This window comes from Rhizobium sp. BK176 (assembly GCF_024808055.1).
The window spans coordinates 460,525-559,076 of record NZ_JANUBV010000003.1; the positions used below are offsets into that span (position 1 = coordinate 460,525).

Below are 98,552 nucleotides of genomic sequence, written 5' to 3' on the forward strand. Positions count from 1 at the left end.
TGAACGAGCGCAGTGTAGACTTGCGGCGTCATGGTTGTGAAATGGGCTGATACAGTATGGCCGGGTGTCGGGCACCCGCCTTGGAGACATGATGAGCAAGATTGACCTTGATATTTCGGAGATTCCGGACACCACCGTTTCGGTCAGGGAGGTCTTTGGTATCGATTCCGATATTCGCGTGCCGGCTTACAGCCAGGGCAGCGCCTATGTTCCGGACCTCGACCCCGACTATCTCTTCGACCGCGAGACTACGCTCGCCATTCTTGCCGGCTTTGCCCATAACCGACGCGTGATGATCTCCGGCTATCACGGCACCGGTAAGTCCTCGCATATCGAACAGGTCGCCGCTCGCCTCAACTGGCCCTGCGTGCGTATCAACCTCGACAGCCATGTCAGCCGTATCGACCTCGTCGGCAAGGACGCGATCGTCCTCAAGGACGGTCTGCAGGTCACTGAATTCAAGGACGGCATCCTGCCCTGGGCCTACCAGCACAATGTCGCGCTCGTCTTCGACGAATACGATGCCGGCCGCCCGGACGTCATGTTCGTCATCCAGCGCGTGCTGGAGTCGTCCGGTCGCCTGACGCTGCTCGACCAGAGCCGCGTCATTCGCCCGCACCCCGCCTTCCGCCTGTTTGCAACCGCAAACACCATCGGTCTCGGCGACACGACGGGCCTCTATCACGGCACGCAGCAGATCAACCAGGCACAGATGGACCGCTGGTCGATTGTCACCACTCTGAACTATCTGCCGCACGATCACGAAGTGAATATCGTCGCTTCCAAGGTGAAGAGCTTCGGCAAGGACAAGAACGGCCGCGACATCGTCTCCAAGATGGTCCGCGTTGCCGATCTCACGCGCGCTTCGTTCATGAATGGCGACCTGTCGACCGTTATGAGCCCGCGTACCGTCATCACCTGGGCCGAGAACGCTGAGATTTTCGGTGACCTCGCCTTCGCCTTCCGCACCACCTTCCTGAACAAGTGCGACGAGCTGGAGCGCCCGCTGGTGGCCGAGCACTACCAGCGCGCTTTCGGCGTCGAGCTGAAAGAGAGTGCTGCAAACATTGTTCTGGAGGCCTAAGGCCGACCGACCATGGCTGCTCGCGGTGACAATTCGAAAGCAAAGCCCGGCTCGCCAGTCGACGTCGAACCGTTGCGTCGGGCAATATCAGGCAGTGTTCGCGCGATCGCCGGCGATGGCGACGTCGAGGTGACCTTCGCCAATGAGCGTCCCGGAATGACGGCCGAGCGTGTCCGCTTGCCCGAACTCTCCAAGCGCCCGACGAAGCATGAGCTGGCGGTGACGCGTGGACTTGGCGACTCGATGGCGCTGCGACTCGCTTGCCACGACGATAAGGTGCACGCGACGATGGCGCCGCAGGGTTCCGACGCCCGCGCAATCTTCGACGCTGTCGAGCAGGCGCGTGTGGAATCGATCGGCGCGCTGCGCATGGAAGGTGTGGCCGCCAACTTGCGTTCGATGACCGAGGAGAAATACGCCAAGGCGAATCTCTCTGGCATCGAGCGGCAAGAGGATGCGCCGATCGGCGAAGCCGTCGCCATGATGGTGCGCGAGAAGCTGACCGGCCAGCAACCGCCAGCTTCTGCCGGCAAGGTGCTCGATCTCTGGCGCTCCTTCATCGAGGAAAAGGCCGGAGCCGATCTCGACAACCTTCCCGCCGTCATCAGTGACCAGCAGGCCTTCTCGAAGGTAATACGCCACATGCTCTCCGCCATGGAAATGGCCGAGGAGTATGGCGACGACGACAGCGAGCCGGAGTCCGACGACGAGTCTGAGCAGGAAGACCAGCCGAACGGCGACGAGCAGGATCAGGACGAAGTCGACGACGACGCCGGCTCCGATGCCGCACCCGTAGAGGACAGCGAAGTCGCCGACGAGCAGATGGAGGACGGCGAGACCGAAGGCGCCGAAATCTCCGACGACGACATGCAGGATGAGGGCGAGGAAGATTCCGAGACGCCGGGCGAAACCCGCCGTCCGAACACCCCCTTCGACGACTTCAACGAGAAGGTCGACTACCACGTCTTCACCGAGGAATTCGATGAGACGATCACGGCCGAAGAGCTCTGTGACGCCGCCGAGCTGGAGCGCCTGCGCGCCTTCCTCGACAAGCAGCTGGCGCACCTGCAGGGCGCGGTCGGGCGACTGGCCAACCGCCTGCAACGCCGCTTGATGGCGCAGCAGAACCGTTCCTGGGATTTCGACCTCGAGGAAGGCTATCTCGACCCAGCACGCCTGACGCGCATGATCATCGACCCGATGCAGGCACTGTCGTTCAAAATGGAGCGAGACACGCAGTTCCGCGATACTGTCGTGACGCTTCTGATCGACAATTCGGGCTCGATGCGCGGCCGTCCGATCACGGTCGCCGCCACCTGCGCCGATATCCTGGCCCGTACGCTCGAGCGCTGCGGTGTCAAGGTGGAGATCCTCGGCTTCACGACGAAGGCCTGGAAGGGCGGACAGGCGCGCGAAAAGTGGCTCGGCAGTGGCAAGCCACAGACGCCTGGCCGTCTCAACGATCTGCGCCACATCATCTACAAGTCGGCCGACGCTCCCTGGCGCCGCGCGCGGGCCAATCTTGGGCTGATGATGCGCGAAGGCCTGCTGAAGGAAAACATCGACGGCGAGGCGCTGATGTGGGCGCATAACCGCCTGATCGCGCGGCGCGAGCAACGCAAGATCCTGATGATGATCTCCGACGGCGCGCCGGTCGACGATTCGACATTATCGGTCAATCCGGGCAACTACCTGGAACGGCACCTACGCGCCGTCATCGAGCGCATCGAGACGCGTTCTCCCGTCGAGCTTCTGGCAATTGGCATCGGCCATGACGTGACGCGCTATTACCGGCGCGCCGTAACCATCGTCGACGCGGACGAGCTGGCCGGTGCGATGACCGAGCAGCTTGCATCGCTCTTCGAAGACAAGACCGTCCAGCCGCGGGGCGGTCGCCTCCGCCGAGCCGGCTAACCGCGAAAGGACGCTTTCTGGATGCTCGGGAAGCCTTTCGCCAGCCTGATCGCGATCGCCGTTGGTCTGGCGGCATTCGTGCCGCCAGCACTTGCCGATGGCAGCGTCGAGGTTCGCAGCCGCGCCATCACTGAATTCAAGATTGGTTCCGACGATACCCGGTTCGGTCCGCTTGAATTCCTCGGCGGGCTGGAAATGGTCTCGCCGCAGCGGCTGTTTGGCTCGCTGTCGTCGATCCGGTTTCGACAGGACAAGAGGCATTTCGTCGGCGTACTCGACACCGGCCACTGGATGACCGGGCGCATCGAGCGCGATCCACAGGGGCGCCTGTCCGGTCTCGCCGACGTCGCGATCACGCCGATGAGGAATCGTGCCGGGCGGACCTTCGAAGGCAAGGGACATATGGATGCGGAGGGCTTGGCGTTGCACGGCAACGAGATCCTGGTCTCCTTCGAACAGGATCACCGCGTCGACGTCTATCCCGATCCAGGCTTTGAGGCGTCGCGTGCAATCGACATGATTCCGATCCCGTTTTCCAAGAAATCTCTGCGCGCCAATCGCGGCTTTGAAACGATCACCGTCGCGCCCGCGGACAGCGCGCTGAAGGGCGGCACACTGATTGTGGCCGAGCGCAGCTTGGACGCCGATGACAATGCCTACGCCGCGATCCTCGACGGGCCATTGAAGGGACGTCTTGCGCTCGCCCATTATGGCGACTTCGACGCGACGGACGGAGCGTTTCTGCCGAATGGTGACCTCTTGCTCCTCGAGCGGCGCTTCAATGTCGCGGAAGGCATCGGAATGCGACTCCGCCGCATCAAGGCCGCCGACATTCGTCCCGGCTCCGTGATGGACGGAGAGATCTTGCTGCAGGGCGATTTCGGCTACCAGATCGACAACATGGAAGGCTTGGATGTCTTCGCAGCCGAGGACGGGACCACGCATGTGGTGATCGTCTCCGACGACAATCACTCCATCCTGCAGCGCAACCTGATGCTGGAATTTCGACTGGTCGAGCTACCATCTGGCGACACGGCTCACCTGCAGCGGTGACCGCGGCGTATCAACCGCCGAAATCGACTTTCCGTTCAACGCCCGCAATCAGTTCCGCTCTGTTGCCCGCCGCTCTTCGTAGGCTCGTCGCCGGAGAACCTACCTTGCTTCGCTGCGTCGCTCGAATTGGGCTCGGGGCCGCACACACTTCCCGACGAGAATTCTCCCTGACTCGGTCTCAGTAACAGGAACGGCGGAGCGATAGGCTCCGCCGAACAGCTGGAACTCGAATTGGGGGAGCGCGCTCAGCGGGCGGTGGCGGCCTGCAGGGGGCGCAGCACGTTCATCAGTGCGCCGTATGGCAGCAGCATTACGAGACCGACGACTACCTTCACCGTAAAGTCGCCGATCGCCCAGGAAATCCAGCGCGGGGCTTCGGCCGTGAATGCGCCGAGGATCGGGGCGGATTCCAGCGCGAAAGGATCATTCGGGCCGAAGAAGACGAAGAAGGCAGCAAATGCGAAGGAGAAGAAGATGATCGTGTCCAGCATCGAGCCGATCAGCGAGCCGACGAGCGGCGCGCGCCACCAGGCCTGACGGCGCAGGCGATTGAAGACCGAGATATCAAGCAGCTGACCGGCCAGGTAGGCCGAGCCCGACGCAATCGCGATGCGCGGCACCGAGGTATAGAAGGACAGCGCCACACCGACGACGAAGCCGGCGAAGACGACCTTGCGGGCCGCCTGCGGTCCGAACTGGCGGTTGGTCAGATCGGTGATGAGGAAGGCGACCGGATAAGTAAAAGCACCCCAGGTCAGGATGTCGGCCAGATTGATGCCGGCGAATTCGGCATTCAGAGGGAACTGCACGAGGAAGTTCGAGGCGACGACGACCAGCGTCATGAGGGTGACATAGATAAGCGTAGAGCGTGTCGTCAGCATTTTTTTATCCTGGGGTATGCCACCAGTTGGAGGAACAGACCGGCAAAGCAAAAGGCTTGTCCGGAGTTCATCCGTGCAAGCCTTCTGAAGCCGTATGAAAAAGAAGCAGTCGAAGCTTACGCAGCAGCGGCTTCGGCAGTCTTCTTGACGATCTGGCGACGCAGCAGACGAGCGCGCATCGACAGTTCATTTTCGCTTGCCTTGATCAGGAAGGCATCGAGACCGCCACGATGCTCGACGGAACGAAGAGCAGCAGCCGAAACGCGAAGACGGTAACGCTGGCCGAGCGCGTCGGAGATCAGCGTAACCTGGCACAGGTTCGGGAGGAACCGGCGCTTGGTCTTGTTGTTGGCATGGCTGACATTGTTGCCAACGAGGACTGCCTTGCCGGTCAATTCGCACATGCGGGACATGGAACACCTATTCTTGTTTTTCTCGGCCATCGGGTGCACGCCCACGCAAAACCGGGCTAGCAATCCATCAGACCATGATTGGAAAGTTGCGGTTCTATAGTCAGACAGGCCGTGCGCGTCAAGCCAATCCTTGGCATTTCCCGCAATTCTGTCAAAAAGCTCGTGTTTGCTTCATCGAGAGACAGGCGTATAGACCGTTATCAACGGCGTTTCCAGCCGCCTGAACAAGGTTCATTTCATGGCTCATCTGGGCAAACGCATTCTTATTTCCGCAGTCGCAGCGCTGGTGGCCATTCCGGCCGGCGCAAGCGAGATCGTGCATCGCACCGAGTACAGGGTTTCGCTTGGTATCCTGACGATTGCGCGCGCCGCCTTCCTGACGAAGATCGAGGACGACAAGAGCTACAAGGTATCCGGCGACATCAGCTCGGCAGGACTTGCCGATCTCGTCACCAATATCTCTGCAAAGACCAGCGTTGACGGCGTCCTGCGCGGTGACCGGCTGCAGGCGTCCCGCTACTATCTCTATTACAAGAGCGGCAAGCGCGCCCGGACATACGAGGTGCGTTACAACAACGGCAATATCACTTCGACGACCGTCAGGCCGCCACGGACACCGCCGAAGAACTGGGTCAGCGTGCCGGCAAGCGACCTGCGTTCCGTCCTTGATCCGATCTCCGGCCTGATCTTCCCTGCCGACGCCAATGTCTGCGCGCAGAAACTGCCGATCTACGATGGCGAAATGCGCATGGATCTGGTGCTCTCGCCAAAGGGCTCTCAGGATTTCTCGACGTCGGGGTTCAGCGGCAAAGCGACCGTTTGCAGCGTGCGCTTCGTCCCGCGCTCCGGCTACAAGAAGGGCCGCAGCGATATCGACTATCTGAGCAAGAGCAGCCGGATGGAAATCTGGTTTGCCAAGTCGGATGCTGCAAATGTATATGCTCCGGTCTACGTCCGTATTCCGACGCAATACGGTCCGGTGACGATCACGGCGGTGAAATACGGCGCGAGCTGACGGAGCAAGTGTCTCCGTAAAGGGGGACAGGTGAAGCTTCGGGCAACGCTAATCGGCTTTGCGGCTATTCTCATGTGGTCGTTCCTGGCGTTATTCACGGCTGCGTCAGGTACGATGCCGCCCTTCCAGCTGTCCGCGATCTGCTTTGCCATCGGCAGCATCCCCGGCATCGTCGTGCTGATCCTCAATCCGTCGCGGCTCGCTCTGCTCAAGCAGCCGGCCAAGGTATGGATCGTTGGGATCGCCGGGCTGTTCGGATATCATTTCCTTTACTTCACGGCGCTCAGGAATGCGCCGGCGGTCGAGGCCGGGCTGATTGCCTATCTCTGGCCGCTGCTGATCGTTGTCGGGTCGGCGTTGCTACCGGGCGAACGGCTGCGCTGGTATCATGTCGCGGGAGCGCTGGCCGGTCTCTGTGGCACCTTCCTGATCGTCGGCCGCAACGGCATCAACTTCGATGGTGCCTATGCCGTCGGCTATGGCGCGGCCTTCCTCTGCGCCTTCACATGGTCGGGGTATTCACTGCTGACGCGCCGGTTCGATGCTGTCTCGACCGATGTCGTCACCGGCTTCTGCCTCGCGACCGCGATCCTGTCGTCCATCTGCCATCTCGGCCTGGAGACAACGGTCTGGCCCGTGGGGGTCTCGCAGTGGGTTGCGGTTCTCGGCCTCGGGCTCTTCCCGGTCGGTGCAGCCTTCTATGCCTGGGATTACGGCGTCAAGAATGGTGATATCCAGATCCTCGGCGCTGCGAGCTATGCCGCGCCGCTTCTTTCGACGTTGAACCTGACGCTGTTCGGCTTTGCCGAGCCGAGCTGGCGGATCGCGCTTGCGTGCGTGCTGGTTACAGGCGGCGCCGTTCTCGCCGCAAACGAGCTGTTTCGCCGGAAGGCCACGACTGCCGAACAGCCGGCGGCCGCCGAATAGCGTTCAACCGACAGGCTGCCAGTCCGGTGGTGCCATCTCGAAGGAGGCGAAGTCGAAGCCTGGCGCAACGGTGCATCCGACGAGCGTGTAATCGCCTGTCGTTTCAGCCGATTGCCACCAGTTGGCGGGAATGACCGCCTGCGGACGCTCGCCCTTGAGGATGTCAGTCCCAAGCACCACCGTCTCGCGGCCGCTGCCATCCTGCGAGCGGTGAAGAGCAAGCGGAGCCCCGGCATAATGATGCCATACCTCTACAGCATCGCGAACACGGTGCCAGTGGGATCGCTGCCCCGCCTTCAATAGATAGTAGATCGCCGTCGAATGGCCGCGTGATCCGCCGTCGGTGTCGCGAAAGGTCTGCACATACCAACCACCTTCGGGGTGCGGCTGCATTCCAAGTTCGCTAATAATATCGTCCGGCGACATTAGAAATTGTCCTTGCGCCGACGGATTTCCGCGAAGACTTCCTCGTTGGTCTTGGTTTCCATCAAGAGGTTGCGGCGGATGGCGGGATCGGCGGCGCGCAGGAAGGGGTTGGTCTCCTTCTCCAGCGCCAGCGTCGTCGGAATCGTGAACTTGTTCTCGGCCCGCAGCGCCTCGATCTCGGCTGCACGGCTGATCAGGCGCTGATTATCAGGGTCGATGGTGAGTGCGAAGCGCGCATTCGACAGGGTATATTCGTGGCCGAAATAGACGGCGGTTTCGTCGGGCAGAACGGCTAACTTCTGCAGCGAATGCCACATATCGGCGGCCGGCCGCTCGAACAGGCGGCCGCAGCCGAGGGCGAAGAGCGTATCGGCGGCAAACAGCAGCTTGTCATCGACAAAGTGGTAGCAGATGTGCCCGGCCGTATGTCCTGGTGTTTCGATGACTGCAACCGTGTGATCGCCGAAGAGGAACGTATCTCCATCGGCCATCGTCTTGTCGAGGCCAGGGATCGCCACCGCTTCGTTGACCGGACCGATGATCTCGCAGCCATACTGCTCCTTGAGCGCCAGATTGCCTTCGACGTGGTCGGTGTGATGATGGGTCGTAAAAATATGCGATATCGTCCAGCCGCGGCGGCTTGCCGCCCTTTCGACGGCAGCTGCATCGGGCGCGTCGATCGAGGCGGTCAGGCCAGTTTCCGGATCATGCACCAACACGCCGAAATTATCGGAACGGCAAAGAAAAACGTCTAAATCCAAAGGTTTCATAGTCTCAGGCAGCCTCTTTATCGCGGGTTTACCGGGAATGTAGAGGGTCGTGCCTTGAAGTCCAACCGCCCATTGATAACATTTGGCTCAATGCACGCTGATATCGTCGACCTTCGCCAGTTCTATCATTCCGACCTCGGACGTATTGCCGAGCAGTCGATCGCCATGGCGCTTTCCTCGCTTTGGGTCCGGCTGCCGCAGGAGCGCCTTGTGGGTCTGGGCTATGTCGTTCCCTTCCTCGATCGCTTCCAGCCCGACACGGAGCGAACCTTTGCCTTCATGCCGGCGGGGCAGGGGGCGGTGAACTGGCCTGTGGGTGCATTGTCGACGACGGCCCTGATCTTCGACGAGGAGCTGCCGCTGCCCGATTCATCGATCGACCGGGTGCTGATGGTCCATTCGCTCGAATTCGCCGAGAGCCCACGGGAAACCCTGAAGGAGCTGTGGCGCGTGCTGGCGCCTGGCGGTCGGCTGGTCATTGTCGTGCCGAACCGTCGCGGTGTTTGGGCGCGCATGGAACATACACCGTTTGGGTCAGGGCGCCCCTATTCGCGCGGGCAGCTGACAAGTCTGTTGCGCGAGACCAATTTCACGCCCGGCGCGACAGCGGAGGCTCTGTTCTTTCCGCCGTCGAAGCTGCGGACCATGATGCGATTGCGCAGCGTTTTCGACCGCGTGGGACGCACCTTATGGCCCGCCTTTTCCGGCGTCATCATCGTCGAGGCGCAGAAGCGACTCTATCAGGGCCTGCCCGTTGCCGCCCGCGCCTCGCGGCGCGTCTTCGTGCCGGTGCTGGCGCCGCATGGTGTTCCGACGACGCGCAGCCGCTAGCCGGTCCTGACCCAGGTCCCGCGGCACTCGACAAGATCGCCTTTCCGTTCTATTGCCTCTAGGCAATTTTCAGCCGAATTTTTCCCGGTATTTTCCCAAGGTCGATCTGATGAGCGAAGACAAGAGCAAGCCCGTTCCGCGTTCCGGTATTCTGGATATCGCAGCCTATGTGCCGGGCAAGGAACATGCGCCGGGCGTCGCCCGTGTCTACAAGCTCTCGTCCAATGAGACGCCGCTTGGCGCGAGCCCGAAGGCAATCGACGCCTTCCGCAATGCCGCCGACAGCCTCGAACGGTATCCGGACGGGCAGGCCCTCGAACTGCGCGAGGCCATCGCGGCGGTTCACGGGCTTAACCCGGCTAACATCATGTGCGGCAATGGCTCGGACGAGTTGCTCGGGCTGCTCTGCCATGTCTATCTCGGCACTGGCGACGAAGCCATCATCACCGAGCATGGCTTCCTCGTCTACAAGATCCAGATCATGGGTGCGGGTGCCACCCCCGTTACCGTCAAGGAGAAGGACGCAACGGTTGACGTCGATGCGATCCTTGCTGCGGTTACGCCGAAGACGAAGATGGTCTTTATCGCCAACCCCGGCAATCCGACGGGCACATTCGTCCCCGTCAGCGAGATTCGTCGCCTGCATGCTGCCCTACCCAAGAACGTCGTGCTCATCCTTGACGCGGCCTATGCCGAATACGTCCGCCGCAACGATTATGAGGCCGGCATCGAGATCGTGTCGTCCAACCCGAACGTCGTCATGACCCGCACCTTCTCGAAGGTCTACGGCTTGGCGGCGCTGCGTGTCGGCTGGATGTATGCGCCGGCCGATATCATCGATGCGGTCAATCGTGTCCGTGGTCCGTTTAACATGAACGCAGCGGCCATCTCTGCCGGTGCTGCTGCCATCCGCGACCAAGGGTTCATGCAGGAAGCGGTCGCCTTCAATCTGATGTGGATCGAGAAGATGACGGTCGCGCTCGAGGCTATCGGTCTCAAGGTGACGCCATCGGTCACCAATTTCGTGCTCATTCACTTCCCCGATGTCGACGGCAAGCGCGCGCCCGAGGCCGATGAGTTCCTGACAAGCCGCGGATATATCCTGAGGGCGGTGAAGGGCTACGGATTCCCCAACGCGCTGCGCATGAGCATCGGCCCGGAAGAGGCGAACCGCGGCGTCATCGAAGCGCTCGGCGAGTTTATGGGACGCAAGTCATGACGGTGCAGTTCGATCGCATTGCGCTGATCGGGATCGGCCTGATCGGCTCCTCCATCGCGCATGACATCAAGCGGCTTGGTCTGGCGAAAGAGGTTGTCATCGCCACGCGCAGTGCCGACACGCTGAAGCGGGCCGAGGAACTGCAACTCGGCGACCGCTATACGACGTCATCGGCCGAGGCGGTCAAGGATGCGGACCTCGTGATCGTCTCGGTGCCGGTAGGGGCATCAGAGAGTGTTGCCAAGGAGATCGCCGGCAGCCTGAAGCCCGGTGCGATTGTCACCGACGTCGGCTCGACCAAGGCTTCGGTCATAGCCCAGATGCAGCCGCATATGCCGCCGCATGTCCATTTCATTCCTGGCCATCCGCTGGCGGGTACCGAGAAGTCCGGTCCGGATGCCGGTTTCCCGGGGCTCTTCGAAGGGCGCTGGTGCATTTTCACGCCGATCGCGGGCACGGATGAAGCAGCACTGAAAAGGCTGCGGCAGTTCTGGGAAGCGTTGGGCTCCAAGGTCGACGAGATGGATCCGGAGCATCACGACAAGGTGCTGGCTATTGTCTCGCACCTGCCGCACATCATCGCCTACAACATCGTCGGCACTGCGGACGATCTGGAAGCGGTCACTGAGTCGGAAGTCATCAAATATTCCGCCTCCGGTTTCCGCGATTTCACGCGTCTCGCCGCCTCCGACCCGACGATGTGGCGCGATGTCTGCCTTCACAACAAGGATGCCATCCTCGAAATGCTGGCGCGCTTCTCCGAAGATCTCGCCTATCTGCAGCGGGCCATTCGCTGGGGCGAGGGCGACAAGATCTTCGATCTCTTCACGCGAACCCGCTCGATCCGCCGCTCGATCATCCAGGCGGGTCAGGATGTCGATGCCCCCGACTTCGGTCGCCCGCATCCGCTCGAGAAGAATGCTTGACCCTGAAAGGCCCTAGTTTCAGATCGGCGGGATCGATCCGAGCGGGATGAAGCCGCCGACCGTGGCATTGCCGCGTGCCACGACGAGGTCGACCGACACCTTGTCGCCGCCGCCTGCCAGCGCCTTCAAAAGCTTGGCGGCGGTATCGACGGTCTTGGCGATCTCGGGGAAGGTCTGCTTGATGCTGTCGCGCCAAGGGCCGAGCTGTTCGATCTCCAGCTTGAACTTGCCTGAGAGATAGCCCTCTTCGTCGAAGGAGAAGGGGCCGCTCAGTGTCATGACCTTGCCGTCACCAATATCGGCCACAACCTTGCGCAGTTCGCCGCTCGAGCCGTAGAGGCCTCTTTGATCGCTGCCATCGATCATGCCGGCCTTGCCGGCGAGCGTCACGTCGGCGCTCGCCGAGAGCTTGGGGAAGGCCGGCCAGTCCTTGATCACGGTATTGGCGTCCGTGACGGAGATCGCGCTGTCAAGATCGCCGCCGTTCTGACGGAGGTGAATTTCGGTATGAGCGGCGTCGAAGTTGATCGACTGGCCGGTCTGCGAGGATACTGCCGTTCCCTTCAGCCCTTCGATGACGGTGGAGGAACGGTCGATGCCCTTCAGCTTCGTTATCAGGCTGGACTGCAGGCTAGCCCATTCGGCGTTGAGGGTCAGGCCGTGGGCGCTACGGATCTCGGCAGGCGAGTCGAGTTCCCACACGATATGGCCTGGAGCGTAGACTTGGGCTGCTGAGCGCAGCTGGCCGAAACTCGCCGACACGCCGTTGACGCTGTCATCGACATCGACTTTCGAGCAGAAGAGGCCAATGCGGAACGGATAGCCGCGGAAGTCGATATCCGCGCACTCGCCGCTGACGCCGGCCGTATTGCCGGGTGCGATCGCCCTCAGTACGGTCGTCTTAAGTTGCGAGGCGGCATAGAACCAGCCGGCGGTGTAGAGCGCGATCACCAGGACGATACCGCCGCCGAGCAACCAGAATTTTCTGCCGCTACGGGATTGGCTTGACGATGCCATGATGTTCTCCAATGGTGACTCGCGAGTGGGAATGTCGGTCTGGCGTGCGATATGGACGAATTTTGGGTATTTGGCTACGGATCCCTGATGTGGAATCCGGGTTTCGAGTTTTTGGAGCGTTCTCAGGCTCTTGTCTATGGCTACAGGCGTTCGCTCTGCGTCCGTTCTTGGGTGCATCGTGGCACCGAGCAGAATCCAGGCCTCGTGCTGGGCCTCGATCGCGGCGGATCATGTCGCGGCATGGGCTTCCGGATCGCCCCGTCGCTATGGGACGAAACGATCGACTATCTCCGGGAGCGCGAGCTGGTCACCAACGTCTATCTCGAGCGCTGCCTGCCGCTCCAGCTGGCGGACGGCCGGACAAGCAAGGCGGTCGCCTATGTCGTCGATCGCAAACACACGCAATATGCCGGCAGTCTCGATGCGATTGCGGCCGCATCCGTAGTCCACCGTGCGCAAGGCAAGTCGGGGCCGAACGACGCCTATGTCTTCAATACACTGGCGCACTTGCGGCAAATGGGCATTCGCGATCACTGGCTGGAGCAGGTGGCCTGCGAAGTGGAGCGGCTGAAACAAGCCGCCTGACCTCAGGCCGTCGCTGTCTCACTCTTTTGCAATTCCGCGAGACGGTTAGCGGCGGTCGGCGGGAGCGGCAGATCCGGGTTCCGCTTGATAGTATCGATCAGCAGCTCGTCGCTCGCCCTCTCGGTCACCTCGATCAGATGGGCAAAGAAGGCATCGGGATCCATGCCAGGATGGATCGGCGGCAGGATTCTTACCTTGAAGTGGCCGGGATAGCGCATTGTGCTGCGTCGCGGCCAGAACAAGCCGGGATGCATGGCGACTGGCACGACCGGCAGCTGCAGGTCGCGGTACATGCGGGCGATGCCGTATTTGTAGAGCGGCTCTGCGCCCGGCGGGCGGCGGGTTCCCTCGGGATAGATGATCAGCTGGCGGCCGGTTGCCAGTTCTTCCTTGGTCCGCCGCAATGCCTCGACCATCACCTTGCCGCGCGCACCGCGGTTGATCGGGATCATCCGCTGCTTCTTGGCATACCAGCCGAAGAGCGGAATCCACATCAGCTCGCGTTTGAGGATGTAGACCGGATCCTTCAGCCACGGCAGCAGGGCGTAGGTGTCCCAGAACGACTGGTGCTTCGGCGCCAGGATATAGCCGCCGTCAGGTAGGTTCTCCATGCCCTCGATCTCGAAGGTCGTGCCCACGATCTTTTCCATCAGCCAGTGGCACGACAGCGCCCAGTTCTTCGGCACACTATAGGCTTCCTTGCGTGGTGCGAGGAAGTAATAGGGGCACAGTACGATCATCCGGAGGATGAGGTTGGCGTAGAAGATCGTGTTGAAGAGAACGGAACGCAGGGCGATCATAAATTTTCCCGAGGCCAATGCCCGCAAGAGGCGGTTGCGCCCTCCTACACGATATTGGCTCGCAGAAAAAGGTTTCCGTCGGTCTTAGCCGGAGACGCCGGCCGAGCGCAGCCCCGGGTGACGGCCGAGCCCGGTCAGGTTTCGCGCGCCGGCGAAGAGCACTTTCGCATACTCGGCGAGCATCACGCGGACGGCGTTGGGGTCGGTGAACCAGTCGCTCGTCTTCAGGTCGGTGTTCACGACAGGATAGGGAATGAACTGGGTTTCGGAGTCGACGTAAGCGAGTTCCGCCAGGCTGCGCGGCATATGGTAGTTATTGGTAACGACAAGGACGCTCTTGTAGCCGCGCTGGTGGATCCAGTTCGATGCTTCCTGCGCGTTGCCGATCGTATCGAGCGCATCGTAGCCGATGTCGACGCAGCAGGAGAAAAGCTCAGGCGAGGCCTGGGTCATTCTGCGGATCTGCTTTGGCGTGGTTGCCGGGTGAACCCCCGAAATCAGCAGGCGCTTGCCGGCGCCTTTCTGCAGCAATTCGACGGCCTGGTCGATACGCTGGTAGCCGCCGGTCAGAACGACGATCGCATCCGCCCGGGGATCAAGCGGCGGCTTCAGCGTCGTGACCGAATCGGCAAACCGCAGAAACCCACCAAAGACGAGGGCCATGGCCAGAACGGACGCCATGCCACCCCAGCGCAGCATGCGCCGCACAGGACCGCGCACAGGCCTCCCTTCGGAGCGAGCAAGCTCCGTTTCCGGGCGAATCGGGGTGCGCGACATGTGGCCCATGCTCATGAATCGGAAAATATATGGAGATTGCGGCGGCGAACAGACGCTTTCATGGCAAAAAAGGCATGTAAAGCTCAATTCACGAGCCCGTCCGCCCGTGTCGGATCGGAACGCAACGTGTCAATCTCGTAAATCGTTCGCATGACGGTGAGGCGAGCTGTAAAAGTCGTCAGTAGCGCGATGACGATCATGGTTGCGAAGATGCCGGCATAGCCGAGGGCGCCGACCGAAAACGTACCGAAGAGAGCGGTTGCCTGGTCGGTCTGCGGGGTCGCCAGCGTGCGGCTCTGCAGGAAGCCGGCGGTCATGAAGAAGAGCGCGGCGAGGGCACTGCCGACCGCCGATCCCTTGAGGCTGATTTTCAGAAAGTGCTTCTGGAACTCGGTGGCGACAAACGAGCTTTCCGCACCGACGAAGTGCAGAACTTCAACGATGTGACGATTGCCGGACAGGGCGCCACGGGTCGCGAAGACCACGGTCAGCACCATCGCCGAGAAAACCAGCAGCAGGATGCCGGTGCCGATCATAACGGTCGTGTGGGCCATCGAAACCAGCCGGTCTACCCAAGTGCGGTGGTCGTCGAGCGAGGCCTGAGGAATGCTCTCCTTCAGCAGCGTCCGCATCGCCTCGAAATCCGGTGGGTTGTTCTCGTCGATGGTGATGATGATAAGCCGCGGAACCGGCAGCTCCTTGATGTCGAGCCCGGTGCCGAGCCAGGGTTCGAGGAGACGAGCAGTTGCCGCTTCGTCAACGATCTGGCCGTCCTTGGTGCCGACGAAGGTGAGCGCGAGGTCGCGCGCCTGCGCCAGCGTCTTCTCCATGTCCAACCCCTCGTCGGGCTTGATCTGGATCGTGACCTCGCGGGAAATCTGGCTTTCCCAGCTCGCAGCCGTGGAGCGCACCATGCTGACGCCGCCGAGTGTCAGGCAGGCAAGGAAGGCCATGATGGCGATGACCACCATTAGCGCATTGCCCTGAATGTTGGCGGAGGGCAGGATCGGGGCCGTCGGGCGCACCTTCATCTCCGGCCGCTTCTGGCTTTTCTGGGCGGCCTCTGCGGGCGGTTTGGGCGCAGCTTTAGTCATGGATATCGAGGTGCCCTTCCGAGAGAATCATACGGCGGGCTTCCACCTGGTCCATCAGGGCCAGATCATGGGTCGCGATGACAACCGCCGTACCGAGACGGTTGAGCTCAAGGAACAGATTGAGCAGTCGGCGGGCCATCGGCGGATCGACGTTCGCGGTCGGCTCGTCGGCGAGAAGAATTTCGGGACGGTCGATCAGGGCGCGCGCGATCGCGGCGCGCTGTTTTTCGCCGCCCGACAGCACCGGTGGCAGGACATTGATGCGCTCGCCGAGGCCGACCCACTTCAAAAGCTCGAGTACGTCCGTCTTGTAGGAGCTCTCGTCCTTGCCGCGAACGCGCAGTGGCAAGGCTACGTTTTCGTAGGTGGTCAAATGATCCAGCAGACGGAATTCCTGGAAGATGATGCCGACACGGCGACGCAGCAGCGGCAGTTCGGGCCGCGGAATGTCGGAAATGTCGCGTCCGAACATGCGGATCAGCCCGCGGGTCGGCTGCAACGAAAGGAACAGCAATCTCAGCAGCGTGGTCTTGCCGGCGCCCGAAGGGCCGGTCAGGAACTGGAACGATTTCTTCGGAATGTCGAACGTCAGGTCCCGGAGAATTTCCGGGCCCATGCCATAGCGCAAACCGACATTTTCGAAGTGGATCAACGGGAGATCAGTCTTTTGTTTGTTCACCGCACGACTTGTTAACCAACACCATTAACAACCAGTAAATTTACCGGAAAGACGCCGCTTTGATGGCGATCTTTGCGAAGCATTAACCATTAAAATTTACGACTGAGCAGGATTCGTTTCAATGCCGGATTTCTGTCCGGCCCCGAAACCATGTGGACACCGGAAAGGCCGTCATCATGACTTCCTCCTCGTTCAGACGCCAGGCGCCCGGCCGTACCTATGATTTTCTGCCGCCCGAACCGATCAAGCGCGAGGCGCGCCGAGCTCGACCAACGGACGTCGCCGATGCCGAATTCGTGGTGATTTCGAACAACCGCACACAAGGCTTTGATAGACGCAGCTTCAATGACAATCGACGGCGCCCGTCACAGCCGTCGAGCATGTCGAGCGTAGAACCGCGGTCGCTTCCATCCGCGCTCGCTCGGGCAGGCGAGGCTTGGTTGCAGCAGGCATCGGTCAGAACCTTCGTCGCGCTGGTGCTCGCTCTCTCAGTGCTCGTGTTCGGCCTCGTTGGGGGATTTGCTGGCTTTTCGCAAAGCGAGGCGGCATCGACGGACTCGCCGCTGCATTTCGCGCATGTAACGATGACGCCCCGCGATGCGAACGGCATGCGGGTGTTGCTGATCAATGGCATCATCGACAATCAGAGCGGCACGACACAGGTCGTGCGCCCCATCCGCGCTGATTTTCTTGCCAATGAGCAGCTGACCGCAAGCATCGTCATCAACCCGCCTGCAGATGTCATTTATGGCGGGCAGAGCCGCGGATTTTCGACCAGAGTGCAGTACGCGGGTGGAAAAATGCCGGAAGTCCGGCTTTCCTTCATGCCCTAAGGGGTGTTTCGTCCCGCCGTTTGTGGTAACGGCTTGTGCTTCTAGTCATGGAGCAAGCCTTCTTATGCCCGTCGTGCGCGGAAAAAACATCGAACCACTCTTCACCGCCGAGCAGATCGCCGAACGCAATCATGTGATGGCGAAGCAGATTGCATCGGGACCGACGAAGGATCTGCTGGTCATCGCGGTTTTGAAGGGCTCGTTCATCTTTGCTGCCGACCTTATTCGCGCGCTGCATGACAGCGGGTTGGCGCCCGAGGTCGAGTTCATCACGCTGTCGAGCTATGGCACCGGCACGGTCTCGCAAGGGGTTCGGATCGTCAAGGACATCGACAGCGACGTGAAGGATCGCGACGTTCTTCTGATCGACGACATTCTGGAGTCTGGCCGCACGTTGCTGTTTGCCAAGGAATTGCTTTACGAGCGCGGCGCCCGCAACGTCAATATCGCCGTGCTCCTCGACAAGAGCGTCAAGCGCAAGGAAAAGCTGGAGGCCGACTATGTCGGTTTCGAATGCCCCGACTATTTCGTCGTCGGCTACGGCATGGATGTCGCTTATGCGTTCCGCGAACTTCCTTTTGTCGGCGTCGTCACCGGCGACGCCTGACTATGTCAGGATAAGACGGGTTGTTAACCATCCCGTCCATCCCTTCGTGCCGTTTACCGATCGCAAAGGAAAGTCGTGTGATTTCCGTTGCGGGGCATGAAACGGAGTGATGCACACCATGGCAAAAATTCTGATTACGGAAGACGAGGATTCCCTGCGCTCTTTCGTAGCCCGCGCTTTGCGTCTTGACGGTCATGAGACCGAGGAAGCTGCCGACGGTGCGGAAGGACTGGAAAAACTCAGAGACGGCGTCTACGACCTGCTGCTCTCGGATATCCGCATGCCCGTGATGGACGGCATCGAACTGGCGCATCAGGCGAAATCCGCTTTCCCGGCGCTGAAAATCCTGCTGATGACCGGCTATGCGGAACAGCGCGAACGCGCTGACGACCTGGCGGAAAAGATTGTCGATGTCGTCTCGAAGCCCTTTGCCTTGCCTGACATTCGCAAGGCCGTGGCGCGCGCGTTGGCCGCCTGAGGCGGCTAACGGCACTCTCTCGACAATTCAGCCCTCGTTGGGGATGAATTTGCCTTCATAGCGGACGCGAAAATTGCGTCGCTGGAAGTCCTGCTGGAAACACACAAAGATCAGTTCGATATCGGCAAGGCTGTCGCGCTTGTGAAGCAGGCTGAGCGTGACGACAATGACGCCGGCATAGCCGCGCGTCAGCCTGAACGCCGCATTGCGAATGGCGTTGGCCTCGGCATCCTGTCGATCGTCCCGGCGTTCGTAGATCACCCAGAAGCGGCAGATGTCCCAGGTCGAACGGAGAATCTCCGTGATTTCCGCCTGGAACTGCTCGGCATGCATGCCGGGTGACCAGGGGAGGGTCTTCTCGCCTTCGTCAGCCACGACGTTGAGGTAGCCATCATATTCGCCGGTTCGGGCAAGCGCATTCTCGATCAACTCAAATGCCGCGCTTTCGCTGATTACCGTCTTGAAGAGAATTGCCATCGAATCGCTATCGTTATTCACCTGCAGGGTGACATACGAAGCTTTCGGCAGGCAAGGCTAGCCTTGGCGTTCAATTTTGGAGCTTGGCGTCGACAATGGCATCGGCACAACTCTGTCATCGCTTCACTAAGACGATGGCACAACCGGTAAGAAAGCCGCAGCTTCTCAATAATCGGGGCAAGCCGAATTTATCGTCGTTCCGCTGTTCCCACCCTGCGTCTGCAGCGTACCGGGAACCGGCCGCGGCGGGCAATTCACCGGTCGCCGTACCTTCGAGCCATTGGACGAGATGCTTCCCGTCGTCTCCATGCTGTAGGGAGCCGGGCGATAGCGGTCCGATCTATCCCAGTTTGATTCGTAACCGTCTGCAGCGAGCGTCTTGCCGCCACTGTTGGTCGTTGCGAAACCACCGATATCCCATGCGCTTGCCGTGCTTGCGGCCATGCCGAATCCAAGAGCGACAGCTGCAATCAGCTTCAATTCCGTTTTCATGGAAATACCCTCAACTCGTGCCCAAACGACGCGCGATCTCGCGTCACAGTAGACATAGGTATCTCTCGCGTGGAGGCATTGAATCTCACGCTATTGTGACCCGAAATGGCACAAACGCGCTACTGGATGTCTAGCAGTCGTTCCAGATATTGCCGCTCGATCGCCTGCGTCGGGTTGTTGCCGAGCTTTTCGCGAATGGCGTCGAGGATTTCTCGGGCCCGCTGGACGTCAATCTCGTCAGGCACCTTCACCTGATCGCCGAAATCCGGTCCTTCAGCGCGGCGTGGACGGCCAAGGGGATCGCGGCCGTTCTGGTTGCCTTGTCCCACCTGCCCCTGTGGGCCCTGGCCCTGCTGACCCTGCATTGCCTGCATCATCTGGTTCATCATGTCGCGCGCGCCTTGGCGCAGCGCTTCCAATGCGCGTCCCTGGCCCTGTATGGCGGGCTCGCCATGGCCTTGGCCGAGCTCACGCCCGGCGCCTTCCATTTCGCGCTGCGCCTGGCCGAAGCCCGGGCCGGGCTTGATACCCATGTCGCCGAGCCCCTTCTGAAGCTCTCCGAGCTGCTTGCCGAGTTCGTCCTGGCGCGAACGCAGTTGCTTCAGGGCTTCGCGCAGCTGCTCCGCGGTCATCTGATCCGAAGGCTGCTGCCCCGGCTGGTTCTGACCTTGCTGGTTCTGGTTCGGATTCTGACCCTGATCTTGCTGGCCCTGCCGTTGATCCTGTTGCATGCCGTCGTTGTCCATCGGCATGTCGTCGAGGAGCGGATCGTTCATGCCCATGTTGGGGTCGCCACGCTGCATGCGGTCCTTCAGCTGCTGATCCAGCTTGAAGGTTTCCTCCATCAGCTTCTGCTGGTCACGCAGGATCTGGCCGAGTTTGTCCATCTGCTGGCGCATCTGGCTGTTGTCCTGGCCCTGCTGTCCTTGCTGCGGCCTGCCGGCCAGCAGATTATTCATCATCCGCTGCAGTTCGGAGAGCATCTGCTGGGCCGCATCGCGATTGCCCGAGCGAGCCAGATTCTCGATCTGATCCATCATCCGCTCCAGGTCCTGCTGGCGAATGATGTTCTGCGCGTTCTGGTTCGGCTGCATCGGCGCATTCTGCATGCGCTGGGCGAGCTCCTTCATGTAGTCCTGCATTGCCTTGCGCAGCTCGTCCATGAGCTTCTTGATCTCGGCATCCGGTGCATTGCGCTGCAACGCGTCGGCCAGGTTCTGCTGCGCATTGCGGAGGTTGCGCTCGGCCTGCGAAAGGTCGCCATCCTCCATGCCGATCGCAATGTCCCAAAGATAATCGGCGGTGTCCTTCATCGCCTCTTCGCCCTTGGTGAGCTTCATGCGTGTCAGCGCCGATTGCAGCAGCAGGTAGTTGGTCAGGTTCGGGATCGTCTCTTCCGGCCGCAGCGTCAGTGCTTCGTTCAGCGCAACCGCTTCCGGCATCTTCCGTGTATCTAGCGTGAACACCTGCCGTTCCTCGGCCACGGCAGCGGCAAGCGGCTCGTTGAACGGGCGGGCCGGCAGCGTCATCTCATGCGGAGGACTACGGCCGGTCTGGCCTGCAGCGTCCTTGGCAACGAGCGTAATGCGGACGCGCTTGCCGGACAGCGGGTGCTCGGTGAGGTTCTTGCTGGTTACGCCTTTCGCATCTCGCGAGTTGCGGCGAGGGATGTCCAACCGGAAATCGGGCAGTGGATACAGAGGTGTTGCGGCGGGGTCGGCATCAACGGGAACGATCTCGGCACGCGCTTCCTGCACGCCGTAGTCGTCCTTGACGGTGAAGCCGATTTCGAGCGCACCATTGACCGTCGGCTTCGGCATCCCATTGAAGGCTATTTCCGGCGCCTTGTCGGCGATGACATCGAAGCTCCACGTCCGGCCGTTGACTTCAAGCTGGCCGTTTTCCTCGAGCTTCATCTCATGCGTGGCAGCCGACGGAGGCGTATTTGCAGCGCCTTCAGGCTGCGGAATTGGCGCGGTCGGCTTGCCCGCCTCTTGAGACACGATCTCCTGCGCCTCGCCGTTCTCGTTCCTGAAGATGACTTTCTCGGCGGTCTTGCCGCCGCTGACGCGGATCGTCAGATTCGAGAGTTGAGGAACGCGGATCGCCGCCTGCTCGGTGCCATTCGCCGTCAGATAGATCGGGGCGCGGCCGGTGTACGACGGAGGCGTAACCCAGGCATCGATGCGCACGGCGGGATCGGTCGCCTGCGGTGTCGGTCGCGGCTGCAGCGCGTCCGTAATCGAGCCGCCGTTCATCGACAGCGAATAGCCGAAAGCCATCACCACAAGCAGCGCGGGAACGGCGCGCAACGCCATCCGGTCGTGCGAGGCGATGTCGGGACGCGGAAAGCCAGTATCGAGCGCCGCGATCTTCTCCGCCATACGCGTCTGGTGTTCGCGCCAGAGGGCGCGCGCGAAGGGAGTGTCGGTGGCGGGCTCGTCTTCCTGGACGGCCACCGGCTGGTGCTGCAGGCCGTTGCGCTGTTCGAGCAGCCGGTCGGCAGCGGCCGTGTCGGGCCAATGGAGCCGACGCAGCGGAAGCAGCGTTGCGACGGCGGCAATCGCGAAAACGACGAGCAGCGCCAGGCGGATCCACTCTGGTGCGTAGCGGAAGACGCCGAACCACGATGCCGCCAGATACAGCGCCACGACGGAAAGGATCGGCAGGAAGAGCGGCAAGATTTGCTCGGACAGCAGCACCAAGCGCGCCAGAAAGCGCTTTGCCGCAACCAGCCTTGCCAAGGATGGCCTCAGGGCAAATGCACCGTTTTTCTCCCTGCTGGAGCTCTTGTTCAATCCGTTCTCCGCGAGCTGGCGTTCAAGGGCAGAGGGCGCTTCGGCGATTGCTAGCGCAATTCGCTCTCAATCAAGGATAACATTCTTTGTGGCGAAGACGAGGGCAAGCGCCGATCGATCCCGATTTTTCAGGGCTCTTCGCCAAAAAGTGAAGTCATCGTCGAGCGCGTGATCAATCCAGCCAAGCCGGAACGGAATCGAGTCCGATCAGCTCTTCATAGGTGCCGCGCGGGCGAATCACGTGGAAATCGCCGCCTTTTACCAGCACTTCGGGAACCAAAAGGCGGCTGTTGTACGTGCCTGCCTGAACCGCCCCATATGCGCCCGCGGTGCTAACGGCGAAAAGGTCGCCCGGCTTCGGAATGGCCATTTCGCGGTCCAGCGCCAAGAAATCGCCGGTTTCGCAGACAGGACCGACGACATCCGCCTTGATGCGGGGCGCGTTCGCCGCCGAGATCACGACCGGGCGGATCTCGTGATAGGCCTCATAGAGCGTCGGGCGGATGAGATCGTTCATCGCGCCGTCGACGATCACGAAGGTCTTCTCGCCGCCGTCCTTCACATAAACCACCTCGGTGACCAGAATGCCGGCATTGCCGACGATCAGGCGGCCGGGCTCGGTGACGATCTTGCAGTTGAGTTCGCGCAGCGCGCTCGTGACGACTGCGGCATAGGCTTCCGGTGACGGTGGTGGGTTGTTGTCATCGCGGTAAGGAATGCCAAGGCCGCCGCCGACATCGACGTGGTGTATGGCGTGGCCGTCTGCGCGCAGCGTGCCGACCAGTTCGCGCAGCAGCTTGAAGGCGTCCTCGAACGGCTGCAGGTCGGTAATCTGGCTGCCGATATGCATGTCAATGCCGGTCACTTCGATCCCAGGCAGGGTCGCGGCGCGGGCATAGACGGCGCGGGCGCGCTCCCATGAAATGCCGAACTTGTTTTCCTTCTTGCCGGTCGAGATCTTCGCATGCGTCCGTGCGTCGACATCGGGATTAATCCGGAAGGAGACCGGTGCCTTTTTCCCGGCCTTGACGGCACGCTGGTTGAGGATCTCGAGTTCCGGCTCGGACTCGACGTTGAAGCAGTAGATACCGGCCTCGAGCGCATAATCCATTTCCCGCGGCGTCTTGCCGACGCCCGAGAACATGATGCGCGATGCCGGGATGCCGGCGGCCAGTGCGCGGCGCAGTTCGCCTTCGGAGACAACGTCGATCCCCGCGCCGAGATTGCCGAGCGTCTTCAGTACCGCCTGGTTGGAGTTCGCCTTCATGGCATAGCAGACCATCGCGTCGACACCGCTCAACGCTTCGGCGAAGACGCGGTAGTGGCGCTCGAGTGTTGCCGTGGAATAGCAGTAAAACGGCGTGCCGACGCCCTTGGCGATCTCGGGAACGGGAACGTTTTCGGCGTGGAGGACGCCGTCAATGTACTGGAAATGGTTCACGGTCTTGGCCTCTTAGAGAAGCGGATCGAGAATGAATGGCCTGTTCGCGGTGCCCGGCTGCGGCGTCGGCTTCGACGAGTCGCCGGTCTTCGTTGCATTCGCGCTCGGCGGATCGAGATCGCCTTTTCGTCCGCACCCGGCGACGGCAAGGCCGATCACGGCAAAAACAACCGTCAGGCGGACGATCTGCGGCAAGCTCTTCTGCATGGAATTCCTCTTGGGAAGCGGCACTGGTGGACATCTTCATAGCGAAGTTTATCCAGCTTGTGCACCCTGATTGTTGAGGTCAGTTGCGGGCGCGCCAATAGGCGATCTGCTTGCGCACTTCCGAAGGCGCGGTTCCGCCGAAGCTCTTGCGGCTGGCAACCGATGCCTCGACCGTCAGAACATCGTACACCCTGTCGGTGATGGCAGCGTTGATGGCCTGCAGATCGGCAAGCGGCAGCTCGGCCAAATCACAGCTTTTGCTCTCGGCCAACGCTACCGCACGGCCGGTCACATGGTGGGCGTCGCGGAACGGCAGTCCGGCTTCGCGCACGAGCCAGTCGGCAAGGTCGGTCGCCGTCGAATAGCCGGAGCCGGCCGCGGCCTTCATACGGGCGGTATTGATTGTCATGTCGCGGACCATGCCGGTCATGGCTGATATTGCCAGTTCCAGGCTTTCGGCGGCGTCGAAGACCTGTTCCTTGTCTTCCTGCATGTCCTTGGAATAGGCGAGCGGCAGACCCTTCATGATCGTCAGCAGGGCGATCAGTGAGCCGTTGATGCGGCCGGTCTTGGCGCGCACCAGCTCGGCGGCATCCGGGTTCTTCTTCTGCGGCATGATCGAGGAGCCGGTGGAGAAGGCATCCGACAAGCGGACGAAACCGAACTGAGGCGTCGACCAGATGACGATCTCCTCGGCCAGACGCGACAGGTGCATGGCACAGATGGCGGCGAGGGCCAGGAATTCGATGGCGAAATCGCGGTCCGAAACGGTGTCGATCGAATTGCGGGTCGGCTCTCGGAAGCCGAGCGCCTTGGCCGTCATATGGCGATCGATCGGATAGCCGGTGCCGGCGAGTGCCGCCGAGCCGATCGGGCTTTCGTCCAGGTGCTCGATGGCGTGACGGACGCGCGAGCGGTCGCGGCCGAACATTTCGACATAGGCCATGCAGTGATGACCGAAGGTGACGGGCTGCGCCGTCTGCAGGTGCGTGAAACCGGGCATGACGGTGTCGGCATGCTCTTCGGCGCGGTCGAGGAAGGCTGCGATCAGATTGGTGAGCAGCTGCTCGGTCTTCTGCAGCTCTTCCTTCACCCACAGGCGGAAGTCGAGCGCCACCTGGTCGTTGCGCGAGCGGGCCGTGTGGAGACGACCGGCGGCCGGGCCGATCAGCGTCGCGAGACGGGCCTCGACATTCATGTGAATGTCCTCGAGCTTGCGGGAGAATTCGAAGTTGCCGCTCTCTATTTCTGACAGGATCGTGTTTAGCCCCGCGACGATTTTGTCTTTATCGTCAGCGGAAATGATGCCCTGGTGGGCAAGCATGGTGGCATGGGCGATCGAGCCGCGGATGTCCTGGGCAAACAGCTTCTTGTCGAAACCGATCGAGGCATTTATCTCCTCCATGATCGCATCGGGACCGGAGGCGAAACGGCCGCCCCACATCTGGTTGGAGGATTTGGTGTCCGTGCTGTCGGCCATGACGATGCCTGCCTTGAAGAACGCGTGTCTCGGAGAATGAAATGACGACAAGAACGCCCCTGCGCCTGCCATCCCTGAAGCTGATCGGGATCGCGGCCGTCGCAGGCATTATTGCCGGTGCGGCAGCGGTTTACATCAGGGAAGCCGGGTCTGGCAATGGCGGGACGCAAACGGCCTCGGGCGAATGCGCGGCGACAAAGGAGATTGCCACGCGGATCGCACCGCTGCTCAAGGGCCAGGTGGCGGCGATGGTTGCCCCTGACGAGCATCGCAAGCTCACTACCGTCGCCTTCAAGGGCGCAGACGGCCAGCCGATGACGCTCGACAGTTTCGCCGGCAAGACGGTGCTCTTCAATCTGTGGGCGACGTGGTGTGTGCCCTGCCGCGAGGAAATGCCGGCTCTGAACACATTGGAGAAGGAGCTAGGCAGCGACAAGTTTCAGGTCGTGCCGGTCAACATCGACACCGGCGATGACGAGAAGCCAAAGGCCTTCCTCAGCGAAATCGGCGTCGATGCGCTGAAGCTCTATCGCGACAACACCATCGAGGTGTTCAACAGCCTGAAGAAGGAAGGCCTTGCCTTCGGTCTGCCGGTCACGCTGTTGATTGACGACAAGGGCTGCCTGATCTCCGCCATGAACGGCCCGGCCGCCTGGGACAGCGACGACGCGAAGGCGCTGATCAAGGGCGCGGTGGGCTCTTAAGGCATTCCGTCGTTTCCATCCGTCTCCAAAGCACCTTCGACCGCTTTTGGTTGTAGAAGCGTGAAACGGCTTCTCTCAACTGGAGAAAGTCGGTTTGCCCCTTATGTCAGGAGGACACGGCAACCAACAGCGAAGGAACCGCGACATGCCCAAGAATACGATCTGCGTATGGTACGACAAGGAGGCCGAGGCCGCCGCGCGCTTTTACGCCGAGACCTTTCCGGACAGTGCGGTCGGTGCCGTCATTCGCGCACCGGGAGATTATCCGGACGGCAAGCAGGGAGACGTGCTGGTGGTCGAATTCACGGTTGCCGGTATCCCCTGCATCGGCCTGAACGGCGGCCCCATTTTCAAGCACAACGAAGCCTTTTCCTTTCAGATCGCGACTAACGATCAGGAGGAAACCGATCGCTACTGGAATGCCATCGTCGGCAATGGCGGTCAGGAAAGCGAATGCGGCTGGTGCAAGGACAAGTGGGGTGTTTCCTGGCAGATCACCCCGCGCGTTCTGACTGAAGCGCTCGCGGCTGGCGGCGCGCAAGCCAAGCGTGCGTTTGACGCGATGATGACGATGCAAAAGATCGACGTTGCTAAGATCGAAGCCGCCCGGCGCGGCTGATCACCATGGCTTCGGTCACGACTTGGCTGAAATCGCGCTGAGCTCCTCGAGATCCAGGTCCCGTTCCAGCTCATGCAACGTCTCGTCGTCGATCTCGCCAGCGCGGTGGAGCCGGATCAGTTCACGGCGCCCTGTCGCTACCGCCTCGAGAACGACATCGAAATGGGCATGGAGGATCGGCGAGTAGTGGTCGGTGCGTGCGGCATAGTCGACGATCGCCACGGCCCTGCGCTGATAGCGCTCCAGCAGCTGGGGATGGATGAGGTTTCCCTCTTTGTCGTAGGCCAGGCTTTGGACTGTCGCGAATTGCGCCTGGGCCATGGCAGCTTCGGCCTGGCTCATGGAGAGGTGCGCCCTTTCCGCCTGGGGCTCGGTCAGCCGTGCCCAACTGATGACGTGTCCGAGCGTCGTTCCCTGCACAAGCACGGTTCCGACAATGACGGCGAACGACGTAACCAGGATGAGGTCCCTGCCGGGGAAGCCTTCCGGCACGCTCAGGGCAAGCGCCAGCGTCACGACGCCGCGGACGCCTGCCCAGCCTATGACAGTTACGCCGCGGCTGCCGAGCGGCGTGTATCGATCAAAACCCAGAAGGTTGCAGACCTTGATCACGAGGTCGGATCCGAAGAGCCAGGCAAAGCGTGCGAGCGTGAGTGCGACAAGGATTGCAAGGATGGGCAATCCCATCGTTGCAGCGACGACACCAAAGCCGCCGCCGCGTTCGACGACCCCGCGCAGCGATAGCCCGATCAATATGAAGACAGCGGCTTCCATCAGGAAGACGATCACGGTCCAGAACGACGTGCCGCGCATGCGCGTCGAGGCCGAAAGGACCGTGTGCTGATACCAACCCATGATCAGGCCGGCGGTCACGGTGGCAATGACGCCCGAAACATGGATCAGTTCGCCCAGCAGATATGAGGCCCAACACAACAGGGTCGTTCCGGCGATTATCAGGTACTCATCGCCGAGCCGCCGCACGAACAGAACCCAGACCGTTCCGACGATGATGCCGACGAAGGCGCCGCCTGCTGCCAGAAGCAGGAAGCTTCCTGCCGCGTCGACCACGCTGAAACCCCCGGTGACCGCGGCGGCGACCGCGAAACGGAACAGCACGAGGCCGCTCGCGTCGTTGAGCAGGCTTTCGCCCTCGAGCAGGATTTGCAGGCGCCGGGGCAACCGTACCCGCTCCAGGATAGCGCGGGCGGAAACGGCGTCAGGTGGCGAAACGATTGCGCCGAGCGCCGCGCACGCTGCCCAGGGCAGCGACGGAAACAGGAGATGGGTGACAGCGGCCACGACGGCGCAGGTGAAAAACACCGCTCCGATGGCAAGCGAGGCGATGCCGATCACATGACGGCGCAGCGGATGAAGAGCGATGGACCAAGCACCGTCCATGAGGAGTGGCGGCAGGAAGATGACGAGCACCAAACCGGGGTCGACGGTAATCGTCGGCAGGCCCGGCAGGAAAGCGAGCAGCGCGCCGCCGGCAAGCAGGGCCACGGACGGCGGCAACCCAAACCGGTCGGCGGCATAGTGCAGCGCGATGATCGCCACGAACATACCGATAACCAGTTCGAACAAGTGTGTGGGATCCATGCGCTTGTGCCCTGATACACCGTTTGCCACGACCAGCTCTACTAAAGGGCGCGTTCCCGCGAAACGCAATTGCCAAGCGATGCCCACCAAGCATAACGCAACGAAAATTCCGGACCAGCCTCTCCGGCGACGATCGCCAAAGGTTGCTCGTCGTATGAGATCCGGCGCTCGCCGCTCGTAGTACTAGGCGGTCCACTAGACTTCGGCGGTCCGCGGTCTACATTCATGTTTAGTAGGCCGACATTGCATCAGGGCTCCGCCCCTTCGCATGAATTGCGGTTCGGGCCTGCGTTACACCCCTCACAGCTCGATTGATCTCACCGCGTAAGCGGAAGGAGTTTTTATGGCCGATGCCCAATGCGCCTGTGGCGCTCTCAGACTGGCCGTTAGCGAACCACCACTATTGACGGCGCTGTGTCACTGTCTCGCGTGTCAGCGAAGAACGGGCGCACCGTTCAGCGCCAATTCGTTCTATGCAATCGATTGTGTCGAAATATGCGGGACGTCGACCGAATTCATTCGCACTGCCGATAGCGGCCGCAAGGTTCATATGTATTTTTGCCCGACCTGCGGTTCGACCGTCTATTGGAAGGCCGATGGTGCGCCGTCCTGGATCGGTGTGGGGGTCGGCGCGTTTGCCGACCCTGCCTACGCGCCGCCTGCCATGTCCGTCTTCGAGCAATCGAAACATGCGTGGGTGCAGCTCGACGACACTGTGAAGCATTTCGAAGGTCTTCCAGACCGGCGGGATTGGGGGGATGTGAAGCCTTCCTTGTCCTCATTGGCAACGGCGTCGCTCCCTCGTCTTCTCGGCCGTTGCCCTCAAGACTTCCAGAGCCATGGTCGCGGAGAGGAGCCGAGAGATGCCTTCGCCTTGTGGTTGGCGGCTCCCGTTAGTGAGAGGTCATGATAGACGACCTTCGCACCGGCCTTTTGAGCGCGTCATCGACGCTTAGCCGGTGGGCCGGGAGTCAGGGGAGCTGATTAATGACGACCTCAGGCTTCGCGGCTTCGAGCGCCTGACGCACTTCCGCACCGAAGATGACCGGGCGCCGGAGCCCCGACATGGCATCGCTCTCAGCCTTTGGTGTCTCTTTCATTGCCGTACCTTTCAGGTTCCGTTTTGGGTTTAGCCTTGCGCCTCAGGCAAAGCCTCGATCAGTTCCGCTGTTGTCAGGATTGAGTGCGCGAACGTCGGACCGTTCAACTCATGCGCCGCATGCATCATCGCGTGCGAGAAGGCGGCCGTTGCGTCGGTCACAAGGGTCACGTGATAACCGAGTTCCATCGCGAAACGGGCAGTGGACTCGATGCAGGTGTTGGCGAGCAATCCGACCACGATCACATGGGTGATACCCTTCTGCTTCAGCCGCATGTCGAGATCGGTGTTGGCAAACCCGCTTTGACCCCAGTGTTCCTTGGCGACGATGTCGCCGGGCTTCGGCGCAAAATCGGGGTGCCATTCGCCGCCCCACTCACCGCGCGCGAAGCTGTGGCGGTGCATGATCAATTGCTGCGTCGGATTTGGGTGATCCCATTCCTCATAGTCGCCGGGCTCCCACCGACGGTGGGGAACGATGGCCACCTGGATGCCCACCGATCGCACGGCACCATCCAAACGGCGGAGGTTATCAAGAAGCCCCACCTCATCGGCGATTGGCTTGATATGTGGATGAACCTTTCCGCCTTCGGACAGGAAATCGTTGTACGGATCGACAAGAAGGAATGCGGTTTGCTCTCGAGGGTAGGTGGCGTCAACCATTGGTCATCTCCTTGGCTTGCAACGCGGTCGTTGAACTGGCTTCAACAAGACCCTAATTGACTATGAAAATCATAGTTACAAGACCCTGTGAAAAAGAAAGTTACAACGACTGTGCTGCGCGCAGTGCGCGGGAACCGGTTGTCGGTGGTTGCCGGACGACTGATCCGCTGGGAGCTGAGTTTTCGCCGGCCGATGCAATTTTCGCACCGGGCGCCTGGGTTTCCGCGGCGCAAAGATCTGGCGACTTGGCTCCAGTCCAGGTAGTAATCCGCAGCGCATACGCCGGAGTGCTAGGGGGCAGTGTCAGGTGTCAAGATTTCTATCAGGGCGTTCCCGTGTTATGATTTCTGCTCCTGCGCCGTCCGTCGTGGGACCAGGCGCAGAGAGGCTTGTCTGATGAGTGAAGTGGACGCGCTTTTTGCCGCCCTGCGACAGGCGGCCGACCGGCAGACGGTCGAGTGCATCGAGAACGCAGTCATGCGCGGCTCGGATCGGGATCTCAATCGCATCAATGCGCTGGCCTTCGCAAAGGCACATCATCTCGATGAAGAGAAAACGATCGCGGCGCTGCTGCATGCGGCCCGTCTGGGCGTGTTCGAGATGACCTGGAATGTCCTTTGTCCAGGTTGTGGTGGAGTCCTTGACACCGGCGCGACCCTCAAGACCGTCGACCAGGAGAGCTACCATTGCGCGCTCTGTGCAGCTGGCTACGAGCCAACGCTCGACGAGATGGTCGAGGTGACATTCACGGTCAGTCCGCGCGTGCGCCGGATCGCTGCCCATGATCCCGATCGGCTACCTCCGCTGGAGTACTACCGTCAAATCTTCTTCAGCTCCGGCGTCGATTTGCCAGAGGACTTCGAAGCGATCTTCGGACGAATCCTCTTGGAGATCATCGAGCTGGATCCGGGCGAGAAGGCTTTCGTCTCCGTACGACTGCCGGCACAATTCGTCATCATTTTCGATGCGGTAACACATTCGGCGCAGTTCATCGACGTGCAGGGCGAGCCGACCGGCGAACGGCAGAACCTCTCGATGGTCATCAGTCGCGGGCATGCGTTGAGCGATACGCTAACGCTCCGTCCAGGCCCTCTGCGGATCGCCCTCGAGAACCACACCGATCGCAGAGTTGTACCGAACATCTGCGTCGCTGGAGACGACCTGCATAACCTATTGGGCAGCAGGCGACCATTCCTGACGGCCAAGCGTCTGCTGACGAACCAGAGCTTCCGCGACATCTACCGGACCGACACGCTTGACGTCGACCAGCGGCTGAAGATCACAAGCCTGACGTTCCTTTTCACGGACCTCAGAGGCTCGACCGCCCTCTACGAGCGTGTGGGGGATCTCGCCGCTTTCGACCTGGTGCGGGCCCATTTCAGGGTTCTTCACGAGATCGTCGCCACGGAGGCCGGAGCGGTCGTCAAGACGATTGGCGATGCTGTGATGGCGACTTTCCCGAGCCCCGACCGCGCGGTTGCGGCCGCCCTGCGGATGCGGGAGGCGATGCTTCAATTGAATGCCGAACATGGCAGCGACGATCTCCTCCTGAAGATCGGCATCCATGAGGGACCATGCCTTGCCGTCAACCTGAACGACCGGCAGGACTACTTCGGCCAGACGGTCAATATCGCGTCGCGCGTGCAGGGCCTTGCCGATCCAAACGTGATCCTGACGACGGAAGCGATTGTCGGGGACGCCCACGTTTCGGAGATCCTGCGAGATAGCGGCATCAGCTCGGTCTCCCGGATGGAGGAGCTTCACGGCATCGGGAGAGAGGTAAGGATCTTCGCCCTGTCGTGAGCTGAACGCGAAGGCACGCTGCTCGGCGCTCGTCATCTCAGCAAGAGCGATTTCTTCCGGACCGCGGGCTTCCGCGGCGTCAATGGCAAGCCGGCATCGCAATTGCGCTGGATCATGGTCTCCGTGATCGACGTGTCCGCATAGGTTTCCTGCATCCTGATGTAGACTGCCGAGAGACCGGGATCGAGCGAAAGCGCCTGCCGAACCAGAAGCTCAGCCCGTGCCGTGTTGCCGCAGGCCATGCAGGCAGCGATCTGGTAGAGCGACGTCCTCCTCGTCTGGAAGGGCAGTGTGAGCGCGACGCGCAGCATGTCGTCGAAACGACCCAGCGCGTAGAGGGCCGCCACTCGCTCCTCGGTGATCCAGACTGGCAGGAAGGGATCGAGCGTCTCGGCGCGATCAAGCATTTCGAGGGCGCGCTCAGGCTCTCCGGCATAAACATAGAACGCCGCGCTGCGGCCGAGAATATAGGCGTCGTTCGGGGCGAGTTCATGCGCACGGATATGATGGTAACGCGCCGAAACGAAATCGCCTGACTTCATCTTGATCGCGCCCATGATGCGATGGGCTTCAGGGTCCGTGGGATCGAGGGCGAGCGCGTGTGCGACCTGCTGTTCCGCCTTCTGGAGGTCAAAACTTGGCAGGTTGCTCCATGAGCAGACGTGCATGCCGAAAGGCCGGCCGAACCCGGGGTCCGTGGTCATGGAGCGCTCGAACCAGGCCATGGCTTCGTGGATGTGACTATCCGAGACGCCAATCAGGCGGTGATGGTCAAGTCCGCGCAGATAATACTCGTAGGCGGTCATGTTTTCCGGACGCTTCAACCGAGCCGCAGCAAGTTCCGACTGCTCGACCCGTCCAGAGACGGTGGCTGCAACGCGCGCGATGATCTCGTCCATGACATCGAGCAATTCGCGAAACGGACGCGTGATGCGATCGGACCAGATGACCAGACCCTCACCAGTTTCCGTCAACTGGATGTTGATCCGCATCTCGTCACCCGCTTGCCGGATGGAACCGCTGATGACATAGCCAACGCCGAGTAGGCGGCCGATCTCGACCGGGTCTTTGGTCGTCAGGGCGGTTGCCGCGGAGCGGGAACTGACAAACAATCCCTTCAGGCGGCTAAGCTCCAGTGTGAGGTCGTCGGTAATGCCTTCCGCCAGGAAAGATTGATCCACGACAGCGCCGGGTGCAATGTCGAAGCGCGCCACTGCGATCGAGTTCGTACGAGGAGATTGGGCCGCATTCGGCGTGGAACGCGTTGGAGCGAACTGAAACACGTGGCGGTCCACCAGTTCGGTGACCCGGTAGACCCGGATCGGCTCGATAATGCCCTTCAGCTGCCGTTCGCCGGTATCTTCGAACCCGCATGGCGACACCCGCCGGACCTGGTCGTATAGCAGCCCTGAAACCTCGATTGCGCCAGGTTGAGCCGACGTCTCGATGCGGGCGGCGATGTTCACCCCGTCGCCGCGCAGGTCCGTGCCGACCACGACGACATCTGCAACGTGGAGGCCGAAACGCATCTCGCCACCGCTCGATCCAGGCATGGCGGCGATCTCGGCACGCGCCGCGATCGCGCACCTCAGCGCGTTGACAGGGCTGCTGAACTCGGCGAGCAGGGCGTCGCCTGCGGTGCCGAAGACACGGCCGTCATGACGCCGGACGACCGAACGAACCGTGTCGAGGACGGCATCGATTCGGACAATTGCCCCTTCCTCGTCCGTTTCCATAGCAGGGGTGGAGCCGACGAAATCCCCGACCATGATCGTGGCCAGCTTGCGCTGCATTCTCGATCCCTCCGCAACGGAAGCACGTGATGACGCAATCTAGCACAATAGCCGGGCTGGGTGTTTTGCGTTTGGCAAGGATAGCGACGGAGCGACAAGCCGGTCCGCTTGTGACGATGGCATCGCCCCGCACGCCGGTTGACTCAATTTATGCGTCGTCATTGGGTTTCCAAAATCGCTGCGCGCTCTACCTCAAGAATTCTTCTCGAAGGGGTACAGGGAGACCTCGGTGGTTGTCGCGGAACCCCCGCCGAGGTCTCTCCTCTCAAAAAAGAGCGGCAACGCCGTATCTTGCCCGCTCGCGTCGGCTCACGACACGCCTCAATCGGCATTTGCACCACGACCGAGGAGATGGACGGCCGCGCGCCAGGCGTGATGAGCGATCCGGTCCAGCCGTCGGGCAGCATCGATCCGCGCAAATGCGTCCGCCGCCGTCAGCTCGCCTGGGGCAACGGATGCGAGGATGGCGGCGCGATGGTTGCGCTGCAGGACTTCTAGCGCGCTTGCAGCAGCCTCGGCGTCAGCGAGCGCCACGGCGACCTCGGCCGAGACGTTCCAGCCGATGGGGGTGGCTTTTATGGTCAGAGCACATTCCGAGGTGATGGAACCGGCGATTGCCTCCACCGCACGCATGGTGCGTGTGCAAAGATCGGTGGTGCGGAGGCCATCTGTTGCCTCGGCCGGATGTCTTAGCGGACCGCCGTCGGCCAAGCTTTCGAGGAGGCGGGAGGCGTGGTCGAGTGCGTGGAGCGTGCTCGTCATACGCTGGCGCTCAGCGTCCGTCTCTGGACCGGCACTCAGTTCGGAGAGGAACGCCCGCACTTCCAGAAGCGCGGCCGCGTCGTTGGCCTCGGTTGACTGCGTGCCGCCGCCGGAAAGGGTCGCGGAAACGGCGGCCGCGATCCTTCCGAGAACGCCGGCTATGACACGGCGTGCGGTTTCGACGGCGATCACCGGACTGGCGAGCGCGCTTGGATCGAGCGCTTGCTGAAGTGCCGTCTGCTTGGAGGGCAAGAGCCGCTCGACCGTGCGGGTGAACCACTCCGTCGCAGGAAGGAGCACTGCGACGCCGACCACATTATAGGCCGTATGGTAGGCAGCCAGCAGCGTCATCCCATCGATCGATGCGGTAAAGGCCCGCATCAGCGGCGCCGTGAAAGGAAAGGCGACGATTGCGATGAGTGCTGCGATGAGCTTGAACAGGACATAGGCAAGAGCCAGGCGCTTGGCCGTTGCGCTGGCGCCAATGGCCGCCAAGGCGGAGCTGGTCGCCGTCCCGATGTTTTGACCGATGATCAGGGCCGCGCCCTGCTCGAGGCCGACCGCACCGGCGTAGAAAGCCGAGATGGTCACGGCGATCGACGCTGTCGAGGACTGCATGACTGCCGTCATCGCCAAGCCGACGACGATAAGGCTTAAGAGGCCGACCGAGCCCTCCATCCAGCCGACACCCGGCGTGCCGAGGACAGCGGGCAGGTCGGACGGATGCAGGGTCTCGGCCAAGCCGCCCATGCCCTGCTGCAACGTTGTCAAACCATAGAGAACCAGCGCAAATCCCGCGAGGGCGCCGCCGATGGCCGCGATCCGCCGACCACCAAGCAACTTCGCCAGCGCGCCAAAGAAGATGATCGGCAAGGCGTAGGTCGAAAGCGAGACGCGCACACCGATCAGCGCCACGAGCCAGGCGGTTCCCGTCGTGCCGACATTTGCTCCAAATACGAGGCCGAGTCCTTGCGGGAAGGTCAGGAGTCCGGCGCTGACAAGGCCAATCGTCGTCATCGTCACAGCGCTTGACGACTGGACGAGCAGAGTGACGATCGCGCCCCAAAAAGCGCCCGAAAGCGGTGTTGCAGCGGCCTTGCCTAGCACGGTGCGCAGCGCCGATCCCGCCAGCGCCTTTAGGCCGTCGGTCATGACGGTCATACCGAGCAAGAACAGCCCGATACCCCCCAGAATGGCAACCGCTGTCGACATGCGCGCTCCGCGCTTCGCCTCAAACCGCTTTCAAGACATAGCACCAGAAATAGAATTGTCCAAAAATCTCGCGTCGCCACTTGCGGCACAACACCGGCCAAGCCCTCTGAACCGCAGCGCCTGACCCGTCAGTTCTGTTCGTTCCAATATCGTTGCCAGAGATCAAGCCTGCGTTTCAGCGGATCGGGCGCTACAAGCGCGCCGCCATTGGTGAATCTCATGACTTTATCGACATTGGGATCGTAGATTGGCCAATTCGGCCGGGATCCGCCGTTGGGATCACCCTTCGTTGCAAAATCAACCCAATAAGCACTCGCCAGCGCGGCCATGGCCCAGTCGGCTGGCGTAACTTTGCCTTTCACCAACGCGGCAGGAATATCGAACGTATAGGGAAATTCGGAGCCGTGCGGAGTGCCTTTCCATGTCGGATCGTTGCGCAGGGCCTCGGCGACATAGGAAAAACGATACCACCACGTCGGCTGACCCGCTCGGAGCATCTCGTCAGCGAGATGGCGAGACGGTTCAATAATCGTCTTGTCGGCGAGGACCCGCTGTTTCAGCGCATCAAGCGTCTCCTGATTGTCTGGGTCATAAAGCGCACGGGCTTCCGCTGCCTGCTCTCCGAACATCTGGAAGAGGTCGTCTTTCGACGCCGCCTGACCGATGCCAAGACCAAGGCTATCCGCACCCACAATGACGGGCACTGACGCCTGCCGTCGTGCTGCGAAGGCCGCTTCGGGTGTTTCGAGCAAGAACCGCCCATCCACGATCGGACCGGAGACGCCGACAATGGGCTTACCCGTCGACATTCCTGTCAGCACCGCTTGGGCAGACGCACCCTCCGTCAGCTTTTCAGCAGGCAGCGCCCGGAGCGCCGCCAGAGCGGCTGAATCGCTGCCAGCAATTCCGAGAGACTTTGCGTAGTCCAACGCGATTTTCTCGGCTTGTTTCAATGACGGCTGCTGCAAGCTTCGCGCACGCGCGGTGGGGAGGGTCGGCGACTGCAAAATGGCTGCCTGGAAAAGTCCTCGTGATAGCGGCGATATCATGTGTGCCATCACCGAGCCGCCACCTGCTGACTCTCCGAATATGGTTACTTTTGTTGGGTCGCCACCGAAGGCTCTGATGTTTTGCTGGACCCACCTCAAGGCTGCAAGCTGGTCCATGTAACCATAATTGCCCACCGGTTCGCCGGGCAATTCCGCTATGAGCCCGGGATGGGCAAAGAAGCCCAGCCGTCCCATGCGGTAATTCATGCTGACGAACACGACTCTCTGGGCGGCAAGCTGGTTGCCGGGATATTGAGCGGTGTTTCCGTGAACAAGCGCGCCGCCGTAAATCCAAACCATCACCGGAAGCGATCTCTCGAAGTGCTTGGCGGGTCTCCAGACATTGAGGGTCAAGCAATCCTCGGACTTCGGCACGTCGTCAGTCTGCATGCATGAAGGACCGAAGTTGCGCGCGTCCCTGACGCCGGTCCATTTTTGTACTGGTGTCGGATTGCGCCATCTCAGCCTGCCGACCGGCGGTGCCGCGTAGGGGATTCCTTTGAAGCTTAGGACAGTGCCTGACCTCTCGCCTCTCAGCATTCCGCTATCAATTCGAACGGTGAGATCCGCCGCATCGCTTCCCGATGCAAAAATCGTCGGAAGCGTTGCGACCGCCAACACGAAGGGAAGTTTGCTACGGCTGCCTACCGACACGAGCCCTCCAATCGCCAGGTTAGGGAGTCCGGGAGAAAGAATAGTCCCCGCGAGCGGCATCGAGAAGGGTGCGTCCGGCGGCGACTCTCGTCCGCTGTCGCCTTCGCTCCGCAGCGGTTCATCGGATTGCACGGCGTTTCGTTCGACGCCGTGCAATCCCTGTCAAACTACGATTTGCTCTTGAAGACCCCAAGATTGATGAGTTGCACGCGCCTGTTGTTCGACCCGTTCACATCGGTGCCTTCGATCGGCAAGTGTTCACCAACGCCGACGGCGTAGAGGCGTCGAGGATCGACTGCGAAGGTTGTCGAAAGAGCTTCCTTGATGGCCGCCGCACGTTGCTCACTAAGCTCGAGATTGTGCTTTTCATCGCCTGTCGCGCTTGAGTGACCGACAATGAGGAAATTGTAGGCCCATAGGTTTGGATGATGCAGGGCGTCGGCGATCATCCCGAGTGTGCGGTACGACTTCGGCTGAATGGAAACGGAGTCATTCTCGAAATTGATCTCGACAACCATCTGCGGCAGCTTCGCGATCCGTTGCCAATTTGGAAGTGCCGACATCGGCTTGCTTCCGCCACTGATCGCCTCCTCGCGCAAAATCACGAGATCGATCACAGGGGCCGCTGCCGTCAGTTTGCCCAGTCCCTTGACGATCCGCTCTTGCGACACCTCCTGTGCGGCGGCAAGTCCGGGAAGGAGAACCGCGACGGCGATGGCCAGGGACATCCTTGAAAAAATGCGCTTCATTGGTTCATCTCCATCCCGCATCGGTAATGACCTGGTTGCATTCCTTGCTGACACGCTTTTCCTTCTTGACGAGGCAGGCGAGAACAAAGCCGTCACCCTTGATGCCGGAGCAGCTCTTCGACATGTCCCTCTGACAGACTTGTTTGTACGACACCTGGGCATGTTCGCGCTGGGTGATCGACTGGAAGGCGGTGCTCAACGAGCCCTTGCAAGTTGCCGACACCTTGGCGGCGTTCTGCTGCAGGCAATCTGCAATTCGCCCATTCCCGAGATTTAGCCCCTTGCAGAGCTTCTGGATGTCCGCGCCGCAGTCATCCGCCAGCTTCGTCACCGCGTCTGCGTAGCTCAAGGTCTGGGCGCTCGCTGCTCCGGAGTGAAAGGCGGAGGCAACTAGGACGATCGCCACCGTTAAATTGCGTTTCAACATTTCGCACTCTTTCTGTCAGATCGGATTGAGATTGAACGCGGAGATCATGCATAAGATGGCATCATTGGGGACGTATATTACTGTAAAGAACGCCCCCTCAGATGGGATCGCTTTGCCGGTTTCGCTCCGCAAAGATATGGCATGCATTGCTCGGCGCTGCTGAATGGACCGAGCCAGGCTGGTGCCAAATATTCAATCCCGTTGTCGGATTGACCGTAGCAGGTTCGTCCTATGCGCGTTCTCAGAGTTCAATCCAAAGGAGGAACGTCATGCCCAATACGATACGTCTTCATCGCGTCCTGGGGGCCAGTCCCGAGAAAGTCTATCGCGCATTCGTGGAGCCGGACGCGCTGGCCAAATGGCTTCCACCCAATGGGTTTACCTGCACGGTCCACCATTTTGAGCCGACCGTCGGCGGAACACACAGGATGTCCTTCCGGAATTTCACGACCGGCGACAGCCATTCTTTCGGGGGCAGTTATCTCGAACTGGTACCGGGCGAGAAGCTTCGCTACACGGATAAATTCGATGATCCCAACTTGCCCGGCGAAATGGAAGTCACCGTGACATTTCGAAAAGTCTCGGTCGGCACAGAGCTCGATGTCGTCCAGGCGGGCGTGCCAGACGTGATCCCTCCGGAGGCATGTTATCTTGGCTGGCAGGAATCGCTTCGCAACTTGGCGAAGCTCGTCGAGCCTGACATCAAGGAGTAGCTCTCAAACCAGCGTTGAGCGGAATCAACCGCTCGGGCGGCAAGAAAAGCAAAAGGAAGGCGGAACTTAACGATTGGCGCCGCCTGCTTTGATGCACGAGCCGGTCAAAACGCGGAAATCCGAATTCGCGTCGAGCGAGCACTCACGGCGTTGGTAGTGGAGCAGGGGATTCCCGCTGCTCTGGCCGCCGCCAAACCTTAGCGCGTCGGGATCGGCGTTTCGCCGCGATAGTCGTAAAAGCCGCGGCCGGATTTACGGCCGAGCCAGCCGGCCTCGACATACTTCACCAGTAGCGGGCAGGGGCGGTATTTGGAGTCGGCGAGGCCGTCGTGCAGCACCTGCATGATCGACAGGCAGGTGTCGAGACCAATGAAATCGGCGAGCTGCAGCGGTCCCATCGGGTGGTTGGCGCCGAGCTTCATTGCGGTGTCGATCGCATCGACGGTGCCAACGCCTTCATAGAGCGTGTAGATCGCCTCGTTGATCATCGGCAGCAGGATCCGGTTGACGATGAAAGCCGGGAAATCCTCGGCGACCGTCACGGTCTTTTCCAGCGATGCGACGAATTCCTTGGCTGTCGCGAAGGTCACCTCGTCGGTCGCGATGCCGCGAACCAGCTCCACGAGTTTCATGACCGGAACCGGATTCATGAAATGGATGCCCATGAAGTGTTCGGGCCGATCGGTGGTTGAGGCAAGCCGGGTGATCGAGAGCGAGGATGTGTTGGTGGCAAGGATCGCTTCCGGCTTCAGGACCGGACAGACCTGAGCATAGATCTTGCGCTTGACGCTTTCGTCCTCGGTCGCCGCTTCGATCACCAGATCGCAGGCGGCGAGATCGTTGAGGTCGGAGGAGCCTGAAATCAGGGAAAGCGTGGCGGAGCGCTCGTCGTCCGTCATCTTGCCACTCGTTACGTGGCGGGCGAGGTTGCCATTGATGGTGGCGAGACCGTGCTGGACGCGTTCGTCGGAGAGATCGTAGATTTGGACCTTGTAGCCGGCCGTTGCCGAAACCTGTGCAATGCCGCAACCCATCTGGCCCGCGCCGATGATACCAACCGTTTTCAACACCGCATTCATCTCCAAACCCCCGCTCGGCATGCGCCGCCGCGCCGCCGCATTTTTCTAGCAAAACTGCCGGACGAATGATCGCCCGGCAGAAGTAGTAGCCCTTAAAAAGATAATTTTCCAGTCATTCGCAAGTGCGAAATGAAGGCATCTGCTCGTTTCAAAGGGCCTTCTGCAGTTCCGGCAGGGCATCGAACAGATCAGCGACGAGGCCGTAGTCGGCGACCTGGAAGATTGGCGCCTCTTCGTCCTTGTTGATGGCGACGATGACCTTCGAATCCTTCATGCCGGCGAGATGCTGGATGGCACCGGAGATGCCGCAGGCGATGTAAAGGTCAGGTGCCACGACCTTGCCGGTCTGCCCGACCTGCCAGTCGTTCGGGGCGTAGCCGGCATCGACGGCGGCGCGCGAGGCGCCGACGGCGGCCCCGAGCTTATCGGCGACCGGCAGGATGACTTCCTTGAACTTCTCGGCCGAGCCCAGCGCCCGGCCACCCGAGATGATGATCTTCGCCGAGGTCAGTTCCGGACGGTCGGAGGCCGACAGTGCGTCCTTGACGAAGGTCGACAGACCGGGATTGGCAGCAGCCGCGACGGTCTCAACCGCGGCGGAACCGCCTTCGGCAGCGGCGGCGAAGGAGGCAGTGCGCACGGTGATGACCTTCTTGGCGTCGGTCGCCTGTACCGTCTGGATGGCGTTGCCAGCATAGATCGGCCGCTTGAAGGTGTCGGCAGAGACCACTTCAATGATCTCCGAGACCTGGGCGACGTCGAGCAGGGCGGCAACGCGCGGCATGACGTTCTTGCCGGTCGAGGTGGCGGCGGCGATGAGCGTGTCATAGCTTGCCGCGAGCGAAACGATCAGGGCCGCCAGGGGTTCGGCGAGGTTGTTGGCAAGGACTGCGTCCTCCGCAACCAGCACCTTGGAAACACCCGACAGCTTGGCAGCTTGTTCGGCGGCGGCCTTGGCGCCGGCACCCGCGACGAGGATGGTGACGTCGCCGCCGATCTTCGATGCCGCCGTCAGCGTCTTGGCGGTCTGGTCGGAAAGGTGGCTGCCGTCGTGGTCAGCCAGAAGAAGAATGGCCATGGATATAATCTCCCTTTCTCGAACCCTAGAGGACGCCGGCTTCGGTCTTCAGCTTTTCGACCAGCTCGGCGACCGACTTGACCTTGACGCCCGCCTTGCGGCCGGACGGCTCTTCGGTCTTCAAGACCTTCAGGCGCGGCGCTGTGGAGACGCCGAAATCGGCGGGGCTCTTCTTGTCGAGCGGCTTCTTCTTCGCCTTCATGATGTTCGGCAGCGAGGCATAGCGCGGCTCGTTCAAGCGCAGATCTGATGTGACGACGGCCGGGAGCTTGACGTCGATGGTCTGCAGGCCGCCGTCGACTTCGCGCGTCACGGTTGCCTTGCCATCACCGATTTCGATCTTCGAGGCGAAGGTTGCCTGCGCGGTGCCGAGCAGCGCCGCCAGCATCTGGCCGGTCTGGTTGGAATCGTCATCGATCGCCTGCTTGCCAACGATGATGAGACCCGGCTCTTCAGCGTCGACGACGCCCTTGAGAATTTTGGCAACGGCGAGTGGCTCGACGGCATCGTCGGTCTCGACCAGGATCGCCCGGTCCGCGCCCATGGCGAGTGCGGTGCGCAGTGTCTCTTCAGACTTGGCAGGACCGATCGACACGACAACGACTTCCTCGGCCTTGCCGGCTTCCTTTAGCCGCAGCGCCTCCTCCACCGAGATCTCGTCGAACGGGTTCATCGACATCTTCACATTCGCGAGCTCGACGCCTGTGCCATCCGGCTTCACGCGGATCTTCACGTTGTAATCAACCACCCGCTTCACGGGGACGAGAATTTTCATGGGGTCCTTCCTTCAACTCTTTCGCCAAGAAAATGCGCGTTTCGGCGCTGCTCCGATTGTCGAATGGCGACATGGATACGCGTTTTTCCTCCAAACACAACGCTCACATGCCGCAGAATGGCAAATTGATCCCGTGAGTATATTACCTTTACGTTCACGTCAATAATGGGGTCAGGGCTTATCCCAGGGCAGCCGCGGACGTAGCGGTTGGCCAGGTACCGCGACCATTGCCGGGTTGGGCGTCGGCCGGTCCCTGACGGCCCTCGGCATGACGACTTCGCGATCGAAAAGCGGAACGCCGCGGCGGCGCATGACGAGAACCAGAACGCCACCGGCGACGATCCCGCCGACATGCGCGCCCCAGGAAATGCCGCCGTTTGGCTCCAGCACCAGCATGACGAACTGCTGGCCGATCCACAAAAGCAGCGGGACGAAGGCCGGCAACGGCAGCGGCACGCGCATCAGCACCAATACCCAGACTTTCACGCGGGGATGCAAGACGACGTAGGCGGTGACCACGCCGGAGATCGCGCCTGAGGCGCCTACAAGCGGCGCTTCCGATGTCGGGCCCACGAGCCCATGGACGAGAGCGCCGGCAGCCGCGCAAAGCAGATAAAAGATAAGAAAACGGAAATGCCCCATCGCGTCTTCGACATTATCGCCGAAGACCCAAAGGAAGAGCATGTTTGGCGCGAGGTGCCAGAAACCGGAATGCACGAAGGAGTAGGTAATGTAGGTCAGTGGTTCGGGGATGAGGGCCAGCGCCGGCGCCAGCGTTGCGTGATGAAAGGATACCGCAGGAATGTAACCCAGGCCGACAATCGTCGCCTGCGACACAGACTGGCTGGCGACAACCCCGGTGAATAGCCAAATCGCGAAGTCCACCGCGATCAGCGCCATCGTCACCCATTGGACCTTGATATGCTTCAGCGTATTGGCATCGTGCAGTGGTATGAACATGAAGCCTGCCCCCGGCGTTCGCGTCACATGGTCGGCGAGGAACCTACCTGTTTTTCCCCGGAACCCAAAGCACATCCGCGTGCCCGCGGTCATTGGCATGGCGGGCGGCGACGAACAGGAAGTCGGAAACGCGGTTGACGTATTTCAATGCCGCTTCACTGACGACTTCGCCGTCGGCGCGGGCGAGCTTGACCATCAGCCGCTCGGCCCGGCGTGCGATCGTGCGGGCGAGATGAAGGTGTGCCGCGGCCGAGTGACCACCCGGCAGCACGAAAGACTTCAGAGGCTGCAGGTCCGCGTTCAACTCATCGATGTCACTCTCGATGCGTGCGACCTGGCTATCGACGATGCGCAGCGGCTCGTGCGCCGGCGGCTTGCCATCGTCGGGCGTCGCAAGGTCCGCGCCGAGGTCGAAGAGGTCGTTCTGGATCAACATCAGCATCCGCTCCAGGACCGGCATGCCCTGCATATGCAGGCGCGCGACGCCGATCGCGGAGTTGGCTTCATCGATCGTCCCGTAGGCTTCGACACGTAGATCGTATTTCAGGCGACGCGGCCCGGAAACAAGCGCCGTCGTGCCGTCATCGCCGGTCTTGGTGTAGATCTTATTGAGCCTTACCATGCCTCTCCCCTCTCTCTTCCCCGCCTTAGCTAGGGCGGCCGCCACCGGTCAGCCAGAGCGTCAGCATGATCAGGAGCACGGCGATTGCCTGCAGCAGCACGCGCAGCTGCATCAGCTTGTTAGAAAGATTCGGATTGCCGCCCTTCATCATGTTGAAGAGCCCGCGAATCAACACGAGGGCGACGATGCCCATGACGATGATCGCGAGGATATAGGTGACCGTGGACATGCTGGCTCTGGCTTTCTTGATCAGTCCACCCAGCGCATCAGGCGGTAGAAGAGGTCAGCGGGCAGCAGCCTCTTCAGCACCATGCCCTGCTTCGCCGGCGTGGTTACGGGGTAATGTGGTTTCGGATTGCTGGAGTTCAATGCGTGCTTCAGCACGGCATAAACGGCGTCCGGACCGAGCTTATGTCGATTAGGACTACCCGAGCCGTCAAGGCGTGCAAGCTGACGGCGGTAATCTGCCGCATGCACCGAGTTCTTGACGTCGATGTGCTCGTTGATTTTTGCGAGTGCGTTTGCCGTGAAGCGGGAGGCAATCGGCCCGGGTTCGATCAGGCTCACATGAATGCCGGTGCCCTGCAGCTCCATGCGAAGGCTGATGCTGAGGCCTTCGAGCGCGAACTTGGAGGCGGTGTAGGCACCGCGGAAGCGATACGGCACGACGCCGAGGATCGATGAGCATTGCACGATCCGACCCTGGCCGCGCTTGCGCATCAGCGGCACCACCTGGCGGGTCAATTCATGCCAACCGAAGACGTTCGTTTCGAACTGAGCGCGCAGGGCGTCGGTCGGAAGGTCTTCGACGGCGCCGGGCTGACCATAGGCGCCGTTGTTGAACAGCGCGTCGATGCGTCCGCCAGTTAGCGCCACCACATCGCGCACAAGATCCGAGATCGTATCAGGGCGGGTATAGTCCATACGGAGCGCTTCGATGCCGTCGGCTTCGAGCGATGCCAAGTCATCAAACTTGCGTACGGTCGCGAAGACCCGCCAGCCATCAGCTTTCAGCGCGCGGGCGCAGTGTGCGCCGATGCCGGAAGAGCATCCTGTCACGATGATAGTGCGCTGATCCGACATGGAATGATTCCTGTACAAAATGGGAGTGGTTTCCCATATTCGAACGGGCGATACAACGACGAAAGCCGGGAGACGCAATGCCGAAGATAATGCGCATCTTCTATGATGTGGTCTACGATGCTATCTGCCACCTTATAGAGGACGACGGCTTCGCGATGGCGAGCCATGTCGCATTGTCCACGCTTCTGGCGGTATTTCCCTTCCTCATTTTTGGGACGACATTGGCGACCTTCCTGGGGGCCGACCAGTTTTCCGATAGGGCGATACATCTGATCTTCGATACCTGGCCCGAGGCGATCGCAAAACCGCTCGTCGATCAGGTGATTCAGGTTCTGACGGTACCGCGCGGCGGCCTGCTCACGGTGTCCGTGCTGGCGGCCGCCTACTTCGCCTCGAACGGCGTCGAGGCCCTGCGAATCTCGCTCAACCGCGCCTACCGCGTCCAGGAAACGCGGCCATGGTATCTCACGCGCCTTGCAAGCCTTGGCTATGTCGTTATCGCGGTCATCATCTTTGCCGCCGTCAGCATCCTGCTTGTCGCCGTGCCGCTGGCTCTCGATTATGCGCGCCAGTGGTTCCCGCTCTTTGCCGATACGCTGGAGGTTGTCTTCAGCTGGCGTGTCTACGGTACGTTGTTCATGCTGACCGTCGGCCTCTTCGTCGTGCATCTGTGGCTGCCCGCGGGGCGTCGGCGCGTGTTCGACGTCGTGCCGGGAGTCCTGGTGACGCTCCTGCTCTGGTTGGCGGGAGCGTTGATCTTCGCCTACTACCTGGCGACCTTCGCGAATTATACCGCGACCTACGCCGGCCTGGCATCGGTGATGATCGTTTTGATCTTTCTTTATATGGTCGGCGTCATCTTCATCATCGGTGCAGAGCTCAATGCCGCGCTCCTGAAGTTTCGAGTACGTGCGATCTTCAAGAGCAATTTTTTGGGCGGTGGGCAGGGCAAGACCTCAAAGCCCCACAAGGCGGCGGATATCGGCGGGTGACAGGCCGCGCTCGCGAAGCTCGGCAAGCCCCGTATCGCTTCGGCTTTTCGAAAGCTTGCGTCCGTCTTCATCGGCGATCAGCCGATGATGATGATAGATTGGCACCGGCAGGCCGAGCAGATTTTGCAGCAGCCGGTGCACCGAGGTCGAATGAAAGAGATCGAGCCCGCGGACCACGTGGGTGACCTCTTGCAGGGCGTCGTCAAGAACCACCGAGAGATGGTAGCTCGACGGCGCATCCGACCGCGATAGGACGACGTCCCCCCAGGCACCAGGATCTGCAGCGATCCGGCCACGGTCGCCGTCTCCTGTCTCCTCCCAGGAAATGGCGCTGCCCGCAGCCGTCAAGGCCTTCGCCATATCGAGACGCCAGGCGTGCTTCGTGCCAGATGCGAGCAGTTGCTGACGGTCGAGCGCGGAGCGGTCACGATCGTCGGGTGGATAGAGCGGCGAGCCGTCGGGATCACGCGGCCAGGGGTTGCCGGCGGCTTCGGTGAGAGAAACCCGCGCCTTGATTTCGCCTCGCGTCATGAACGATGGGTATGCGAGGCCGCGCCCGATCAGGTTGTCGAGTGCCGTCTGGTATTCTACAAAATGCTCCGACTGACGCCGCACCGGGCGTTCCCAGTCGATACCGAGCCATTCAAGATCGGCGTAGATGCCGGCTTCCAATTCGGGTGTACAGCGCGTCAGGTCGATGTCTTCTATGCGCAGCAGGAAACGTCCATCCGACAATGCCGCCATGTCCTGGTTGAGAAAGGCCGACAGGGCGTGGCCAAGATGTAGTGGGCCATTGGGGCTTGGCGCAAAACGAAAGACAGGCTTTTGACGGGGAATCGCGGTCATGCTTTCTTCTGCCACGGATTCGGTGGGATCGCGAGGAAGCGTGCTGATCATTCGCAGTGACGACGATGTGAGGGAAGGGCTGGAGAGCCTGCTTCGCCTCGACCCGCGGCTTTTTACCATTGCGGTCGAGGCCGGGCCGCTGCCGTTGCGGCTGCGTGAGCCCGGTTTTGAGGGGCTTGCGCACATCATCGTCTCGCAAATGGTGTCGCGCGCCAGCGCCGAAGCGATCTGGAAGCGGATGCAGCCAGCCGAAGGCTTGCTGACCGCCGACAACTATGTGCTACTTCATCCCGACGCATGGCGGGAGTTCGGCCTTTCGCGCGCCAAGGCCGAAACGCTTGCGCGCATTGCCGAGGCGGTGGCTTCCGGTCGCCTCGATCTCCTGGCGCTCTCTGCGTTGCCGCCCGAGGTGGCGCTGGCAGAGCTGACGGCTCTCAAGGGCGTCGGTCCCTGGACCGCCGAGGTTTATCTGATGTTTTGCGGCGGCCACGCGGACGTATTTCCGTCCGGTGACGTCGCTTTGCAGAACGCCGTGGCTGCGGCATTCGGTCTCGGGGTTCGCCCACCGCCCCGCGAGCTGGCCTCGCTGGCTCGTGCATGGTCGCCATGGCGTTCAGTCGCGGCAAGGCTTTTCTGGGCCTATTACGCCGTCAAGCTCGGTCGCGGCATATTGCCGATCGACTGAACTGCAGTGCTTGAACAACAGGATTGATGCCTGAATTTATTAGACTTCACAATGCCGTCACAACCGGCCTAATATAAGAGGGCAGATGCCGAATCGATCAGGAGAGTCCCTTGACGATTGCAGTCTCCCCACAGGCCCTGCCGGCGCTCGTCCTGAACGCTGACTACAGGCCCCTGAGTTATTACCCCTTGTCGCTGTGGTCCTGGCAGGACGCGATCAAGGCGGTATTTCTCGACCGTGTGAATATCATTGCAGAATACGAACATTCGGTGTCCTCGCCGAGCTTTTCGATGCGGCTCCCGAGCGTCGTCTGCCTCAAGACCTACGTCCAGCCTTCCCGCAATCCGGCGTTCACCCGCTTCAACGTGTTCCTGCGCGACAAGTTCGAATGTCAGTATTGCGGCGAACATGACGACCTGACGTTCGATCACGTCATTCCGCGCGCCCATGGCGGGGAGACGACCTGGCAGAACGTCGTTGCGGCCTGCTCTCCCTGTAACCTCAGAAAAGGCAGCAAGCTGCCGAAGCAGGCTGGCATGTTCCCGAATCAGAAGCCGTACCAGCCTACGGTGCAGGATCTGCACAACAACGGCCGGCTTTTCCCGCCGAACTACCTGCACGACAGCTGGCTCGACTATCTGTACTGGGATAGCGAACTGCAGCCCTGATCAGTCTCGAATCGGAAAGGCTCAAGCCGTCTTGCGGACGCCGATGAAGGCGAAGGCGGCCAGGACCAGGCTCGCGATCACGTTCCAACCGGCGAAGGACAGGCCGAGGACGCGCAGCGCCGCGTCGGTGCAGGACGGACCCTTGATGCTGTTCAGTTCGCCCAACAGGTCACCGGCGTTCTGCGTCATGCTGCCTGCCGTGGTCGAGCAGGTCGCCGGCCCTTGCCAGTACTGCCACTCGACACCGGCATGGTAAACGCCCATGCCGGCTCCGACGATCATAAGAATACCGGCGGCGAGCAGGAACGCACGGCCGATCCAGCTCGGAAGGCCAACCGCGGAGGCGATTGCGCCGAGGATCGCGATCGGAATGCCGTAGTAGTAGGGCTGGCGCTGCAGCAGGCAAAGGGCGCAGGGAATATAGCCGCCGATATACTGGAAGCCGAGCGCGGTGCCGACTACCACCGCCATGCCGAGCGCGAGTGCCAGCGAATAGCCGATGACTGGGCGTGCAAGGGAAAACGAGGCAGGCATGTAGGACTCCGCGGAAATGGCTCAGTGGGCAAGTAGTTTATAGGCAATCCCAAGCGCAATGGCGACGGCGGCAACAACACCCGCAACCTGCCCAAGACGCTTTTCGATGAAATGGCGGATCGGCTCGCCGTAACGGCGCAGCAACCACGCCAGGAACAGGAAGCGTGCACCGCGTGCAACGATCGCCGAGATGATGAAGAAGCCGAGATTCATGTGAATGACGCCGGCAAGAATCGTCACCACCTTGATCGGCGGCAGATGCGCCAAGCCGGAGGTTACGAGCAGGAGCAGGAGAATTTCCCACTCGTCATGAATATAGAGCCTCAGCTGCTCGAAGGCGTCGAGCTTGCCGTAGAACTCCAGAACAGGGCGAGCGATTGCATCGTAGGCATAATAGCCCAGCGCCCAGCCTGCGATGCCGCCGAGCACCGAGGCAACGGTCGCGACTAACGCATAGCGATAGGCGCGCTCGGGCTTTGCAAGCGCCATCGGCAGGAAGAGAACATCGGCGGGAACGAGAAAGACGGAACTTTCAACGAAGGCGATAACGGCAAGCCAGACTTCGGCCGATTTCCGGGCGGCGAGAGACATGGTCCAGTCGTAGAGTCTGCGGAGCATTCCAATCCTTTCGCTTCGGGCGCATGAGCTTTATGAGGCGCCGATGCGGCTGTAAATGGGCGCTGTGTCGTTCGTAGGGTGACGTGCCAAAAAATCTTCGTGATCGCACTCGGCGCCGGATGCGTCACGATGCGACGCTGGAGGGCTGACTGCGTTGTTGCCGCATCACATTCATTTCGGTGCGTTCCCGCGCCATTTCGCTGACGGCCTGACGCAGGATGGGGTGCTTTGCGGTGAACATGTTGAAGTCGCGCCGTTCGAGCACAAGGAACTGGCAGAAGTCGACGGCGACGACATCCGCCGTGCGACGTCCACCGCTGAGAAGCGCCATCTCTCCGAAAAACGCCCCTGGCTCGAGCGGGATCGGGCCGTCCGGGAGTTGCACCTCGACCGCACCTGAAGACAGGAAGTACAGGCCATCGCCACGATCGCCCTTTCGGATCACGCGTTCGCCAGGAAGCGCCGACTTCGGACGGAAAAGCAGCAGCAACTCCTCCTGCGAGTCCTCGTCCACCTTGGCGAACAACGGGAAGGTCTCGATAAGCTCCTGCATCTCGAGCTGATGCTGATGTTCGCGTGCTTCGTTGATCGCCCGGATCTTTTCAAGTTCTCGGCCGAGTGCCTCGTGCCGGCGGCGGCCAAAGTGATTGCTGAGGACCGGCCACCTTGTGTGCACCCGGGTGTGCAGCACTTCGGCGCCAGCACAGACAAGCGGATTCAGGATGATCGAGATAATCGCCGATCCGAGGATGATATCTTTGCCGTCAGTCGGTAGCAGTCCAAGCGAAACGCCGAGACTGGCGAGAATGAACGAGAATTCGCCGATTTGCGCGAGGCCGCCCGATACCGTCAGTGCCATTCCGATCGGATAGCGAAGCAGGACGACGATCAGGAAAGAGATGATAGCCTTGCCGACGATGATCAAAGCCAGTGCACTGATCACCGCCATCGGCTGGCGCACCAGGATCGACGGGTCGAACAGCATCCCCACGGAAACGAAGAACAGCACGGAAAAGGCGTTCTGAAGCGGTAGCGAATCGGCGGCGGCCCGATGGCTGAGGTTGGATTCGCTCATCACCACGCCGGCGAAAAAGGCGCCAAGCGCGAACGACACGCCGAAGATTGCCGCCGAGCCGAATGCGATACCCAGCGCTATCGCGAGTACCGTCAAGGTGAAGAGTTCTCGTGAGCCGGTTCGGGCGACCAGCGTCAGGAGCCAGGGCACGATCTTTGGTCCGAGAAAGATTGCCATGACGGCAAAGGCGCCGACTTTCAGCAGCGTCAACGCAATCGTCATGGGAAGCGGCAGTCCGGCCCCGGCGCCATCGGCGGCATGGCCCCCGAGCAATCCGGCAAGGGCAGGCAGCAGCACCAGCGCCAGAACCATGGCCAGGTCTTCGACGATCAGCCAGCCGACAGCCACCCTGCCGCTGGCCGAATTCAGCAGGTTACGCTCTTCCAGGGCCTTCAGCAGCACGACCGTACTCGCCACAGACAGGCTGAGGCCGAATACAATTCCGGCTCCAAGGCCCCAGCCCCACCAGTTGGCGAGTCCAATACCGATCAGCGTGACGATGGCGATCCTCGCGAGCGCGCCCGGGACAGCGATGCCACGCACGGCGAGCAGATCGGCGGTGGAAAAATGCAGACCAACGCCAAACATCAACAGGATGACGCCCATTTCGGCCAACTGACTTGCAAGCTCGGTATCGGCGACGAAGCCAGGCGTCATCGGCCCCATGGCAATGCCGGCGAGAAGATAGCCGACCAGTGGCGGCAGACGCAGTCGGTCGGCGATGTAACCGAGGATCGCCGCACAGACGAAACTCACGGCAATTGTGGCAATAAGCGATACTTCCTGATGCACGCGCGCGCTTTCCTTTTTGGGCGGCCGCAGTTTGGCGGAAACGCCTCAAAAGTTAAACAGTTGATTTGCAACCTCCAACCAAATGGTGGGTAGAGACAGATTGCGGCGGCAATGCTGCCACCGGGTCGGCTCGGCAAGCGTTGCGTTGGAGCAACACCCCCCGCAGGAACGGCGCTGGTAAGTCCCCGAAGTTACAGGTGAACTGTTGTGCGGTTTATCAGAGGAATTGCATGTTTCCGCCACAGAGCATTGTCCAGGCGAGCGGAGATGGGGCCGAAATTTGACGGATACTACTAGTGGTTCATATGTTTCCCCTCGCCGTTCGACGCGGCTAAGCACACTCCTTCCCGTCCTTCTGCTGGCAACGTATTTTACCGCGAGCTTCGTCCTTCGGCTGCTGCGCGGCGGCGATCTCGCCTCCGACGAGGCGGAACAAGTCGCACTCTCGCATGCGTTGCAATTCGGTTATGGCGACCAGCCGCCTCTCTACAACTGGGTGTTCTACTGTTTCGCCAAGGTCTTCGGCGTGTCAGTCGATACGCTGGCATTCATGAAGAATGCGACGTTGCTGATGAGCTGCCTGTTTCTTGGCTTGGCTGCTCGCAAAGTGGTGGGAGAGCGTGACACTGCCTGGATTTCCATTCTCGGCTTCCTGAGCCTGCCGGCGGTCTTTCTGCTGTCGCAGCGGGATTTGACCCACAGCATTGGCGCCTTCGCTGCTGTTGCGCTGTTCCTCTACGTGCTGACGTTAGTGGCCGAGCGCCCGTCGGCTGGCAACTACGCGCTTCTCGGCGCGGCGGCCGGCCTGGGATTTCTGGCAAAGTACAACTTTGCGATCATCCCCGTGGCGACCGTAGTTGCGCTCCTGCTTGAACCCAGCCTGCGCCGATTGGTTCTCAACTGGCGGCTGGCCGCGACCATTGCGGTTGGTCTCGCTGTTGTTGCCCCGCACGTTTATTGGGCGGTAACCCATCTCGATGCGGCAACCGGTGACACGGTGACAAAGATGCGGGCAGCATCGAGCCACGGGATGCCTCTGCAGCTCATCGCCGCCTTGGAGCTGGTGGAATCAATTGTCAAATGCTGTGCATTGACGATCGCTATTCTCGCCGTTGTCTATCGCGGGCATCTCCGCACCATTTTCGCTGCGAGCAGCGAATGGACGCGGGTGATCGGCCGGATGCTTGTCGTCAGCATGTTTCTGGTCTTCGTCATCATGCTGGCTGTCGATGCGACGATGATGCGCCCGAAGTGGATCTCGATCTTCTTCGTCGCATTCCCCCTCTATCTCGCATGTAAGGTCGATGCGGCAGGGGTCCACGTCCCCGGCGCAATCAGCAAGCTTGCCGTCATCGTTGGGGCAATGATCTTTATCTCACTGGGCGTCGTTTTCGCAGGAAGCTTTCACTGAAGATCCTGCTTGCGGCCGTGCTTGAGCACCGCTTAGGCGCAATCGGCGCCGAGTGGTTGCTATTGGCGCGCCGCATTGAGCGATCGTGCTGGAAACGCGTCGACCAGGCCTGACAAAAAAACACCCGAGAGAAACTGTCCGGTGGTGATGTCTGGCAGCAGCAGTGGGATTGTCGGTGGTGCCCCATGCCGGGGTCGAACCAGCACTTCTTTCGAAACTCGATTTTGAGTCGAGCGCGTCTACCAATTCCGCCAATGGGGCAACGGATACCGACGAGGCGGCTGTCTAGCATGCGTTCGCCCGCGCGCGCAAGACGGCGGGCGAAGTTCTCGGCTTGATTTATTGGAGTTTCCGGCCCGCCGTCTCAGGCCGGAAACCGTGTCAGTGTGCGCCGGCGGCAGCGGGTGCGTGAAGGCCCGACTTCTTCAGCGTGATCGCGAGGACCGAGGCGAGCAGGCAGAAGGCGCCGGCAATGAAGAAGGCGGGTAGATAGCTCTGCAGTTCTGTTCGCGACAGGCCGGCGCCATAGGCGGCGGTGGCGGCACCCAGCTGATGGCCGGTGAAGACCCAGCCGAAGACGATGCCAGCTTTTTCGCGGCCGAAGCGGTCGGCGGCGATCTTCACTGTCGGTGGAACGGTGGCGATCCAGTCGAGGCCGTAGAAGACGGCGAAGATCGACAGGCCGTAGAAGGTGAAATCGCTGAATGGCAGGAATAGCAGCGACAGTCCGCGCAGCCCGTAATACCAGAAAAGCAGCCAGCGATTGTCGAAACGGTCGGACAGCCAGCCAGAGCCGATCGTGCCAAAGAAATCGAAGATGCCCATTACGGCGAGAACGCTGGCCGCAGCCACCGGCAGGATGCCGAAATCGCCGCAGAGCGTCACGAAATGGGTCTGGATCAGGCCGTTTGTGCTCAGTCCGCAGATGAAGAAGGTGGCAAAGAGGATCCAGAAGGTCGAGGTCTTTGAGACCTCCTTGAGGACGACAACAGGTGCGGCGAGCATGGTGAGCAGTCCGCCGGTCCGCGCGGGCGGCGGCGTCACCTGTGCCTCTCCGAAGGACGGCAGGTTGAGATCGGAGGGGCGGTCGCGCATGAAGGCGAGCACGACGAGTGCCGCAAACAGGATCATGCCACAGACGAAGAAGACCGTCGCGCGCCAGCCGTAGGTTTCCGTCAGCTGCGCCATCATTGGCAGAAAGACCAGCTGGCCCGTGGCGGAACTCGCCGACAGCATGCCGACCACGAGGCCACGGTGCCTGGTGAACCAGCGGGCCGAGACGGTGGCGGCGAGCACCATGGCGGTCAGCCCGGTGCCGAGGCCGACAACCACGCCCCAGAGCAGAAGCAACTGCCAAAGCTCAGTCATGAACAGCGAGCCGACGAAGCCGCTTGAGATCAGGATCATCGCGAAGACGATCACCTTGCGGACGCCAAAATAGTTCATGAAGGCGGCCGAGAAAGGCCCCATGAGACCGAAGAGAATCAAGCGGACGGCAAGCGCCGACGATATCTGCGAGGTCTCCCAGCCGAATTCATCCTGAAGGGGCTTGATCAGGACGCCGGGGGCGCCCATCGCGCCGGCTGTCACCAGCATGGTCAGGAAAGTTGCGGCGACAACAATCCATCCATAGTGGATGTTGCGTCGCGCCAGCGATGAGGCAAGTGCAGTCGATACCATAATGACGCTTCCGTCTGGGGTTGTCGTACGATCTGGATTTTAGATGATGATCATCATAATTATTGCATATTGATGATGGACATCATATAAATTGTCAAGCTGCCAATTGCGGAGAAATGAATGCGGGTCAGCCGAGAGAAATTTGCCGAAAATCGCGAGAAGATCCTGCAGGTCGCAGGCGTGCTGTTTCGCGAAAAGGGTTTCGACGGTATCGGCGTCGCCGACATCATGAAGGCGGCCGGGATGACGCATGGCGGATTCTACGGGCATTTCGAATCGAAGGAGGACCTGGCGCTCGAAGTCAGCCGCACCTTGATCGAAAAGGTGAAGATCCGCTGGAACGAGATCATTGCCGCGGCACCGGCGCAGCCTCTGGATGCGCTGCTCAATCACTATCTGTCCCGATGCAGCGTCGATGATCCAGGCGGCAGCTGTGTCTTTGCCTCGCTTGCCCAGGAGGTCAGCCGCAGCCGCGGGCCGATGCGCGAGACCTTCAATGACGGGCTTTCGATGCTCGTCGATATTCTATCCGGTATCGTTCCCGGCGAGACGGCTGAGGAGCGGCGCGCGAAGGGCTTCACGACCCTCTCAGCGATGATGGGCGCCGTCGTCCTCGCACGCGCCGTCGAGAGCCGCGAGCTCTCCGACAGCTTTCTTTATACCACCCGCGATGCGCTTTCTCCGGTAAAGAAGCGCTGACCGCTAGCTTCGGCGTGCGATCAGGCCGCCGATCTCCACCACCTCCGCGAAGGCGCCCTCCGGCGACAGCTTGAGAAGGCTGTTGCGCAGTTCTGCCTCGAATGCGGCCGTTCTCTCGCCGAGCGCCTGTGGCGACGTCACAGAGGTGGAAAAGGCGCGGCCGACGATATCGTCAAGGCCAAGCTTGCGTTCCCTGATAACCGAGATCCGCTCCAGATCGTTGAAGGGTGAGCGAAGCAGGATGTTTTCATGCTCTATCCAGTCGGGTGCCTTGCGTCGTTCGCGATCGGCATTGCGCTCGGGTGCGAAGGCTTCGGCAAGCGGGTTCACGGCCTGTCGCCACTCCGGCGTCGAGGAGATATGACGGTCGCCAAACAACACCACGCAGCCGTCGGCAACGGTGATCTCATCGAGCGCAGTCAGCGTTGCTAGTCGGTCCATCCAATGGAAAGAACGCCCCATGACCGTCATCTTCAGGGGCGCGAAGCGTGAATCAAGATCATAGGAAGAGCCTTTGACAAAGGTGACATCAACGCCGGCAGCGGCGGCATCAGCGTGGGCCACCTCCAGCATCTCGGGCTCGGGGTCGAGGCCTGTGACGGTCGCCTTGGCCAGTCGCGCGAAGGCGATGCCGAGCTGGCCGGGACCGCAACCGAGATCGAGCAGGCGTTCGTCGGGCGCAAGACCGCCGCGCTCAGCGATCCGCTCGATCAGTTCATCCGGATAGGGGACGCGATAACGCGTGTAGTAGGCGGCGGTAGATTGAAAGCGGCGGGCCTCGAAGGGAATGGTCGTCATGGTGGATCCTTGAGAGGAATGCGCAAACCGAATTGGCCGGTTGCCGGCCGAGGCCAGCGACCGGCGCTTTGCCAACAATCGTTTTACTTGAAGCCTTCGACCCGGTGGGGAACGTAAGGATCTTCGAGGGCTACAACGTCCTCCGGCGCCAGCTTGACGGCGAGCGCCGCGACCGCATCAGTAAGGTGGTTGGCTTTCGATGCACCGATGATCGGTGCTGTCACCGCGCTCTTCTGCAGGATCCAGGCAGTGGCGATCTGGGCACGTGAAACACCATGTTTCTCGGCCAGCTTGCCGACGGCACCAATAATGGCGCGATCGGCATCTTCCGCCTGCTTGTAGAGCGTCTTGCCGAATTCGTCTGTTTCGCTGCGGGCGGTCTTCTCATCCCAGTCGCGCGTCAGCCGGCCGCGGGCGAGTGGACTCCAGGGGATCACCGCGATCTTCTGATCCTGGCAGAATGGGAGCATTTCGCGTTCTTCCTCGCGATAAAGCAAATTCAGGTGATCCTGCATGCTGACGAAGGGTGTCCAGCCATTGGCACGCGAGGTGTAGAGCATCTTGGCGAATTGCCAGGCATACATGGAGGAGGCGCCGATATAGCGCGCCTTGCCGGCCTTCACGACGTCGTGCAGGGCTTCCAGCGTTTCCTCGATCGGCGTCGTATGGTCAAAACGGTGGATCTGATAAAGGTCGACATGGTCGGTCCCGAGCCGACGCAGGCTGTTGTCGATCTCGTCGAAGATCGCTTTGCGTGAGAGGCCGGCGCCATTCGGACCGGGACGCATGCGGTTGAAAACCTTGGTCGCGAGCACGATCTCGTCGCGCTTGGCAAAGTCGCGGATCGCTCGGCCGACTATCTCTTCGGACGATCCGTCCGAGTAGACATTGGCCGTGTCGAGAAAATTGATGCCGAGATCAAGCGCCTGCCTGATCAGCGCCCGGCTTTCTTCCTCGCCGAGCGTCCAGCTATGGTTACCGCGGGCAGGCTCGCCGAAGGTCATGCAGCCCAGGCAGATTTTCGAAACTTCCAGCCCGGTGCCGCCAAAGTTGACGTAGTCCATGAAATTGCTCCAAACATTCGATCGCTACCCAGCGCGCTCCTTGATCTAGCGCGGCAAGCGCGAAAGTGTTGGTTGCTCGCATAAAAGTTTTGTGACCGACCAGAGGGGCGTCCGCTGGTCTCGCGCTTGCGTCGGCGGAGTTTCGGGTGTTAGCTGTTGCAGCATTTGACTGGATTTTCGCCGATGAGACTGCCGCAGCGCGATCGCTATGAAGACCTCTACCGCGATTTCGCGTGGGATATACCCGGGGATTTTAATATCGGCCGCGCGGTCAGCGACGAATGGGCCGAGCGCGTGCCGGATCGCGTCTGCCTTGAGCATTTCAGCCCCGACGGCAATCACCTCTCAATGACCTATCGGCAACTCGCGGATCGGTCTTCGTCGCTTGCCAATGCTCTGATGTCTTTGGGGGTAAAGAGAGGCGATCGGGTCGCTTTGCTTCTGCCGCAGTCTTTCGAGACTGTCATTGCCCATGTCGCGATCTACAAGATGGGCGCGATCGCGCTGCCGCTGGCCTTGCTCTTCGGCGTCGAGGCGTTGGAATACAGGCTGCGTACCGCCGGCGCTTCCACCGTCATCACCAACAGGTTCGGACTCGACCGCATTAGCCACATACGCGAACGACTGCCCGACCTGGCAGAAGTGATCTGCGTCGACAGCGATCGTCATGGCGTGCGATCGTTTACAGCGTTGGTCGAAAGCCATCCGCCTGTCTTCGAGGTCGCGAAGACAGCACCCCACGATCCGGCGCTGATGATCTTCACGTCGGGAACGACAGGCCCGCCAAAAGGCGCGTTGCACGGGCACCAGGTCTTGGCTGGACACATACCCGGCATGCAGTTCGCGCACGAAGGCTTTCCGCAACCGAGCGACAAGGTCTGGACGCCATCAGACTGGGCCTGGGCCGGAGGGTTACTGAACGCTCTCCTGCCAAGCCTGCTGCTCGGCGTGCCCGTCGTCTCCTCACCGGCGCAGAAATTCGATGCCGACATGGCGTATCGGATCATGGCCGAGATGAAGGTGCGCAATGGTTTCATCCCGCCGACAGCCTTGCGGCTGCTGAAATCGGTGCCTGATCCGCGTTCCAAGTACGATCTCGTGTTGCGCACGATCGGTTCGGCAGGCGAGTCGCTCGGTGCGGAAACACAGGAGTGGGTCAAGCGCACGCTGGGGATCACCGTCAACGAGTTCTACGGTCAAACGGAGTGCAATTTCGTGCTCTCGTCGAATGCCGCCATCGGGGTCAGTCGTCCCGGTGCGATCGGTCGGCCGGTGCCCGGGCATAGCGTTGCGATCGTCAGCGAAGCAGGCGAAGAGCTCGTCATCGGCGAAGCCGGGCAGATAGCCATCCGCCGGCCCGATCCCGTGATGTTCCTCGGATATTGGAACGACGCTGCTGCAACCGAGCGGAAGTTCGTTGGTGACTGGCTGCTGACCGGGGACATCGGCCGTCAGGACGCCGACGGATATGTGACGTTCTTCGGGCGGGATGACGATGTCATTACCTCCTCGGGCTACCGCATCGGACCGGCGGAAATCGAGGACTGTCTGATCGGGCATCCGGCAGTGCAACTGGCCGGGGCGGTGGGCAAGCCGGATCCCGTCCGTACCGAGATCGTCAAAGCCTATGTGGTGCTGGCGCCGGGGTTCGAGCCGAGCGATGGACTGGCGTCGGAGATCAGCGACTGGGTGAAACTACGTCTCTCGATGCACGAGTACCCGCGCGAGGTGGAATTCGTTACAGAACTGCCGCTTACGACGACGGGCAAGGTTATCCGCCGCTTGCTCAGAGAGCGGGCCAGCGCCGGCTGAGGCTCTTGGGATTTGCGCCTTATTGCGGAGACTTGCCGCGCCGTGCAAGCGACATGATCTTTTGGCGCAGCATCTTCGCAACATTTCTCGTGCTGCTATACATGTGAAGCTGGGCGGCCACCTGGCGCACGTCGCGGTCGCCATTCTGGGCAAGCCCGATCACCATCGTTCCCATGTCCTCGCGCTCCTGCCAGAAGCGGTCCATGATCGGATGGTTAGGGACAGCACAGGAGTCCGAGCGCATGATGTTGGCGTCGTCGAGGTGCCATTCCGTCAACTCGCCCATCAGCAGCTTGCCCGGCGAATAGCGCGAGTAAGCTTCGTCATAGGCCGTCTTCCACGTATAGGCCTCGCCGCCCATCATCAAAACCACCGTGGCAGCGATTGCCTTGCCGTTGAAGTCGATCGTGTGGATACGCACGGCGTCGACGGCGGCGAGATTGGAAACGGCCTCACGGGCAAAGGCGGTGTGGTAGCGGTCGGTCACGAGCGCGCTGCGCTTCTTGCCCTTCCAGCCGCCTGCCTCGAGCGCAAGGAACTCCTCGAAGCGCGTGTGGACTTCGTGCGGCTGGCGGGCGACGCTGTAGACGACCGTGCCCTGCTCCTCGAGCAGGCGCCACTGCCTGCGCATCTCGCGCATATGTGACGAGGAAATCGAACTGCGAAGGTAGGCGACGGCATCTTCGTCGCTTTGCAGCATGGCGCGCTGGTAGGGATTGGTAATGGTGATCGGCAGGTTGCGGCTGATGGCGACCGCCCTTGCCATACGGGCAAAGATGCCGTTCAGCCGGACATCCGGAAGGACCAGGATCTGCGGCAGGCGCAGGTCTTGATGGGTCAGGCCGTCATAGAGATTGTCCAGCGTCTCGCCCGCTTCCTCGGCATCGATCAGCGGCGTGCCGAGTGGCGCGAAACTGTTCGACCAGACACGGATGATCGAGGGGCCAACGGCGAAGCCTGGCTTTTCGACTGAGAACGGCATGAGGAAGCGCATTCGGCTGCGTGCGTCGTTCTGGTCCCGTAACAGGGCGAAGCTAACCTGCCTGTCGTCCAGGCGGGGCATGGCGGGCGCCAGAAAACGCCCGGTGAAGAAGACGTTCGGCTCCATCGCGCGATTGGACAGGAAGTCGAGCTCTTCCTGCAGTTCGTAGCCGAGCTTGCCTGAGTAGAGGCAGAGCTCGCGGCCCGGGCGGCCGATTTCAACACGCGCGTCCGCGTGCGGCGTATCGAAATCGAGAGCCGCAAGCTCGTGAACCATGCGGTTCGTCGTGACGTCGGTCGTTTCGGTAGCTGGAGGATTGCGGACCATTTTATCGGGCTTCCATGTCTGTTTTGGCCGGAGACGCGGCAAAGGCGAAGAGCGCGATGCCAAGCGTATGCCGGACAGCAAAGTGCAGGAGGATGGCTTCCACGCCCATGGCCGAGGCCGTGGCGATCGCAGCGCCCTCGATGCCCAGTCTGGGGATGAAGAGCAGGTTGAGGCCGATGTTCGCTGCAAGCGCTACGGCATAAAGCAGAACACACGTGTTCTGTTTGCCCGCCATCATCAGCAACGTTTCAGCCGGTCCGACCAACGCTTTGGAGAGAATGCCGGCGAGCAGGATCGCCATCAACACGTAGCCGTCCGTGAAGGCGCCGCCAAAGAGCGAGAGCAGCAAGTGACCGGCAGCCACCACGGCAAGGCCGATTGCAAGCGCGGGCCAGAAAGTCCATCTGGCCGCGTCGATCGCAGCCGCCGCTAGCTGCTGGCGTGTCCCTTCAGCGATGAGGCTTGAAAAGCGAGGGCCGGAGGCTGCCTTCACCGAAAAATTGATGAAGTGGACGAGCGCCATCGTCTTGGCGGCAGCGAAATAGATCGCGACGTCGTGTGGCTCGAGGAAGATGCCGACGACGACAACGTCGGAATTGGTCAGGAGGAAGCCGACGCCTTCGATGAGGAAGATCGGGAAAGCGACGCCGAGCCAACCGAGAAAATCGACTTGACGCGGACCTTCGTGGTAATGACGGCGCAACCGCAAGAGCGTCGCGACGTATTGCCCAACGGTGGTGACATAGGTGGCGGCGAGCGCGGCCTGCATCGCCGTCATCGCAGTGTGCGGCGCGCCGAGCCCGATCGCAGTCAACATAAAGAGAATGATGAGTACAGGCCGGACGATGTAGGCAGGGCTCAACGCCATGACAGGCCAGTGATTGGCGCGCGACGTGCCTTCCAGGATGTCGCCGAGCGCGATCATCGGCATGGCGATCAGTCCGAGGAAGATCGGCATGACGTAGTAGCTCTCGATCCTCTCGCCGAAGACGTGCAGGGCGATCATGCCGGCGGCAAGGGCGGCGGTGCCGGAAAGCAAGCCGAAGATGCGGGCGGTGCCGGTCAACCCGCGGATCTTTTCAAACGCGCCCGCTGCCTTGTATTGCGGCAGGAAGCGGACAATGGCGGTGTGGAAGCCGAGGCAGGAAAGATCGCCGAAGAGGACGATCAGAACCCAGACGAATACAAAGATTCCGTACTCGTATTCGCCCATGAGGCGCGCCAATACGATTTGCGACAGAAAGGCGAGACTGGCGCTGACAATGCGAATGGAAAAGGCGGTCAGCGCCATGCGCTGGGCGGCAGCCTTGTCTCCCCGTGCCGTCATGACGGCAGCGAGTGCGCGCAGCATACGGCTAGCCGCCGGGCGCAGACCCGCAGGCAGCATCTTTTCCGCCGTCTCAATGACCGCCATCACAAACACGCAAAACTCTTCAGGCAAATCCTAGCCGAAGTCTTGGCAGAGCAGCGTTAAGAAACGGTTGTAGCCGTGCGTCGGCGCTTAATGCGGTGCGCTGTTTCCACAAAAGAAAATGCCGCCCGAAGGCGGCATTTTCAGAACGTTTGCTGCTGGCTTAGGCCTGTGCGAAGGCGCCGTGGCAATGTTTGAACTTCTTGCCCGAGCCGCAAGGGCAGGGCTCGTTTCGGCCGACGTGACCCCAGGTCGACGGATCGGCTGGATTGCGGTTTTCCGGGGCAACAGTCACTTCAGAAGCCTGGAAGGCCGGTGCAAAATCATCTTCGCCGGTATCCGGATCCAGGTGATGAGCCTGCATGAACGGCGGTTCCGGCTCGGCTGGCGCCTGCTGTACGAGTTCGACGCGCATCAGCTGGGCAGTGACGGCTTCACGCAGGTTGTTGAGCAGCGAGGTGAAGAGCTCGAACGCTTCCGACTTGTATTCCTGCAGCGGATCGCGCTGAGCATAGCCACGGAAGCCGATGACGGAGCGTAGGTGATCGAGGTTGACGATATGCTCGCGCCAGAGGTGATCGAGCGTCTGCATGACGATCGAGCGCTCGACATAGTGCATAATGTCGTCGCCGAAACGCTCAGCTTTCTCTGTGAAGGCCGCGTTCGACGCTTCCGTCAGGCGTTCGCGGATATTGTCCTCGCCGATGCCTTCCTCCTTGACCCAGTCTTCAACCGGCAGATCGAGGTTGAGCAGGGCAGCGGTCCGTTCCTTCAGGCCAGCGGCATCCCATTGCTCGGCATAGGCGCGTTCCGGGATGTGCTTTTCGACCAGGTCTTCAATGACCTCGCGGCGCATGTCGGAGACGGTCTCGGAGATGTTCGCCGATTCCATCAGCTCGAGGCGCTGTTCGAAGATCACCTTGCGCTGATCGTTCAGAACGTCGTCGTACTTCAGAAGGTTCTTGCGGATATCGAAGTTACGAGCCTCGACCTTTTTCTGCGCACGCTCCAGCGCCTTGTTGATCCAGGGATGGACGATGGCTTCGCCTTCCTTGAGACCGAGCTTCTGCAGCATCCCGTCCATGCGGTCGGAGCCGAAGATACGCATCAGGTCGTCCTGAAGCGACAGGTAGAACTTCGAGCGGCCCGGGTCGCCCTGGCGACCGGAACGACCGCGCAGCTGGTTGTCGATGCGGCGGCTCTCGTGGCGCTCGGTAGCGATGACGTAGAGGCCACCGGCGGCGAGTGCCTTTTCCTTGAGCTGCTTGATCTCCTCGCGGATCGCTTCGATCTTGGCGTCACGCTCGGGACCGGGCTCGACCTCGCCAAGTTCGCGCTCGATACGCATTTCGAGGTTGCCGCCGAGCTGAATATCGGTGCCTCGGCCTGCCATGTTGGTGGCGATCGTCACCGCGCCAGGCACACCGGCCTGGGCGACGATGTAGGCTTCCTGCTCGTGGTAGCGGGCGTTGAGAACCTGGAAGTCCTTGAAGCCCTGCTTGCGCATCAGCTCGGCGAGAAGTTCCGACTTTTCGATCGAGGTGGTACCGACGAGAACCGGCTGGCCGCGCGTCTGCGCGTCCGCAATCTCGGCAATGATCGCCTTGTACTTCTCTTCGAAGGTCCGGTAGACCTCGTCGTCCTCGTCGATACGCTTGATCGGCAGGTTGGTCGGCACTTCGACGACCTCGAGACCATAGATGTTGCCGAATTCTTCGGCTTCCGTCTGCGCCGTACCGGTCATGCCAGCGAGCTTGTCGTACATGCGGAAGTAGTTCTGGAAGGTGATCTGCGCCAGCGTCTGGTTTTCCGGCTGGATCGTCACCTTTTCCTTGGCTTCCAGCGCCTGGTGCTGGCCTTCCGAGTAACGGCGACCGGGCATCATGCGACCGGTAAATTCGTCGATGATGACGATCTCGTCATTGCGGACGATGTAGTCCTTGTCGCGCTGGAACAGCTTGTGTGCCTTCAAGGCGTTGTTGACGTGGTGGACGATCGCAACGTTCTCGATGTCGTAGAGCGAGGCACCCTTCAGCAGGCCGGCCTGACGGAGCAGGTTTTCCAGCTTTTCCGTGCCTACTTCGGAGAAGTTGGCCGAGCGCTGCTTCTCGTCAATCTCGTAGTCGCCCTCGGTTAGCTGGGGGATGAAGGCGTCGATCGTGTTGTAGAGATCGGAGCGGTCGTCGAGCGGACCGGAGATGATCAGCGGCGTGCGCGCTTCGTCAACGAGGATCGAGTCCACTTCGTCGACGATCGCGAAATTGTGGCCGCGCTGGACCATCTGGTTCTTCTCGTACTTCATGTTATCGCGCAGATAATCGAAGCCGAGTTCATTGTTGGTCGCGTAGGTGATGTCGCAGTTATAGGCGGCAGCACGCTCTTCGTCCGACAGGCCGTGGACGATGACGCCTGTGGTGAGGCCGAGGAAGCCGTAGATCTTGCCCATGGTCGCGGCGTCGCGGCGGGCGAGGTAGTCGTTTACGGTAACGACGTGCACGCCCTTGCCGGCAAGTGCGTTCAGATAAACCGGCAGGGTCGCGACAAGCGTCTTGCCTTCACCGGTCTTCATCTCAGCGATGTCGCCATCATTGAGAATCATGCCGCCGATCAGCTGTACGTCAAAAGGTCGCATGCCGAGAACACGGCGCGAAGCCTCGCGAACAACGGCGAACGCAGGCACAAGGATGTCATCGAGCGTCTTGCCGTCAGCCAGCATCTTGCGGAATTCGACGGTCTGGGCAGCCAGTTGTTCGTCGCTCAATGCCTTCGTTTTTTCTTCGATGGCGTTGATGGCTGCGACTTTCGGCTGGAAGGACCGCACGCGGCGATCATTGGCAGAGCCAAATATTTTGCGGGCTATACCGCCAAAGCTGACCATATGACTGGTCCTTTCTCAATAATATCCCCCGGCTTTTCTTAATCCGCTGCCCAGCCGAATTTCAGGCACACGTCTCGAAACGCCAGGAAACTGTTCTGGACGCGAGGTTGCGTGACAGATAAGAGGGGGGTCGAATGATGTCAACGGATTTGGCTGATATACAAAGGCCACATTCCAGTGTTGATGGCTGTTTCAGGCTGAATTCACGAAGCTGAAGCCGGTGGGTGTAACTGTGAAGGGTTATTTGATGTTGAACTACAACAAAATCGCTGTGATGGCGTTCGCAACCTTTGTTGCGTTCCAGGCGCCGGTCTACGCGGAAGACAAGCCGGATGCCGTCATTGCCAAGGTTGGCAATGTCGAAATTCATCAGTCCGACCTCGATCTGGCTGTCGCCAATCTCGACCCGCAGCTGGCACAGTTGCCAGACGACCAGAAGAAAATCGCCGCGCTGTCCGCCGCCATCGACGTCAAGCTGCTGGCTCAGGACGCGATTGCCGAGAAGCTCGACCAGACCGCCGAATTCAAGAAGCGCATGCAGTATCTCGCCGATCGCGAACTGCACAACGCCTACTTCAAGAAGCAGGTTGTTGACACGGTCACGGACGCTGAAGTGAAGGCGCGCTACGACAAGGAAGTCGCGGCACTTCCGAAGCAGGAAGAAGTGCACGCACGCCACATCCTCGTGAAGACCGAGGACGAGGCCAAGGACGTGATCAAGCAGCTCGACGCCGGCAAGAACTTCGCGGATCTGGCGAAGGAAAAGTCTACCGATCCGAACAAGGCTGACGGCGGTGATCTCGGCTATTTCACCAAGGGCCGCATGGTCAAGGAATTCGAAGTGGCCGCCTTCGCGCTTGACAAGGGCACCTACACCAAGACGCCCGTGAAGACCGATTTCGGCTATCACGTCATCCTCGTCGAGGATAAGCGGGACGCACCTCCGCCGGCCTTCGATCAGGTCAAGGATCAGGTTCGCCAACTCGTCATGCGTGACAAGTATCTTGCGCTTCTCGCCGCTGCCAAGGAAAAGTCCAAGGTCGACATTACCGACGAAGCACTGCGCAAGGGCTACGACGACGCCAACAAGCAGCCGCAGCCGGGCGACGAACCGCCCGCCGCGCAGCCGCAGCAGTAAGATCCAAAGTTTAGGGCCCGGTTCTTCCGGGCCCTTCCCTATAGCAGTTGTCGTATTTCCGCAGGGCGAGCCGGCTTATACTTCGCCCTGAAAATCCTTCCAGCCATCAGGTCGATCGCCATGTCCGGTTCCGTTTCTCCGCTCGCTCCGAAATCCTATGCCACCGTGCCCGCCTTGCGCGGCGTGCGCATGGCCACTGCATCGGCCGGCATCAAGTACAAGAACCGCACCGACGTGCTGATGATGGTGTTCGACAAGCCCGCAGCGGTCGCCGGCGTCTTTACGCGTTCGAAGTGCCCCTCTGCACCGGTCGATTTTTGCCGCGCAAACCTGCCGCATGGCACCGCGCGCGCCGTCGTCGTCAATTCCGGTAATGCGAATGCCTTTACGGGCCTGAAGGGGCGTGAGGCGACTGCCTTGACGGCAAAGTCGGCAGCGGCTGCCGTTGGTTGCGGTGAGAGCGAGGTTTACCTCGCGTCCACCGGCGTCATCGGCGAACCGCTGGACGCGACGAAGTTCTCTGGCGTTCTCGACCAGATGCACGCGGATGCAACCGGCGACTTCTGGTTCGAGGCCGCCAAGGCGATCATGACCACCGACACCTATCCGAAGGTCGCCACCCGCAGCGCGGAGATCGGCGGCGTGAAGGTGGCGATCAACGGCATTGCCAAGGGTGCCGGCATGATTGCTCCCGATATGGCGACCATGCTTTCCTTCGTGGTAACCGATGCCGATATCGCTCCCGCCGCCCTGCAGGCGCTCCTGTCTGCGGGTGTTGATCCGACGTTCAATTCAATGACGGTCGACAGCGACACCTCGACCTCCGACACGCTGATGCTGTTTGCTACCGGCGCGGCTGCCGAAGATGGTCAAGTTCGTGTCGAGAAGGCCGATGATGCGCGCCTGGCCTCATTCCGCGCTGCGCTCAATGATCTTCTCAAGGATCTTGCGCTGCAGGTCGTGCGCGACGGCGAGGGTGCCACGAAGATGCTGGAGATCACCGTGACCGGTGCCGAAAGCGATGCGGCTGCGAAGAGGATCGCGTTGTCGATCGCCAATTCGCCGCTGGTCAAGACCGCTGCTGCTGGCGAAGACGCCAACTGGGGCCGTATTGTCATGGCCGTCGGTAAGTCGGGTGAGATGGCAGACCGCGACCGGCTGGCGATTTGGTTCGGCGATGTGCGTGTCGCCGTCAATGGCGAGCGTGACGCCGGTTATTCCGAGGAAGCCGCAACCAATGTGATGAGAAAGCAGGATATTCCTGTGAAGGTCGACATCGGTCTCGGAAACGGCACCGCTACGGTCTGGACGTGCGACCTTACAAAGGAGTATGTCGCCATCAACGGTGACTACCGGAGCTGATCTTTCATTGACTGAAACTTTATCCAAGAAGCCAAATCTGCCGCTCGTGCGCAGGCTGGAGGCCGTCGGTTTCCGCGCCTGGCCGGCCTCGTCCGTACAGTATGACGGCAGCTGGCAGGTGCGGCTGACCGCGGGACATCCGTCCAACCGGCTGAACTCCATCGTGCCGCTCGATCCTTCGGATCACCGCGATGTCGAAATTCGGCTGGCGAAGGCAAGTCGCAAGTTCGAAGCCTATGGCCGCCCGGCTGTCCTTCGTCAGACACCGCTGGCCTCACCGGTGCTGATCGACCTTATTCGGGCGCAGCAATGGTCATCCTTCGACGAGACGATCGTGATGACCTGCGATCTTGCCCATGCGGAGCTGCCTGATACGCTCGATCACTTGCCGACCCATGACATCGGCCGCTTCGTGGATGCCAATCTGGCAACCGACGGCGTCTCGTCCAAGCTGAAGCCGGCGCTCGCAGAGATCATCAACGCGATCAAGCCGCCGTCAGGCCTCTTCATGATCGAGGACACGCAGACGGGGCCACTCGCAACGGTCCTTTGCGTTCAAGACAATGACCTTGCCGGCATCATGTCGCTTTCCGTTGCCAGGGAGCGCCGCCGCGAGGGATTGGGGATGGAAATCCTGACCTCCGCCTTGCGCTGGGCCAGAATGCGCAGCGCCCGTTCGGCCTGGTTGCAGGTGAAAGCGACGAACTCTCCGGCTTTGGGGCTTTATGAGCGGCTCGGCTTCCATGAGGCCTATCGCTATTCCTATTGGCGGCAGGAGCCGTCGCGATGAGTGACGCCACGCCCGCCCGAAGCATCCTTCTTGTTGCCGCTTGCGCCCTGATCGATTCGGACGGACGCATCCTGCTGGCGCAACGCCCCGAGGGAAAATCACTTGCCGGACTTTGGGAGTTCCCCGGCGGCAAGGTCGAGCCGGGCGAGACGCCCGAGGAATCACTGGTGCGTGAGCTGCATGAGGAACTGGGGATCACGACGAAGGTCGCCTGCCTGGCGCCGCTCAGCTTCGCGAGCCATACCTATGAGAAATTCCACCTTTTGATGCCGCTCTATGTGTGCCGGCGCTATGAAGGAATTCCGCATGGGAAAGAGGGGCAGGCGTTGAAGTGGGTGAAGCCGCAAGCTCTACGCGACTATCCGATGCCGCCCGCGGACGAGCCACTCATTCCGATCTTGCAGGATTTACTTTAGGAACTTCTGATTATTATTCCGCAAGCGTCCAATTTGGGTGTGGATATTAATCGATCGTTTAACACCTTCTGCCAAATATCGGCCTCAATCAAGCAACTGGCGTGTGTGTAGAAGGCTTGACGCATGGACGACGATTTCTGGAAAGCTGTAAGAGAGAAGCAGCAGACCTCGACTGGCTCTAGCAGGACGGGGGCGCTGAACATCGCGCTGCTGTTCGGCACGGCTGTTGTAGCCTTGACTTTGATCTTGACGCCGATGCTTGCCGACAAGTCCAAGTCGAGCGTTTTTGCGAGCGCGCCATCTGAATTCGATACAATGACGACCGGCTCGATTCCGAAGACCGAGAACGGCAAACGCTACACGATCCGCCGGAGCGTCCTTCAGGAGACACCTGGCTCGGTCTGCGTCGTTCAGGGATACGGAAGCGGGGTTGGCTGCTGACACCGACGTTGTTGCTGCGGCAGCCGCAACGTGTTTGACGACTGCCGCTTGATCGCCGAGGTGGGCAATGCAAAGAGTAAGGGCATTTCTGGCTGACATCCGTGGCGCGACAGCGATCGAGTATGGCCTGATTGCATCGCTGATAGCGGTTAGCCTAATCGTTGGGTTCGGAGCGATGAGCGGTAGCCTCGCGGACCTTTTCGTTGGCGTCGGCAACTATCTCACATTACCGAACTAGGAAGAGCGGTCGCTACTGCTTGAGTTTGTGTTCCTCGACCTTCAACGCGTCGGCGAGCCTGACCTTCGCCGATCCAGGTCGAAGCGGCTTCTGCTGGCTTTCGTGCGGTGCCCATCCCGAGACATAGATGATCGAGAAGGTAGCTCTGATCCGGCCATCCGGGTCGGCATAGCGCTCGGCGTAGATCTCCGCCGCCCGTAGGAAGAAGGCGCGTGTCAGGGGCTTGCGACTCCTCGCTACGAGCGGATTGGTCATCCCCATCGCCCGCAAGTCCTTCATCAGGGGAAAAATCGAGTCGTAACGCACCGTATAGGTCTCGGCGTCGATGACGGGAAGGGCAAAGCCTGCGCGCTGCATCAGTCCGCCGACATCTCGCACATCAGCAAATGGAATCACCCGCGGACTCGCGCCCCCGGTAAGCTCGATCTCCGTTGCCAGCAGTACGTCGCGCAACTCTTGCAACGTCCCCGCGCCTGGGATCGCCGCAAGAAAGAGACCATCGGGTTTCAAAGCGCGGCGAATCTGGATGAAGACGCCTGGCGTATCGTTTGTCAGGTGAAGACTGAGCGGCGCCAACACTAGATTGGTGGATTGCGGCTCGAGAGGAACCTCTTCGAGAGTGGCCTTGACGAAGGCCTCCTCTGCTTTCGCATAGGCCTGCTCGCTCTCGACCCGGGTCAGTTTGCCGATCTTGCCGGTTGAAATCGCTGCGCGGGCCGCAACACCGGTCGCACCATGCAATTCGACAGCGTGGTCGAACGTCCGTTCGACCACCGCGAGGCGCTCGCCCAATTCTTCTGCGGCGATATCAAGGAGAAACGTCGCCTTCGGGTCATGGTTGAGAAGCGCGCGATGCCGGTTTGCAGCAATCCGGGGCTGGTCGAAGATGATATCCATGGGCAGTGCATAGTCCCACGAACCGGGTGTCGCAAGGCGATTTTCTCCAGACGCGAAACGCGCTAGTCTCGCGTAACGGGTTGAGGGGCAGATGGGATTTAGGGGATTACGATTGCCCGCGGAGTTGAATGGGGCGCTCCTGACGCGTCCCTTCCAGCTTTTGGCCGACCTCGTCTATCCGCCGGGATGCGTGGTTTGCGGTGTCGCGACCGGCCGCCACAGCGGTCTATGCCCGAAATGCTGGTCTGGCCTGCGCTTTATTGAGCGGCCCTATTGCGAGGTCCTGGGCGTGCCATTCTCGCATGATCTTGGCTCGGGTATCCTCAGCGCCGAGGCAATTGCCAATCCTCCGCCTTTTGACCGACTTCGATCCGCTGCTTTTCATGACGAGCCGGTGCGTCAGTTGGTGCATGGCCTGAAATATCGCGACCGAACAGATCTCGCGCCGATGATGGCCGGATGGATGCTGCGGGCGAGTGACGGCATGGTCGAGCGCTGCGACGCCATCTTGCCGGTGCCGCTGCATCGGAGCCGAATGTTCTCGCGCAAATTCAATCAGGCGGCCGAACTGGCCCGTCATCTCGCACAGCAATCCGGGAAGGTGCTGCTGCCCGCCACGTTGTTGCGCATCAAGCGGACGCGCCCGCAAGTGGGGCTCGGCGCAAAGGCGCGCGAGGAGAATGTGCGCGGTGTCTTCGCGATCGCCAAGGCGCGGGACAACGACGTCTTCGGCAAGCGGCTCGTCCTTGTTGACGACGTTTACACGACCGGCGCCACCGTTGCGGCGGCGGCCAGGGTTCTGCGCAAGGCGGGGGCGACCGACATCACGGTTTTGACCTTTGCAAGGGCTCTTTCAGAAACTATATGACGAAAAGATAACTTGTATTTTGTCTGGAGTCCTAATGGCACCCGTCACCATCTATACGCGCCAAGCCTGCGGCTATTGCGTGCGCGCCAAGTCGCTGTTGTCCGAAAAGGGCGTCGATTTCGTCGAGCACGACGCGACCTTCGCGCCTGATCTCCGCCAGGAAATGATCGGCAAGTCCAACGGCCGCACGACGTTTCCGCAGATTTTCATTGGTGAGCAGCATGTGGGCGGATGCGATGATCTTTACGCGCTGGATCGCGCCGGCGAGCTCGATCCGCTACTCGCGGCCTAAGGAAGAGAAATGACGTTCAGGGCTGCTGCCATTCAGATGTGTTCCGGTGTCGATCCCGAGAGGAACACCGCGGCGATGGTGCGCCTCGTTCGTGAGGCGGCCAGTCAGGGTGCGACCTATATACAGACGCCGGAAATGACCGGCATGCTGCAGCGTGACCGGGCCGCCGCCAAGGCTGTGCTGCGCGACGAGGGCAACGATGTCATCGCTCGCACTGGTTCGGAGCTCGCCAGAGAGCTGGGCATCTTCATGCATGTGGGGTCGACCGCGATCGCTCTGGATGACGGCAAGCTCGCCAACCGTGGCTTTCTCTTTGGTCCCGACGGCAAGATCCTCAATCGCTACGACAAGATTCATATGTTCGATGTCGATCTCGACAATGGCGAAAGCTGGCGCGAGAGCGCGGCATACCGTCCGGGGTCGGAGGCGCGTGTGTTGTCGCTGCCCTTTGCCGAAATGGGTTTTGCGATTTGCTATGACGTCCGCTTCCCGGCGCTTTTTCGGGCGCAAGCTGTCGCCGGAGCCGAAGTGATGACGGTGCCGGCCGCCTTTACGAAGCAGACTGGCGAAGCTCATTGGGAAATCCTGCTGCGGGCGCGCGCAATCGAGAATGGCGTTTTCGTTGTCGCTGCTGCTCAGGCCGGTCGCCACGAGGACGGGCGTGAAACGTTCGGTCACTCGATGATCGTTGATCCATGGGGCAGGGTGCTGGCGTCAGCCGGTCCGGAGGGCGAAGCCGTTATCGTCGCCGACATTGACCCCTCTGCCGTCAAGGCCGCGCATGACAAGATTCCGAACCTGAAGAACGGTCGCGATTTCTCTATTGAGAGGGTTGCGGGGGTTGTCGCAGGAGGCGTCGCGGCTTGATCCGTTATTCTCTGCGTTGTGAAAATGCCCATGAGTTCGAAGGCTGGTTTTCCGAAAGCGCCGATTTCGATCGCCAGATCGCATCCGGCTTCCTGACCTGTCCTAGCTGCAATTCGGCGTCGATCTCCAAGCTCCTGATGGCGCCCTCGGTATCGACCGCGCGCAAGAAGGACGAAATGCAGACGCTGGCGATGGATACGATGCGTCGGGATGCTTTTCAAAAGCTGAAAGAGGCCGTTGCGACAATCAAGGCCAATTCCGAGGATGTCGGTACGCGATTTCCCGAGGAGGCCCGCAAGATCCACTACGGAGAAAGCGACGCTCGCGGGATCATCGGACAGACGACAGTGGATGAGGCGCAGGCGCTTCTGGACGAGGGCATCGAGATCGCCGCCCTGCCTGTTTTGCCTGACGACGTGAACTAGACTGGAATCTTCAGTTTAACCCCGAGAAGCTCTAGTGCGCGCTGTAGGCTCCGTCGACGAGATGGTAGCTACCGGTGATGAAGCTCGCCTGCTCGGATAACAGGAAGCAGACGAGAGCCGCCACTTCTTCCGGCGTGCCGCGCCTTCCCATGGGCTGTAGCGCCTCCATGCGTCGGCTGCTGGCAATGTCGCGATGTTCGGACGAGAGCGGCGTTTCGATCCAGCCAGGACCGACCGCGTTGATTCGAATGCCCAGGCGAGCATATTCGATCGCAGCTGCCTTTGTCAGTCCTACGACGCCATGTTTCGCTGCCGTATAGGCGCATGCGATTGGCAAGGCGACGGTGCCGAGCACTGAAGAGACGTTCACGATAGCACCGCCGCCACCCGCGAACATCGCTCCGATTTCGTACTTCATGCAATAGAAGACGCCGTTGAGGTTGACGTCCATCAGCTTGTGCCAGTTGTCGAGGGGGTAGTCGCCGGTTGCCTTGCGAACACCATCAACGCCGGCATTGTTGACGGCAAGATGCAGACCGCCGCACGTCTCGACAACCGTTCCAATCAGCTTTTCTACCGCTGCCGCGTCGGTCACATCGACAGCGAAATGGCGCGACAGGCCTCCTTGGACATGAATCTCATCGGCAACGCGCTCCGCTGCCTCGGCATTGATGTCTGTGACGACGACCTGCGCGCCTTCCTCAGCCAAGCGGCGGGAGATGGCTGCGCCGATGCCGGAGCCGGCGCCGGTGACAATCGCTACTTTTCCTTCGAAGCCAAGGTTCATCGTTTCCTGTTATACTCCCCCTGCAGCAAGGCAATGCCAATGTGGCAGCGCATCCTCGCTAAATTCCCTGATGCGCCGGCGCGCGAAATCGGTCCAAATTAGCTTTTTGGTGCTTGTTCCCGCAAGAGGTGCGCGCCGCCGCGATACCTTTATGAAAGACTTATACAACGATAGGATGGTTTTTGCATGGAAAGGGTTAGCCGAGCCCGCCCACTAATACGCCCATATGCAATTTGTGGAGGCTTAGATTCTCTGTGGGGTTGAGACTTGGCCTGAAAACCACGGAATGCTAAAGGAAGGAAGTAGGGCTCACCAATCTTAGCAGGTAACGATGGATAACGACCATATTACGCGCCGTGGCCTTGTCTTGGGCTGTGTCGCTTTGATGACCTCTGGATGCACTACGGCGAGCTGGCCGATAGGGAATCCGTTCTCCTCGACGAGTTCTCCCATCCGTCGGCGGGAAGTTGCATATTCGGGCAGCGAGCAGCCCGGCAGCGTAGTCGTCAACACCTATGAGCGTCGTCTCTACTATGTCGAGGGTGAAGGCCGCGCGACACGCTACGGTGTTGCCGTCGGTGAGGAAGGTCTCACGCTTAAGGGCAGCGCCGTTGTTGGCCGGAAGGCTGAATGGCCATCGTGGACGCCGACGGCGAGCATGATCGAGCGCAAGCCGCGTTTGGCGCAATATGCAGGTGGTGTTCCCGGCGGCGAGAACAATCCCCTCGGTGCGGCGGCGCTTTATCTTTACCGCGGCGGACAGGATACTTATTTCCGTATCCACGGAACAAACGAACCATGGCTGATTGGGCAGGCGGTGTCTAATGGTTGCATCCGCATGACCAATGAGGACATCATTCATCTCTACGGGCGGGCACCCGTCGGGACGCCAGTTTTGGTCATATGATACTTACATTTTGTATCGATATTGCCACCGTCTGTTAGCTTTGCGCGTCGCTTGCGTGACGTGGGGGTAGGCTGTGCCCTTTCTGCACTTGGCTTGGGGCTATTTTACCGCTATTAGTAGAATCGTTGCCTTCGATAACCTATTCCATGCTAACGGAGAGGACTACTTTGATGAGCAGAATCCTAATCATGTGCCTGGTTGCGTTGTTTTCCGTTTCGAGCCTGACGGCTTGCGGAGCAGTTGGTAAAGGCAAGGGGAAGGCCCCGCCACCGGTGGCTGAAGCCGCACCAATCACCAAGTAACATCTGATCTTTGAGTTAGGGGGAGGGACTTCGTGGCCCCTCCCCCGATCGTTTGTCGGAGCCGGGCCGCCTCTGCGCAAATGCGCAACCCTAGGCTGGCATTTTTGCTTGAGGGTCCGCGCTCATTCGATGTCGGAGATAAAGCGTAACGATGACGCTTGCAAAAGGCCCCCTTTTCCTGCTGGTTCTCACCGCTCTCGCACTCACATCTTGCCAATCGGACGACAAACCGCCGCAACCGAGGTTCACTTCGGATGCCAGCGGTTCACAAGTCGGTAAGGCCTCCCAGCGCGAAGGCCAGTATTTCATCGAGTTCCGTTCACGCTATGCGCTGACCTATGGCCATACCTACGCGGTCTTTGGACGCCTGAACAAGGCCGGCGGGATGATCAATCCGGAGGTTGCCGGGCTTGCGCCGGCTTCTCCTGACGCTGCGCCCTACGTTCTCGGGCATTTCATTCCCGTTCCGGCTACGACCGGGGCGACGGATGGTGACCTTGAAGAAGCCTACCGTTCGGCAAGTTGGCGCATTCTGCTCACCCAGGCCGAGTACAACAAAACCGTCGCTTTCATTCGCCAATTGCAGGCAAAATCGAAGTTGTGGCAGGCCACGGTCGACAATTGCAACAATTTCGTCGGCGAGATTGCAGGTTCTATGGGATACAAGACGCCGAGCATCTGGCTTCGTCCGCAAGAGTTCATTACAAAGCTACGAGAAATGAATACGTGAGTGCGAAGCGAGCCGATCAGGTCATCGCCTTCGCATGATCGACGAAGGACTCCGGTGATCTGAATTGAGCATTGCTCTCATTGGTAAAATCGTGTGGGTGCTTGGCATTATCGCTTGGTATGCCATTCGCTATCCCTCGGAACGCCGCGCGAGGCGCACAAAGGTCGTTAGCGATCGTCGCTCCGGCGTTGAAATAGTTGGACTTTCGGTCGCATTGCTCGGGCTCGCGTTCATTCCGGGCTTCTACGTCGCGACGGGGAAGCCGGAAGCTGCCGACTACCCGGCGCATTTGTGGGCGGTGATCATTGGTGCAGTCTTGTTTTTCTCGGCCATGTGGGTCTTCCGCAGGACGCACAAGGCGCTCGGCAGGAACTGGTCGATCTCCCTGCAGATACGCGAAAAGCATGAGTTGATTTCCCACGGCCCTTACGCGCTCGTCCGCCACCCGATGTATACGTCCTTTATGCTCATGGCGCTCGGCCAGGCGTTTCTGCTGGCGAATTGGGTGGTTGGGCTGGCTGGGGTGATCGGCTTTGCAGTCCTCTTCTTTCTGCGGGTGGACAAGGAAGAGCGGATGATGCTCGAGATCTTCGGGCCGGAGTATCGCGCCTACATGGACCGGACGAAGCGAATCATCCCCTACATCTATTAGAGGACGCATGATGCGGGGACGTGCCATCAAGCTTTCGCCATCGCGGCGTCTCGTCGGGGACCTGATGAGGTTTTCGATCGGTGTGCCGCGCGTCACAGTTCAGAGGCAGATGAACCTCGCACCGCTGCAACAGGCGAGAATGGCGCAACAGACCAAGACATCGTGGACGGTGTTGTTTCTGAAAGGCTATGCGCTTCTCAGCCAGGACGTTCCGGAACTGCGGCGCGCGTATGTCAAGTTGCCCAGGCCGCAGCTCTATGAGTATCCGGTCAGTGTTGCCTCTGTTGCGCACGAGCGGGAGCATGACGGCGAGCGGATCGTTCTGCTGAGTACGATGAAGGATCCTGAGCATCAGTCCATCGCGGAAATCGAGGAACACTTCCTTGCAGCCCGATCGAAGCCGATTCATGAGATCAAGGAGTTTCGCAGGGCACTGAAATTTGCCCGCGCGCCGGGCCCTATCCGCTGGCTGCTGATGTGGCTCGGGCTGAACCTTGGACGACAGCGCGGGCGGCGTTTCGGCACATTCCAGCTATCGGTCTATTCGGGCCTCGGAGCAGAATCCTTGAACCCGCTGACGCCGCTGACCACCATTTTCAACTATGGGCCGATTTCCGAAGACGGGACAGTCACGGTCCGCATCCACTACGACCATCGGGTGATGGATGGCGCGAACGTTGCGCGTGCCCTGGTTCGCTTCGAGAGCATCCTGAACGGCGCGATCGCCGATGAGGCCCGAGGCCTGGCTACCAGTGAGGTGATCTCCGGTGAGGTTGCGTCAGGAACGGCATCATGATGGACGAGCAGCGTGAAACATTGCGCCCCGCCGTCGTCGTCGTCGGTGGATCACGGGGCATCGGCCGGGCAATCGCGAAGGTGGCTGCACGAGACGGGACGGTCGTCGTCCTTGTTGCACGGTCGCTGGATGGACTGGCTGCCGCGGCGAGCGATGTGAAAGAGGCGGGCGGCCAGGCATTCACGCTGTCGCTTGACCTTCGTGCAACCGACGCATCGGCACAATTGAAGGAATTCCTAACTTCCAACGGACTGTTTTGTGAGGTGCTGGTCAACAGCGCCGGCTATGGTTTGCGTGGGGCAGCGACGACGCTTCCTATTGCCGACCAGCTCGGCATGGTCGACCTCAACATCCGCGCACTGACGGATATGACGCTGCATTTTCTGCCGGGAATGGTGGCGCGCGGGCGTGGCGGCGTACTCAATCTCGGTTCCATTGCCGGCTTTACTCCCGGTCCGAACATGGCGCTGTACTATGCCAGCAAGGCGTTTGTCCGCTCTTTTTCGGAGGCCTTACATCAAGAGGTCGGATCGACCGGCGTTACGGTGACTTGCGTCGCCCCCGGGCCGGTGGCGACAGAGTTCCTTGAAAGTTCCGGCGCGGGTCGGGCCGCGCTGTTCAAGATCCTGCCGAAGCTCAGCGCCGTCTACGTGGCCGAGCGCGCCTGGCGCGGTTTCAAGTCCGGCCGTCGGCTGGTAGTGCCGGGCCTGTCGGCAAAGCTAGTGGCCTTCGTGGCGTCGTCGCTGCCGTCGGCGGTGAAGGTGCCACTGATCGGTCGTCTGCAACGGCGCAGTCGCGACCTGTGTCCTTGCGGTTCGGGCAAGCCTTTCACGGAGTGTTGCGGCTCGCGACAGGGACGCCGGGCAAGCGCCTGATCGTGGATGTTATGGGCCGGCGCGTTTCGCCAGCAACATGTAGTTCACGTCCATGTCCTTCGACAGATTCCACTGGTTTGACAGCGGATTGAAGAACACGCCTGTGCGGTCGATAATCGTGAGGCCATTTTCCGTGACAGGCTTTTCGATCTCTTCTGGGCGGACCAGCTTCTCGTATTGATGCGTGCCCCGCGGCAGCCACCGCAAGATATTCTCGGCGGCAAAGATGGCGAGTGCGGCCGCCTTCATCGTCCGGTTGATCGTTGCGACGAACATCAAGCCACCGGGGCGAACCATCTTGGCGCAGGTGCTGAGGAAGAAATCGACGTCTGCGACGTGCTCGACGACCTCCATGTTTAGAACGATGTCAAAAGTCTCGCCAGCCTCTGCAAGCTGCTCGGCGGTAACTGCACGGTAGTCAACGGCGACGCCGGAAGCCTTCGCATGCGTCGAGGCAATTCCGATATTCTTTTCAGACGGATCCGCACCGACGACGGTTGCTCCCATCCGTGCGACTGGCTCCGAGAGGAGACCGCCGCCGCAACCGATATCCAGAACGCGAAGCCCTTCAAGCGGCCTTGCGCTGCGAACATCGCGGCCGAAGGTCTCGGCTGCCTTGTCGCGGATATAGGCGAGCCGAACGGGATTGAATTTGTGCAGCGGCCTGAACTTCCCCGTGGGACTCCACCATTCTGCCGCCATTGCCGAGAAGCGGTCCACTTCGTCCTGGTCGATCGTGCTCTTTGCCGCTTCGCTCATATTTCCGTTCCTCGCATTCGTTCTGAGTGAAGTCGGACGAAGTGTCGAGGAAGTCAAGGGCCGGGCGTAGACGCTGCGTCATAAGCAACCCCAAGACGAGGCGAGAAAATGCTCAGCCTACACCAAGAAGATGAGGAGACGTTAAAGTTAACAATATGCTAATATAAAAAAAGTTTGTTGGGGGGCGGTCATGTTTCGCTTCTGTGGTGCTGTCGCTGCAGGTGTCTTTGCTGCGTTGTTTGGCCCGATGACGGCGTTTTCCGCCGAGCCTGTTGGTCAGGCGACATTGATCCGGACCGAGGTCTCGGGCGAGACCGGCCCACTGGTGGTGCGATCGCCTGTTCACAGAGACGAGCGTATAAAAACATCATCCTCGGGTCTTGGGCAGTTCATATTCAAGGATGGGACGAAGCTTGCCGTCGGTGCTGGCTCGACGGTTGTGATCGACAAGTTCGTCTACGATGATTCCGCTTCCGTAAAGCGGCTTTCGATCAAGGCGGCGAAAGGCACGTTCCGGTGGATCAGCGGCAATTCGGCATCGTCCGCCTACTCGATCGTAACTCCGGCAGGGACCATTGGTGTACGTGGTACCGCCTTTGACTTCTACGTTGGACCCAACGGGACGACTGCCATCGTGTTGCTGAGTGGTGCGGCGAGTTTCTGCGGTCCGGGTGGCTGTCGGCAATTGCGTCAGCAGTGCGACTGCGTGGTTGCAACTCGCGGCGGCAGGATGACCGATCCTAGCAAGGTCGACCGTCGTACGCTGCAGACGCTGAGCAATCCACGCGCGCTGCCGTTCCTCTCCGGTGATCAGCAACTTTCCGGCGTGCTCGGCGGCATTCGTACAAGCTGCGGGCTGGCATCCTTGCGACAGGACCGCCAGGATCGACCACAGCCGCAGCGGCAGCAGCAACCGGCTCCGCAAGCCCCCGCGCCGGCGCCACCTCCACCCGCCCCTCAGCCGCCCCCTCAGGCACCTCAAGCGCCAGAGCCACAGCAGCAGCCGCCGGACACGCCGGATCCACCCGACAAGCCGGACAAGCCTGACCATCACCACCACCACCATGACCGGGATCACCACGGGCGCGACCACGACGACCGGGATCATCGTGGACGTGGCGGCGACGATAATGATCGAGATCGCGGCGGTCGCTATGGTGGTGGCGGAGGCAGAAGCGGCAACTATTAAGGTTCAAGATGCACCTTGGCCTCGTGCGGTAAGCCGACGCGAGTACCGTCGTGATCGCCGCCGGGACTGTCACGGAAGTGGTCGGCTCGGCGCCCGAGTCGGCTGTAAAATTGAGGCAGTGTCGCGGTTAGCTCCCCCGCCTTTAGTTTGGCGACGTTGAGCATTTTCCGGCTCTCCGCCGAATGAGTGCGGAGCGCTGCAACGAGCGCCGTATGAATGCGCTGCATGTCGCTAAAAGCACTCGAATCTCGAACCCGCTCGCCGCCTACGACAGCGTATAGTCGTGCCCGGCTGCTCTTGCCCTTTAGTCCGAGTAGCCCGGCGTCGAGCAGTGCGAACTGTGCCATTTCGGCAGCGGTGTTCTCCGAAACGAGGATATCGAAGCCAACCTCCTTGCAGGCAGATTCGATGCGCGCTGCGACGTTGACGGCATCACCGACGGCAGAATAGTTGAAGCGTGTCTCCGCTCCCATGTTGCCCACACAGGCAAGCCCCGTGTGAATGCCGATGCCGATGCCCACCTGATAGTCCGGGCCGAAGCCGAAGGCATCCGCCGCGTTAAGGGATGCAAGTGTTTCACGCATGGCAAGGGCCGCGCGAACCGCCTTGGCAGGGTGGTTTGCGACATCCACCGGGGCGTTCCAGAAGGCCATGATCGAGTCGCCGATAAACTTGTCGAGCGTGCCTTCATTGGCGGTCACATGACGGCTGAGGGCATCGAGCAGCGTATTCAGAAAGCGGACGACCTCGGCGGGCTGCAGCCGTTCGCTGAGTTCGGTGAAGCCGCGCACGTCAACGAACATTACCGTCAGTTCGCGGTCATCGCCTCCGAGGCGCATCGCATCGCGGGTGTGCTCGATCCTGTAGAGTAGGGAGGGCGAGAGGTATTGCCCGAAGGCTCGGCGGACTTCGCGCCGCTCGCGGTCGATGACGAGGATGCGAAACGAGGTGGCGGCGAAATGGATGATCGAGCCGGCAATGATCGGAGCCAGCGGATCCAGAAGCAGGCCCCAGGCGGAAAAGGCAAACCAGGAGGCGGCGAGCGCCAGCGCTGTGATACACAGGCCGCACGCGAGTGCCACGGCCGGGCTGACGAAGGTCGTCAGCACGACCAGGATCGTGCCCAGCACGGCAATCGCAAGAATTTCCAATCCGTCCGCCCAGTCCGGTCGGGAGAGAAAGTGACCGGTCAGGATCTGCTCGACGGTCTGGGCGTGCATGGAGACACCCGGAACGTTCTGGCCGAGAGCGGTCGTGCGAATGTCCTGCAGACCGGCGGAGGACGTGCCGACGAAGACGATACTTCCTTCGATCGCAGCGGCGACCTGCGGATCGACACCCTGCGGCGCAAGAATCTTGCCGGCGGAAATATAGCGGTCGGCAATGTCGGGGCTGGTGTAAAGCCACAGTTCCCCACCTGCCGTCACCGGCACGACGAACTCGCCAATCTTGACCGATGTCAGCGTGTCAGGAGCCTCGGGAGCGGCCGCCAGTACATAGGTGGAAGCGCCCTGGGCGACACGCAGGGCCTCGATCGCCAGATTCGGATAGAGTTGTTCGCCGTCCGTCAGAAAGAGAGGGACCTTGCGAACGACTGCGGAGGGATTGCCGGGATTGAGGCTGATGTGGCCGAGACCCGTCGCGTTGATCTGCAACTGCGGGCGGATTGGTGTCGCTGCGTCCAGGCGGGGAGGAGCGTGGAGAGGGCTCTCGCCGGTAAAGGCAAAGCCCGCCTTGACCGGCGGTCGATAATTGCCTTCAGTGGTTAGGCCGAAGCCGAGCACCACCGGACGTCCGGCGATCGCCTCGGCGAAAAGCTCGTCATTGTCGGGCAGCCGGCTCAGCAGGGTCGGATCGACGCCGGCGACATCACGCATGACGCTGCGTGGCGACAGGCGATCTGGCTCGGCGAACAGCACGTCGAAGGCGATCGCAGCTGCGCCCATATCCGACAGCCGCTGCACGAGAAGGGCAAGCCGGTCGCGTGGCCAGGGCCACTGACCGAATTCCTTGAGCGAGGCTTCGTCGATGTCGATGATACGGACCGGCGTCGGCTCGAAGGCGCGCGGCGAAATGCGCTGATACTCGTCGAAGGTAATGTCACGGATTTGCCGCAGAAGCGGCGGATCGCTTGCCCGCAACATCGTGAAGGCCGCGACAATGGCAAGGCCGATGATAACGCCTATTTGCTGCGCACGCGTCATGATCCGATCGAGGCCCTCGCGCCGGAGACCTGGCGGCACAACAGGACCGGAGCAAGCAAGCCTCCGTCAGCGCGTTTCCAGGCAAGTCTAGGCTGCCTTTTTCTGACACACTATGCAATGGCGAAGGCTGTGATGACCACCGCGAGATCCGGCGTCGCACCACGTTGTCAACTGCGATAGAGCATCCAGTCTTTGCGCGCGGCTCCCGAGAGGAACACTACCTTCTCGTTCTGTTCGTCAATCGCTGTCTGAAGAGCCTTTTCAGTGTTCGCCACCAGTTCGGATGCCGTGCCGGCCTGGTGGGTCGTGCTGCAGCCGAAGCGGGCAATAACTTTCGGCATCACACCCTGTCGGCTGTCAAAAGCAACGAGGCAACTTCTCTTCAGTTGATCGGCAATCTTCTGGACCTCCGTCTCCGCGCTCGTCCGGACAATGATGCCGATCTGCGGCCGGTCAAGCCACGCGGCGAAATCCATCGTCTGAACGGTTTGCGAGACGATAGCGCCAAGGCGTTCGAGGAATGCTTCCTTGAGCCTGAGGAATTCCGCGGTCTCAAAGGGCGTCAGAACCAACAGATTACAAAAAAGAAGCGAAATATCGTCCGGGTAGCGTTCTGCGCCGTAAAGCTCGGCAAGCTTCTTGTGGAATCCGCGCCGGTTGGCAAGCCTCGTGGTCGGATGCGTAAACTTCGTGCGCTCGAATTGCTCCACTTCGTCTGAAATGGCCGCAACTGTTGAGATTTGTGTCGAAACGTTTTCAAGCAACTTGGCACTCTTCGACTGCTGGACCTCGCTCAGTTGGCGAATGGAGCCGAGGTGGGACTGCATCGTCTTCGTGTCCCTTGGGTCGATCGAGGAGATTTTCCCGGTCGCCTGGCCCAGCATGTTCGTGAAGGTCGAGAGCGAGCTTTGGCCTGACTGCAGCGACTCTTTCAAACTGGTCAGTTCGTTTTGGAGGCGGCTTGCGGACTCGTCGTGAATCGATTTGCCGAAATGATGCGGTAGGTAGGTTCGAGCCAACGCCTCGACCTCATGATCCGCAATCGGCTTGCGGAGGCGCGAAAACTTTTCGCGAAGCTCCGGATTGTTGCCGCTGATGACGTCGTACATGAGCTCGTAGTTCGCCGGCGAGGCTTCAATCTCCAGCCGGTTTAACGTCGCGAATACGATATTGTAGATTTCTTTGCGAGCCTGCTGAGCAGGTGGCTTTGTGGGCGGCATTACAACTGCCATGTGCAACGACTTTCGGTGGAAGCGTCACAGGCATCGCACCTGAGACGATGGTCGGACAGGTAAACCTTGAAGAATGCAACGTATCTGATTGTCGCGTCCGATCCCACTTCATGCGGTTCACGTTGTGCCACAGCCCCTTATCGAACAACTTAGGGTAACTGATGGCTAATTAAGAAACTGTGAAGTCAAAACTTGGTATTGGCGCGAGTTGACGACTTCAGCGGGATTGTTTCGGCGATCGGGCGCCTTGAGCGGTACCTCTGCAAAGCGCATCGGAGCCCTAGTGCTTGGACCGGGTGCGCCGGTCCAAACTCCGGCGCCGGATTTAGGGAGAGACTAGGCCGCTTGTTTTCTGGAGTGCGATGGAACTGCATCTTTTCGAGCAGGTAGCAACATCATTCCGGCGGCTCAGGGCCAATTGCCTAGGCGAAAGCCCTCGATGGGTATGCGCGTCAGAACAGGTGGCTGCATCGTGACTATTCGCCGTCTGCCGTCCGTGGCCCGAGAAAGGGTTTTCGCTCGGTCTCTGCCGCCCGCAGGGTGCGGCGAAGGCGCAGCAGGTCCTTCCGCGCAATCAAGCCGTCAAGCTTGGCGGTCTGTGGGTCCACGATCGGGATGCGTCCAGCGTCTGTCGAAAGCATCAGGTCGGCAACGTATCCTGCCGTATCGTCTGGATGAGCCGCAGGGATGGAGGCGTCTGAAACCATGTCGTCAAGGCGCTGGTCGAAAAGCACGGCTTCCTGTTGCCATTGCAACGCCTCGGCACGAGACACAAGCCCTTTGAGGGCGCCTTCCTCGTCGACAATGGGATAAACCCGGTGCGTTCTTGATGTCGTCGCGAAGAACGCGCAGGCCTCGCCGACTGTCATCCTTGCCGAAAGCGTATCGACATCCTTGATCATGATGTCGCGCGCTCGCGTCAATTCGAAAGGATCGATGCCGTATTCCCGCGTGATGTGCTGGCCACGTCTGGCGATCTTTTCCGTGAGGATCGAGCGACGAAGGAGAAGCACGGTCACGGCGTAGGCCGTGACCGTCGCCGCCAAGAGCGGTACCAGCACAGAAATGTCGCCGGTGAGTTCGACGGCGAAGAAGGTTCCCGTCAGCGGCGCCCGCATGGTTCCGCCCATCATCGCGGCCATGCCAAGCAAGGCCCAGAATCCAGGGTCGCCCGGGAGCGCCAGGCCGATTAGCCAGCCGAGAGCACCTCCGAAGATCAATAGTGGCGCAAGCACACCGCCCGAAGTGCCTGAAGACAGAGCCACGAGCCAGATGGCCGACTTCACAAGCAGGATCGCCAACACCGCCGGCGGCAAAAGCGTGTTGTTGAGCAATCCGTCGATAATGTCGTAGCCGACGCCCAGGGCGCGAGGCTCGATCAAGCCACCGAAGCCGATGAACAGTCCGCCGATTGCTGGCCACCACATCCAGTGGATCGGCAGTGCCTCGAAGAGATCTTCGATCTTGTAGAGCAGCGTCGTCAGGAGGCCGGATTGCAGGCCGGCGACAATGCCCATTGCTGCACAAATCCCGATGCCCCACCAGGGAAGGTCCATGTGAAACTGCTTGGGGAAAAGGGGGCCGGCTTCGAAGAGGAAGGGGCGCCAGCAGATCGACACGCAGGCGGCGATGGCAACCGGGATGAAGCTTCGAGGCTTCCATTCGAAAAGCAGCAGTTCGACGGCGAGCATGACTGCGGCAACCGGGGAGCCGAAGATTGCCGTCATGCCGGCCGCCGCACCGGCGACGAGGAGGGTCTTGCGTTCCGCCGACTACGAAGCCTTGTCCAACTTGCGTTATACTTTGCGCCGTTTCATGGACTTCAGCACGTCCGCAGCGCAGGAAGAGGGACTTCCGACACAACAGCATCAGGCGCTGCTCGCAATCAAGGGTCATCGCGGCGAGGATGCGATGACCATCGGAATGCTTGCAGAACGACTGTTGATAGCGCCGCATTCGGCGACGGAACTGGTCGGTCGGCTGGTTAGCGCTGGCTATGTGTCGCGCCGCGCCGATCCGAATGACAAACGGCGGCAAACACTGGAGCTTACTGACAAGGCTGAGGGAGTGTTGAAACGCTTGACCGCCATTCACCTGACCGAGATCAGGGAAATGGCTCCGCAGCTCATCCACATCCTCAAGAGGCTGCAAGACGAGATCGAACCTTAGGGAAGGCACAAAGACCAGGCGTTGCTGGCCGAGGCTGGCAAAAATGCAAACAGGCGTGATGGCATCGGCGCACTCCTTTGACGGTCAGCCCGTCACGCCGGCATTCTCCTTTCGGCACCTTGCCACCCCCCCACAAACTCGCTAAGAGACGCGGCAACTTGGGCCCCGGGGGCGCAAGGCGTTAGAAGGGTTCCAGAAACTCCCAATTCCTGGCTCTTCAGCCGTGCGGCTCCATGCAGGGGGCTCGTGATGCCGGGTCTGGCTTTGGTCTCTCTCGGCACTAGGTCGTGGTAGAGGCATATGGCACGCATCGTAATGAAATTCGGCGGAACCTCCGTCGCTGATCTGGACCGCATCAAGAACGTTGCCCGCCATGTGAAACGTGAAGTCGATGCCGGCCATGAAGTGGCGGTCGTTGTCTCGGCCATGTCCGGCAAGACCAACGAGCTCGTTGGCTGGGTGCAGAACATGCCGAAGGTCGTCGGCGCATATTCCCCGTTTTACGATGCGCGTGAATATGATGCTGTCGTTGCATCAGGCGAGCAGGTGACAGCCGGGCTGTTGGCAATCGCGCTGCAGGCGATGGATATCAATGCGCGCTCCTGGCAGGGTTGGCAGATCGCCATCCGCACGGACAATGCTCACGGTGCTGCCCGCATTCAGGAAATCGATGGTGCAGACATTGTCAACCGCATGGGCGAGGGGCAGGTTGCCGTTATCGCCGGCTTCCAGGGCATCGGTCCGGACAATCGCATCGCGACGCTCGGTCGTGGCGGTTCGGACACCTCTGCCGTTGCCGTTGCTGCGGCACTGAAGGCCGATCGCTGCGACATCTATACCGACGTCGATGGCGTCTACACCACGGACCCGCGCATCGTGCCGCAGGCGCGCCGCCTGAAGAAGATCGCTTTCGAGGAAATGCTCGAAATGGCCTCGCTCGGCGCTAAGGTCCTGCAGGTTCGCTCTGTCGAGCTTGCCATGGTGCACAAGGTCCGTACCTTCGTGCGCTCCTCTTTCGAAGATCCCGATGCTCCGGGCATGGGTGACTTCTTGAATCCGCCCGGAACGCTGATTTGTGACGAGGATGAAATCGTGGAACAGGAAGTAGTCACCGGCATCGCCTATGCCAAGGATGAGGCTCAGATCTCGCTTCGCCGTCTTGCCGACCGGCCGGGCGTTTCCGCCGCGATCTTCGGACCGCTGGCCGAAAGCCACATCAACGTCGACATGATCGTCCAGAACATCTCCGAAGACGGCTCGAAGACCGACATGACTTTCACGGTTCCGTCTGGTGATGTCGACAAGGCGATCAAGGTTCTCGGCGAGAACAAGGAAAAGATCGGCTACGATGTCGTTCAGAACGAATCGGGCCTCGTAAAGGTCTCGGTCATCGGCATCGGTATGCGTAGTCACGCCGGTGTTGCCGCTACCGCGTTCAAGGCGCTGGCCGACAAGGGCATCAACATCAAGGCCATTACGACCTCTGAGATCAAAATTTCCATCCTGATCGACGGTCCTTATGCGGAACTCGCTGTCAGGACTTTGCATTCCTGCTACGGTCTAGATAAGAACTGATTCTGAACAGACTTGCCGCGCGTTCAAGTTGAGAAGTCACGCGGCAATCGGCTGTGTGACTTTGATGTTTGTTTTGGAGCTTGAGACGCAATGAGAGACCTTTCCGGCGGTCCGCGCGTGCTGCTCAAGCGGCTACGCGAGTTGATGGCGGAGCCGCTGGAGCCGCAGGAGCGTCTCGACCGGATCGTTCGCCAGATCGCAGGCAACATGGTGGCGGAGGTTTGCTCCGTCTACGTCCTGCGCGCCGACGGCGTCCTCGAACTCTATGCAACCGAAGGTCTGAAGAAGGAAGCGGTCCACCTGTCCCAACTCAAGATGGGTCAGGGTCTCGTCGGCACGATCGCCGCATCGGCGCAGCCGCTCAATCTTTCCGACGCGCAATCTCATCCCGCCTTCCGCTACCTGCCGGAAACCGGCGAAGAAATCTATCATTCCTTCCTTGGCGTGCCGATCCTGCGCACCGGCCGTTCGCTCGGCGTTCTGGTCGTGCAGAACAAGGCAAGCCGCACCTACCGCGAAGAAGAGCTCGAAGCGCTCGAGACGACCGCGATGGTGCTTGCCGAGATGATCGCCACCGGCGAGCTCAAGAAGATCACCAAGCCTGGTCTCGAACTCGACCTGACACGTTCGGTGACCATCGATGGCGATACCTATAACGAGGGTATTGGCCTCGGCTACGTCGTGCTGCACGAGCCGCGCATTGTCGTTACCAACTTGCTGAACGAGGATTCCGAGAAGGAAATCCGTCGTCTGGGCGAGGCGCTCGGGTCGCTGCGCATCTCGATCGATGACCTTCTGTCGCAGCGCGACGTTTCGATGGAGGGTGAGCACCGCGAGGTACTCGAGACCTATCGGATGTTCGCTCATGACCAGGGATGGGTGCGCAAACTCGAGGAAGCGATCCGTAACGGCCTGACGGCGGAAGCCGCGGTCGAGAAGGTGCAGAGCGACACGAAGGCGCGCATGATCCGCATGACGGATCCCTATCTGCGCGAGCGGATGCACGATTTCGAAGATCTGGCGAACCGGCTACTGCGGCAGCTGACCGGCTATACCGGTCGCACCGCGGGCGATGGTTTCCCGAGCGACGCCATCATCTTGGCGCGCGCGATGGGCGCGGCTGAGCTGTTGGACTATCCGCGCGCCAACGTGCGCGGGCTCGTGCTGGAGGAAGGTGCGGTGACGAGCCACGTGGTGATCGTTGCGCGAGCCATGGGTATTCCTGTCATCGGCCAGGCAGCCGGCGTGGTGGCGCTTGCCGAAAACGGCGATGCCGTGATCATCGATGGGGATGGCGGGCATGTGCATCTTCGCCCGATGCCCGAACACCAGCGTTCGTATGAGGAAAAGGTCCGGTTCCGGGCCCGTCGGCAGGAGCAGTTCCGGGCGCTGCGCTCCGTCGAGCCGCGCACCAAGGACGGGCAGCGCGTGTCCCTGATGATGAATGCCGGGCTGCTGGTTGATCTGCCGCAGCTCTCGGACTCGGGCGCCGAAGGCATCGGACTGTTTCGTACCGAGTTGCAGTTCATGATCGCCTCAACCATGCCGAAGGCGGAAGAACAGGAACTGTTCTATCGCAACGTGCTGAAGCAGGCGGCCGGGCGCGTCGTCACCTTCCGTACGCTCGATATCGGCGGCGATAAGGTCGTTCCCTATTTCCGTGGCCATGAAGAAGAAAATCCGGCGCTTGGCTGGCGGGCGATCCGCCTGTCGCTCGATCGTCCGGGCCTGCTACGCACGCAATTGCGCGCCATGCTGAAGGCGGCGGCCGGTATCGAGCTGAAGCTGATGGTACCGATGGTGACCGAGGTTTCCGAGATCGCCGCGGTCCGTGAGCTTTTGCAGAAGGAAGTTCAACACCTCTCCCGCTTCGGCCACGGTCTGCCGCGCAAGCTGCAGTTCGGCGCGATGCTGGAGGTGCCGGCGCTGCTCTGGCAGCTCGACGAGCTGATGTCGGCGGTCGACTTCGTTTCGGTCGGCTCGAATGACCTCTTCCAGTTTTCGATGGCGGTCGACCGCGGCAACGCACGGGTTTCCGATCGCTTCGATCCGCTTGGCAAGCCGTTCCTCCGGATCCTGCGCGACATCGTACGCGCGGGTGAGCGAAACAACACGCCGGTGACGCTCTGCGGCGAGCTTGCCGGCAAGCCGATCTCGGCAATGGCGCTGCTCGGCATCGGCTTCCGTGCGGTGTCGATGTCGCCGGCGTCGATCGGTCCTGTTAAGGCGATGCTGCTCGGTCTCGATGCCGAGGCGCTGGCAAAAGTGATGAACGAGGCGCTTGACGATACCAAGTCGGCGACCTCGATACGCGAGGTGCTTGCCCACTTCGCCGACGCTCATAATATTCCTCTATAGTTCAAGACAAGCAGAATCGGAGTGAAGGGTGGCGAAGCTTCCCGTTGAAAAGATGCGCGAGCTGGAACGCCGTTTCGGCGAGATCGAAGCGCGCATGTCGGCCGGTCCTTCGGCCGAAGTCTACGTCAAGCTCGCCTCCGAGTATTCCGAGCTGCAGCCTGTCGTCACGAAGATTCGCGCCTACGAGAAGGCGATTGCGGAGCTTGCGGACCTTGAGACCTTGCTGAACGACAAGTCCGTGGACCGCGAAATGCGCGACCTGGCTGAACTGGAGCTGCCCGAAGTTAAGGAGCGGCTGGAGGCGCTGGAGCAGGAAATTCAGATCCTGTTGCTGCCGAAGGATGCAGCCGACGAGAAGAGCGCGATTTTGGAAATCCGCGCCGGCACCGGCGGCTCGGAAGCCGCGCTCTTCGCCGGCGACCTGTTCCGGATGTATGAGCGTTACGCGGCTGCCCATGGCTGGAAGGTAGAAGTCCTGTCGTCGAGCGAAGGCGAAGCGGGTGGCTTCAAGGAAATCATCGCGACGATCACCGGCAAGGGCGTGTTTGCCAAGCTGAAGTTCGAATCCGGCGTCCACCGCGTCCAGCGCGTACCGGAAACGGAAGCGGGAGGCCGTATCCATACCTCGGCCGCGACGGTCGCGGTCTTGCCGGAAGCAGAAGAGATCGACATCGAGATCCGGCCGGAAGACATCCGCATCGACACGATGCGCTCCTCTGGCGCCGGCGGCCAGCACGTCAACACTACGGACTCAGCCGTTCGCATCACCCACCTGCCGACCGGCATTGTTGTCACCAGCTCCGAGAAGTCGCAACACCAGAACCGCGCCAAGGCGATGCAGGTTCTGCGCTCGCGCCTTTATGATGCCGAGCGCCAGCGCGCCGACAGCGAGCGTTCCGCCGACCGCAAAAGCCAAGTCGGCTCCGGCGACCGTTCCGAACGCATCCGTACCTACAACTTCCCACAGGGACGGGTGACGGATCACCGCATCAATCTGACCCTCTACAAACTGGACCGGATGATGGTCGGCGAGATCGACGAGGTGGTCGACGCGTTGATGGCCGACTATCAGGCGAGCCAGTTGGCGCAACTCGGCGAGCAGCAATGAGCGGCATGAGCGGGAAACAGGCCGAGCCTACGGTTTCCCAAATGTTGGTTGAAGCTCGCCGGCGCTTCACCGAAGTCGGAATAGACAGCGCCGCCGCGGATGCCCGCGTCCTTGTCGCAGGGCTGCTTGGACTTTCGACGACTGCCATCGTGACGCGCGGTGGCGAGACCCTGGGCAATGAGCAGGCGACATTGATCGAGCAAGCGATCGAACGCCGGTTGGCGCATGAGCCGGTTCATCGCATTCTCGGCGAACGCGAGTTCTATGGTCTGCCGCTTTCGTTGTCAGCGGAAACCCTCGAGCCAAGGCCCGATACAGAAATTCTCGTCGATACGGTGCTTCCATATCTGCACGATCTTGCAAATACCGAGGGCCGTATCCATATCCTTGACTTGGGAACCGGAACCGGGGCGATATGCCTAGCTCTGTTGAGCGGGTGTCCGGAAGCGTCAGGTGTCGGCAGCGATATATCGGCCGACGCGTTGAGGACGGCAAAATCAAACGCGGAAAGAAACGGATTGCAGGATCGCTTTGAAGCCATACAGTCCAGTTGGTTTGACAGTATCCACGGCACGTTTCATGCGATTGTCTCAAATCCGCCCTATATCGCTTCTAAGGTCGTTCACACTCTCGCTCCCGAAGTGACGAAATTTGATCCCCTTGCCGCACTGGATGGCGGTCGGGATGGGCTTGACGCCTACAGAACCATCGCCAAGGATGCGGCAAGGTTCATAAAGCCGAACGGCGTCGTGGGACTTGAGATCGGCTACGACCAGCGAAACGACGTAACGGACGTTTTCGAGGCTGAAGGCTTCAAGCTTCTGGAATCCGTAAAAGATTACGGCCAGAATGACCGGGCGCTTGTGTTCGCGCTCAAGTGATGCGCGACAACTTAAAGCATCGAACAGGACATTGGTGTCATTGCGAAGAAAAGGCTTGGATTTCCACGGGAAGCAATATAGGTTGACCCCACGCGTTGGAGAGATGGGACAGAACGGTGAGCCGTTCGATACTAGCTCGGCCTCGGGGGTCCGCTCTTTTAAACGAGAGCTTCAAAGGTTGAATACGACCCAATGCGTGAATCAGTCAAACTGACTTGAGAACAAGCGGCAGGTTGGCGCGAAGGCGCAGTATGCTTGCGGCACAAGGGCTCTGAGCCGGTGAACCGGCCACGGCGGTTGATGCCATAACTCCACAACAAACAGAGAATTCAGGTGAACGATCTATGAGGCCAGGACAGCAGAACAAGCGCGGTCGCGGGCGTGGCAATAACAACGGCGGCGGCGGTGGTGGAAATAACAATAACAACAATTTCAACCGCAAGGGCGGCAATCCGCTGACGCGGACATACGACAGCTCCGGCCCAGACGTTAAGATCCGTGGTACCGCGCAGCATATCGCCGAAAAGTATGCGCAGCTCGCTCGCGACGCGCAGAGTTCGGGCGACCGTGTTATCGCCGAAAACTACCTGCAGCACGCTGAGCATTACAACCGCATCATTGCTGCCGCACAGGCGCAGATGCAGGAACGCTTCCAGCGCGACGATCGCAACGACTTTAGTGAAGGCACGGAGCGCGAAGGCGACGACATCGAAGGTGTCGACAACGATGATGTCGTTATCGTTCAGCCGCCGCGCCAGCAACATGAGCATCAGCAGCGCCGTTCGGACGAGCAGCCGCAGCGTCGCCACGAGGAGCAGCCGCGCCGTCATGACGACCAGGCACGCCAGCCGCGGCGCCAGGAACAGCAACCAGCTGCAGCGCCGGTTGAAGCCGTAGCTGCGGCGCCGCAGCCCGAAGTCAACGACGGCAGCGGTCCGCAGCCGGAGATCGAAGGCATTCCGGCAGAGGTCTCGATGGACGAGGAAAGTGCTGCAGGTCAGCCGCGCGAGCGTCAGCCTCGGCGCCGCGCTACCGGCAGCCGTCCGCGCCGTCCGCGTCGCGCTGCAGAAGGTGAGGCTTCCGCTGAGGGCGAAGACGCGGGTTCCAACGACGCCCCGGCTTTGGCCGATGCCGCTTCGGAATAGCCGGATCGTTTCAGCGTTCCGTACTTGTGTAGAAAGGTCGCTCTTCGGAGCGGCCTTTTTTGCATTTGGGATTCGGCTCGCCCTCCCAATCCGGGCTCGGCCGAAGTGCGGCGTATTTACTGTAACGTACTTACGCCTTCGCCGTGGCTGTGTCTGAGTTGAGAGCGCCAATGCATCTCATCACCAGACAACATTGCAAACGTTCACGTTTGACGGGAGACACGCGACATGGCCTGCGACGACGACGTACGAGCAACCTCCTCCGACACCAGCAACCTTACCCGCCGCAACCTGCTGATAGGGTCGACCGCCCTTGCTGCTGGGGCCGTCGCGGTCGCCAGTATGGCGAGTTCCGCCGCAGCCCAGGCACAGACCGCTGCGCCAGCCGGCAAGAAGCCGAACATCCTGGTCATCTTCGGCGATGACATCGGCATCCCGCAGATCAGTGCCTACACGATGGGGCTGATGGGCTACCGCACGCCCAATATCGACCGCATCGCCAGGGAGGGAGCCATCTTTACCGACTCCTATGGCCAGCAGAGCTGCACCGCCGGCCGCGCTTCTTTCATTCTCGGGCAGGAGCCATTTCGTACCGGCTTGCTGACGATCGGCATGCCGGGGGATCCGCATGGTATCCAGGATTGGATGCCGACCATCGCCGATGTGTTGAAGACGCAGGGCTATGCGACCGGCCAGTTCGGCAAGAACCACCTTGGCGACCAGGACCAACACCTGCCGACCAAGCATGGCTTCGATGAGTTCTTCGGCAATCTCTACCACCTCAACGCCGAGGAAGAGCCGGAGGGTTACTTCTACCCGAAGGATCCGGCGTTCCGCCGGCAGTTCGGGCCTCGTGGCGTGATCAAGTCGAGCGCGGATGGGAAGATCGAGGATACTGGTGAGCTCAACACCAAGCGCATGGAAACGATCGACGAGGAGTTCCTGGCTGCCGCCAAGAATTTTATCGACCGCCAAGCCAAGGCGGATAAACCATTCTTCTGCTGGTTCAACTCGACACGCATGCACGTCTTCACGCACCTGAAGGCTGACTCGCTTGGCAAGACCGGGAAGGGCATCCATGCCGATGGCATGGTGGAACACGACGGTCACGTCGGCCAGCTTCTCGACCAGTTGGATCAGCTGGGGATCGCCGAGAACACCATCGTCCTCTACACCACCGACAACGGCGCGGAACTCGCTCTGTGGCCAGATGGCGCAATGACGATGTTCCACGGTGAAAAGGGCACAACATGGGAGGGTGGCTTCCGCATCCCGATGATGGTTCGGTGGCCGGGTGTCGTTAAGCCCGGAACCGAGGTCAACGAGATCGTCACGTTGATGGACTGGATGCCGACTTTTGCAAGCGTTGCCGGAATACCAGACGTCAAGGAGCAGATGAAGGCGGGCTTCAAAGCCGGCACCAAGGACTTCAAGGTGCACCTGGATGGTTATGATCTAGGACCATTGCTAAAGGGCGAAGTTCCAACGGGCCCACGTGACGCAGTGTATTATTTTGACCAGGGCGGCAATCTCAACGCCATTCGCTGGAACGACTGGAAGCTCAGCTTTGCAATCAACAGCGAAGGAAACATCGCCACGGCGACGCGTGAAATACCGGCCTGGGCCAACATCGCAAACCTGCGCATGGATCCCTACGAACGCGGCATGAAGGAGGGGGGCGGGGCCATCGAGTTCCTTGCCCGCAACATGTGGCTGCTCGTTCCCGTGCAAGCCAAGATCAAGGACTTCTTCTCAGATTTTACCCAGTTTCCGTATCAGGAAGGCAGCTCACTGAATGCAAGTGGCATCAACTACGCCTTGCTTCGGCAGCAGGCCGCACTGAAACGGCTGAATGATCTTGAGCGGCTCGCCCCGCAATAACGGGGAGCTATTAGCCCGCGCCGGTGTTGAACACATGCGGCGCGGGCGTTTTCCAGTGATGGATGCGTAAATCACAGCGTAAACTGTCGGCCCTGTTACCACAACGTACTTGGATTCTGCAGAGGCTTCGACGCTACTCCCCCTCGGTCGCACGGCGGCGCGTTTTTCGCGTCATCGCCTCTTTAAACTTTTGAAATCCTCCACCATATCCAGCCCAGGTTCGTCAGCCGCAAATCCCAAACGCGGCCGAACGATGGGCTTGCCGTTTGAGGGAGCTCAATCTCAGTCATCGGCCTGTGCCTTATGAGGGCAGGGCGATTTATGGAGGTACAGTATGAATATCGAAAAATACTCCGAGCGGGTGCGCGGTTTTATTCAGTCCGCCCAGACCTATGCGCTTGCGCAGGGGCACCAGCAATTCACCCCCGAACACGTCCTGAAAGTCCTGCTCGACGACGATCAGGGCATGGCAGCGTCGCTCATCGAGCGCGCCGGCGGTGATCCCAAGGCCGCGCGCCTTGCCAACGACGCCGCACTTGCCAAGCTGCCGAAAGTCTCCGGCGGCAACGGGCAGATCTATCTTGCGCAGCCGCTTGCCAAGGTTCTTTCGACCGCCGAAGAGGCATCGAAGAAAGCCGGCGACAGTTTCGTCACCGTCGAGCGCCTGTTGCAGGCTCTGGCGATCGAGACTTCGGCCTCGACATCCACGACGTTGAAGAACGCCGGGGTGACTGCGCTTGCGCTCAATCAGGTCATCAACGAGATCCGCAAGGGCCGTACTGCCGACAGCTCGAATGCCGAACAGGGCTTCGATTCGCTGAAGAAGTATGCTCGCGATCTGACCAGCGAAGCCCGCGAAGGCAAACTCGATCCCGTCATCGGCCGTGACGACGAAATCCGCCGCACGATCCAGGTTCTGTCGCGCCGCACGAAGAACAATCCGGTGCTGATCGGCGAGCCGGGCGTCGGCAAGACCGCCATCGTCGAAGGCCTTGCGCTGCGCATCGTCAACGGCGACGTGCCCGAGTCTCTCAAGGACAAGAAGCTGATGGCGCTCGATATGGGCGCACTGATTGCTGGCGCCAAATATCGCGGCGAGTTCGAGGAGCGTCTGAAGGCAGTCCTGAATGAGGTGCAGGCCGAAAACGGCGAGATCATCCTCTTCATCGACGAAATGCACACACTTGTCGGCGCCGGCAAGGCGGATGGGGCGATGGACGCCTCCAACCTCCTGAAGCCAGCGCTTGCCCGCGGCGAGTTGCATTGCGTCGGTGCGACCACGCTCGACGAATACCGCAAGCATGTCGAAAAAGATCCGGCTCTTGCCCGCCGCTTCCAGCCTGTCATGGTCGAGGAGCCGACGGTCGAGGACACGATCTCGATTCTGCGCGGTCTCAAGGAAAAATACGAACAGCATCACAAGGTCCGGATCTCGGATTCGGCCCTCGTTGCGGCTGCGACGCTTTCCAACCGCTATATTACCGACCGCTTCTTGCCCGACAAGGCGATCGACCTGATGGATGAAGCCGCTGCGCGGTTGCGCATGCAGGTGGATTCCAAGCCCGAGGAGCTGGACGAACTCGATCGCCGCATCATGCAGCTGAAAATCGAGCGCGAAGCGCTGAAGAAGGAAACCGATACGGCGTCTGCCGACCGGCTGGTGCGGCTTGAAACAGAGCTGACCGGTCTCGAGGAAGAAGCCGATGCGCTGACGGCCCGCTGGCAGGCGGAAAAGCAGAAGCTTGGCCTGGCAGCCGACCTGAAGAAGCAGTTGGACGAAGCCCGCAACGATCTGGCGATCGCCCAGCGCAAGGGCGAGTTCCAGCGCGCCGGCGAACTCACCTACGGCGTTATTCCGGACCTGGAAAAGAAGCTTGGCGAAGCCGAACAGCAGGACAGCGATCGCAGCGCCATGGTGCAGGAGGTCGTGACCCCCGACAACATCGCGCATGTCGTTTCCCGCTGGACAGGTATCCCCGTCGACAAGATGCTGGAAGGCGAACGCGACAAGTTGCTCAGGATGGAAGACGAGCTGGCGAAATCGGTGATCGGCCAAGGCGATGCGGTTCAGGCCGTTTCGCGTGCCGTGCGCCGTGCGCGCGCCGGTCTGCAGGATCCGAACCGGCCGATCGGCTCGTTCATCTTCCTCGGTCCGACCGGCGTCGGCAAGACGGAGCTGACCAAGGCGCTTGCCCGCTTCCTCTTCGACGACGAAACGGCGATGGTGCGCATGGATATGTCCGAGTACATGGAGAAGCACTCCGTGGCCCGGCTCATCGGTGCGCCTCCCGGCTATGTCGGTTACGATGAAGGCGGCGCGCTGACGGAAGCCGTTCGCCGGAGGCCGTATCAGGTTGTCTTGTTCGACGAGATCGAGAAGGCGCATCCCGATGTCTTCAACATCCTGCTGCAGGTTCTGGACGATGGTCGTCTGACCGATGGCCAGGGCCGGACGGTCGATTTCCGCAACACGATGATCATCATGACGTCGAACCTCGGTGCCGAGTATCTGACCCAGCTGAAGGACGGGGACGACAGCGAAGCGGTTCGTGAACAGGTGATGGATGTGGTGCGCGGTCATTTCCGGCCGGAATTCCTGAACCGTATCGATGAGATCATCCTGTTCCACCGCCTGAAGCGCGAGGAAATGGGCGCGATCGTCGATATCCAGTTGAAGCGGCTGGTGGCCCTGCTTGCCGAGCGCAAGATCACGCTCGAACTCGACGACGATGCTCGCAACTGGCTCGCCAACAAGGGTTACGACCCTGTTTATGGCGCACGTCCGCTGAAGCGGGTAATCCAGAAGTACGTTCAGGATCCGCTCGCCGAACAGATCCTCTCGGGCCAGGTGCCTGACGGCTCCACGGTGAAGATCACCAGCGGCGCCGACCGGCTATTGTTCCGCACGCGGAATTCCGCGGTCAACGAAGCGGCGTAAGCTCTGGATACCAGGAAGGAAAATGGCGGCCTCGGCCGCCATTTTTGTGGGATGTTATTTGCTTGCTACCTGCGGCGGCGGCTGGTTGCCAAGGAGCGCATCGATGCGCTTCCGCTCGTCCTCGAACTTTGCCAGCGCCCCGCCCTTCAACGACTTGCCGCCCGGCAAGCGCACGCGCAACGGATCGACCTTGGTGCCGTTGACGATCATTTCGTAGTGCAGATGCGGGCCGGTGGATTCACCGGTCGTTCCAACCCAGCCGATCACTTGGCCCTGGCGAACCTTGGCGCCGGGAACGACGCCCTTGGCGATCGCGCTCTGGTGATTGTAGGAGGATTCATAGCCGTTGGCGTGGCGAACGATCGTCTGGTTGCCATAGCCGCCGGAATCCCAGCCGGCCTTCTCTACGGTGCCATTACCGACAGCGATAATCGCCGTGCCGCGCGGGGCGGCCCAATCGACGCCCGTATGCATGCGTGCGAAGCCCAGGATCGGATGCCGTCGCATGCCGAAGCCGGACTTGAATATGCCGTTCGGGACCGGATTGCGCAGCAAAAACTGCCGAATGCTCTTGCCGTCCTGATCGAAGTAGTCGATCGAACCGTCTTCCGGATCCTGGAAGCGGTAGAAGCTGGTCTGCGTGTCGCCGAAGCGAGCGTTCACATAAAGAAGCTCGGAATCTTCCGTTGCCTGGCCGCTGGAATCGGCGACCGAGAAGAAAGCTTCCAACGTATCGGTCGGGCGCAGCTCCGCCTGAAAATCGACGCTGCTCGCCAGCAGCTTGATGATCAGCGCGGTCATGTCCTTCGTCATGCCGTAGGAGAGTGCGGCACGATAGATCCCGTCATATACGCGCGGCAGGTTCTGGTTAGACGGGATCGATGTCGAGCTGTCGTCGAAGGCGGTGGTGACCGCGTCGATCTGCGGCGGTTCGCGGCCGGCAACAAAGCGATCGTGATCGTCGAGTGCCACGGTGACGAGATGACGGGTGCCGCGATAGACGCTGACACGGATGATTTTCGCCTGTTCGCCCCTCTGCAAGATGCCGATGCGCAGCACGTCCCCCTTGGACAGTTCGTCGGATCCGATTAGCGGCGACAAATAGCCGGAGACACCCTTGGCCTGTGGCTCGGGGTAGCCCGAATCCGCCATGGCCTTGGTGATCGACGTATCCTGACGCACCGGAATGATGTCGTCGGCGAACTCTTCCGTCTGCGGCGTGATCGATTCCGGCGCCGAGACCGTCATGTTCTGTTCGAGAACGCGCGCTGTCAGGCCGGTCGCCAGATCGACGTCGTTGTCATCATTGGAGAAACGGCGCGGATCAACATAGTAAAGGGCTGCCACCTGAGCCGCACCGTCGGTCAGGACCGAACCGTTGGAGCGGACGTTCTCCTCGATCTCATCGAGGGTCAGGCCGGCTGCAACCTGAAGATCGGATTTCGTCGTCGGATAAGCCACGGTCTTCAAGCTGACCTCTGACTCGACATCGGAGCCGTAGATCTGCCCGGTGCGAACAGCCGGCTGTGCGTCAGGCTCGTCTGCCGCGAAGATCGTCAGTGGATTGAAGCTTGGATAATCCTCGGTCGCCACGTGGTTGGCGGCAAGCGTCATCTTCACGCGCGCGAAAGGCTGGCGACGGACGACCTCCTTGTCGCCCTCATGGACGACGGTGGAGACCTCCATGATTTTGCGGTCCGACGGCTTGGCGGCGATCGCGGACGCAATCAGCCGACCGCCGCGCGTCACATCTGTATCGTCCACATGGGCGTCGGCATTGATCGTGGCGTAGGCTTCCGCGGGGATCGCCAGCTGCTGGCGCCCGTCGAGTGCCGCAAACAGCGCGACACCCATCAGCACGCTTGAGGTGATGCCGGTGAGGAACGTACCCGAAAGCCAACGTAGTGAAACTTCGCGGCGGTCGGGCGCACGTCTGCCATCGGCGAGAAGCGGCGGCTCGTTGCCGAACGAGCGGATCATCATCTTCTCCGTCATCATGGCAGGTGGATCCGCGTCCTTTCGGTAGGCTTCTTCGGGCAGGTCTGACTGGCGCCGAAAAGTGCATAGTTTAATAATGGAAGTCAAATGGGCCGCGTGCGCGCACGCAAATCATTCGCCCTTGAGATCATCCGATTGTGAAGATGTGAGGGCGAAGGACCTCGTCATCGCGTCCCGCGCTGCTATTTCTGTAAAAATGACCCGGCTATCGGCGCATTCAGAGGGCAGAAAACCCGGCCTCCGAAAATCCGGCTTAGAATTCAATACGATGCAAGAAATCTCGCTTTTTTTGAAAACGGCTGTTGACTTAGAAAAGGGGTAGGATCTATAAGCCCACTCACTGAACGAGGGCGGCGGCGCTGCTGGCGACGAAGTCCTTCGCTCTAGAGATTT

At 60.7% G+C, this 98,552-nt stretch carries 93 protein-coding genes, 1 tRNA gene and 2 pseudogenes; 48 read left to right on the top strand and 48 right to left on the bottom strand.

Annotated elements, in window-relative coordinates; genetic code table 11:
- The first annotated feature begins 91 nt into the window (after nucleotides 1–91).
- The 3 genes from cobS to FHT76_RS14925 are packed head-to-tail and all read left to right on the top strand — an operon-like array spanning nucleotide 92 to nucleotide 4,051.
- Nucleotides 92–1,084: a cobaltochelatase subunit CobS gene (gene cobS / locus FHT76_RS14915; protein WP_183863658.1), complete on the top strand. Its 993-nt coding sequence runs from the start codon at nucleotides 92–94 to the stop codon at nucleotides 1,082–1,084.
- 12 nt (nucleotides 1,085–1,096) lie between these two features.
- The gene (cobT, locus tag FHT76_RS14920; protein WP_183755243.1) at nucleotides 1,097–2,998 is read left to right on the top strand and encodes a cobaltochelatase subunit CobT; all 1,902 of its coding nucleotides are present in this window, start codon (nucleotides 1,097–1,099) and stop codon (nucleotides 2,996–2,998) included.
- A gap of 21 nt (nucleotides 2,999–3,019) precedes the next feature.
- Nucleotides 3,020–4,051, top strand: coding sequence for an esterase-like activity of phytase family protein (locus tag FHT76_RS14925; RefSeq protein ID WP_259185662.1), 1,032 nt, complete (start codon nucleotides 3,020–3,022; stop codon nucleotides 4,049–4,051).
- Between the two features lie 245 nt (nucleotides 4,052–4,296).
- On the opposite strand, the gene FHT76_RS14930 is transcribed toward FHT76_RS14925, so the two are convergent.
- Both FHT76_RS14930 and rpmB read right to left on the bottom strand, forming a co-directional pair.
- Nucleotides 4,297–4,932, bottom strand: coding sequence for a queuosine precursor transporter (locus FHT76_RS14930; RefSeq protein WP_259185663.1), 636 nt, complete (start codon nucleotides 4,930–4,932; stop codon nucleotides 4,297–4,299).
- A 116-nt stretch (nucleotides 4,933–5,048) separates the two neighbouring features.
- Complete coding sequence (gene rpmB, locus FHT76_RS14935; RefSeq protein WP_016556451.1) at nucleotides 5,049–5,345, bottom strand: 50S ribosomal protein L28; 297 nt, start codon at nucleotides 5,343–5,345, stop codon at nucleotides 5,049–5,051.
- A gap of 238 nt (nucleotides 5,346–5,583) precedes the next feature.
- Here rpmB and FHT76_RS14940 point away from each other — a divergent pair, with 238 nt between their 5' ends.
- Together FHT76_RS14940 and FHT76_RS14945 are read left to right on the top strand one after the other, a co-directional pair.
- The gene (locus FHT76_RS14940; protein WP_183863655.1) at nucleotides 5,584–6,360 is read left to right on the top strand and encodes a DUF3108 domain-containing protein; all 777 of its coding nucleotides are present in this window, start codon (nucleotides 5,584–5,586) and stop codon (nucleotides 6,358–6,360) included.
- A gap of 30 nt (nucleotides 6,361–6,390) precedes the next feature.
- On the top strand, nucleotides 6,391–7,287 hold the full coding sequence (locus tag FHT76_RS14945; protein WP_183863654.1) for a DMT family transporter: 897 nt from the start codon (nucleotides 6,391–6,393) through the stop codon (nucleotides 7,285–7,287).
- Nucleotides 7,288–7,290: 3 nt separating this feature from the next.
- Here the strand turns inward: FHT76_RS14945 and FHT76_RS14950 are convergent, their stop codons facing one another.
- On the bottom strand, nucleotides 7,291–7,713 hold the full coding sequence (locus tag FHT76_RS14950) for a cupin domain-containing protein (RefSeq protein WP_259126859.1): 423 nt from the start codon (nucleotides 7,711–7,713) through the stop codon (nucleotides 7,291–7,293).
- A complete protein-coding gene (gene gloB / locus FHT76_RS14955) occupies nucleotides 7,713–8,483 on the bottom strand; it encodes a hydroxyacylglutathione hydrolase (RefSeq protein ID WP_259126857.1) in 771 nt (256 codons plus the stop codon). The genes FHT76_RS14950 and gloB overlap by 1 nt, the downstream gene beginning before the upstream one ends.
- Nucleotides 8,484–8,537: 54 nt before the next feature.
- Between gloB and FHT76_RS14960 the strand changes: the two genes are divergently transcribed.
- The 3 genes from FHT76_RS14960 (at nucleotide 8,538) to FHT76_RS14970 (ending at nucleotide 11,459) form a co-directional block, all read left to right on the top strand.
- Nucleotides 8,538–9,314, top strand: a complete 777-nt coding sequence (locus tag FHT76_RS14960) for a class I SAM-dependent methyltransferase (RefSeq protein WP_259126856.1) — start codon at nucleotides 8,538–8,540, stop codon at nucleotides 9,312–9,314.
- 109 nt (nucleotides 9,315–9,423) lie between these two features.
- Nucleotides 9,424–10,533 carry a histidinol-phosphate transaminase gene (gene hisC, locus FHT76_RS14965; RefSeq protein WP_259126855.1) on the top strand — a complete coding sequence of 370 codons (1,110 nt, stop codon included), beginning with the start codon at nucleotides 9,424–9,426 and terminating at the stop codon, nucleotides 10,531–10,533.
- Nucleotides 10,530–11,459, top strand: a complete 930-nt coding sequence (locus FHT76_RS14970; protein WP_016556444.1) for a prephenate/arogenate dehydrogenase family protein — start codon at nucleotides 10,530–10,532, stop codon at nucleotides 11,457–11,459. Before hisC ends, FHT76_RS14970 begins: the two co-directional genes overlap by 4 nt.
- 18 nt (nucleotides 11,460–11,477) lie before the next feature.
- Here FHT76_RS14970 and FHT76_RS14975 read toward each other — a convergent pair whose 3' ends face one another.
- Complete coding sequence (locus FHT76_RS14975; protein WP_183863650.1) at nucleotides 11,478–12,476, bottom strand: DUF2125 domain-containing protein; 999 nt, start codon at nucleotides 12,474–12,476, stop codon at nucleotides 11,478–11,480.
- A gap of 51 nt (nucleotides 12,477–12,527) precedes the next feature.
- On the opposite strand from FHT76_RS14975, the gene FHT76_RS14980 reads away from it, so the two are divergent.
- Nucleotides 12,528–13,061, top strand: coding sequence for a gamma-glutamylcyclotransferase (locus FHT76_RS14980; RefSeq protein WP_259126853.1), 534 nt, complete (start codon nucleotides 12,528–12,530; stop codon nucleotides 13,059–13,061).
- Nucleotides 13,062–13,063: 2 nt separating this feature from the next.
- Here FHT76_RS14980 and FHT76_RS14985 read toward each other — a convergent pair whose 3' ends face one another.
- From FHT76_RS14985 to ftsE, 4 genes are all read right to left on the bottom strand, one after another.
- Nucleotides 13,064–13,861 carry a 1-acyl-sn-glycerol-3-phosphate acyltransferase gene (locus FHT76_RS14985; RefSeq protein WP_259126852.1) on the bottom strand — a complete coding sequence of 266 codons (798 nt, stop codon included), beginning with the start codon at nucleotides 13,859–13,861 and terminating at the stop codon, nucleotides 13,064–13,066.
- Nucleotides 13,862–13,945: 84 nt separating this feature from the next.
- Nucleotides 13,946–14,653, bottom strand: coding sequence for a YdcF family protein (locus FHT76_RS14990; protein WP_405049502.1), 708 nt, complete (start codon nucleotides 14,651–14,653; stop codon nucleotides 13,946–13,948).
- Nucleotides 14,654–14,721: 68 nt separating this feature from the next.
- The gene (locus FHT76_RS14995; RefSeq protein WP_016556439.1) at nucleotides 14,722–15,669 is read right to left on the bottom strand and encodes an ABC transporter permease; all 948 of its coding nucleotides are present in this window, start codon (nucleotides 15,667–15,669) and stop codon (nucleotides 14,722–14,724) included.
- Nucleotides 15,670–15,724: 55 nt separating this feature from the next.
- Nucleotides 15,725–16,384: a cell division ATP-binding protein FtsE gene (gene ftsE / locus FHT76_RS15000; RefSeq protein WP_007528031.1), complete on the bottom strand. Its 660-nt coding sequence runs from the start codon at nucleotides 16,382–16,384 to the stop codon at nucleotides 15,725–15,727.
- Nucleotides 16,385–16,587: 203 nt separating this feature from the next.
- Between ftsE and FHT76_RS15005 the strand changes: the two genes are divergently transcribed.
- From FHT76_RS15005 to FHT76_RS15015, 3 genes are all read left to right on the top strand, one after another.
- Nucleotides 16,588–17,244 carry a hypothetical protein gene (locus tag FHT76_RS15005; RefSeq protein ID WP_183863648.1) on the top strand — a complete coding sequence of 219 codons (657 nt, stop codon included), beginning with the start codon at nucleotides 16,588–16,590 and terminating at the stop codon, nucleotides 17,242–17,244.
- A 64-nt stretch (nucleotides 17,245–17,308) separates the two neighbouring features.
- Nucleotides 17,309–17,851 carry a hypoxanthine phosphoribosyltransferase gene (hpt, locus tag FHT76_RS15010; RefSeq protein ID WP_183863647.1) on the top strand — a complete coding sequence of 181 codons (543 nt, stop codon included), beginning with the start codon at nucleotides 17,309–17,311 and terminating at the stop codon, nucleotides 17,849–17,851.
- Between the two features lie 118 nt (nucleotides 17,852–17,969).
- Complete coding sequence (locus tag FHT76_RS15015; RefSeq protein WP_007789408.1) at nucleotides 17,970–18,329, top strand: response regulator; 360 nt, start codon at nucleotides 17,970–17,972, stop codon at nucleotides 18,327–18,329.
- A 27-nt stretch (nucleotides 18,330–18,356) separates the two neighbouring features.
- Here the strand turns inward: FHT76_RS15015 and FHT76_RS15020 are convergent, their stop codons facing one another.
- The 6 genes from FHT76_RS15020 to argH form a co-directional block, all read right to left on the bottom strand.
- Nucleotides 18,357–18,806 (bottom strand): hypothetical protein, encoded by a 450-nt coding sequence (locus tag FHT76_RS15020; RefSeq protein ID WP_016556435.1) that lies wholly within the window; start codon nucleotides 18,804–18,806, stop codon nucleotides 18,357–18,359.
- Nucleotides 18,807–18,971: 165 nt separating this feature from the next.
- On the bottom strand, nucleotides 18,972–19,298 hold the full coding sequence (locus FHT76_RS15025) for a hypothetical protein (RefSeq protein WP_183863646.1): 327 nt from the start codon (nucleotides 19,296–19,298) through the stop codon (nucleotides 18,972–18,974).
- A 119-nt stretch (nucleotides 19,299–19,417) separates the two neighbouring features.
- Complete coding sequence (locus tag FHT76_RS15030) at nucleotides 19,418–22,096, bottom strand: TIGR02302 family protein (RefSeq protein ID WP_259185665.1); 2,679 nt, start codon at nucleotides 22,094–22,096, stop codon at nucleotides 19,418–19,420.
- A gap of 172 nt (nucleotides 22,097–22,268) precedes the next feature.
- Nucleotides 22,269–23,537: a diaminopimelate decarboxylase gene (gene lysA, locus FHT76_RS15035; protein WP_183863645.1), complete on the bottom strand. Its 1,269-nt coding sequence runs from the start codon at nucleotides 23,535–23,537 to the stop codon at nucleotides 22,269–22,271.
- A 12-nt stretch (nucleotides 23,538–23,549) separates the two neighbouring features.
- Nucleotides 23,550–23,744: an LPS translocon maturation chaperone LptM gene (locus tag FHT76_RS15040; protein ID WP_016556431.1), complete on the bottom strand. Its 195-nt coding sequence runs from the start codon at nucleotides 23,742–23,744 to the stop codon at nucleotides 23,550–23,552.
- Nucleotides 23,745–23,823: 79 nt separating this feature from the next.
- The gene (argH, locus tag FHT76_RS15045; RefSeq protein WP_183863644.1) at nucleotides 23,824–25,224 is read right to left on the bottom strand and encodes an argininosuccinate lyase; all 1,401 of its coding nucleotides are present in this window, start codon (nucleotides 25,222–25,224) and stop codon (nucleotides 23,824–23,826) included.
- A gap of 41 nt (nucleotides 25,225–25,265) precedes the next feature.
- Between argH and tlpA the strand changes: the two genes are divergently transcribed.
- Complete coding sequence (gene tlpA, locus FHT76_RS15050; RefSeq protein WP_183863643.1) at nucleotides 25,266–25,928, top strand: thiol:disulfide interchange protein TlpA; 663 nt, start codon at nucleotides 25,266–25,268, stop codon at nucleotides 25,926–25,928.
- Between the two features lie 145 nt (nucleotides 25,929–26,073).
- Nucleotides 26,074–26,547 (top strand): VOC family protein, encoded by a 474-nt coding sequence (locus FHT76_RS15055; protein WP_183863642.1) that lies wholly within the window; start codon nucleotides 26,074–26,076, stop codon nucleotides 26,545–26,547.
- 15 nt (nucleotides 26,548–26,562) lie between these two features.
- Here FHT76_RS15055 and FHT76_RS15060 read toward each other — a convergent pair whose 3' ends face one another.
- Complete coding sequence (locus FHT76_RS15060) at nucleotides 26,563–28,146, bottom strand: Na+/H+ antiporter (RefSeq protein ID WP_183863641.1); 1,584 nt, start codon at nucleotides 28,144–28,146, stop codon at nucleotides 26,563–26,565.
- A gap of 343 nt (nucleotides 28,147–28,489) precedes the next feature.
- Between FHT76_RS15060 and FHT76_RS15065 the strand changes: the two are divergent.
- Nucleotides 28,490–28,885, top strand: a pseudogene (locus tag FHT76_RS15065) (GFA family protein); the annotation flags it as partial.
- A 232-nt stretch (nucleotides 28,886–29,117) separates the two neighbouring features.
- On the opposite strand, the gene FHT76_RS15070 reads toward FHT76_RS15065, so the two are convergent.
- Nucleotides 29,118–29,246 carry a hypothetical protein gene (locus tag FHT76_RS15070; protein WP_259126849.1) on the bottom strand — a complete coding sequence of 43 codons (129 nt, stop codon included), beginning with the start codon at nucleotides 29,244–29,246 and terminating at the stop codon, nucleotides 29,118–29,120.
- A gap of 29 nt (nucleotides 29,247–29,275) precedes the next feature.
- Nucleotides 29,276–29,908 carry an isochorismatase family cysteine hydrolase gene (locus FHT76_RS15075; RefSeq protein WP_259185667.1) on the bottom strand — a complete coding sequence of 211 codons (633 nt, stop codon included), beginning with the start codon at nucleotides 29,906–29,908 and terminating at the stop codon, nucleotides 29,276–29,278.
- A gap of 396 nt (nucleotides 29,909–30,304) precedes the next feature.
- On the opposite strand from FHT76_RS15075, the gene FHT76_RS15080 reads away from it, so the two are divergent.
- A complete protein-coding gene (locus FHT76_RS15080) occupies nucleotides 30,305–31,711 on the top strand; it encodes an adenylate/guanylate cyclase domain-containing protein (RefSeq protein ID WP_183863639.1) in 1,407 nt (468 codons plus the stop codon).
- 32 nt (nucleotides 31,712–31,743) lie between these two features.
- Here the strand turns inward: FHT76_RS15080 and FHT76_RS15085 are convergent, their stop codons facing one another.
- From FHT76_RS15085 to FHT76_RS15105, 5 genes are all read right to left on the bottom strand, one after another.
- Nucleotides 31,744–33,504: an adenylate/guanylate cyclase domain-containing protein gene (locus tag FHT76_RS15085; protein WP_183863637.1), complete on the bottom strand. Its 1,761-nt coding sequence runs from the start codon at nucleotides 33,502–33,504 to the stop codon at nucleotides 31,744–31,746.
- A gap of 321 nt (nucleotides 33,505–33,825) precedes the next feature.
- Nucleotides 33,826–35,478: a Na/Pi cotransporter family protein gene (locus FHT76_RS15090; RefSeq protein ID WP_183863635.1), complete on the bottom strand. Its 1,653-nt coding sequence runs from the start codon at nucleotides 35,476–35,478 to the stop codon at nucleotides 33,826–33,828.
- A gap of 128 nt (nucleotides 35,479–35,606) precedes the next feature.
- The gene (locus FHT76_RS15095) at nucleotides 35,607–37,181 is read right to left on the bottom strand and encodes a carboxylesterase/lipase family protein (RefSeq protein WP_405049263.1); all 1,575 of its coding nucleotides are present in this window, start codon (nucleotides 37,179–37,181) and stop codon (nucleotides 35,607–35,609) included.
- 167 nt (nucleotides 37,182–37,348) lie between these two features.
- Nucleotides 37,349–37,930, bottom strand: coding sequence for an OmpA family protein (locus FHT76_RS15100; RefSeq protein ID WP_183863633.1), 582 nt, complete (start codon nucleotides 37,928–37,930; stop codon nucleotides 37,349–37,351).
- 4 nt (nucleotides 37,931–37,934) lie between these two features.
- Nucleotides 37,935–38,357 (bottom strand): cysteine rich repeat-containing protein, encoded by a 423-nt coding sequence (locus FHT76_RS15105; protein WP_183863631.1) that lies wholly within the window; start codon nucleotides 38,355–38,357, stop codon nucleotides 37,935–37,937.
- A 269-nt stretch (nucleotides 38,358–38,626) separates the two neighbouring features.
- Between FHT76_RS15105 and FHT76_RS15110 the strand changes: the two genes are divergently transcribed.
- On the top strand, nucleotides 38,627–39,070 hold the full coding sequence (locus FHT76_RS15110; RefSeq protein WP_183863629.1) for an SRPBCC family protein: 444 nt from the start codon (nucleotides 38,627–38,629) through the stop codon (nucleotides 39,068–39,070).
- Nucleotides 39,071–39,267: 197 nt separating this feature from the next.
- On the opposite strand, the gene FHT76_RS15115 is transcribed toward FHT76_RS15110, so the two are convergent.
- The 7 genes from FHT76_RS15115 to FHT76_RS15145 all read right to left on the bottom strand — a co-directional run bounded on the left by FHT76_RS15115 (nucleotide 39,268) and on the right by FHT76_RS15145 (nucleotide 44,667).
- Nucleotides 39,268–40,149 carry a 3-hydroxybutyryl-CoA dehydrogenase gene (locus FHT76_RS15115; RefSeq protein ID WP_016556416.1) on the bottom strand — a complete coding sequence of 294 codons (882 nt, stop codon included), beginning with the start codon at nucleotides 40,147–40,149 and terminating at the stop codon, nucleotides 39,268–39,270.
- Nucleotides 40,150–40,297: 148 nt separating this feature from the next.
- Nucleotides 40,298–41,227 carry an electron transfer flavoprotein subunit alpha/FixB family protein gene (locus FHT76_RS15120; RefSeq protein ID WP_183863627.1) on the bottom strand — a complete coding sequence of 310 codons (930 nt, stop codon included), beginning with the start codon at nucleotides 41,225–41,227 and terminating at the stop codon, nucleotides 40,298–40,300.
- A 25-nt stretch (nucleotides 41,228–41,252) separates the two neighbouring features.
- Entirely contained in the window at nucleotides 41,253–42,002 is a 750-nt protein-coding gene (locus tag FHT76_RS15125; protein WP_183863625.1) for an electron transfer flavoprotein subunit beta/FixA family protein, read from the bottom strand.
- 171 nt (nucleotides 42,003–42,173) lie between these two features.
- Nucleotides 42,174–42,962, bottom strand: a complete 789-nt coding sequence (locus FHT76_RS15130) for a rhomboid family intramembrane serine protease (RefSeq protein WP_183863623.1) — start codon at nucleotides 42,960–42,962, stop codon at nucleotides 42,174–42,176.
- Between the two features lie 43 nt (nucleotides 42,963–43,005).
- Nucleotides 43,006–43,584: a cob(I)yrinic acid a,c-diamide adenosyltransferase gene (locus FHT76_RS15135; protein WP_259185669.1), complete on the bottom strand. Its 579-nt coding sequence runs from the start codon at nucleotides 43,582–43,584 to the stop codon at nucleotides 43,006–43,008.
- 25 nt (nucleotides 43,585–43,609) lie between these two features.
- Nucleotides 43,610–43,813: a twin transmembrane helix small protein gene (locus FHT76_RS15140; RefSeq protein ID WP_007790735.1), complete on the bottom strand. Its 204-nt coding sequence runs from the start codon at nucleotides 43,811–43,813 to the stop codon at nucleotides 43,610–43,612.
- 20 nt (nucleotides 43,814–43,833) lie between these two features.
- On the bottom strand, nucleotides 43,834–44,667 hold the full coding sequence (locus tag FHT76_RS15145) for an SDR family oxidoreductase (protein ID WP_183863621.1): 834 nt from the start codon (nucleotides 44,665–44,667) through the stop codon (nucleotides 43,834–43,836).
- 77 nt (nucleotides 44,668–44,744) lie between these two features.
- Here FHT76_RS15145 and FHT76_RS15150 point away from each other — a divergent pair, with 77 nt between their 5' ends.
- Entirely contained in the window at nucleotides 44,745–45,659 is a 915-nt protein-coding gene (locus tag FHT76_RS15150) for a YihY/virulence factor BrkB family protein (protein WP_183755277.1), read from the top strand.
- On the opposite strand, the gene gluQRS is transcribed toward FHT76_RS15150, so the two are convergent.
- On the bottom strand, nucleotides 45,624–46,505 hold the full coding sequence (gluQRS, locus tag FHT76_RS15155; RefSeq protein ID WP_183863619.1) for a tRNA glutamyl-Q(34) synthetase GluQRS: 882 nt from the start codon (nucleotides 46,503–46,505) through the stop codon (nucleotides 45,624–45,626). The genes FHT76_RS15150 and gluQRS overlap by 36 nt on opposite strands.
- Here gluQRS and FHT76_RS15160 point away from each other — a divergent pair.
- Both FHT76_RS15160 and FHT76_RS15165 read left to right on the top strand, forming a co-directional pair.
- On the top strand, nucleotides 46,504–47,190 hold the full coding sequence (locus tag FHT76_RS15160) for a DNA-3-methyladenine glycosylase (RefSeq protein ID WP_183863617.1): 687 nt from the start codon (nucleotides 46,504–46,506) through the stop codon (nucleotides 47,188–47,190). The genes gluQRS and FHT76_RS15160 overlap by 2 nt on opposite strands.
- 110 nt (nucleotides 47,191–47,300) lie before the next feature.
- The gene (locus FHT76_RS15165) at nucleotides 47,301–47,858 is read left to right on the top strand and encodes an HNH endonuclease (RefSeq protein ID WP_007790722.1); all 558 of its coding nucleotides are present in this window, start codon (nucleotides 47,301–47,303) and stop codon (nucleotides 47,856–47,858) included.
- A 21-nt stretch (nucleotides 47,859–47,879) separates the two neighbouring features.
- On the opposite strand, the gene FHT76_RS15170 is transcribed toward FHT76_RS15165, so the two are convergent.
- The 3 genes from FHT76_RS15170 to FHT76_RS15180 form a co-directional block, all read right to left on the bottom strand.
- Nucleotides 47,880–48,392: a disulfide bond formation protein B gene (locus tag FHT76_RS15170; protein WP_183863615.1), complete on the bottom strand. Its 513-nt coding sequence runs from the start codon at nucleotides 48,390–48,392 to the stop codon at nucleotides 47,880–47,882.
- A gap of 21 nt (nucleotides 48,393–48,413) precedes the next feature.
- A complete protein-coding gene (locus tag FHT76_RS15175) occupies nucleotides 48,414–49,010 on the bottom strand; it encodes a YqaA family protein (protein WP_183755281.1) in 597 nt (198 codons plus the stop codon).
- Nucleotides 49,011–49,134: 124 nt separating this feature from the next.
- Nucleotides 49,135–50,877, bottom strand: a complete 1,743-nt coding sequence (locus FHT76_RS15180; RefSeq protein WP_183863613.1) for a cation:proton antiporter — start codon at nucleotides 50,875–50,877, stop codon at nucleotides 49,135–49,137.
- A 280-nt stretch (nucleotides 50,878–51,157) separates the two neighbouring features.
- Between FHT76_RS15180 and FHT76_RS15185 the strand changes: the two genes are divergently transcribed.
- Entirely contained in the window at nucleotides 51,158–52,288 is a 1,131-nt protein-coding gene (locus FHT76_RS15185; protein WP_183863611.1) for a glycosyltransferase family 39 protein, read from the top strand.
- 176 nt (nucleotides 52,289–52,464) lie between these two features.
- On the opposite strand, the gene FHT76_RS15190 is transcribed toward FHT76_RS15185, so the two are convergent.
- Nucleotides 52,465–52,549: transfer RNA gene (locus FHT76_RS15190), tRNA-Leu, on the bottom strand.
- A 120-nt stretch (nucleotides 52,550–52,669) separates the two neighbouring features.
- Nucleotides 52,670–53,968: an MFS transporter gene (locus FHT76_RS15195; protein ID WP_183863609.1), complete on the bottom strand. Its 1,299-nt coding sequence runs from the start codon at nucleotides 53,966–53,968 to the stop codon at nucleotides 52,670–52,672.
- 120 nt (nucleotides 53,969–54,088) lie between these two features.
- Here FHT76_RS15195 and FHT76_RS15200 point away from each other — a divergent pair, with 120 nt between their 5' ends.
- The gene (locus FHT76_RS15200) at nucleotides 54,089–54,667 is read left to right on the top strand and encodes a TetR/AcrR family transcriptional regulator (protein WP_183863607.1); all 579 of its coding nucleotides are present in this window, start codon (nucleotides 54,089–54,091) and stop codon (nucleotides 54,665–54,667) included.
- 3 nt (nucleotides 54,668–54,670) lie between these two features.
- On the opposite strand, the gene FHT76_RS15205 is transcribed toward FHT76_RS15200, so the two are convergent.
- Both FHT76_RS15205 and FHT76_RS15210 read right to left on the bottom strand, forming a co-directional pair.
- On the bottom strand, nucleotides 54,671–55,465 hold the full coding sequence (locus FHT76_RS15205; RefSeq protein ID WP_183863605.1) for a class I SAM-dependent methyltransferase: 795 nt from the start codon (nucleotides 55,463–55,465) through the stop codon (nucleotides 54,671–54,673).
- Between the two features lie 83 nt (nucleotides 55,466–55,548).
- Nucleotides 55,549–56,529: an aldo/keto reductase gene (locus tag FHT76_RS15210; RefSeq protein WP_183863603.1), complete on the bottom strand. Its 981-nt coding sequence runs from the start codon at nucleotides 56,527–56,529 to the stop codon at nucleotides 55,549–55,551.
- A gap of 183 nt (nucleotides 56,530–56,712) precedes the next feature.
- Between FHT76_RS15210 and FHT76_RS15215 the strand changes: the two genes are divergently transcribed.
- A complete protein-coding gene (locus FHT76_RS15215) occupies nucleotides 56,713–58,341 on the top strand; it encodes an AMP-binding protein (RefSeq protein ID WP_259126845.1) in 1,629 nt (542 codons plus the stop codon).
- Nucleotides 58,342–58,360: 19 nt separating this feature from the next.
- Here the strand turns inward: FHT76_RS15215 and FHT76_RS15220 are convergent, their stop codons facing one another.
- The 3 genes from FHT76_RS15220 to secA form a co-directional block, all read right to left on the bottom strand.
- Complete coding sequence (locus tag FHT76_RS15220; protein WP_183863599.1) at nucleotides 58,361–59,650, bottom strand: GNAT family N-acetyltransferase; 1,290 nt, start codon at nucleotides 59,648–59,650, stop codon at nucleotides 58,361–58,363.
- Nucleotide 59,651: 1 nt separating this feature from the next.
- The gene (locus tag FHT76_RS15225) at nucleotides 59,652–61,064 is read right to left on the bottom strand and encodes a lipopolysaccharide biosynthesis protein (protein WP_183863818.1); all 1,413 of its coding nucleotides are present in this window, start codon (nucleotides 61,062–61,064) and stop codon (nucleotides 59,652–59,654) included.
- A 160-nt stretch (nucleotides 61,065–61,224) separates the two neighbouring features.
- The gene (gene secA, locus FHT76_RS15230) at nucleotides 61,225–63,939 is read right to left on the bottom strand and encodes a preprotein translocase subunit SecA (protein WP_183863597.1); all 2,715 of its coding nucleotides are present in this window, start codon (nucleotides 63,937–63,939) and stop codon (nucleotides 61,225–61,227) included.
- A 247-nt stretch (nucleotides 63,940–64,186) separates the two neighbouring features.
- Here secA and FHT76_RS15235 point away from each other — a divergent pair, with 247 nt between their 5' ends.
- The 6 genes from FHT76_RS15235 (at nucleotide 64,187) to FHT76_RS15260 (ending at nucleotide 68,324) form a co-directional block, all read left to right on the top strand.
- On the top strand, nucleotides 64,187–65,077 hold the full coding sequence (locus tag FHT76_RS15235; RefSeq protein ID WP_183863595.1) for a peptidylprolyl isomerase: 891 nt from the start codon (nucleotides 64,187–64,189) through the stop codon (nucleotides 65,075–65,077).
- Between the two features lie 120 nt (nucleotides 65,078–65,197).
- Nucleotides 65,198–66,439: a bifunctional glutamate N-acetyltransferase/amino-acid acetyltransferase ArgJ gene (argJ, locus tag FHT76_RS15240; protein WP_183755292.1), complete on the top strand. Its 1,242-nt coding sequence runs from the start codon at nucleotides 65,198–65,200 to the stop codon at nucleotides 66,437–66,439.
- The gene (locus tag FHT76_RS15245) at nucleotides 66,408–67,229 is read left to right on the top strand and encodes a GNAT family N-acetyltransferase (RefSeq protein WP_405049262.1); all 822 of its coding nucleotides are present in this window, start codon (nucleotides 66,408–66,410) and stop codon (nucleotides 67,227–67,229) included. Before argJ ends, FHT76_RS15245 begins: the two co-directional genes overlap by 32 nt.
- A complete protein-coding gene (gene mutT, locus FHT76_RS15250; RefSeq protein WP_183755294.1) occupies nucleotides 67,226–67,645 on the top strand; it encodes an 8-oxo-dGTP diphosphatase MutT in 420 nt (139 codons plus the stop codon). Before FHT76_RS15245 ends, mutT begins: the two co-directional genes overlap by 4 nt.
- A 123-nt stretch (nucleotides 67,646–67,768) precedes the next feature.
- Nucleotides 67,769–68,086, top strand: coding sequence for a hypothetical protein (locus FHT76_RS15255; RefSeq protein ID WP_016556391.1), 318 nt, complete (start codon nucleotides 67,769–67,771; stop codon nucleotides 68,084–68,086).
- Between the two features lie 67 nt (nucleotides 68,087–68,153).
- On the top strand, nucleotides 68,154–68,324 hold the full coding sequence (locus tag FHT76_RS15260) for a Flp family type IVb pilin (protein WP_183755295.1): 171 nt from the start codon (nucleotides 68,154–68,156) through the stop codon (nucleotides 68,322–68,324).
- A 12-nt stretch (nucleotides 68,325–68,336) separates the two neighbouring features.
- On the opposite strand, the gene FHT76_RS15265 is transcribed toward FHT76_RS15260, so the two are convergent.
- The gene (locus FHT76_RS15265; RefSeq protein ID WP_183863591.1) at nucleotides 68,337–69,221 is read right to left on the bottom strand and encodes a methyltransferase domain-containing protein; all 885 of its coding nucleotides are present in this window, start codon (nucleotides 69,219–69,221) and stop codon (nucleotides 68,337–68,339) included.
- Nucleotides 69,222–69,312: 91 nt separating this feature from the next.
- Between FHT76_RS15265 and FHT76_RS15270 the strand changes: the two genes are divergently transcribed.
- Genes FHT76_RS15270 through FHT76_RS15285 form a run of 4 tightly spaced genes read left to right on the top strand, consistent with a single transcriptional unit; the run spans nucleotide 69,313 to nucleotide 71,673 of the window.
- Nucleotides 69,313–70,089: a ComF family protein gene (locus tag FHT76_RS15270; RefSeq protein WP_183863589.1), complete on the top strand. Its 777-nt coding sequence runs from the start codon at nucleotides 69,313–69,315 to the stop codon at nucleotides 70,087–70,089.
- Nucleotides 70,090–70,123: 34 nt separating this feature from the next.
- Complete coding sequence (gene grxC, locus FHT76_RS15275; RefSeq protein WP_016556387.1) at nucleotides 70,124–70,381, top strand: glutaredoxin 3; 258 nt, start codon at nucleotides 70,124–70,126, stop codon at nucleotides 70,379–70,381.
- A 9-nt stretch (nucleotides 70,382–70,390) separates the two neighbouring features.
- On the top strand, nucleotides 70,391–71,248 hold the full coding sequence (locus tag FHT76_RS15280; RefSeq protein ID WP_183863587.1) for a carbon-nitrogen hydrolase family protein: 858 nt from the start codon (nucleotides 70,391–70,393) through the stop codon (nucleotides 71,246–71,248).
- The gene (locus FHT76_RS15285; RefSeq protein ID WP_183755299.1) at nucleotides 71,245–71,673 is read left to right on the top strand and encodes a DUF1178 family protein; all 429 of its coding nucleotides are present in this window, start codon (nucleotides 71,245–71,247) and stop codon (nucleotides 71,671–71,673) included. Before FHT76_RS15280 ends, FHT76_RS15285 begins: the two co-directional genes overlap by 4 nt.
- Nucleotides 71,674–71,704: 31 nt before the next feature.
- On the opposite strand, the gene FHT76_RS15290 is transcribed toward FHT76_RS15285, so the two are convergent.
- Nucleotides 71,705–72,460 (bottom strand): SDR family NAD(P)-dependent oxidoreductase, encoded by a 756-nt coding sequence (locus FHT76_RS15290; RefSeq protein ID WP_183863585.1) that lies wholly within the window; start codon nucleotides 72,458–72,460, stop codon nucleotides 71,705–71,707.
- Between the two features lie 331 nt (nucleotides 72,461–72,791).
- Here FHT76_RS15290 and FHT76_RS15295 point away from each other — a divergent pair, with 331 nt between their 5' ends.
- The 6 genes from FHT76_RS15295 to FHT76_RS15320 all read left to right on the top strand — a co-directional run bounded on the left by FHT76_RS15295 (nucleotide 72,792) and on the right by FHT76_RS15320 (nucleotide 76,722).
- Nucleotides 72,792–73,367, top strand: coding sequence for a L,D-transpeptidase (locus tag FHT76_RS15295; protein WP_183755301.1), 576 nt, complete (start codon nucleotides 72,792–72,794; stop codon nucleotides 73,365–73,367).
- A 170-nt stretch (nucleotides 73,368–73,537) separates the two neighbouring features.
- Entirely contained in the window at nucleotides 73,538–73,669 is a 132-nt protein-coding gene (locus FHT76_RS15300) for an ABC transporter (RefSeq protein WP_088693697.1), read from the top strand.
- A 151-nt stretch (nucleotides 73,670–73,820) separates the two neighbouring features.
- Nucleotides 73,821–74,399: a hypothetical protein gene (locus FHT76_RS15305; protein ID WP_183863584.1), complete on the top strand. Its 579-nt coding sequence runs from the start codon at nucleotides 73,821–73,823 to the stop codon at nucleotides 74,397–74,399.
- Between the two features lie 64 nt (nucleotides 74,400–74,463).
- Nucleotides 74,464–75,051: a protein-S-isoprenylcysteine O-methyltransferase gene (locus tag FHT76_RS15310; protein ID WP_183755303.1), complete on the top strand. Its 588-nt coding sequence runs from the start codon at nucleotides 74,464–74,466 to the stop codon at nucleotides 75,049–75,051.
- Nucleotides 75,052–75,061: 10 nt separating this feature from the next.
- The gene (locus tag FHT76_RS15315) at nucleotides 75,062–75,847 is read left to right on the top strand and encodes a hypothetical protein (protein WP_183863817.1); all 786 of its coding nucleotides are present in this window, start codon (nucleotides 75,062–75,064) and stop codon (nucleotides 75,845–75,847) included.
- The gene (locus FHT76_RS15320; protein WP_183863582.1) at nucleotides 75,844–76,722 is read left to right on the top strand and encodes an SDR family NAD(P)-dependent oxidoreductase; all 879 of its coding nucleotides are present in this window, start codon (nucleotides 75,844–75,846) and stop codon (nucleotides 76,720–76,722) included. Before FHT76_RS15315 ends, FHT76_RS15320 begins: the two co-directional genes overlap by 4 nt.
- 9 nt (nucleotides 76,723–76,731) lie before the next feature.
- On the opposite strand, the gene ubiG is transcribed toward FHT76_RS15320, so the two are convergent.
- Entirely contained in the window at nucleotides 76,732–77,481 is a 750-nt protein-coding gene (gene ubiG, locus FHT76_RS15325; protein WP_114713909.1) for a bifunctional 2-polyprenyl-6-hydroxyphenol methylase/3-demethylubiquinol 3-O-methyltransferase UbiG, read from the bottom strand.
- Nucleotides 77,482–77,671: 190 nt separating this feature from the next.
- On the opposite strand from ubiG, the gene FHT76_RS15330 reads away from it, so the two are divergent.
- Nucleotides 77,672–78,670 carry a FecR domain-containing protein gene (locus FHT76_RS15330; RefSeq protein ID WP_259126837.1) on the top strand — a complete coding sequence of 333 codons (999 nt, stop codon included), beginning with the start codon at nucleotides 77,672–77,674 and terminating at the stop codon, nucleotides 78,668–78,670.
- Here the strand turns inward: FHT76_RS15330 and FHT76_RS15335 are convergent.
- The 3 genes and pseudogenes from FHT76_RS15335 to FHT76_RS15345 form a co-directional block, all read right to left on the bottom strand.
- The gene (locus tag FHT76_RS15335; protein ID WP_183863579.1) at nucleotides 78,667–80,874 is read right to left on the bottom strand and encodes a CHASE2 domain-containing protein; all 2,208 of its coding nucleotides are present in this window, start codon (nucleotides 80,872–80,874) and stop codon (nucleotides 78,667–78,669) included. The two genes, FHT76_RS15330 and FHT76_RS15335, sit on opposite strands and share 4 nt — an antisense overlap.
- Before the next feature lie 167 nt (nucleotides 80,875–81,041).
- Nucleotides 81,042–82,094 (bottom strand): diguanylate cyclase domain-containing protein, encoded by a 1,053-nt coding sequence (locus FHT76_RS15340; protein WP_310503128.1) that lies wholly within the window; start codon nucleotides 82,092–82,094, stop codon nucleotides 81,042–81,044.
- Between the two features lie 488 nt (nucleotides 82,095–82,582).
- Nucleotides 82,583–83,878, bottom strand: a pseudogene (locus FHT76_RS15345) (chloride channel protein); the annotation flags it as partial.
- Here FHT76_RS15345 and FHT76_RS15350 point away from each other — a divergent pair.
- From FHT76_RS15350 to clpB, 8 genes are all read left to right on the top strand, one after another.
- Nucleotides 83,832–84,275, top strand: coding sequence for a MarR family winged helix-turn-helix transcriptional regulator (locus tag FHT76_RS15350; RefSeq protein WP_183863816.1), 444 nt, complete (start codon nucleotides 83,832–83,834; stop codon nucleotides 84,273–84,275). The pseudogene FHT76_RS15345 and the gene FHT76_RS15350 overlap by 47 nt on opposite strands.
- Nucleotides 84,276–84,575: 300 nt before the next feature.
- Entirely contained in the window at nucleotides 84,576–85,850 is a 1,275-nt protein-coding gene (locus FHT76_RS15355) for an aspartate kinase (protein WP_183863568.1), read from the top strand.
- Nucleotides 85,851–85,940: 90 nt separating this feature from the next.
- Nucleotides 85,941–88,208 (top strand): phosphoenolpyruvate--protein phosphotransferase, encoded by a 2,268-nt coding sequence (gene ptsP / locus FHT76_RS15360; protein WP_183755313.1) that lies wholly within the window; start codon nucleotides 85,941–85,943, stop codon nucleotides 88,206–88,208.
- Between the two features lie 28 nt (nucleotides 88,209–88,236).
- A complete protein-coding gene (gene prfA, locus FHT76_RS15365) occupies nucleotides 88,237–89,316 on the top strand; it encodes a peptide chain release factor 1 (RefSeq protein ID WP_016556369.1) in 1,080 nt (359 codons plus the stop codon).
- Nucleotides 89,317–89,321: 5 nt separating this feature from the next.
- Nucleotides 89,322–90,197 carry a peptide chain release factor N(5)-glutamine methyltransferase gene (prmC, locus tag FHT76_RS15370; protein WP_183863815.1) on the top strand — a complete coding sequence of 292 codons (876 nt, stop codon included), beginning with the start codon at nucleotides 89,322–89,324 and terminating at the stop codon, nucleotides 90,195–90,197.
- A 344-nt stretch (nucleotides 90,198–90,541) separates the two neighbouring features.
- On the top strand, nucleotides 90,542–91,342 hold the full coding sequence (locus FHT76_RS15375; RefSeq protein WP_183863566.1) for a DUF4167 domain-containing protein: 801 nt from the start codon (nucleotides 90,542–90,544) through the stop codon (nucleotides 91,340–91,342).
- 228 nt (nucleotides 91,343–91,570) lie between these two features.
- Nucleotides 91,571–93,223, top strand: a complete 1,653-nt coding sequence (locus tag FHT76_RS15380) for an arylsulfatase (RefSeq protein ID WP_183863564.1) — start codon at nucleotides 91,571–91,573, stop codon at nucleotides 93,221–93,223.
- A gap of 334 nt (nucleotides 93,224–93,557) precedes the next feature.
- The gene (gene clpB, locus FHT76_RS15385; RefSeq protein ID WP_259185670.1) at nucleotides 93,558–96,161 is read left to right on the top strand and encodes an ATP-dependent chaperone ClpB; all 2,604 of its coding nucleotides are present in this window, start codon (nucleotides 93,558–93,560) and stop codon (nucleotides 96,159–96,161) included.
- A 54-nt stretch (nucleotides 96,162–96,215) separates the two neighbouring features.
- Here clpB and FHT76_RS15390 read toward each other — a convergent pair whose 3' ends face one another.
- A complete protein-coding gene (locus FHT76_RS15390; protein WP_183863560.1) occupies nucleotides 96,216–98,159 on the bottom strand; it encodes a M23 family metallopeptidase in 1,944 nt (647 codons plus the stop codon).
- Nucleotides 98,160–98,552 lie beyond the last annotated feature (393 nt).

What these genes read in the sequence shown, in the direction of transcription:
- FHT76_RS14980 (WP_259126853.1), top strand. Translation starts at nt 12,528, where the DNA reads ATGGACGAATTTTGGGTATTTGGCTACGGATCCCTGATGTGGAATCCG.
- ubiG (WP_114713909.1), bottom strand. Translation starts at nt 77,481, where the DNA reads ATGAGCGAAGCGGCAAAGAGCACGATCGACCAGGACGAAGTGGACCGC.
- FHT76_RS15135 (WP_259185669.1), bottom strand. Translation starts at nt 43,584, where the DNA reads ATGGTAAGGCTCAATAAGATCTACACCAAGACCGGCGATGACGGCACG.
- FHT76_RS15270 (WP_183863589.1), top strand. Translation starts at nt 69,313, where the DNA reads ATGGGATTTAGGGGATTACGATTGCCCGCGGAGTTGAATGGGGCGCTC.
- FHT76_RS15245 (WP_405049262.1), top strand. Translation starts at nt 66,408, where the DNA reads ATGTCGCCATCAACGGTGACTACCGGAGCTGATCTTTCATTGACTGAA.
- FHT76_RS15225 (WP_183863818.1), bottom strand. Translation starts at nt 61,064, where the DNA reads ATGGCGGTCATTGAGACGGCGGAAAAGATGCTGCCTGCGGGTCTGCGC.
- FHT76_RS14970 (WP_016556444.1), top strand. Translation starts at nt 10,530, where the DNA reads ATGACGGTGCAGTTCGATCGCATTGCGCTGATCGGGATCGGCCTGATC.
- FHT76_RS15235 (WP_183863595.1), top strand. Translation starts at nt 64,187, where the DNA reads ATGTTGAACTACAACAAAATCGCTGTGATGGCGTTCGCAACCTTTGTT.
- argH (WP_183863644.1), bottom strand. Translation starts at nt 25,224, where the DNA reads ATGGCCGACAGCACGGACACCAAATCCTCCAACCAGATGTGGGGCGGC.
- clpB (WP_259185670.1), top strand. Translation starts at nt 93,558, where the DNA reads ATGAATATCGAAAAATACTCCGAGCGGGTGCGCGGTTTTATTCAGTCC.
- grxC (WP_016556387.1), top strand. Translation starts at nt 70,124, where the DNA reads ATGGCACCCGTCACCATCTATACGCGCCAAGCCTGCGGCTATTGCGTG.
- rpmB (WP_016556451.1), bottom strand. Translation starts at nt 5,345, where the DNA reads ATGTCCCGCATGTGCGAATTGACCGGCAAGGCAGTCCTCGTTGGCAAC.
- FHT76_RS15330 (WP_259126837.1), top strand. Translation starts at nt 77,672, where the DNA reads ATGTTTCGCTTCTGTGGTGCTGTCGCTGCAGGTGTCTTTGCTGCGTTG.
- FHT76_RS15355 (WP_183863568.1), top strand. Translation starts at nt 84,576, where the DNA reads ATGGCACGCATCGTAATGAAATTCGGCGGAACCTCCGTCGCTGATCTG.
- ptsP (WP_183755313.1), top strand. Translation starts at nt 85,941, where the DNA reads ATGAGAGACCTTTCCGGCGGTCCGCGCGTGCTGCTCAAGCGGCTACGC.
- tlpA (WP_183863643.1), top strand. Translation starts at nt 25,266, where the DNA reads ATGACGACAAGAACGCCCCTGCGCCTGCCATCCCTGAAGCTGATCGGG.
- FHT76_RS15105 (WP_183863631.1), bottom strand. Translation starts at nt 38,357, where the DNA reads ATGTTGAAACGCAATTTAACGGTGGCGATCGTCCTAGTTGCCTCCGCC.
- FHT76_RS15110 (WP_183863629.1), top strand. Translation starts at nt 38,627, where the DNA reads ATGCCCAATACGATACGTCTTCATCGCGTCCTGGGGGCCAGTCCCGAG.
- FHT76_RS15215 (WP_259126845.1), top strand. Translation starts at nt 56,713, where the DNA reads ATGAGACTGCCGCAGCGCGATCGCTATGAAGACCTCTACCGCGATTTC.
- FHT76_RS15390 (WP_183863560.1), bottom strand. Translation starts at nt 98,159, where the DNA reads ATGATGACGGAGAAGATGATGATCCGCTCGTTCGGCAACGAGCCGCCG.
- FHT76_RS15115 (WP_016556416.1), bottom strand. Translation starts at nt 40,149, where the DNA reads ATGAATGCGGTGTTGAAAACGGTTGGTATCATCGGCGCGGGCCAGATG.
- FHT76_RS15170 (WP_183863615.1), bottom strand. Translation starts at nt 48,392, where the DNA reads ATGCCTGCCTCGTTTTCCCTTGCACGCCCAGTCATCGGCTATTCGCTG.
- FHT76_RS15200 (WP_183863607.1), top strand. Translation starts at nt 54,089, where the DNA reads ATGCGGGTCAGCCGAGAGAAATTTGCCGAAAATCGCGAGAAGATCCTG.
- FHT76_RS14985 (WP_259126852.1), bottom strand. Translation starts at nt 13,861, where the DNA reads ATGATCGCCCTGCGTTCCGTTCTCTTCAACACGATCTTCTACGCCAAC.
- FHT76_RS15080 (WP_183863639.1), top strand. Translation starts at nt 30,305, where the DNA reads ATGAGTGAAGTGGACGCGCTTTTTGCCGCCCTGCGACAGGCGGCCGAC.
- FHT76_RS14950 (WP_259126859.1), bottom strand. Translation starts at nt 7,713, where the DNA reads ATGTCGCCGGACGATATTATTAGCGAACTTGGAATGCAGCCGCACCCC.
- FHT76_RS14975 (WP_183863650.1), bottom strand. Translation starts at nt 12,476, where the DNA reads ATGGCATCGTCAAGCCAATCCCGTAGCGGCAGAAAATTCTGGTTGCTC.
- FHT76_RS15005 (WP_183863648.1), top strand. Translation starts at nt 16,588, where the DNA reads ATGACTTCCTCCTCGTTCAGACGCCAGGCGCCCGGCCGTACCTATGAT.
- FHT76_RS15140 (WP_007790735.1), bottom strand. Translation starts at nt 43,813, where the DNA reads ATGTCCACGGTCACCTATATCCTCGCGATCATCGTCATGGGCATCGTC.
- FHT76_RS15015 (WP_007789408.1), top strand. Translation starts at nt 17,970, where the DNA reads ATGGCAAAAATTCTGATTACGGAAGACGAGGATTCCCTGCGCTCTTTC.
- FHT76_RS15205 (WP_183863605.1), bottom strand. Translation starts at nt 55,465, where the DNA reads ATGACGACCATTCCCTTCGAGGCCCGCCGCTTTCAATCTACCGCCGCC.
- FHT76_RS15075 (WP_259185667.1), bottom strand. Translation starts at nt 29,908, where the DNA reads ATGGTTGACGCCACCTACCCTCGAGAGCAAACCGCATTCCTTCTTGTC.
- FHT76_RS15315 (WP_183863817.1), top strand. Translation starts at nt 75,062, where the DNA reads ATGCGGGGACGTGCCATCAAGCTTTCGCCATCGCGGCGTCTCGTCGGG.
- hpt (WP_183863647.1), top strand. Translation starts at nt 17,309, where the DNA reads ATGCCCGTCGTGCGCGGAAAAAACATCGAACCACTCTTCACCGCCGAG.
- FHT76_RS15090 (WP_183863635.1), bottom strand. Translation starts at nt 35,478, where the DNA reads ATGTCGACAGCGGTTGCCATTCTGGGGGGTATCGGGCTGTTCTTGCTC.
- gloB (WP_259126857.1), bottom strand. Translation starts at nt 8,483, where the DNA reads ATGAAACCTTTGGATTTAGACGTTTTTCTTTGCCGTTCCGATAATTTC.
- FHT76_RS15380 (WP_183863564.1), top strand. Translation starts at nt 91,571, where the DNA reads ATGGCCTGCGACGACGACGTACGAGCAACCTCCTCCGACACCAGCAAC.
- FHT76_RS15025 (WP_183863646.1), bottom strand. Translation starts at nt 19,298, where the DNA reads ATGAAAACGGAATTGAAGCTGATTGCAGCTGTCGCTCTTGGATTCGGC.
- mutT (WP_183755294.1), top strand. Translation starts at nt 67,226, where the DNA reads ATGAGTGACGCCACGCCCGCCCGAAGCATCCTTCTTGTTGCCGCTTGC.
- FHT76_RS14940 (WP_183863655.1), top strand. Translation starts at nt 5,584, where the DNA reads ATGGCTCATCTGGGCAAACGCATTCTTATTTCCGCAGTCGCAGCGCTG.
- secA (WP_183863597.1), bottom strand. Translation starts at nt 63,939, where the DNA reads ATGGTCAGCTTTGGCGGTATAGCCCGCAAAATATTTGGCTCTGCCAAT.
- FHT76_RS15100 (WP_183863633.1), bottom strand. Translation starts at nt 37,930, where the DNA reads ATGAAGCGCATTTTTTCAAGGATGTCCCTGGCCATCGCCGTCGCGGTT.
- FHT76_RS15195 (WP_183863609.1), bottom strand. Translation starts at nt 53,968, where the DNA reads ATGGTATCGACTGCACTTGCCTCATCGCTGGCGCGACGCAACATCCAC.
- FHT76_RS14930 (WP_259185663.1), bottom strand. Translation starts at nt 4,932, where the DNA reads ATGCTGACGACACGCTCTACGCTTATCTATGTCACCCTCATGACGCTG.
- FHT76_RS15265 (WP_183863591.1), bottom strand. Translation starts at nt 69,221, where the DNA reads ATGGATATCATCTTCGACCAGCCCCGGATTGCTGCAAACCGGCATCGC.
- FHT76_RS15340 (WP_310503128.1), bottom strand. Translation starts at nt 82,094, where the DNA reads ATGCCGCCCACAAAGCCACCTGCTCAGCAGGCTCGCAAAGAAATCTAC.
- FHT76_RS15070 (WP_259126849.1), bottom strand. Translation starts at nt 29,246, where the DNA reads ATGAAAGAGACACCAAAGGCTGAGAGCGATGCCATGTCGGGGCTCCGG.
- FHT76_RS15305 (WP_183863584.1), top strand. Translation starts at nt 73,821, where the DNA reads ATGACGCTTGCAAAAGGCCCCCTTTTCCTGCTGGTTCTCACCGCTCTC.
- FHT76_RS15145 (WP_183863621.1), bottom strand. Translation starts at nt 44,667, where the DNA reads ATGTCGGATCAGCGCACTATCATCGTGACAGGATGCTCTTCCGGCATC.
- FHT76_RS15040 (WP_016556431.1), bottom strand. Translation starts at nt 23,744, where the DNA reads ATGCAGAAGAGCTTGCCGCAGATCGTCCGCCTGACGGTTGTTTTTGCC.
- cobS (WP_183863658.1), top strand. Translation starts at nt 92, where the DNA reads ATGAGCAAGATTGACCTTGATATTTCGGAGATTCCGGACACCACCGTT.
- FHT76_RS15055 (WP_183863642.1), top strand. Translation starts at nt 26,074, where the DNA reads ATGCCCAAGAATACGATCTGCGTATGGTACGACAAGGAGGCCGAGGCC.
- prmC (WP_183863815.1), top strand. Translation starts at nt 89,322, where the DNA reads ATGAGCGGGAAACAGGCCGAGCCTACGGTTTCCCAAATGTTGGTTGAA.
- FHT76_RS15335 (WP_183863579.1), bottom strand. Translation starts at nt 80,874, where the DNA reads ATGACGCGTGCGCAGCAAATAGGCGTTATCATCGGCCTTGCCATTGTC.
- FHT76_RS15125 (WP_183863625.1), bottom strand. Translation starts at nt 42,002, where the DNA reads ATGAAAATTCTCGTCCCCGTGAAGCGGGTGGTTGATTACAACGTGAAG.
- FHT76_RS15150 (WP_183755277.1), top strand. Translation starts at nt 44,745, where the DNA reads ATGCCGAAGATAATGCGCATCTTCTATGATGTGGTCTACGATGCTATC.
- FHT76_RS15260 (WP_183755295.1), top strand. Translation starts at nt 68,154, where the DNA reads ATGCAAAGAGTAAGGGCATTTCTGGCTGACATCCGTGGCGCGACAGCG.
- cobT (WP_183755243.1), top strand. Translation starts at nt 1,097, where the DNA reads ATGGCTGCTCGCGGTGACAATTCGAAAGCAAAGCCCGGCTCGCCAGTC.
- FHT76_RS15295 (WP_183755301.1), top strand. Translation starts at nt 72,792, where the DNA reads ATGGATAACGACCATATTACGCGCCGTGGCCTTGTCTTGGGCTGTGTC.
- FHT76_RS15350 (WP_183863816.1), top strand. Translation starts at nt 83,832, where the DNA reads ATGCCGGCCGCCGCACCGGCGACGAGGAGGGTCTTGCGTTCCGCCGAC.
- FHT76_RS15130 (WP_183863623.1), bottom strand. Translation starts at nt 42,962, where the DNA reads ATGTTCATACCACTGCACGATGCCAATACGCTGAAGCATATCAAGGTC.
- FHT76_RS15175 (WP_183755281.1), bottom strand. Translation starts at nt 49,010, where the DNA reads ATGCTCCGCAGACTCTACGACTGGACCATGTCTCTCGCCGCCCGGAAA.
- FHT76_RS15120 (WP_183863627.1), bottom strand. Translation starts at nt 41,227, where the DNA reads ATGGCCATTCTTCTTCTGGCTGACCACGACGGCAGCCACCTTTCCGAC.
- FHT76_RS14925 (WP_259185662.1), top strand. Translation starts at nt 3,020, where the DNA reads ATGCTCGGGAAGCCTTTCGCCAGCCTGATCGCGATCGCCGTTGGTCTG.
- hisC (WP_259126855.1), top strand. Translation starts at nt 9,424, where the DNA reads ATGAGCGAAGACAAGAGCAAGCCCGTTCCGCGTTCCGGTATTCTGGAT.
- FHT76_RS15020 (WP_016556435.1), bottom strand. Translation starts at nt 18,806, where the DNA reads ATGGCAATTCTCTTCAAGACGGTAATCAGCGAAAGCGCGGCATTTGAG.
- FHT76_RS15290 (WP_183863585.1), bottom strand. Translation starts at nt 72,460, where the DNA reads ATGAACCTTGGCTTCGAAGGAAAAGTAGCGATTGTCACCGGCGCCGGC.
- FHT76_RS14995 (WP_016556439.1), bottom strand. Translation starts at nt 15,669, where the DNA reads ATGAAGGTGCGCCCGACGGCCCCGATCCTGCCCTCCGCCAACATTCAG.
- FHT76_RS15210 (WP_183863603.1), bottom strand. Translation starts at nt 56,529, where the DNA reads ATGGACTACGTCAACTTTGGCGGCACCGGGCTGGAAGTTTCGAAAATC.
- FHT76_RS15220 (WP_183863599.1), bottom strand. Translation starts at nt 59,650, where the DNA reads ATGGTCCGCAATCCTCCAGCTACCGAAACGACCGACGTCACGACGAAC.
- FHT76_RS14990 (WP_405049502.1), bottom strand. Translation starts at nt 14,653, where the DNA reads ATGAGCATGGGCCACATGTCGCGCACCCCGATTCGCCCGGAAACGGAG.
- FHT76_RS15255 (WP_016556391.1), top strand. Translation starts at nt 67,769, where the DNA reads ATGGACGACGATTTCTGGAAAGCTGTAAGAGAGAAGCAGCAGACCTCG.
- FHT76_RS15300 (WP_088693697.1), top strand. Translation starts at nt 73,538, where the DNA reads ATGAGCAGAATCCTAATCATGTGCCTGGTTGCGTTGTTTTCCGTTTCG.
- FHT76_RS15320 (WP_183863582.1), top strand. Translation starts at nt 75,844, where the DNA reads ATGATGGACGAGCAGCGTGAAACATTGCGCCCCGCCGTCGTCGTCGTC.
- FHT76_RS15060 (WP_183863641.1), bottom strand. Translation starts at nt 28,146, where the DNA reads ATGGATCCCACACACTTGTTCGAACTGGTTATCGGTATGTTCGTGGCG.
- gluQRS (WP_183863619.1), bottom strand. Translation starts at nt 46,505, where the DNA reads ATGACCGCGATTCCCCGTCAAAAGCCTGTCTTTCGTTTTGCGCCAAGC.
- FHT76_RS15085 (WP_183863637.1), bottom strand. Translation starts at nt 33,504, where the DNA reads ATGCAGCGCAAGCTGGCCACGATCATGGTCGGGGATTTCGTCGGCTCC.
- FHT76_RS15375 (WP_183863566.1), top strand. Translation starts at nt 90,542, where the DNA reads ATGAGGCCAGGACAGCAGAACAAGCGCGGTCGCGGGCGTGGCAATAAC.
- FHT76_RS15280 (WP_183863587.1), top strand. Translation starts at nt 70,391, where the DNA reads ATGACGTTCAGGGCTGCTGCCATTCAGATGTGTTCCGGTGTCGATCCC.
- argJ (WP_183755292.1), top strand. Translation starts at nt 65,198, where the DNA reads ATGTCCGGTTCCGTTTCTCCGCTCGCTCCGAAATCCTATGCCACCGTG.
- FHT76_RS15160 (WP_183863617.1), top strand. Translation starts at nt 46,504, where the DNA reads ATGCTTTCTTCTGCCACGGATTCGGTGGGATCGCGAGGAAGCGTGCTG.